The organism is Mesorhizobium sp. GW821-FHT07A06, assembly GCF_059419085.1.
Window position 1 is genome coordinate 224,952 of the sequence record NZ_JBWKRC010000002.1, and the last position, 112,535, is coordinate 337,486.

The following is a 112,535-nucleotide window of genomic DNA, read 5'->3' on the forward strand; positions in this document are numbered from 1 at the left end:
GCGTGCAAGTCAACTTCACGCCGCTTGGCGCGCGGCGTTTCTTCGGCCTGCCGATGAGCGAACTGACCGACAGCATGGTGGTCCTCGACGACGTGCTGGGCGCCGAGGGCCGGGCGCTGCGCGAACGGCTCGGCAACGCGCCGGACTGGGTGTCGCGTTTCGACCTCGCCGAAGCTTTCGTCACCGCCCGTCTTGCCGGCGCCGCCGAAACGCCGCTCGAAATCGCCTGGGCCTACGAGCACATCATCGCATCGGGCGGTCGGGCCCGCATTTCCTCCATTGCCGAAAAACTGGGCTGGAGCCGAAAGCATCTCGCCGGCGGCTTTTCCAATGCGATCGGCATCGGCCCAAAGACATTGTCGCGTATCGTCCGTTTCAACCGGGCGCTCGGCCTGTCGCGGCGGCAGGCCGCCGATTGGGCCGACATCGCCGCCGATTGCGGCTATGCCGACCAGGCGCATCTGGTGCGCGAATTCCGCGACCTTGCCGGCGACACGCCGACGGCACTTCCGGTCAGGTAACATTTCTTCAAGACGCGGGGACGGCCTTCACCCAGATTGATGCATGTAGCCCAAAAGTGCGCAGTTTTGGGACGACGACATGCACGAACAGGATTCATCGACCAACCCCATTGAAGGAGATCGACATGGCCACCAGCAACGAAGCCCCGCGTCTGTACCCTGCCCTGCGCTACAAGAACGCGGCGAAAATGATCGACTGGCTCTGCGAAGCCTTCGGCTTCAGCGTCCGCGCCCGCTATGGCGAGGGCGATGTCGTACACCATGCCGAACTGGTCTTCGGCGCCTCGATGATCATGCTGGGCAGCGCGCGCGACGACGACTACGGCAAGATGGTCGGCGAACCCGGCACCGGCGGCGGCAAATCGATCTATATCGCCGTCGACGATGCCGACGCCGCGTATGCCAGGGCGAAGAAGGCCGGCGCAACGATCATCCAGGAGTTGACGGACCGCGACTATGGCAGCCGCGAATTCATCTGCCGCGATCCGGAAGGCAGCGTCTGGTCATTCGGCACCTACTGGCCGAAGGCGGGGGATAAGGGCTGAGCCGATCGCGCTGCGAGTTCGAGATTGGCCGGGAGCGCCCCCACCTTCGTCATCCTCGGGTCTGCACTGCGTCGCTACGCTCCTCGCTCCGCCCGAGGATGACGACGCGGGGGCGTTTATCGCTAATTGGCAAGGTGGTTCGCCAACAGGCCCCTACCGAGCCAGCCCGAAAATCGCGTCACAGTCGAGATGGGTTTCCAATTCGGCAGCGACCTCGTCCAGCGCCCGCTCGACTTCGGCTCGGTAGTCGATGCCACCGCCCCTGATGCCGAGGCTTTCCAGGAATTTCCCGCGAAAGGCATCGGCGCCGAACAGGCCATGCATATAGGTGCCGATCACCTTGCCATCGGCCGAGATCGCGCCATCCTCGACGCCATTGATGACCGCCGACGGCCGCAGCGTATCCGGGCCGGTGGTACGGCCGAGATGGATTTCGTAGCCTTCGAGTGGCAGGTCGAACTGGACCGAGCGCGCACTGACATTGCGCACGGTTTTCTCCGGCTCCATCACCGTTTCGATATCGAGCAGGCCAAGCGCCTCGGCCTCGGTGACGCTGCCTTCGATCCCGTCGGGATCGCGCACCACACGCCCAAGCATCTGGAAGCCGCCGCAGATGCCGACAATATGGCCGCCACGCTTGCGGTGCGCGGCAAGGTCTCTGTCCCAACCGTTCTCGCGGAATTTCAGGAGATCGCCGATCGTCGACTTGGAGCCGGGAATGACCACCAGTCCGGCGTCCCCCGGCAACGGCTTGCCCGGGGGTACGAACACCACTTCGACCTGCGGTTCGGCTTTGAGCGGATCGAGATCGTCGAAATTGGCGATGCGGCCAAGCATCGGCACAGCCACTTTCAACGCACGCGTCTCGCCGGATGCCAGCCGCTCCAGCACCACCGAATCCTCTGAAGGCAGCCGCGCCGCCGCCTTCAGCCACGGCACGACGCCAAAGCAGCGCCACCCCGTAAAACTGTCGATTGCGTTGATGCCGTCATCGAACAGCGAGACATCGCCACGGAACTTGTTGATGAGGTAACCGACGATCATGCGCCGGTCCGCTTCCGGCAGGATCAGATGCGTGCCGGCTACCGAGGCGATGACGCCGCCGCGATCGATGTCGCCGACCAGCACCACCGGCACATCGGCACGCGTGGCAAAACCCATATTGGCGATGTCGCGGCTTCTTAGATTGATTTCCGCCGGCGAGCCGGCGCCCTCGACGATGACGAGATCAGCGCCCTCGCCGACCTTGGCCCAGGAGTCCAGCACCGCATCCATCAGCCGGCCCTTCAGCGCCTGGTAGTCGCGGGCCCGCGCCTCGCCGAACACTTTTCCCTGCACGATGACTTGCGCGCCGATATCGGTCTGCGGCTTGAGCAGCACCGGGTTCATGTGGACCGACGGCGCGACGCCGCAAGCGATTGCCTGCAGCCATTGCGCGCGGCCGATCTCGCCGCCGCTTTTGCTGTTGTCGCCGGGAATGTCGGCGACGGCGGCGTTGTTCGACATGTTCTGCGGCTTGAACGGCCGCACCTTCAGCCCGCGCTTTTTCGCGGCGCGGCACAGGCCGGCGACCAGCACCGTCTTGCCGACATCCGAACCCGTCCCTTGCAGCATGATCGCCTTGGCCATCAGTTCCGACCCTGCGCCGCGGTTCCGGTGATCGTGGATTTCTGCGCCAGCGGTCCACCGCGCCAGATATAGAGCGCCAGAAGCGGCTCGCTGCCGGTTCGCATGGCGTGGTTGACATTCGAGGCGTGGTGGACGACCTCGCCCGCCTCGCGCTTGCGAAAACCGCCCTCGCCCATGCGCCATGCCGTGCCGCCGGTCAGCGGGATATAGATCTCCTCGGCGACGTGGTGGTGGTCTGGGTAGACGATTTCGGGTCCAAGGATCAGCAGGCCGGCCGCCACCTCATCATTGGCGAAATGGCCGCGCGTGCCGAACAATTCCAGCCAGCCGTAATTGTCGATGAAGGTCTTGCCGAAATCGGCCTCGGTATAGGTCTGCCCCCAATGCGATTCGTAGCGCCGCTGCGCCAGCCATTGGATCAGCGGTTGCGCAGCCATCGGCGCCAGGTCAGCCGCTCGATCGAGATGGCGCAGGCAACCGAGCGCATGCGGCGCCAGCGCGCGCGCCGGCATATCCCAGCCAATGCGCGCGACGGCGCCGCGCACCAGCGCGTCATCCACTGAGGCGAGATAGGCGTGGAACCGTCCCAGCAGCTCATCGAATTTTGTCGTCACATCTTGCTCCGGACATGCATTGGTGCACAGCCGCTCCGCAGCGGGTCGGGTTGCGCGGCGGCATCATTGGTCTAGATTAGTGCGCGCGCAAAGCCAAAAACGACAGGCCAGCAAGCCGAAACCATCAGGGAGCACGCCATGGACGCCGCGGTCGATGCGAGCACCAGCCAGTTCGAACTCAACGAGGAACAGCGTGCCATCCAGGAGATGGCGCAGGCCTTCGCCGCCGACCGCGTCGCGCCGAATGCGCTCGACTGGGACCGCAGGAAATACTTCCCCGCCGACGTGATCCGCGAGACCGGGCCGCTCGGCCTCGGTGGCATCTATGTCAGGGACGATGTCGGCGGTTCGGCTCTCGGCCGCCTCGACGCCGTGCTGATCTTCGAGGCTCTGTCGCACGCCGACCCAGGCTTTTCGTCCTTCATCTCGATCCACAACATGGTGGCCTCGATGATCGACAGGTTCGGTAATGACGAGCAGCGCCAGCGCTTCCTGCCGAAGCTGACCTCGATGGAATGGCTGGCAAGCTACTGCCTGACCGAGCCAGGCTCCGGCTCGGATGCAGCGGCGTTGAAGACGCGCGCGGTCAAGAGCGGCGGCGACTATATCCTCAACGGCGCCAAGCAGTTCATCTCCGGTGCGGGCGACAGCGATGTCTATGCAGTCATGGTGCGCACCGGCGCCGATGGGCCGAAAGGCATTTCCACGATCATCGTGCCGAAAGATGCGCCCGGGCTCTCCTTCGGCGCGAATGAGCACAAGATGGGCTGGCACATGCAGTCGACCCGCCAGGTCATCTTCGAGGACTGCAAGGTGCCGGCGGAAAACCTCTTGTCGGGTGAAGGCGCCGGCTTCGGCATCGCCATGGCCGGCCTCGATGGCGGCCGGCTGAACATCGCCGCCTGTTCGCTGGGCGGCGCCCAGTCGGCGCTCGACAAGGCGCTGTCCTACACCGCCGAGCGCAAGGCCTTCGGCTCGAAGATCAATCAGTTCCAGGCGCTGCAGTTCAGGCTGGCCGACATGGAGACCGAGTTGCAGGCGTCGCGCATCTTCCTCTATGCCGCCGCCTCCAAGCTCGACCGCAAGGCGCCCGATGCCGGCAAATGGTCCGCCATGGCCAAGCGCTTCGTCACCGACACCGGCTTCAATGTCGCCAACAATGCGCTGCAGCTGCTCGGCGGCTACGGCTATCTGCACGACTACGGCATCGAGAAACTGGTGCGCGACCTGCGCGTTCACCAGATCCTCGAGGGCACCAACGAGATCATGCGCGTCATCATCGCGCGGGCGCTGATCGGCCGCTGAAGCCAGCAAACTCCGGGAGTGAGACAATGACGACGATCGCCTTCATCGGCCTCGGTAACATGGGCAATCCAATGGCCGCGAATCTGGTCAAGGCGGGGCATCAAGTGCACGGCTTCGACCTCGTGCCCGAGAATCTGACGATCGCGCGCGAGCATGGCATCGTCGTCATGGCCAACGCGCCGGCGGCGGTGAAAGACGCCGATGTGGTGATCACCATGCTCCCGGCCGGCAAGCATGTGCTCTCGGTCTATGAGGACATCGCGCCCAAGGCGAAGAAGGGCGCACTGTTCATCGATTCCTCGACCATTGATGTCGAATCGGCGCGCAAGGCGCATGCGCTCGCTGCGAAACACGGCCTGCCCTCGATCGATGCGCCCGTCTCGGGCGGCACCGGAGGTGCCACGGCCGGCACGCTGACATTCATGGCGGGCGGCTCCAACGATGCCTTCGCCGCTGCCGAGCCGATCCTGAAGCCGATGGCCGGCCGCATTGTCCATTGCGGCGGCGACGGTGCCGGCCAGGCGGCGAAGATCTGCAACAACATGATCCTCGGCATTTCGATGATCGGCGTCGCCGAAGCCTTCGTGCTGGCGGAAAAACTTGGCCTGTCGCATCAGGCGCTGTTCGACGTCGCCTCGACATCCTCAGGCCAATGCTGGTCGCTGACCACCTATTGTCCGGTTCCCGGCCCTGTGCCGACCTCACCCGCCAACAGGGATTACAAACCGGGCTTTGCCGCGGCGCTTATGCTGAAAGACCTGAAATTGTCCCAGGAGGCCGCACTCGGCGCTGGGGCGGTGACCCCGCTTGGCGCCGAGGCGGCGCAACTCTACGCCCTGTTCAGCGCCCAGGGCCATGGCGGCGCCGATTTCTCCGGCATAATTAATTTTCTCAGGGGTAACCTAGCGTAACCAACGGATTGACAGACTTTTCCGGACTCCTCCGGCAGAAAAACCGCAAATTTAGATTTGCTTAAGCTCTCGATAACTCCGCGGTAACGATGTCGGTATAAAACTGATCGTGAGGCGGACATATCGCATCCGCCCGGCGCTCCGGATCAGGTCTCGCGTACCGGAGCCCGTAAGTTTCGCCAAGTGTTCGAGTAGCGAAGCGCCATGCGTATCTGGCAAAGCCGCGTTCCCGATGGAGCGCGGTTTTTGCATTTGTGCACCGCTCAATCCAGGCCGACATCTATATTCCGATGGCCGCGTTCGGGATTGGCACGTGGTCTTCGTTGATCAGCACGATCGGCGCATCCACTCCATCAACCCTGACCACGAGCAGGCGCATGCTCCAAGTGCCGGCATTGCGAACCAGATGAGAAAACACGGTGCCTTTGCCTTTGGCGCCGTGGACGGGAATACTGAACTGCGCGTCGCCCGTCCCATTCGCGTTGACGTTGAGATGGCCGCCGACCCAGAAATTGTCGATCACGTCGTCGCCAATGGCAGCCTTCACACGGGTGTCGGCGCGAATGGCATCCATGGTCATGTGGTAGGCGTCATTGCCCTTGAGCATGAAGGGGATGCTGCCGACCATGGTCGCACAGCCCCCGATACTGACCACCCAGACGGCAAGGCCGGCGATCGCCCAGTTGCGCTGCGTCTTGCGGAACTGTTCCGCGTCGCGCCAGGCCCGGTTCTGCCACGCCCAGCGGCTGCCTCGCGCGCCGAGCACGATGATCACGATGAGGTTGACGACCGGGATCAGCGCCAGCAGCGCGATGAAAGTGCTGTTGCCTATACCCCAGATCCAGTTGAGGAAGAAGGCGCCCCAATTCCAGCGATCGAGTTCGGGCGGAATTTCAGCGGGCTGGTTGAGCGGTTGTCCGGCCATGAAATCCCCCATCGGTGCGTATACCGATCGGTTCTAGCGCATGATCCCGACAATGCGCAAAATCAAAGTTCCGCAGGGCCTATTTCAAGCCTTTGACGAAAGCCGGCGAAAATTCGCCTTCACCGCACGGCTGGCCGGCTTCAGCCCGGCATTGATCGACCGTTCCGTCGCGACGCCGTTGAACAGCGACGGCGTGCGACCGGAAAGGAGTTCCGGCCAGAACCGCGATGCGGACTGCAGGACAGACATTTGCGCCGCGAACACGCCCTCGGCGATTGCGGCGGTCTTCTCGTTCACCGCTCGTGCGGTTTCGGTGCCCCAAGGCTGGCTGCTGCCCGCGTCCATCGCCATCAACGGCATGCGCATCATCGCCACCAGCGGCGCCAGCATCAGGTCGGCGCCGATGTTGGCTGCTTCTTGCGCGCGTCGACTCTTGCCGGTTTTTCTCATGGAAATAACCCCCTTGTCGCAGCCAGGCTGGCCGCTGCCTCACACACTACGCGCGGGGGATGAAGTTTGTTCCCCATCGCGGCAGTTTCTCGAGGCCGGGCGTTCCCTCCAGGAAACGCCCGGGTCAAGGTTCGCTCTTATCGCTTGCGCAGATCGGCCTGTGCCAGATCCAGCGCCTTGCCGATGCGCTCGCAGGCCATGTCGATCGTGTCGCGGGTCCAGATCAGCGGCGGCGACAGGATCATCGTGTCACCGGTGGCGCGCAGCATCATGCCGTTGGCGATCGCGTGGTCGCGCACCGTCACCGCGGCACTTCCCGACGGCAGGAACCGTTCCCTGGTCGCCTTGTCCTTGACGATCTCGATCGCGCCCATCAGGCCGATCGAACGCACCTCGCCGACGAGATCATGTCCGGCAATGCGCTCCTGCAGGGCCTTGGCGAAATAAGGCCCGGTGTCGTTCCTGACGCGGTCGACGAGGCCTTCCTGCTCGATGATTTCCAGGTTCTTCAGCGCCACGGCGCAAGCCACCGGATGGCCGGAATAGGTGTAGCCGTGATTGAACTCGCCACCCTTCTCGACCAGCGTCGATGCAATGCGGTCGCCGACCAGCAAGGCCGACAATGGCTGGTAGCCTGACGTCAGCGCCTTGGCCGTGGTGATGGTGTCCGGTTCGATGCCAAGCGTCTGCGCGGCGAACCATTCACCAGTGCGGCCATAGCCCGTGATAACCTCGTCCAGCATCAGCAGAACATCATATTTGCGGCAGATGCGCTGCACTTCCGGCCAGTAGCTCGCAGGCGGAATCTTGACACCGCCCGCCCCCATCACCGGCTCGCCGATAAAGGCCGCGACCTTGTCGGCGCCGGCCTCGAGGATGGCGTCCTCGACCGACTTTGCCGCGCGCAGGCCGAAATCATGGTCGCTCTCGCCGGGCAGTGCCAGTTCATAGGCATAGGGCATCATCACATGGACGATGTTGGGCACGGCGCCGCCGAGCTGCTTGTGCATGGCATCCATGCCGCCGAGCGAGGTGCCGGCGATGGTCGAGCCATGATAGGCCATCTTGCGCGAGATGATGCGGTTCTTTTCCGGCTTGCCTTCCAGCACCCAGTAGTGGCGCACGAGGCGCAGCGCCGTGTCGTTGGCCTCCGAACCGGAGGAACCATAAAACACCTGGTTGACGTGTTTCGGCGCGATCTCGGCCAGCTTCTTGGACAACAGCACCGGCGTCGGCGTCGAGCATTTGAAGAAGGAATTGTAGTAAGGCAGTTCCTTCATCTGCGCGTAAGCGGCCTCGGCCAGTTCGTCACGGCCATAGCCGATGTTGACGCACCACAGCCCGGCCATGCCGTCGAGGATTTCGGCCCCTTCGGAATCGTAGATGAACGGGCCGTTGGCGTGAGTGATGATGCGCGAGCCGGCTTCGCGCAGTTCCTTGTGGTCGGTGAAGGGATGAAGATGATGCGCGGCGTCGATCTGCTGAAGCTGCTTCAGCGAATAATTCTGATAGGTCATGTCTGGATCTTTCCTCTGGATTCTGTCCGGCTGGCGCCGGGGCGAATGCATCAGAGGGCTGCGGGCGGTGAATAACCGATGCGGGCGCACAGCCGCAAAAGCTCGGCGCGCAGCGTGCGCGGTGACGGTGTCACCGCGACCCGCGATGCGCGAGCCTCAAATGCGCCAACCAAGGTCCTGACGAGAGCCATTCCGGCACCTTAGAGCAAAGGCTGGTCGAGGTGAACCACCCTTTGCTTGGCCCATGAACGAATGATTCTAGGCCTTGGCGGTCAGCGCCCGCTGCAGGAAGACATATTTCATCGCCGTCTGGGCCGCCTGCGGCCGGCGGTCGCCACGCCCGCCATGTCCGCCTTCGGTTTCCTCGAAAAACAGCGTCCTGGCGTGGCCGGCCTCCTGCAGGCGAGCCGCCATCTTGCGCGCATGGCCGGGATGAACGCGGTCATCGGCGGTCGAGGTCGTCAACAGCACGGGCGGATAGGCGGGATTGGCCTTGACGTGCTGGTAGGGCGAATAGGCGGACAGCCACTTGACGTCTTCCGGCTTCGACGGATCGCCATATTCGGCCATCCATGAAGCGCCGGGCGGCAGCTCGGTGTAACGCAGCATGTCGAGCAGCGGCACCTCGATGATGGCGGCGCCGAAAAGCTCGGGATGCTGCGTCAGCGAAACACCGGTCAGCAGGCCGCCATTCGAGCCGCCCTGGATGCCGAGCGAGCTTGCTGTCGCGATGCCGCGCTTCACGACGTCCTCGGCGACCGCGGCGAAATCGTCAAAACCGTTCTGGCGATTGCCTTTCAGCGCCGCCTGGTGCCAAGCCGGCCCGAACTCGCCGCCGCCGCGGATGCAGGCCTGCACATAGGCGTTGCCCTTCTCCAGCCACAGCCTGCCGCGCACGCCGGCATAACCGGGCAAGAGCGGCACTTCGAAGCCGCCATAGCCATAGAGCAGCGTTGGCACCGGACCCTTCTGGTCGCGCCGCCTGACGACGAAATACGGGATCATCGTGCCGTCCTTCGAGCGCGCCTCGAACTGCTCCGAGATCAGCGGCGCGGCATCGAACCGCGCCGGCTGCGACTTCACCGTGACGAGCGTCTCGCCATCGTCATCCGACCAGATGATCGAGCTCGGCGTCAGGAAATCCGTGAAGGAGAAGGACACGCTCGACCCGAAATGCTCGGCATGGCTGATGCCGACAGTGCCGTTTTCAGGCAAAGCCACCGGTTTCATGGACCAGGTGCCCTGCTTACGTTCGCAGACGAGGACCTTGCCACGCACATTGTCCATCAGGCTGATGAACAGCCGGTCCTGCGTGCGGGCAATACCGGCGATCGACACGCGATAGGCCGGCGCCAACAGGGTCTCGATGGCCCCCAAACCGCCGGTTTCGATCCAGTGGGCGAAATCGAACGAATAGAGCCCGTCCGGCTGGCACACCGTGCCGTCAGGCGCCGTCCACGGCGTGCGCACGCCGAACACCAGTTGATCCTTGAAAAGCGATGTATCGGTGGCGTCGTCGGGCAGCGGAATGCGCCTGTTTTCACCAGACGGGAGATGCAGGAAGCTGTGCGACGCGAAGAAATTTATCGCCCGCGCCAGAAACACGTGACGCTTGTCGCCGTCGAACTCGACGCCGGCTCCGGCGGCGAGATCGTCTTTCTGCGCCTCGAATATCGGCGTCGCCTCTTCCAGCTTGGTGCCACGCTTCCAGAGCTTGATCACGCGCGGGTAGCCGGACTCGGTCTTGTCAGCGTCTTCGAGGGCCGCCGAGACGATGACCGTGTCCTTGTCCAGCCAGCCGAAACTCGACTTCGAGGCAGGAGCCCGGAACCCACCCTCGATAAACGATTTGGTTTCGATGTCGAATTCGCGCATTTCGCTGGCATCACCGCCATCCGGCGACATCGACAGCAGGCAGCGGCTGAAATCCGGATAGAGCCGGCTGGCGCCGCTGAACACCCATTTTATCCCCTCCTTCGCCGCAAGCTGGTCGAAGTCGATGATTGTTTCCCACACCGGCTTCTCGGTCTTGTAGGAAGCGACCGTCGTGCGGCGCCACAGCCCGAGCGCATTGGCCTTGTCCTGCCAGAAATTATAGACATGGCCGGCGATAGCCGCGCCGACCGCGATGTTGTCCTCGGCCGTCATCAGGTCGAGTGCGGTCTGGAATGACGCCTGGTAGGACGGATCGCCTTGCAATTCGCCAACCGTGATCTCGTTCTGGCGATGCACCCAGTCCAGCGACTGTTTGCTGGTCCTGTCTTCCAGCCAGAGGAATGGATCGGCGGCTTCTGGCTTGGCGATGGGCTTGGTCATGGAATCTCCGATAGGCAATGCTTCGGCATGCAACATCGACATGCCTTGTCCGATATTCAATAGCTGCGGCATCTCAGCAGAGGATTCGGGCCTTACCGCGACCGGCGACACTCGCAACCGCCAGCACCAGGCACATCAGGCCCAGCGTGATCGGCAGGCCACCGGCGCCCAGCAAATCCATCGCGCCTCCCGCCAGCGGCGGCACGGCGATGCCACCGACGCCCCACATCAGCGAGAAGGCGGCGTTGCCGGCGACCAGTGTCGAGCCGGTGAAGCGCTCGCCAAGCTCAATGATCGACATCGTGTAGATGCCATACGAAACCGCGCCCCAGACAAAGATCATCGGCCAGATCAGCGGCGTTTCGATGAGAAGCGGCAGCAGCACGCATCCGAGCACGGTCAAGCAAACGCAGGCAAGCCGCACCAGACGCGCGGAAATCCGCTCCGCCAACAGGCCAAGCGGCACCTGCATGGCGATGTTGCCGGCGATCATCATCGACAGCAGCGCCGACATGCGCACCTCCGCGATGCCGTAATGGGTGCCGTAGACCGGCAGCAGGGCCAGCGCCCCCTGTTCGAAACCCGCGGCGACGATGACCGCGAACAGAAGCAGCCACGCCATCGGTACGAAGCCCAGGACCGAGACCTGATGACCGGCCTCGTCCACCTTGGGCAGGCGCGGCAGCACCGAAGCCAGACAGATGCCGCATAGAACGAAGGCGGAAATACCGACGATGAAGGGTGGCCAGCCTTCGGTGCCGACGGCAAGCAGGCAAAGCGGGCCAGCCGCGAATCCGGCCGAGATGATCGTCGAATAGACGCCCATGATGCGCCCTCGCCGCGCCGGTGGCGCCAGTGCGATCACCCAGATTTCGCTCAGCACATAGAGCGGATTGGTCACCGCGCCGATCAGGAAGCGCAGCGGAAACCACAGATAGACATTCTGCGTCCAGCCAATCAGCGCCAGCACGACGGCCGAAAGCGCCGCACAGGTAAGCGCCGTCCGCCCTGCCCCGAACCGCCGCGCCAGTCCGGGGATGAGCGGCGACGAGACGATGAAGCCGATCGGCGTCATCGCCGCCGACAAGCCGATCATTGCCGGCGAGACGCCCTGTCGCTGCAGGATGAAGCTCAACAGCGGATAGGACAGCCCTTGCGCGATCGCGAACACCGAGACGGTCGCGATCACGCCGGTGATCGCCGCCCATTGCATCCCGGCCTGGCTGTTGTCCGAACCGGCCGCCATCATGCCTGGCCGCTCCGGCGAACCGATGCGCGATAGAGCGCGAAGATCACCAGCAAGGCGTCGAGGCCGATGATCACCACGGGCAGGCCCAGCGGACCGATGCCCTGCATCAGCAGCCCGGCGCCGGGCGGGCCGACGATACCGCCAACGCCCCACAGCAAGGCGAAGGCGGCGTTGCCAGTGACAAGCAGCGTGCCCTTGAACCGGCTGCCGAGCTCGACCAATGCCATCGTATAGACGCCGTAGCCGACCGCGCCCATCACCAGCAGCACGCCCCAGATCAGGGGAGTCAAGATCAGCAGCGGCAGCAGAATCGCGCAGGCGGTCGTAGCCATCGCGCAAGCCAAGATCATCGGGCGGCCGCCGAACCGCTCAGCGAGCAGGCCAAGCGGGATCTGCAGCAGGATGTTGCCCAGGGAAAGCGCCATCACCAGCGCGGCGAGCACGGCTTCCGGCAAGCCATAGCCGGCGCCGAAGACCGGGACCAGCGCATAGGTGCTTTGCTGGACGGCGGCCGAGACCAGCACGGCCAGCAGCAGCGCCGGTGCCAGCCGTGCAAAACCGATAAAGCTGCCGGCGGGCTGGCCGTCATCCTCGAAACCGGTGAGCTTCGAGGAGACAAGGCGCAGGATGATCGCGCAAAGCACGAAACCGCCGACACCGACGCTGAAGGGCCCCCAGCCCGAAGTGCCGACCAGGGTCAAGGTGAACGGGCCGGCCGCATAGCCGGCGCCCATCAGCGTGTTGAATACACCCATTACACGACCGCGCCGTGAGGGCGGAGCCAGCGACAGTGCCCAGACCTCGCCGAGGATATAGAGCGGGTTGATGACGACGCCGATGATGAAGCGGATGACGTACCAGGCCACCCAGTTTTGCAGGTAGCCGATGCCCAGGAAGCACAGCGCTCCAACCAGTGAGCAGCCGACCGCCAGGTTTCGCGCACCGACCAGCCGTACCGCCGCCGGCACGAACGACGCCGACAGGATCAGGCCGAGCGGCATCATAGCCGCCGACAGGCCGATCAGCCCGGGCGACATGCCTTGCTTCTGCATCAGGAGCGTGAACAGGGGCGAGCTCAGCCCTTGCGCGGCGCCGAACATGGCAAGCGCCGCGGTCACGCCGGCGAGCGCCGCCCACTGCGTCCCCGCTTCGCCTTCGCTCGAGCTGGTTGCGACCATTCCGTCATTCCATGTGAGGTGCCGGCAGACCTCCCGGCCGGCAAGCGTCACTAGCTACTGGTTCGATCAGGGGAAAGAAAGTGCCGGCAAGGGAAATCCGCTTGCGCCAACTCGACGGCGATCCGGCGAATCGCGCCGCCGCGCAACTGCCATTCCGGCATGTCGCTTCCCTCGCCCTAGTGGTCGCCGCCTCCGCAATGGCCGGCCGGCCGCCGGTCCATTATGCCGCCCGCCATTCGCATCCTACGAGGACCATCATGACCGCCGCCCTAAACCCTGCAGAACCGGCCTTGGCACCCGACCGTGCCCGCCGTGGCGGCCGCGCCGGAAAGCGCGCCGGAGGCTCGGCCGCGTTCGAGCAGCCGCCGTTTCGGCAGTTGAAGATCCCGCTGCAGCCCACGAAGCTGGTTTCGGATGACGAGCTGGAGTCGATCCACCTCGCCTCCTTGCGTGTGCTCAAGGAAATCGGCGTCGACGTCCTGCACGACGAGGCCCGGCGTATCATGAAGGCGCATGGCGCCGACGTGCGCGAAGGTTCGGAACGCGTCCGCTTCGACAGCGACATGATCCTCGAACTCGTCTCGCATTGTCCGTCCGAATTCACCATCCATGCCCGCAATCCCGCGCACAATGTCCGCTTCGGCGGCGATAATCTGATCATCTCGATGATGGCGTCGGCACCCAATTGTTCCGACATCGACCGTGGCCGCCGGCCGGGCAACCAGGCGGACTATCGCAATTTCCTGCGCCTTGCGCAGATGCACAACATCCTGAACTGCACCGGCGGGTATCCGGTCGAGCCGACCGATATCCATCCGTCCGTCCGCCACCTCGAATGCGTTCGCGACCTCGCAATGCTGACCGACAAGGTGTTCCACATCTATTCGCTCGGCAAAGAACGCAATGTCGACGGCATTGAAATCACCCGCATCGCGCGCGGCATCAGCCACGAGCAGCTGCTCGAGGAGCCGTCCGTCTTCACCATCATCAACACCAATTCGCCGCTCAAGCTCGACGTGCCGATGATGGAAGGCATCATCCAGATGTCGAGCAAGGGCCAGGTCGTCATCGTCACGCCCTTCACCCTGTCGGGTGCGATGGCGCCGGTGACCATCGCCGGTGCGCTGGTGCAGCAGAATGCCGAGGCGCTGTCGGGCATTGCCTTTGCCCAGATGGTGAAGAAGGGTGCGCCTGTCGGCTATGGCGGCTTCACTTCCAATGTCGACATGAAGTCCGGTTCGCCGGCCTTCGGCACGCCCGAATACATGAAGGCGCAGCTTGTCGGCGGCCAGCTTGCCCGCCGCTACAACATTCCCTATCGCACCTCCAACACCTGCGCCGCCAACACGGTCGACGCGCAGGCGGCCTATGAGAGCGTGTTCTCGCTGTGGGGCGCCATCCAGGGCGGCGGCAACCTGATGATGCACGCGGCCGGCTGGCTCGAGGGCGGCCTGCGCTGCTCCTACGAAAAGACCATTCTCGACATCGACCTCTTGCAGATGGTGGCGGAGTTCCTGACCCCGCTCGATCTGTCCGAGGAAGCGCTAGGCTTCGACGCCATCCAGTCGGTTGGGCCGGGCGGCCATTTCTTCGGAACCCAGCACACGCAGGACCGCTACAAGACCGCCTTCTATTCGCCGATCCTTTCCGACTGGCGCAACTTCGAGACCTGGGCGGAAGCTGGCTCGCCGACGGCGCTGGAAAAAGCCAACAAGGTCTGGAAAGAGCGGCTGGCGTCCTATGACGAGCCCTACATGGATCCGGCCATCCGCGAGGAACTCAACGACTTCGTCCAGAAGCGCACGGCCGAAGGCGGCGCGCCGACAGATTTTTGATCATGCTTGGCGTGCGTCGTCACCCCAGCCCAAACCTCTGATTCAATTTACACAAAAACGGACCTATCTTCATGAAATCGTATGTAAAAGCGGTTGTCATCGGCGGCGGCGTCGTCGGCTGCTCGGTGCTGTATCACCTGGCCAAGGCGGGGTGGACCGACATCATGCTGATCGAGCGCTCGGAGCTCACCTCCGGCTCGTCCTGGCACGCCGCCGGCGGCTTCCACACGCTGAACGGCGACCCCAACGTCGCCAAGCTGCAGGCCTACACCGTGCAGCTCTACAAGGAGATCGAGGAAATATCAGGCCAGTCCTGCTCGCTGCACCTGACCGGCGGCGTGATGATGGCCGATACGCCCGAGCGGATGGACTTCTTGCGGCTGGCCCACGCCAAGGGCCGCTATCTCGGCATGGACACCGAGCTGATCACGCCTTCGGAAGCCAAGGCGATGTTCCCGCTGATGGATGAGACGAACTTCGTCGGCGCCATGTGGGATCCGGTTGAAGGCCATCTCGACCCTTCGGGCACGACGATCGCCTACTCCAAGGCGGCCAAGAAGCTCGGCGCCGAGATCGTGCTGCGCAACCGCGTCGTCGACTTGACGCAGCAGCCGGACGGCACTTGGAACGTCGTCACCGAACAGGGCACTGTCCATGCAGAGCACGTCGTCAACTGCGGCGGCCTGTGGGCGCGCGAGATCGGCCGCATGGTCGGCGTCGAGCTGCCGGTTCTTGCGATGGAGCACATGTACCTGCTCACCGAGCCGATGCCGGAGGTCGAGGAATTCAACAAGTCGACCGGCCGCGAGATGATCGGCGTGCTCGATTTCAAGGGCGAGATCTACACCCGCCAGGAGCGCAACGGCATCCTGCTCGGCACCTATGAAAAGGCCTGCAAGCCGTGGTCGCCGGTCAACACGCCCTGGGATTTCGGCCATGAATTGCTGCCGCCGGACCTCGACCGCATTGCGCCGTCGCTGGAGATCGGCTTCAAGCACTTCCCCGGCATCGAGAAAGCCGGCATCAAGCAGATCATCAACGGCCCCTTCACCTTCGCGCTCGACGGCAACCCGCTGGTCGGCCCGGTGCAGGGCCTGACCAATTTCTGGTGTGCCTGCGCCGTCATGGCCGGCTTCAGCCAGGGCGGCGGCGTCGGCCTCGCTCTGTCCAACTGGATGGTGCACGGCGATCCCGGCTTCGACGTCTGGGGCATGGATGTCGCCCGCTTCGGCGAATGGGCCGGCCTGCGCTACACCAACGCCAAGGTGCGCGAAAATTATTCGCGCCGATTCTCGATCCGTTTCCCCAACGAGGAATTGCCGGCAGCGCGTCCTGCGCAGACGACGCCGCTCTACGACATCATGCTCGCCAACAACGCCGTCATGGGCGATAGCTGGGGCCTGGAAACCCCACTGTGGTTCGCGCCGAAGGGCAAGGAGCCGAAGGACATCGTTTCCTTCCATCGCTCCAATGATTTCGGCCCGATCGGCGAGGAAGTGCGCGCCACGCGCGAACGCGTCGGCGTGACCGAGATCGCCAACTTCGCCAAATACGAAGTGTCGGGACCGGGGGCGGAAGAGTTCCTCAACCGGCTGATGACCAACCGCATGCCGAAGACCGGCCGCATCGTGCTCACCCCGATGATCAACGAGTTCGGCAAGCTGATCGGCGACTTCACCATCGCCAAGGCGGGTGAAGACCGCTTCATGATCTGGGGTTCTTCGGCCGCGCAGAAATATCACATGCGCTGGTTCGAGAAGCACCTGCCGAAGGACGGTTCGGTGCGCATCCACCGCTTCGACCAGACGCTGGTCGGCCTGTCGATCGCCGGACCGAGCGCGCGGGATTTGCTGCAAAAGCTCGTGGATACGGACATCTCGACAAAAGCCTTCCGCTTCATGGATTTCCGCGAGATGGCCGTCGGCGGCGCGCCCTGCATGGTCAACCGCATCACCTACACCGGTGACCTCGGCTACGAGATCTGGATGGCGCCGGCCTATCAGCGCCTGGTCTACAAGGCGATCAAGGACGCCGGTGAAGAATTCGGCCTGGTCGATTTCGGCATGCGCGCCTTGCTGTCGATGCGTCTCGAGAAGAACTTCCCGACCTGGTTCCGCGAGCTGCGGCCGATCTACGGCCCGTTCGAAGGCTCGATGGACCGCTTCATCAAGCTCGAGAAGAACGATTTCATCGGCCGTGAGGCTGCTGCCAAGGAACAGGCGGACGGACCAAAACTGCGCCGTGTCTCCTTCATCGTCGATGCCGCCGATGCCGACGTGATGGGCGACGAACCGATCTGGGCCAAGGTCAGCAAGGATTTTGGCACGGTGGAAAAGCCGCATGGCTACGGCGCGCCCCGCTTCGACGACAAGGGCAAGGAAGTGCGTGGCTCCAAGGCCGCCGAGGGCGCTTCTGCCGTGCGCGGCATCGTTGATGGCGACTGGCGCGTCGTCGGCTGGGTGACGTCGGGCGGCTATGCCCATTATGTCCAGAAGTCGATGGCGCAGGGTTACGTTCCGGCGGCGCTGGCCGAGGATGAAAGCGCCGGCCTGTTCGAGATCGAGATCCTCGGACATCGGCGTCCGGCCCGCATCAATGTCGAGGCACCGTTCGATCCGAGCGGCGAGAAGATGCGGACCTGAGGGTCGACGATGGACAGCGCGGCGCCAAAGGGGAGCTTCGGCCGCCACCGCAAGATCATGCCGTTCGAGCCTGGCTCGATCGAGGAATTGCGTGAAGGCTCCCGCCAGAAGGCGGCTTCGCTCAACCAGCATGTGCTGGGCTATGGCGCGCAGGCTGAAGCGGAATGGGCGGCGGCGGGCATTGCCGCCCCCGATCTTCCGGCGATGCGCAAATACCGGCTGGAGCGCATCCGCGCCGAGCTGAAGCGGCGCGGCTATGCCGGTGCCCTGCTCTACGATCCGGTCAATATCCGCTATGCGACCGACAGCACCAACATGCAGCTGTGGGTGGCGCACAACCCGACGCGGCATTGTTTCGTCGCCACCGACGGACCGGTGGTTCTGTTCGACTATTTCTCCTGCGAGCATCTGTCCGATCATTCCGGCGTCGTCGACGAGGTGCGTCCGGCCGTATCGTGGATGTATCTCTATGGCGGCGAACTCACGGAGCAAAAAGTCCGCCGCTGGGCCGCAGGCATAGCCGATCTGGTAACGGAGCATGGCGGCGGCAACAACCGCGTCGCGGTCGACCACCTCAATCCGGAAGGCGTCGAGGAGTTGGCGCGGCTAGGTGTCTCCATCGGCAATGGCGAAGCGGTGATGGAAAACGCCAGGCTGATCAAATCGCCTGATGAAATCCTCGCCATGCGCCGTGCCATCGTCGCCTGCGAGGCGGCAATGGGCGAGATGGAACAGGCACTGAAGCCCGGCATCTCCGAGAACGAATTGTGGGCCGAACTGCATCGCGGCAATATTGCGCGCGGCGGGGAATGGATCGAGACGCGCCTGCTGGCGTCGGGCCCGCGCACCAATCCCTGGTTCCAGGAATGCTCGTCGCGCCTGATCGAAGCGGGCGACCTCGTCGCCTTCGACACCGACCTGATCGGCCCCTATGGCTTCTGCGCCGACCTGTCGCGCACCTGGCTTTGCGGCGATGCAAAACCATCCAACGAACAACGCGGCCTGTTCCGCATGGCCGCCGAGCAGATCGAACACAACACGCAATTGATGCAGCCCGGCATTTCGTTCCGCGACCTTGTCGAACGCTCGGCGGTGCCGCCGGGAGACTGTTTCCCGACCCGCTACGGCGTGCTCTATCACGGCGTCGGCCTGGCCGATGAGTACCCGACACTGCCGCATGCCAGCGACTGGACGCCGGACACGCCGGACGGCGTGCTCGAACCCGGCATGGTGCTGTGCGTGGAAAGCTATATCGGCAGGCTTGGCGCCCGTGAGGGCGTCAAGATCGAGGAGCAGATCCTGATCACCGAGACCGGCAACGAGCAGCTTTCAACCTACCCGTTGGATGCGAGGCTGCTAGGCTAACCCTGCAAGGGCGTCGCGCATTGCCTTGATTGTCTTTTCAGGCGTCGTCCGGGCGGTAATGAACGGCAGGCCCTTGCGCCGTGCCGTCCAGCCGACGATCACGACCTTGCGCGCCGCCGGCTCGAAACGTTGCGCCAGCGCCCAGCTCTCACAATCGATCGCCGCTATATCGGCCCTGCCCTCGGCCACAGTGACGATCGAGCCGCGATGGCCACCGCTTTCGCCACGCGAGGGAAAGATGTCGAGGCTTTCGCCCGCCGCCTGCAGGTCGCGCGTCAGGGCAATGATGCCCGACATGGAATCGAGGCTGTTGAAGGTGAAGCGCTTGCCACGGATGAGATCGAGAGGCAGCAAGGCCTTGCCATCCGCGGGCGATCGAGCCTCCGGCCCCTCGCCCGCCCGCATCACCAGCGCGCTCGAATAGAGTTCGCCCTGCCCGCCTTCATAGGTGTCATAGCTTGGCTGGCCGACCACCTGCACATGGCTCGACAGTCCGAGTTCCATCGGTCCCCAGCAGGTCTGCGCGAACAGCAGTGCCGGATGCAGCCAGAGCTTGTGATAATCGAGTTCATCCGGCGGCAATGTCGCCGGGTCCGGCGCGATCAAGGCTCCCTGGGCATCGCGAATGCCACCCGGCACGGGCGGCAGGTCACCGTTGCGGCGCACGATGGTCTGCGGCGCATCGATGCCCTTCTGCCGGAAGGCGTCCCGCAGCAGCACCCATTGCGCGTCGACCTCGCCGCGCGCCTCGGGCCAGTCATACATTGGCAGGGCCGCAATCGATTCACTCATGCCGATATCAAATCATCATCTCTGGAAAAGGATCGCAAAAACGCGGCGTCCAATCAGAATTGGCCGACACCTATCCCGGGATGCCCGGGCTATTCCTTGGGCGGCTCGGCGGGCACCGGCGCGGTGCCGAGCCCATTGATGTTGCGGGCCCGGATGCGTGGCTTGAACGCCCGGCCGTGCTCAGGCGCACGACGCAGCACCGGGTGCACGATCGGCTCCTTTGCCTTGAAGGCATAGGCTTTGATCAGCGCGAAATAGTTCGGATAGGCATAGCCATTGTTCATCCGCAGCCACTCGTCCCGGCGCTCGCGAAACAGCTTGGGCAGCTTGTACCAGGCCACGGTCGGCGTCTTGTGGTGGACGAAGTGCAGATTGTTGTTCAGGAACAGAAACGACAGCGGCGAGCGCTCGATGATCACCGTGCGGCCTTCCGGATGCTCGGACCACTGATGCTCGGCAAAGGTGCGGATCGCGATCAGCGACTGACCGAGCCACACCGGTGCCAGGATGTAGAGCCACAACGGAATGCCGAAGCCGAACTGCACGATCGGCGCCACAATGGCGAGGCCGATCGCATGCAACAGCCAGGCTTTGCGGATCGCCTTGTCGCCGGCCATGATCTGCTTGGCGTCGTCGATGAAGAAGCCGATGCAGGACAGCCAGGGGCCGAGGAAGAACCGGCCGGCCATGGTGTTGTTGACCTTGAGCAGGAATTTCATCGTCGGCGGCAATTCGTCGTGCTGCCACAGCGCCTGATAGTAGCTTTCCGGGTCGTCCAGCGGATCGGTCAGCCGCTCGTCGGCATGGTGGCGCAAGTGCAGCGTCTTGAAGCGCCGGAACGGCCAGACCAGACCGATCGGCAGGAAGACGAAGGCTTCGTTGATCAACGCATTGCGCGTCGGATGACCATGCAGCACTTCGTGCATGATCGACGACTGCAGTGCCAGGACAAAGCCGAGGAGAAGGAGCGCCATAATGGGATAGGAAGGCCAGAGCAGGAAACCGGTGGCAAGCCACGTTCCGTAACAGAAGAAAGCGAGAACCGCGGTCGGCCACTCGATGGCCGGTGCGTTGCGTCGCTTGATGCTCTTGCCTGTCATGCTATCGACCACTGCCCCTCAGTCGCCGGAACCCCCAATGGTTCCTGACAACATAGTGTCAGGAGAAACGATTCCACTCAACGCGACAAAGTATACAAAATGTTGCGATTGCGCATTTTTGACCGCACATGTTACACATTGTAAACAGCCTTAGGGATTCATTTACGCCTGAGACGCCCCTTGGGTCGCTTCGGCGCAAATTTTTCCTCAAGATTCGGAGGACCGGACGATGGACAAACGCGACCTGTCAGCAATCTTTCGGGAGCGCCTGAGGCTGCTCCTGACACGATCGGATCTCAACCAGTCCGCCTTCGCTTCAGCGGTCGGCATCGACCGGTCGGCACTGTCGCAGCTGATGTCGGGTGCCTCGACGCGCCTGCCGAGGGCCGAAACGCTGCTCAACATCGCCGCGGAATTCAAGATATCGCTCGACTGGCTGCTCGGCCTTAGCCAGGACGAAGGCGTCACCGGGGAAATCCGTGAAAGCCTCGAGATCGAGGAAGCGCCCGATGGTTTCGACCGCACGCTGCTCGCCAAATGGTTCGCCGAGGCCGCAGGCACCAAGATCCGCTACGTGCCGGCCGGCATCCCCGACCTGCTGCGGACCCGCGCCCTGGTCGACTACGAGGCCAACATCACCAACCGGAGCCGCTTGGCGCAGGCCAGCGAGACGCAGTACCGCATCGAATACAACCGGCGCCCGGAAACCGACATGGAAGTCTGCATGCCGCGCCACACGCTGGAGATTTTCGCCCGCGGCCTCGGCGTCTGGGACCGTTTTCCGGAGGCCGATCGCCAGCAGCAGCTCGCCCATATGGCGACGCTGCTTGACGATCTCTACCCGACCTTCCGGCTGTTTCTCTATGACGGCCGCATGCGCTATTCGATCCCGCTCACCATCTTCGGGCCCTATCGCGCCGCCATCTATGTGGGTGACATGTACGTCGTGCTGAACGCCACCCAGCCGGTTCAGGCACTGACCCAGCACTTCGACAACCTGATCCGGGCCGCCGACGTCAACCCGCACGAGGCAGCAAGCTTCGCGCGCAATCTGGCCAGCATGTCGTTCCCGTCAGGCTCTGTCTGATCCGGCGCAATCGTGGTCATTCGAGACTATCCGCATCTCAAAAAGGACAGCCCATGTCAGAGCCGCGCCGCATCGTCGTCCCTCCCCAGTCTGGCCGTTCCATCCGCGTCTGGCGCGGAGACCTCATCCGCATCATCGACCCTAGGGGGCAACAGGTCGCCGATCTCTGGGCGTTCGCCACCGAGCCGGCGCTCGACTGGCTGAGCACGTCGCAGACCCGCGACATCACCGAGCGGCTTTTTCCCCGCATCGGCGACCATTTCTACAGCGCGGCCGCCAGGCCGATGCTGACACTGGTGGAGAACGCATCGCCCGGCCCGCATGACATGCTCTATCCGGCCTGCGACAGCGCGCTCTATGAGCGCGCCGGCTTTCCCAACCACCCGAACTGCCGGGACAATCTGATGCAGGCGCTGGCCGTCGAGGGCATATCGCTGCCCTTCGCACCCGACCCCGTCGACCTCTTCCAGAATTCCCTGCCGCAACCCGATGGCAGGCTGATCGTCGAGGCTTCGATCAATCCACCCGGCGGTAACGTGACGCTGCGCGCTGAACTGGACCTGCTGCTGGTGGTCACCGCCTGCTCGGTCGACTATTACCCGACCAATGGCGGGGTCTGCACCGAGATCGAGGTCGAGATCATAAGCGGATCGTAGACAGTCTTTCAATCTGGCCGGGTCATCGTGGCAAATCATTGACTGGACATAAAGACTTCTTTATATCCTTATTTGACTTCGAAATATGAAAGCCAATCCGATGACGACGACCAATCCGATCGATGCCTTGCTGGCTGAAAAGGGCGTGCTGCTGGCCGATGGCGCCACGGGCACCAATTTGTTCGCCATGGGTCTGGAGGCCGGCGAGGCGCCGGAACTGCTGAACGAGACCGCGCCCGACACCATCACCAGCCTGCACCAGAATTTCGTCGATGCCGGCGCCGACATCATCCTGACCAACTCCTTCGGCGGCACCCGTCATCGGTTGAAGCTCCACCATGCGCAGGACCGTGTCCATGCGCTGAACAAGCGCGCCGCCGAGATTGCGCGGGCGGTTGCCGACAAGGCCGGCCGCAAGGTCATCGTTGCCGGCTCCGTCGGCCCGACCGGTGAGTTGCTGGTGCCGCTCGGCGCCATGACCTATGACGAGGCGGTCGACGCCTTTGCCGAGCAGATCGAGGGTCTCAAGGAAGGCGGCGCCGAAGTGGCCTGGATCGAGACCATGTCGGCGCCCGACGAAATCCGCGCCGCCGCCGAGGCGGCAATTCGCGTCGGCCTGCCCTACACTTATACCGGCTCCTTCGACACGGCCGGCCGCACCATGATGGGCCTGTTGCCGAAAGACATCCACGGCGTCGCCGATGGCCTGTCGCAGGCCCCGCTCGGCGTTGGCGCCAATTGCGGTGTCGGCGCTTCCGATATCCTGGCCTCGCTGCTCGACATGACCGAGGCGAAGCCGCAGGCGACGGTGATCGTCAAGGGCAATTGCGGCATTCCCGAATTCCGCGGCACCGAGATCCATTATTCCGGCACGCCGGAATTGATGGCCGACTATGTGCGTCTCGCTGTCGATGCCGGCGCGAAAATCGTCGGCGGCTGCTGCGGCACCTCGTTCCAGCACCTTGCCGCCATGCGCAAGGCGCTCGACGCCCATACCAAGGCCAGCCGCCCGACGGTCGAGACGATCGTCGAGCGCATCGGTCCGATGCGCAACAAGGTGGCGACGGAAAACACCGCCGAGACAAGCGAAGCCCGCCGCGAACGCCGCCGCAGCCGGGCCTGAGGCAATATCCTTGGGTTAATCGCTATTGTCGGCGTAGCTCGACTGCGCCGACTTGAAATCGACCACATTGTCGCCGCGCATTGTCATCAGGGCACCGGATGAACCCGGGTCGGTGATCTGTTCCAGCATCAGGCGGAAGCGGTCGTTGGTCAGCGCCGACATTGCGGTGTCACGCGCCTGCGCGACATCGTCGCTGATGCGTCTGGTTTCGGCTGACGAGGCTGATGAAACCGGCGAAGCGTCTCGCGCCGGCGGGGGCGCGTTGGCGATAGTCCTGATCTGCAATTCCGGCTCCCTCAAGCCCTGTAAACAAGCCCGGTGTAACGAGAGGACATTGCGATCCGGTACCGGAAATACCGCGCAATTTAACGATCCGGCAGATAGCTACGAACCTGCGATGCCGCCGTCGTTGGGGCGGCTAAATCAACGGCGGAAAAAGCTTGCGCAAGAACCCATTGAACCAGGCGGCTTGCGCCGCATCGTGCAGGACCATGAGGCGATCCTGCTCCTCGCGCGTCTGTGCGCCCGGCTTGTCATAATTCGCTGTCGGGCGGTTCTGCACACGCTGAAATCCTATTGGCGTTACTTCCGCATGGAATTGCAGGCCGTACCTTGTCGCCGATACGGAAAGCCTGATTGGGGAAAAGGTCGCTCGAGGCAAGATGCTGGGCCCCTTCCGGCAGTTCGAAGCCATGCCAGTGTGACTGCGTCACATGGATCGGCGCAGGCAGGAAATCCACAGCTTCGGCCGAGGGATAAAGTGGGTAACACCCAAATTCGTGTACCCCGCTTGCCGGCGGACCGACCTGCGCGCCGTGAAGCCAGGCAATTTGCTGAGCGCCCTGGCAAATACCGAGCAACGGGATGCCGGCATTCATGCAGAAGTCGATAAACCGGTATTCGTCCGGCAAAAACGGATGCAGCGAGGTATCATATACATTGTACATTCCGCCATAAATCACGCCGCCTGCGACAGTATCATCCGCATCGAGCGCCTCTCCGGCAAAGGCGCGGCGCAAGACCGGTTCGTAGCCGTTCTTCTGGAGGTAGGCGAACATGCGGTCGTCTGCGGGCTCGTCGCTGTGCCGCACGAGAATAATACGCTTCTTCATGATCCTGCCTTTCCCCTCGCCAGCATGGGTGGCGCAAGGCAGCCACACAACAAAAAAAGGCCGGCAAGGGAAAAATCCCTCGCCGGCCTGCCTCACCCGCCCGTGGGCCGGTTTCCCGTATCAGAACGATCCCATCTGAAAGAAACCGGCCGTATCACCACTACCGGTTACCGCCCAGCGCCGAGGCAAGGCGCACGAGCGAGAGGAACTCAGACCTGTACCCAAACGGATCGGCTCCTCGGGCGGCAGTGGCAATCTCCATGATCCTGTCGTAACCGAACTTCGCGGTCGCATCCTCGTCGCGCAGCTTCTGGCCAAAGGCCGCGACCGCGACGGAAAAGCGCTGGTCGGTGCTCGCCTGGTCGAAGGACGCCACCTCGTTGGCCGATGTCACCGGCGTGGTGATCAGCTTCGAGACGTCCTCGGTGGGCAGCTTGTAGCGGATCTTGACGAAGGCATATTCATCCGCGTTGGCGACACCGCCATTGTTGACCGTGGCCTGGCCGTAGCGCAGCGGGTCGATCTGCTCGCCGCCGCTGCCCTTCGGTGTGATCTCGTAGATCGCGGTGACCGAATGGCCGGAGCCGATGTCGCCGGCATCGACACGGTCATTGTTGAAATCCTCGCGGTTGAGCGCCCGGGTCTCGTAACCGATCAGCCGGTATTCGGAGACCTTGTTCGGATTGAACTCGACCTGGATCTTCACGTCCTTGGCGATCGGGAACAGCGTCGAGGAGGCATCCTCGACAAGCACCTTTTCGGCTTCGGCCAGCGTGTCGATATAGGCGGCGGTGCCGTTGCCGTTCTGGGCAATGGTCTGCATCATCTGGTCGTTCAGATTGTCATGCCCAAAGCCGAACACCGACAGGAAGACACCCGACTTGCGCTCCTGTTCGATCAGGCGCTTCAGATCATCATCGTCGCTCTGGCCGACATTGAAGTCGCCATCGGTGGCCAGCATCACCCGGTTGACGCCGTTCTTGATGAAGGATTGCTGGGCAAGCTTGTAGGCTTCCTTGATGCCGGCCTCACCGGCCGTCGAACCGCCGGGCGTCAGATTGTCGATGGCATTGAGAATCTTGTCCTTTTCGGCAGCCTTGGTCGGCATCAGCACCGTGCCGGCCTCTCCAGCATAGGTGACGATGGAGATGGTGTCGTCAGCCTTCAACTTGCTGACCAGCAGCCGGAATGCCGATTTGAGCAGCGGCAGCTTGTCCGGCTCGTCCATCGAACCCGAGACATCGATCAGGAACACCAGATTGGCCTTCGGCTGCTCGGTCGGCTTGATGTCGAAGCCCTTGATGGCGACATGCATCAGCTTGGTATGCTCGTTCCACGGCGTCGGCATCACGCTGACGGTCGAGTTGAAAGGCGTCGACGCCGAGTCCGGCCCCTTCCAGTCATAGGGGAAGTAGTTGACCATCTCCTCGACGCGCACTGTATCGGCCTGCGGCACGGACCCTTCCTTCAGCGAACGGCGCACGAAGGAATAGGAGGCGGTATCGACATCGATCGAGAAGGTCGAGACCGGGTCTGCGAGTGCCGCATGCACCGGATTGGTCTTGAAATCCTCGATGCGGTTGCGATTTTCCTCTTGTGGCGCAATCTGGTCCGTCGGTGCGGTGGGCAGCGGCGCCATCAGTTTGGATTCAGCAGCCGGCATGCGGGCGACCCGCGATGTGCTGGGCGCGCTTGCAGTTCCGTCCAGTGCGAATTTACCCGTCGGCGCTGGCGGTGCCGGCTCGGCCACCGCCCCGCGCTCTGCGGCGGTCTGCTGGGCTGAGCCACCGGCCTGGGCGGATTCGGGTTTCGGCGGAGCGGTCGGCGCGACAAGCGCATCGGCGGCGTCGCGGCTCTCCACATCGGCATCGGCCTTCTTGTCCTTCGCCAGTTCGGTCGGAGCTTGCTTCGGCTCTGCCACGACTGGCTTCACGGTCGCCGGCTTGTCGGCCAGCGTCTCGGTGATCTTTTCGTCGCCGCCGAATTTGGGCGGCTGTTCCCTCAGCAGGTGGAAAGTGGCGTATCCGGCGATCGGCAGGGCGACGAGCCCGGCAAGGGCCGGCGTGGCGATGAATTTCTTTTGCATGATCTCGCTCCAGAGCTTTTGTGCTCGCTCTGTGAGACGAAGACCGCCGACCGATCCTTGGGTGACGGCAGAAATATTTTCCTGATCATAGGCGCGCATGGCAGCCTCGAAGGCGCGCGCCTTCGCGCTCTCGCCCGGCACCGGTGCTGCGATATCGCGCAGTCTGTTAAGTTCGTTGTCGTCGACCATGGTCACACTTCCCCGGCCGAGCGCATCAGCGTCTTCAGCCGTTTCTTCGCTTCATGGATGTGCCAGGAAACCGTCGTCTCCGAGATCGCCATCGCCTCGGCGGCGGCCGCGTGGCTCAGGCCCTCGCCATAGACAAGCAGTACGGCATCGCGCTGCTTGTCCGGAAGCTGCCGCACCGCTGCCCACAGCGCCTCGGCCGGATCCTCGCTCTCGGCCAGGACCTCGCCCGAAATCAGCGCATGGACGCCATAGGCCTCGGTCTTGACCGTCTCGCGGGCGGTCTTGCGCATCATGTCGCGCGCCGCGTTCATCGTCATGGTGTAGAGCCATGTCGTGAAGGCGCCGCCACCGCGATAGTCGCGGATCGCCTTGCCAAGCCGGACACAGACTTCCTGGGCGATGTCTTCGGCATCCGCCTTCTTGCCGCACCAGCGATAGGCGGCGCGATAGACGAAGTCGTAGTGACGCTCCAGCAATTTGCCGAAGGCCCCTCTGTCCCCGCCCTTCGCCCGCCCGATCAGTTCGGCGTCGGAGGCTTCGCTCTCATCCAGCATCATCGCCATCATTTGCCTGTTGGACGAAGGCTAATGGCCGATCCTTGGGGTGATGCAAAGATTTTTTTCCGCCCGGCGCTTTGACACTCAAATCGCCTGCCGGGACGGCTTCACATCCGGCGCAAGAACAAGAAAGAGGGGCCCGCTGGCATCAAGCATGATGCTGGCAATTCCGTATCGACTTGGGCCTCTGCGCGCCATCGCATTGGCATCTACAGCCACGCTTCTTCTAACCAAGGTCAATCCCTGCTTTTGATCGGCGCAGGCGTAGCTATCGGACTTCATGCGATCGGCCTAGTTCAGGCGATCCGCTCGACGGCTCAGATCAGTGTTTCGGCAAACAGCGTGATCAGCCTTTGCCAATGCCGCTCGGCGCCAGCTTCGTTGTAGACGCTGTGATCCGGCACGCACCAGCCGTGCGCCATGCCGACATAGTTCTCGATCGTGTGGTCGACCTCCGCGTTCCGCAGTGCCTCCTCCAGCCGCGTCGACTGTTCGGGCGGAAAACTCCTGTCGACGCCGGCCATGCCGACATAGACACGCGCCTTGATGGACGCGGCCTTGCGGTGCGGGCTGTCGGCGGCGTCGCTGGCAAGATTGCCGCCATGGAAACTCGCGGCGGCCTTGATCCTTTCGGGATAGGACGCGGCGGCGTTCAGCGCCCGCGCACCACCCATGCAATAGCCGACTGTGCCGATCGGCCCGGTGACGTCTTCGCCGGCGAGCGCATCGAGAAAGGCCGCGCTGTCGCTGATCGTCATCTCCTGTGTCGTGCCGGTGACCAGCGCCATCAGCGCTGCCTTGGTTTTTTCCTCGACGAAGGCGGTCTTGGCATCGAACGGCCCGTAAGGCGCGTTGCGATGGAAGAGATCGGGCACCAGCACCGCATAGCCCTCGCCCGCCAGTCGCGCGGCCATGCCGTCGAGCGCGGCGCGCGGACCGAACGCATCCTGGTAGACAATGACGCCGGCCTTGGCTGGAGAGCTCTTGGCCGAGCGGAACAGGCCAGCCTTCGCCACACCGTCACGGGTCTTGATCTGAAGGTCCTGCTTCGTCATTGCCTGCTCCGTTGATCAGAGCAGCGATACATATCCGCGCAAACCACCACGGCAAGGCGTTCCCTGATCTCCATGGTCAACATTTCGTGCAGGACCGCGTGACGCGTTGGCGGGTGCCCGAGGCCGCGACATGGAAGGCTTGGATCAGCCTTCCCCATCGATGCGCATGGTCCTGGCGCCGACATGCAGCGCCCGTCCGGCGCCGAACCCCATGATGGCGGCACCCAGCCCAAGCGCGACGAACAGGAAGGCGGATTCCGAGAAACTGCCGGTCCAGCCGCGGATCAGGCCGACCAACAGCGGGCCGGTTGCCGCAAGCACATAGCCGACGCCCTGCGCCATGCCCGAAAGATGCGCGGCGACATGCGAATCCGGCGAACGCAGAACGATCAGGGTCATGGCGGCAGCGATCAGGCCACCTTGCCCGATGCCTTGCAGGATCGCCCAGAAAAGCACGGTCGAAGTCGGCGCGAAGAGAATGCCGAGCAGCGCGACCACCGCCACGCCAACAAGCGCCACGTTGATGCCGCGCTGGTCCCTGAGCCGTACCGCGACGGAGGGCACGGCAAGGCAGGTGATGACCTGCGCCATGACGGACACCGAAGCGATGGCGCCGGCGGTGGCCGCGTCGAAGCCGCGCTCGCGCAGGATCGGCGCCAGCCAGCCGAAGATGCAGTAGGCAAGCGCCGACTGCAGCCCCATGAACAGCGTCACCTGCCAGGCCAGGCGATCGCTCCACAGGCCGACGACGCGAAAGCCGCGATGGCTGACCTGCCGCCGGCTGCCCAGCGCCTGCGGGATCCAGATCAGCAGCACGACCAATGTCGGCGCTGCCCATGCGGCGAGCGCGCCCGACCATGAGCCCGTGACAAAATGCTCGATCGGCAAGGTGAGGCCGGCGGCAGCGGCTGAACCGGCGCACAGGGCCATCGTGTAGAGCCCGGTCATGACGGCGGCGCTGCCGGCAAAATCGCGCTTGACCAGACCCGGCAAAAGCACGTTGCCGATGGCGATGGCGCCGCCGGCAAGGAAGGTGGCGACAAACAGCAGCGGCACCGAACCGAACCAGCGCAGCCCGGTTCCCAGCGCCAGCAGCGCAAGCGCGCCAAGCAAGGTGCGTTCAGCCCCGTAGCGCTGGGCAAGCCGGGGAGCAAAGGGGGCGAAAAGGCCGAGACACAAGACCGGAAGCGTGGTCAGCAGGCTGGCGCCGGTCGTCGAAAGACCGGTCGCCTGCATCACCTCGGGCAGCAGCACCGACAGGCTGGAAAATAGCGGCCGCAGATTGAAGGCGATCAGCACAAGGCTTGCGCCAAGCACGATGCGCGCGGAGCGGCTACGCAGTTCGGGTGGCCGCGGCTTCGGCAAGCTATCGGCTTCGGCATCGATGAGGTCCAGCCCCTCGACGGCGTTGGATTGCGCCGTCGGAACGGGCTGACGAAACGTCTGGTTCATTGGGAAAGCAGTCTTTCAAGTTGGGCCAGAACCGGCGCCATGAAAGCGCGGACGGCGGAAACCGCACGGTCGGGGTCACCCGCGGCTATGGCGTCGACGATCGCCGCATGCGCCTGCTGGTCCGGCTCGGGCAGTTCGCCGTCGATGGTGGCGTGGATGGTTTCGGTGATGGCCGCGGTGAAGAAGTCGTAGAGCTCCATCATCGCCTTGTTGCCGGACGCCGCGACGACCGATTTGTGGAAGGCGAGATCGCGCCGGATGAAGGCGTTGCTCCCGCCATCGGCGACCGAGCCGCGCTCGGAAAGCAGCAGGCGCATCCGGTCGAGATCGGCGGGTGTGCGGCGCAAGGCGGCAAGCCGCGCCGCCTCCAGGTCCAGCGCTGCCCGCGCCTCCCATTGGTCGCGCAATCCGGTTCGCTTGACGCGGTCGAGCGCGGCCGATGAATCGACGGTCGAGCGCACATAGGTGCCCGAACCCTGGCGCGTATCCAGCAATCCTTGCGAGACCAGCACCCTCACCGCCTCACGCACAGTGCCGCGGCTGACCGACAGCAGATCGCTGAGCGCCGCTTCATTGGGAATGCGTTCGCCCACGCCCCAGCGGCCGCCGACGATTTCGGCACGCAGGCTCCCGGCTGCGCTGTCGGCAAGATTCGTTCGGATGGCGGGTTGCATCGGCCTATTCATCAAGTCATCTGATGACTTGATGAATAGACCTGCTTTTGTCCACCGTCAAGACACGCATCGGGAAATCCAAGCGCCACATGATGGCGTTGATCAGCTGGCGGCCCGTGCGAAGCTCGCCATATGGAAGGCCTGAACCTCCGGCGGATAACGATAGGCGGTGCCATAGGGACAGGCATTGCGGTCGAGGCAGCCGCCGCTCCGGCACGGTTCGCCGTTTGCTCCCCGCACATGCGCCAGGCAGGCCTGGTAGGCAAACCCTTCCGGGGAATAGGCGTCTACCGGACAGGATTTCAGGCAAGGTTTCTCGACACAAGCGTCGCAAAGATGGATTGCCTCCCCGTGCTCTGGAAGCGCGATCTCGTCCTCGAACAGCAGCGCACCACGATAGGCATGCCAAAGCCCGTATCGAGGGTGCATGAGGACGCCGAGCGGCGACGGTTTTAATCCCTCCGCACGCATCGCCCATTGCTGGAACGGCAGATAGGGTTTGTCGGATGGTGAAACGGAGCGGGCGTCAAATTTTTCCGCGACCGCGCCGATCACTTCGCGTGACCATGTGTCGAGCGGATTGGCGATTGCCTGGGGTTGTTGCTCTCGCCAGCGCAGGAAATGCCGCCAGGGTGCGGCACCCGCCTGCCCCACCAGCAGGATGGACCTTGCCGGTGCGCCCGATGCGCCATGAGGGGCATCGCTATCAGGAAAAGCAAAGCCGCCGCGCAGCATGAGGCCGTTGGCGTCAAGCGCGGCCGTGATCCCTTCGATCATGCCGCGCATAGAATCATCCCTTCTTGTCCGGATCGGAGAAGGCGCTCCGCCAGACTTCCTTGTGGATGATGTTGGCGACTTTAGCCCCGCCTGACTCGGGCTCCTTTCAGGTGAAGGCGTCGGGCATCGCCCCCTTCTTCCTGGCGATGAAGTCCTTCAGGGCTTCGTCGATGCTGGGATCGAGATGCGGCGCCTCGTAGCTCTCCAGCCAGCGGCGGGCGAGTTCGTTGGCGCGCTGCGGCGCGGTCTTTTCGCCTTCGGCCAGCCACTGCTCATAGGAATTGTTGTCGGCGATGTTGGAGCGGTAGAAGGCGGTCTGGAAATTGGCCTGGGTGTGGTCGCAGCCGAGATAATGGCTTCCCGGCCCGACCTGGCGGATGGCGTCCATCGCCTGGCCGTTCTCCGACAGGTCGACGCCTTCGGCGAATTTCTGCTGCATGCCGAGCTGGTCGACGTCCATCATGAATTTTTCGTAGCATGACGCCAGCCCGCCCTCGAGCCAGCCGGCCGAGTGAAGGACAAAGTTGGTGCCGGCAAGCATGGTCGAGTTCAGCGTGTTGGCGCTTTCATAGGCGGCCTGCGCATCCGGAACCTTGGACGCGCAGAGCGAACCGCCGGTACGGAACGGCAGGCCGAGCCGGCGTGCGAGCTGCGCCGCGCCGTAGGAGACCAGGGACGGTTCGGGCGTGCCGAAGGTCGGCGCACCCGACTGCATCGAGATCGACGAGGCGAAGGTGCCGAACAGCACCGGCGCGCCCGGCCGGATCAGCTGCGTGAACGATGCGCCGGCCAGCACCTCGGCCAGGACCTGCGTCAGCGTGCCGGCGACCGTCACCGGGCTCATCGCGCCGGCAAGGATGAACGGCGTGACGATGCAGGCCTGGTTGTGCCGCGAATAGACCTTCAGTGCGCCGAGCATCGTCTCGTCGAACACCATCGGCGAGTTGGCGTTGATCAGGCTGGTCAGCACCGTGTTGTTCTCGACGAAGTCGTCGCCGAAGACGAGCTTGGCCATCGCCACCGTGTCCTCGGCGCGCTCCGGCGCGGTCACCGACCCCATGAACGGCTTGTCCGAATATTTGATGTGCGCATAGACCATGTCGAGGTGGCGCTTGTTGACCGGCACGTCGACCGGTTCGCACACAGTGCCGCCGGAATGGTGGATAGACGGCGCCATATAGGCGAGTTTCACGAAATTCCGGAAATCCTCGATCGTCGCATAGCGCCTGACGCCATCGAGGTCGCGCACGAAGGGCGGGCCGTAGACCGGTGCGAACACCGTGGCGTTGCCGCCGATCTGCACCGAGCGTTCTGAATTGCGGGCATGCTGTGTATAGACGGAAGGCGCGGTCTTCAGCAGCGAACGGCAAAGCCCCTTGGGGAAATGCACGCGCTCGCCCTTGACGTCGGCGCCGGCCTCTTTCCAGAGCTGCAGCGCTTCGGCGTCGTCGCGGAAGATGATGCCGATTTCCTCGAGCACCGTGTCGGTGTTCTTCTCGATCAGCGCCAGCCCTTCCTCGTCGAGCACCTCATAGACGTTGATCTTGCGCTTGATGTAGGTGAGCTGGGTGCCCGGCCCGCCGCCGGAGCGCGCCGCGCGCCTGGCCGCCGCTCCGCCGCTGGCGCCGCGCCCACGCCGCGCGTTTGACGCTTCCTGGTCGACTGCCGCGTGTTCGCTCATGATCGCTCTTCCCTGAATATGGCCTGGCCTTACTATGGGCCGGTCCGTAACCGTTGCGGCCGCATGGCGCGGCTTTCGCCGGATCGTAGCCATGCACCCTATTCGAAACGGCCCGTCCGCGCCAACGCCTGTCGCAAAATCGACAAGAAAACCAATAGATTTTCCAGTCGCTTTCCTTTTGCGGGAAGTCGCAAATCAGCTATGGATACCCGCCCGTTGCGGGTTAGGTATGAACGCCAATATTTTGTGCCTTGCGACACAGTCGCGATGCCGTGAGGAGCTGGATTAAAATGTCCGACGACGAGATCATCCTTTCTGAACTTTCCGACGACGAGTTGGTGCAGCAGATGCACGACGACCTCTATGACGGGTTGAAGGAAGAGATCGAGGAAGGCACGCGCATTCTGCTGGAGCGCGGCTGGGTGCCTTACAAGGTGCTCACCGAGGCGCTTGTCGAAGGCATGCGCATCGTCGGCGAGGATTTCCGCGACGGCATCCTGTTCGTTCCCGAAGTGCTGCTCTCCGCCAACGCCATGAAGGCCGGCATGTTCATCCTGCGCCCGCTGCTGGCCGCCACCGGCGCGCCCAAGCAGGGCAAGATGGTGATCGGCACCGTCAAGGGCGACATCCACGACATCGGCAAGAACCTGGTCGGCATGATGATGGAGGGCGCCGGCTTCGACGTCATCGACCTAGGCATCAACAATGCGGTCGAGAAATATCTCGATGCGATCGAGCAGCATCAGCCCGACATCATCGGCATGTCGGCGCTTTTGACCACGACCATGCCCTACATGAAGGTCGTCATCGACACGATGAAGGAAAAGGGCATCCGCGACGACTATGTCGTGCTGGTTGGCGGCGCCCCGCTCAACGAGGAATTCGGCAAGGCCGTCGGCGCCGACGCCTATTGCCGCGATGCCGCGGTGGCGGTCGAGACCGCCAAGGACTTCATGAAGCGCAAGCATAACGTGCGCGCTTCCGCCTGATCCAAGGCATCAGGATGGACAGACAGAAAAAGCCGCGCCTTGCAGCGCGGCTTTTTTGTTCCCAGATGATGGACGAGGCCGCCGATCAGTTGGCGACAGTGTCTTTGACAGCCCTAGCCGTCGATTTGACATCCTTGCCGACGCCCCGAATGGTGTTGGCGCAGGCCGTAAGGGCCAGGGCACAGGCAAGAATGGCAATCGGCGCGATACGCAGCAGTTTCATGGACGGTGTCTCCCTCGACAGATAAATTAGCCCCGCAGCGAAAGCCGGCTCGACTTGGTCAAGACGCAAAAAACGAAACCGAATCAGACAGACAGGCTGCTCGTCATCGCCTGCGGAATGATTGCGCGCGAGGTATTGGCCGTCAAGGAACAGCTCGGGCTGGATCACCTTGACCTGACCTGCCTGCCGGCGGAGTTTCACTTCTATCCCGACCGTATCGCGCCCGCCATGGACAAGGCGATCGGGAAGGCCAGGGCGGAGGGTTACGAGCACATCTTCGTCGGCTATGCCGATTGCGGCACCGGTGGCCTGCTCGACCGCGTCATCGAGAAGCATGGCGTCGCGCGCATGGCCGGCCCGCATTGCTTCGCCTTCTATCAAGGCATGGAAGCCTATGCCAAGGTTGCCGACGACGACATGATGTCCTTCTACATGACGGATTTCCTCTGCCGCCAGTTCGATGCCTTCTTCATGAAGCCGCTGGGCCTCGACAAGCACCCTGAGCTGATCAAGGACTATTTCGGCAACTACGAGAAGCTGATCTATCTCGCCCAGACCGATGATCCCGAACTCGACAAGGTCGCGGAAAAGGCCGCCGCCCTGCTTGGCCTCGCCTATGAGCGGCGCGCGACCGGTTATGGCGACCTGACCGCGGGAATGGCGCAGGCGGCGAAGGTCACCTGAGCGCAATCTAACCTGGCCCGTTCTCAGCCCTTAACGCCGCCAGCACATCGGTAAAGCTCGTCCTGCAGACAAAACCCAGCCTGTCCCTCGCCCGCGACGCGTCATAGACCCTGTCGATGGAGGAAAACATCGTCCAGCCCTTGCGCGCGTAGAGCGCCGCGAAGTCCGGGAAATACCGCGCGACCACCGACGGCGCATCCCTGATCAATGCCGCGCAATCATCAGGTTGGAACGGTGTCGGCGCACAGACGATGAAAACATCGAAGCCAAGCTGTGGCGCCTTCTCCAGCGCGGCGACATGGGCCTCGGCTGCATCTTCCACCGTCAACCGCCGGAACAGCAATTCGTTCGCCTTGGTGTTGGCATCCGATTGTTCGATCGCATGCGCCATGTCATCGGCTTCGGGAAAGAAGCGGGCCGTTCGCAGGACGACCACCGGCAGGCCGTGCTCAAGATGATAGAGGCGGCAAAGATGTTCGGCCGAGAGCTTGGTGACGCCATAGATATTGCGCGGCTCCGGCGACATCGCTTCGGTTAGCCACGCCGCCTTGCGCGCGCCACCCTTGAAGCCGTCGCGTATCGCCTGCGAGATCATCAGCGATGTTGTCGAGGTGAACACAAAGCGCTCGACGCCGGTCGCCACCGCCGCGTCGAGCAGGTTGAGCGTGCCCTGCACATTGGTGGCGACGAAATCGCTGTTGGCGCGGCTCTCTATGTTGGGCTTGTGCAGCGCGCCGCTGTGGATGATGGCTTCGATACCATTATCCCTGACCGCCCGCATGACCATGTCACGATCGGCGATCGAGCCGATCATCCGCGTTTCGACCGATGGAACAGGGTCGAGGCCAATCACCTCATGACCAAGCGCGCGCAAGCGCGGCGCCAGGGTGCCGCCCAGCCAACCCGACGATCCCGTGAGCAAGATTCGCATGCGCCCCACCATGATTTTTGACGGTGACGCTGTTAAGCACGGATGACAGGCGCGAGCGACCCGGTAAAGTCAGCCATCAGCCGGCAGAGGCGCCGCTCCGGACATTAACTGCCATTTTCAAACGCCATTTTAGAGACACGGGGAGTTCCAGATGATCCTTCGCCCACTGCTTGCGGCCATCGGCCTGCTCTGCTGCACCTTGCCAACCCTTGCCGACGGCGAGGTGCAGAAGCTGATCACGCCTGCCGACAAGACCCGTCTCGACAAGTATGGCGAGACGCGCAAGGCGGCGCTTGCCGAGGCGAAGGCGGGCAATCCGGCCGAGGTCAAAAAGCTCGATGCCTTGCTGGCGAAGCCGCTGGTCTCGTTCTCCGACAAGGACCTGACCGGCAATTGGAAGTGCCGCACCATCAAGGCAGGCGGGTTGAGCCCGCTCGTCATCTATGGCTGGTTCAAGTGCAAGGTGACCGACGACGGCTCCGGCTGGCGGCTGGAAAAGATCAGCGGGTCCCAGCGAACCCAAGGCCGCTTCTTCGACGACAACGAGAAACGCGCCATCTATCTCGGCTCCGCCTCCGTCAACAACGATCGGGCCAAACCTTACGGCAGCGGCCCGCAGACCGACCAGGTCGGCTATGCCTACCGCACCGGCGCCGGCGAATGGCGCATCGAACTTCCCGCACCCTACTACGAATCGAAGCTCGACATCATCGAGTTCAAGCGCTGAGCGTGGTCATCAAGATTTAACCCCCTTCCGGCACAAAATCCGGCCAGCACGCGGCAGCCGGCCGCATGCAAGGCAGGAAAACGGGCAATGTCTTCATCGGGAGCAACGAGCGCGCCGATCGTCGTCGTGACCGGCGGCGGCCAGCATGTCTGGGCCATGATCAACGCAATCGCCGATCGCGTAGGTCCTGTCAGCGTCATCCTCGAAATCCCTGAATCCAAAAAGCAATTGCTGCGTGGCCGGGCTCGGCGCCAGGGCTGGATCTCGGCCATGGGCCAGCTTGGCACGATGGTGCTGAGCAGGTTGGGCAAGCGGATTCTCGCCAGCCATGGCGCGCGATTGATCGCGGAGGAGAAACTGCAGGTCGAGCCGCGACCGGGCCAGGAGATCATCCACGTGACTTCGGCCAATGGGCCCGAGTGCCTGCAGGCGATCCAGAAGATCCAGCCAGGCGTCGTGCTGCTGAACGGTTGCCGGCTGATTTCGGCCGGGATGCTGAGCAAGATGCCCTGCCCGGTGCTCAACTACCATGCGGGCATCACGCCAAAATATCGCGGCATGAATGGCGGCTATTGGGCTCTGGTATCAGGTGACGCGCAGAATTTCGGCACGACTGTCCATCTCGTCGATGCTGGCGTCGACACTGGCGGCGTGCTGAGGCAGGCGCGCGGCAAACCGAAAAAAGGCGACACCATCTCAACTCACGCACTGCGCCAGGCGGCGTTCTCGCGCGACATCTGCGTCGAGGCCGTGCGCGATGCACTGGCCGCAAAACTCACGACGATCGACCCGGGCCTGCCTTCGAAACAATGGTATCACCCGACGATCTGGTTCTACGTCTGGACCGGCCTCAGAACCGGAATCTGGTAGGGTCTTTTCAGCCCGGCACCGCATAAGGCAGGACGGCTTTTTCGGCATGCCGAACCTGCCGCCGGTGCGCGTCGCAAACGAATAAAGACACCTTTCATTTTACGACATTGAAATGCGTCGCTTTTGAATGCGCGCGCGTCGTCCCATAACAAGCGGGCCCATTGCGCATGCGGCAATGCTCGATAGTTCGAGGAGCGAGAATTCATGGCCGATCTTATCGTCGTCTACTGGCGCGACATCCCTGCCCAGGTCATCGTCAAGAAGGGCCGGCAGAACGCCAAGCGTGAGCTGCCGCTGCGCTTCACCGAGGCCATTGACATGTGCGCCATGCGCACCGGCGCCGGCGGCACCGACGACTATCTGGCCGAATGGCGCAAGGCCGATCCGGTCCCGGTTGGCGACGACCTCGAAGCCGAGGTCGAAAAGGCTTTTCAGGAGCTCGATGCGAAATACGACCGCGAGCGGCTCGTCGCTCTGGTCAAGGCGGGCGGGAAAGAAAATGTCTGAGACGAACCCGGCGGTTACCCAGGCTACCCTGGTCAAGAAGGCAGCGCCGAAATCCGACTACAAGCCGGCCGACGTGTCGCCGCAGCGGCGCGTGCAGCGTTCTTTCGCGGTGAGGCTGTGGTCGATCCGGCATTCGCGCCTGCTCGAATGGTTCTATTCCCGTTTCGCCGACATGTTTCTGCTCCTGCACCCCCTGTGGAAGGGCATAGGCTACGGTCGCGTCGAGGCCCCGATCAAATTCGTCGAGAAGCGCGTCAAAGGCTTTATGTTCGACTGCCGCATGTGCGGCCAGTGCATCCTGTCCTCGACCGGCATGTCATGCCCGATGAACTGCCCCAAGCAACTGCGCAACGGTCCCTGCGGCGGCGTGCGTGCCAACGGCAATTGCGAGGTCGAGCCCGATATGCCCTGCGTCTGGGTCAAGGCCTGGGAAGGTTCGCAGAACATGGTCAACTCGGACAAGATCCTGGCCGTGCAGAAGCCGGTCGACCAGTCGTTGCGCGAAACGTCGGCCTGGCTGCGGGTCACCGCGCAGGCGGCGGCAGCCCGTGAAGCCGCTGCCGCGCCAAAGACCGGAGCCGCCGCATGACCGCTCGCCAGCGCGACGAAAACCCGGCCGGCATTCACTTGCCGCTCGATCCCCTGCCCGGCCACTCGTCCCGCGGCCGGCTGGAGCGCGTGCTGCGGCGCGGTGAATTCGCGGTGACGACCGAGCTCAATCCCCCGGACAGCGCCGATCCCGAGGACGTCTACAACAGGGCGAAGATTTTCGATGGCTGGGTCGACGCCATCAATGCCGTCGATGCCTCGGGCGCCAACTGCCACATGTCCTCGGTCGGCATCTGCGCGCTTCTGACCCGCATGGGCTATGCCCCGATCATGCAGATCGCCTGCCGCGACAAGAACCGCATCGCCATCCAGGGCGACGTGCTGGGCGGCGCCGCCATGGGTGTCGCCAACATGCTGTGCCTGACCGGCGATGGCGTGCAGGCCGGCGACCAGCCCGGCGCCAAGCCGGTGTTCGACCTCGATTCCATGTCGCTGCTCGAAACCGTCCGCATCATGCGCGACAACGGCAAGTTCCTGTCCGGCCGCAAGCTGACGACGCCGCCGCAGGTCTTCCTGGGCGCTGCCGTCAACCCGTTCGCGCCGCCCTTCGATTTCCGCCCGATCCATCTTGGCAAGAAGATCGCCGCCGGGGCGCAGTTCGTGCAAACGCAGTATTGTTTCGACGTGCCGATGTTCAGGACATTCATGCAGAAGGCGCGCGACCTCGGCCATACCGAGAAGGTGTTCGTCCTGTGCGGCGTCGGCCCCCTGGCCTCGGCCAAGACCGCCAAGTGGATCCGCTCCAACGTGCCGGGTATCCATATCCCGGACGCCGTCATCAAGCGGCTGGAGGGTGCCCAGGACCAGAAGAAGGAAGGCAAGCAGCTCTGCATCGACATCATCAACGAGGTGAAGGAAATCCCCGGTATTTCGGGCATCCATGTGATGGCCTACCGCCAGGAGGAATATGTCGCCGAGATCGTCGATGAATCCGGCGTGCTCAAGGGCCGCCAGCCCTGGAAGCGCGAAATCCGTCGCGACGACCAGATGGTTGCCGATCGGCTGGACCACATCCTGCATGACGAGATTACCGAAACCCAGGTGGATATGGTGAAGACCGCGCACTGATCCTGCACGGAGCACGAGCATTCGCTTGATCGAAAAGAGATAACGATATAAAGAAATCTTTATATCACGACGGAGAGATTTCATGACCCGGACCATCGTTGCCTCGGCGACACGAGAAATCATCATCGGCTTCGACCAGCCCTTCTGCGTGATTGGCGAGCGCATCAATCCGACCGGCCGCAAGAAGCTCGCCGCCGAGATGGTGGCCGGCAATTTCGAGACCGTCATCAAGGACGCGCTGGAGCAGGCCGCCTGCGGCGCCACCATGCTCGACGTCAATGCCGGCGTCACCGCGGTCGACCCCAATGCGACCGAGCCGGCGCTGCTGGTGCAGACGCTGGAGATCGTGCAGGGTCTCGTCGACCTCCCGCTGTCGATCGACAGCTCGGTCACTGCCGCGATCGAGGCGGCACTCAAGGTCGCCAAGGGCCGCCCGCTGGTCAATTCCGTCACCGGCGAGGAGGAAAAGCTCGAGGCCATCCTGCCTTTGATCAAGAAATACAACGTCCCGGTCGTCGCCATCTCCAATGACGAGACCGGCATTTCGATGGATCCGGACGTGCGCTTCGCCGTCGCCAAGAAGATCGTGCAGCGCTGCGCCGATTTCGGCATCCCGGCGCACGACGTCGTCGTCGACCCGCTGGTCATGCCGATCGGCGCGCTGGGCGATGCCGGCCGCCAGGTCTTCGCGCTGCTGCGCCGCCTGCGCGAAGAGCTCAAGGTCAACACCACCTGCGGCCTGTCCAACATCTCCTTCGGCCTGCCGCATCGCCATGGCATCAACGCCGCCTTCATCCCGATGGTGATCGGCGCCGGCATGACCTCGGCGATCATGAACCCGGTGCGACCGCAGGAAATGGAAGCCGTGCGCGGCGCCAATGTGTTGAACGGCACCGACGAGAACTGCACCAACTGGATCAGGACCTACAAGGACTACAAGCCCGCCGAAGGCGGCCAGGCGGTTGCGGCGCCGACGCAGGTCAATGCTCCCGGCGAAGGCGGCGGCAATGGCGGACGCCGGCGCGGTGGCCGTGAAGCCCGGATGGCCAGGGGATAAGCGCGCAATCGTGAACCGAACTGCAAACCACGCTGAACCGATCGCATCATTGATGCGGTCGGACGCGTCTGCTTTGCGTTCAGGCGATGCCCGGTATGGCGTCGAACAACGTAATTCCCGTCCACGATCCGAATATACCGGTCACGCCGCCTGTGAATCCGGTGGCCAGGCATTGCGAAATGCGCGGCCATGGGCCCTTGAGCAGCCGCACCATGGTGAAGGCGGTGAATATGCCGGCAAGCAGGAGATCCGACATGATCGGTCTCTGGACCATCAGACATTCCGCCCAATCCTGAGACGATCCGTTAAACGGTATCGACAATTCTTACCGAGACACGTGCAAGCATGAATTCTCCCGCCAACATCACCGATCCGCTCGTGCTGTTCATGCCGTCGGGCAAGCGCGGCCGGTTTCCCGTCGGCACGCCGGTGCTGGATGCCGCGCGCCAGCTCGGCGTCTATGTCGAAAGCGTATGCGGCGGCCGCGCCACGTGCGGGCGCTGCCAGATCGAGGTGCAGGAAGGCAATTTCGCCAAGCACAAGATCGTCTCCTCCAACGATCACATTTCGGCCAAGGGACCCAAGGAAGAGCGCTATGAGCGCGTGCGCGGGCTGCCCGAACGGCGCCGCCTGTCCTGCTCGGCGCAGATCCTCGGCGACCTCGTCATCGACGTACCGCAGGATACCGTCATCAATGCCCAGACCATCCGCAAGGATGCCGATACCAGGGTGATCGCCCGCGATACGGCGATCCGCATGTGCTATGTCGAGATCGAAGAGCCCGACATGCACAAGCCGCTCGGCGACCTCGACCGGCTGAAGATCGCGCTGATGAAGGATTGGGGCTTTAAAAACCTCGAATTCGATTTCTACCTGCTGCCGCAGGTGCAGGGCATATTGCGCAAGGGCAACTGGACCGCCACCGCCGCCATCCACAAGGATGCCGACAGCGACATCGCACGCGTCATCGCGCTGTGGCCGGGCCTCAAGAACGAGGCCTATGGTTTGGCCTGCGACATCGGCTCGACCACCATCGCCATGCATCTGGTGTCGCTGCTGTCGGGCCGTGTCGCCGCTTCGTCCGGCACCTCGAACCCGCAGATCCGCTTCGGCGAGGATCTGATGAGCCGGGTCTCCTATGTGATGATGAACCCGGATGGCCGCGAAGGCATGACGGTGGCCGTGCGCGAGGCGATCTCCAGCCTCGTCGACAAGGTCTGCGCGGAAGGCAATGTCCAGCGCAACGACATCCTGGATTCCGTCTTCGTCGGCAATCCGATCATGCACCATCTGTTCCTCGGCATCGATCCGACCGAACTCGGCGGCGCGCCTTTCGCGCTCGCCGTCTCGGGCGCGGTGCGCATCAAGGCCTCCGATATCGGCCTGAAGCTCAACCAGGGCGCGCGCCTCTATATGCTGCCTTGCATCGCCGGCCATGTCGGCGCTGACGCGGCGGCGGTCACGCTGTCGGAAGGTCCGCATCGCCAGGACGAGATGATGCTGATCGTTGACGTCGGCACCAATGCCGAGATCGTGCTTGGCAATCGCACGCGCGTAGTCGCGGCCTCCTCGCCAACGGGCCCGGCGTTTGAAGGCGCCGAAATCTCCGGCGGGCAGCGTGCCGCGCCCGGCGCCATCGAGCGCGTGCGCATCGACCCCGAAACGCTGGAGCCCAAATACCGCGTCATCGGCTCCGAACTGTGGTCCGACGAGCCAGGCTTCCTCGACAGCGTACAGGCAACGGGCGTTACCGGCATTTGCGGTTCCGGCATCATCGAGATCGTGGCGGAGATGTATCTCGCCGGCATTATTTCCGAGGATGGCGTCGTTGACGGATCGCTCAGCCTGCGCTCGCCCCGGGTCGTCGCCAACGGCCGAACCTTCTCCTACGTGCTGAAGGAAGGCGAACCAAAGATCACCATCACCCAGACCGACGTGCGCGCCATCCAGCTCGCCAAGGCCGCCCTTTACGCCGGCACCAAGCTGCTGATGGAAAAGCAGAACACCGAGCATGTCGACCGCATCCACTTCGCCGGCGCCTTCGGCTCCTTCATCGATCCGAAATACGCCATGGTGCTGGGCCTGATCCCCGATTGCGACCTCGACAAGGTCTCGGCCGTCGGCAACGCCGCCGGCGCCGGTGCGCGCATGGCGCTCTTGAACCGCGGCTATCGCCGCGAGATCGAGGAGACGGTGAGCCAGATCGAGAAGATCGAGACTGCCCTGGAGCCGAAATTCCAGGAGCATTTCGTCTACGCCATGGCGCTGCCCAACAAGGTCGATCCGTTCCCGAAATTGTCGGCGGCGGTGAAACTGCCGCCACGCAAGACGGTCAGCGAGGATGGCGTCGCCGGCGACGCCACCCCGCGGCGGCGCTCGCGCGACGGCCACGCGGCACGACGCGGCCGCGAATAGAAGCGACATTCACAGGTCGTCTCGGAAACTCAAACTCATTTGCATGCAAATGTTTCCGGATCGAGCCGATCCGGAAACCGAAACGCTGTTTTCGTGAAATCCATCCGATACATGGCAGGCGCATTTACTCCGCATCGAACGGCGGCCGAAGACAATCCTCAGCCGTGGCCGTTCTTCAAGGGAGATGAAAATGTCGATGTTCGAAAATCTTGGCCGGTTCGGTGTGACCATCAGGCAGACCCATGCCAGGAACAAGGCGATCCGTGCGCTGAACAGCCTGCCGGCGCATGTCCAGAAGGATATTGGCTGGCCGGCCTCGCCGCCGAGCGATCCGCAGGCCGCGCTCACGTCGCTGCTTCTGGGCACGCAGCGCTGATGACCTTCGCCGACAAATGCAAACTGCTCGGCAGGCGCCGGGGATCTCGCACATCCCCGGCCCCGACCAGCAACCGGCTGCGCGTGGCGCTTTTGCCGCGCCGCTGACAACGGAACTCGCATCACACCGCCGTGTGGACACAGCGTAAATCTTGACATTCTTGGCCAACGCACGATCTTCGCAAGAGAGGGGGAATTCTCTTAGTCGGCTGCAGCCGAAGTTCGTGTATCCGCATGCCAAGTTTGAAAAGCCACGTCGTTTCCTTCGTGCTCAGGCACAGCCGCAAGAAGGCGTTTTCCAGCCCTGAAAACCTGCAGCGCTGGATCGCGGCCGCGCGCAAGACCGAGGATCACCATCCGCCGGCCTCGCTGCACCAGCGTTTCGACATCGAGACACGCACCGTGGACGGCTTCCCGGTCTACGAAATTGCCCCCAGAGCCGGAGAGCATAGGCGGATCCTCTACCTGCATGGCGGTGCCTATGTCTTTGAAATCACACCCTACCACTGGCATCTGATCGCCGAGATGGCCGACCGGCTGGGCTACGGCATCACCGTGCCGATCTATCCCATCGCCCCGGAACACGATTTCCACGCCATGTTCGGCATGGTCGGCGATGTCTATCGTCAGATGCTCGACGAGACGGAACCGGAGGACATCATCTTCATGGGCGATTCCGCCGGCGGCAACATGGCCGTAGTGCTGACCATGATGGCTGCCGAAGAGGCCCTGCCCTTGCCGTCGCGTCATGTCCTGATTTCGCCCGGGCTCGACATGTCGCTTTCCAATCCCGACCTGTTCGAGGCGGAGCGCAACGACCCCTGGCTCGGCATCCCGGGCGGTCTCGAGGCGATCCGGATGTACAGTGCCGGCATGGACCGCAGCGACTGGCATATCAGCCCGGTCTACGGCGATCTCTCGGTGCTGCCGAAAACACTGATGCTGACGGGCTCGCGTGATCTTTTGACCCCAGACAATCTGATCTTCGCCGAAAAGGCGCGGGCAGCCGGCGTCGAGGTCGATGTCGTCCACGAGGAAGGCATGTTCCACGTCTGGCCGCTGATCGACATGCCGGAATCACGACGCGCTCGCCAGCACATCGTTGCGTTCCTCAGCGAGAGCCGCTCACCGGTCAGGCAAGACATGAAAACAGGGTTGGAGGCGCCCTCCGCCGAGGCGGCGGAGTAACGCTTGTCCTTTCGATCCGGCGGCGGATCAGAACTTGCCGGTTTCCCGGAACACTTCGAACGTCGCACGGATGTGGTCGGCGACGGCCTTGACAGGCGCGCTGGCGTCCGGAGCCACCACCATGGCAAGATTGTAGGTGCCGATATCAGGCATGCCGTCCTTCGGGCAGAGTTCGACCATGTCGTTGCCGAGGAATGATCGCGGCAACGGCGCGACCGCGAGGTCGGCCATGATCGCGGCACGCTGGCCAGCCGTGTGCGCGCTCATGTAGGCGACGCGATAATTGCGGCCCTCGCGCCCCAGCGCATCGAGCGCGCCGGCCCGCCAGGCGCAGCCCTCCTCCCACAGCGACACCGGCAACGGTTCGCGCAGATGCGCGCAGCCGCCCTTGGCGCCGGCCCACACGATCGGTTCGGTCAAAAGCACCTCGGCGCCGAGCGCGCTGGTCTTGTAGGAGTTGGTCAGAAGCGTGATGTCGAGCGCGCGGTCGTCCATGCGCCGGCGCAGATTGCTGCTCTGGTCTATGGTGACATCGACGGCGATCGAGGGGTGCGACTGCGCGAAGCGCTTCAGCACATGCGGCAGCACGCGCTCGCCATAATCATCCGGCGAGCCGAGCCGCACCACACCGACAATCTCGGGAATGATGAATTTCGACACCACCTCGCGGTTGATCGACAGCAGCCGGCGGGCATAGCCGAGCAGCATCTCGCCGTCCGTGGTCAGCGATACCGAGCGGGCGTCGCGCGCGAACACCGAGCGGCCAAGAATGTCCTCCAGCTTCTTGATCTGCATCGACACCGCCGAGGGTGTACGAAAGACGGCATTGGCGGCGGTGGTGAAGCTGCCGGTCTCGGCAATGGCCACGAAAGTGCGCAAAACGTCGAGATCGAGCAGTGGCAGCGGATGATTAAGCGGGGCGTTCATGGCGATCAGCCTTCAATTTTTCTGATACAAAGCATCATTCCATTTCGTTTGATTGAACATCAGATCGGGGGCATAGTCAACTGCATCGATTGAGGATGCTGCCACAAGCAGCCATGAAACGACCACGACACAGACCTGCAATCGACACGAAATGAAGCTGAAACAAACCTGACTTAGCAGTCGCCCCTGGCATCCCTGCCAGGCGCGCAAGGAGAAATGAAAATGTCTATCCTGTCGTCCCTCGGCCGCATCGCGACCGAATTCAGCGCGGCCCGCGCCCGCTACCAGACCGAACGCGCCATCCGTTCCCTGCCGATCGAACTGCAGAAGGATATCGGCTGGCCTGAGGCATCCGACACCAAGACCGGTATTCGCAACGGCATCGGATCCTGGGCTGGAGCAAAGTAGATCGTGTGTATCAAGCGCTGAAGGCCTGCCGCGCGGACCCAGCCCGGCAGGCCTTCTCTATCTTATTTGCATTCAAATGAGTTTCGAAGCCATGCGAGCGCTGCATGGCGCATATGAGCAAGCCGCATAGCGGCGCGGACTTCAAACTAACACTCTGTAAATAATCGCAAATTTCAGGCAGCTTGCCCAAATTTGTCGCATTCGGTGTCGCATTTCATATCAAGCGCTTCGCTTTTGCGATTTAGTTTTTGCTCACACAAGCCTATATCAGCGCCAGCAAACGAGCTGCCCCACTCCATCAAGCGAAGGCGACCCGTCTGAGCAACCGATTGGAGATGATCATGAAGCTTTTTTCCCGCCTCTTTGCCCGCCGCGAAATGAACCTGACCACCGCTCTCGAGCGTCAGCGCCTTGCCAACACCATGCCTGGCCAGACTGGCGCGATGGCTGCGGCGCGCCTCGGCTTCGTCGCCTGACATTTTTCCAGGCAGCGCTTCCCTGCCGCTGCTTCAAGACTGTAACGCCGCCTGGCTCCGGCCACGGCGGCGTTTTTGTTCGTCTTTGCGCGTTTTGCCTGTCGTTTGGACAGTTGCTGCCGCGCCCGGGGGCACCGCCGCAAAGGAATTGCCCATTTGCGACCCATGTCGCAAATTTAATCTTGCCTAGGCGGCGTAGCCGATTGACAAGCATGATTTTTCCTGATGTCGCTATGCTATTCGCGACATCCTGTTCGCGTCATGGCCAGATGAGGTTCCCGTGAACGCCGTCAAGCATCCGATCAAGCGATCGTTTGTGTTCTTCCTTATCCCCGATTTCACCATGATCGCTTTTGCGACCGCGCTCGACCCGCTACGCTCCGCCAACCGCATGCTCGGCTACGAAGCCTATCGCTGGCGCCTCGCCAGCATCGATGGCAAGCCGGTGCGTGCCTCGAACGGCGTCGAATGCGCGGTCAACACCTCGCTGGAGGACGAGCGCAAGAAGATGGCCGGCCCCGATCGGCCCAACATGGCCATCGTCTGCAGCGGCATCAATGTCGAGCGTTACCAGAACAAGTCGGCCTTCGCCTGGCTGCGCGAAGAGTACAATCGCGGCGTCGCCGTCGGCGGCCTGTGCACCGGGGCACATATCCTCGCCGCCGCCGGCCTGCTGTCCAACAAGCGCTGCGCCATCCATTGGGAGAACCTGCCGGGCTTCTCCGAGGCGTTTCCGAAGGCCAATGTCTTTGCCGACCTCTTCGAGATCGATCAGAACATCTACACTTGCGCCGGCGGCACAGCCGCGCTCGACATGATGCTGAAGCTGATCGGCGACGACTTCGACGAGAGCCTCGTCAATCGCGTCTGCGAGCAGGTGCTGACCGACCGTGTGCGCAGCCCGACCGACCGCCAGCGCCTGCCGCTGCGGGCTCGCCTTGGCGTGCAGAACTCGAAAGTGCTGACCATCATCGAATTGATGGAGGCGAACCTCTCCGAGCCGTTGTCGCTGATCGAGATCGCCGACCATGTCGATCTGTCGCGCCGCCAGATCGAACGCCTGTTTCGCACCGAGATGGGCCGCTCCCCTGCCCGCTACTACCTGGAAATCCGACTCGACCGCGCCAGGCACCTGTTGATCCAGTCCTCGTTGCCGGTGGTCGAGGTGGCGGTCGCCTGTGGCTTCGTCTCGGCCTCGCACTTCTCTAAATGCTACCGCGAGCTCTACGCCCGCTCGCCGCAGCAGGAGCGCGTCGACCGCAAGCAGCTGCTGGCGGCCTGACCGGGTCAAGCCTTCGCCGGCTGGCCCTGCGCCGTCCGCATCGCCTCGACGCGGATGTCCTCGGTCAGCCGCGCCTTCAGCGCCGAGAACTCCGGACTGGTCTTGAGCGTGTAATGGCGTGGATGCGGCAGGTCGATGGCGACATCCGACTTGATGCGGCCTGGCCGCGCCGTCATCACGATGACGCGCGAGGCCATGAAGATCGCCTCCTCGATGTCATGCGTGACAAACAGCACCGTCTTCTTGCGCCGCTCCCATATGCCGAGCAGGAGCTCCTGCATCAGCCCGCGTGTCTGGTTGTCCAGCGCTCCGAACGGCTCGTCCAGCAGCAGTATCTCCGGATCGTTGGCAAGCGCGCGGGCGATCGCCGTGCGCTGCTGCATGCCGCCGGAGAGCTGCTTCGGCCAATGGTTCTCGAACCCCTTCAGGCCGACGAGATCGACATAGGACGCAACCACTCCGTCCCGCTCCTTTTCAGCCATGCCGCGTTCGCGCAGGCCAAAGGCGATGTTTTCGGCGACCGTCAGCCACGGAAACAATGTGTAGGACTGGAAGACCATGCCGCGATCCGGCCCCGGCCGGGCCACCGCCTTGCCGTGGAGCAGCACGCGGCCCTCGCTAGGCGCCTCGAGGCCGGCGACGATCCTGAGCAGTGTCGATTTTCCGCAGCCGGACGGACCAAGGATGGTGATGAAGTCATTGGCGGCGACCGCCAGGTCGATCGGCATCAGAGCCTTGACCGGCTGTCCGCCGCGCACGCCGGCAAAGGTGCGCGAAACGCCCTCTATGAGAAGCTTGCTCACGCCAGGCTCCATGGAAAGAGCCAGCGGTTGAACGCCTTGAAGGCGAAATCGGACAACAGCCCGATCAGCCCAATGACGATGATGCCGAAAATGATCTGCCCGGTCGCCAGGCGCGACTGGCTGTTGATGATCATGTAGCCGATACCGGAGGACGAGCCGATCAGTTCGGCGACGATGACATAGGTCCACGCCCAGCCGAGCACCAGCCGCAGCGTCTCGGCGATTTCCGGCGCATTGGCCGGCATGATCACCCGTCTGACGATGCTGTTGTTCGTCGAGCCAAGCGTATAGGCGGCCTCGACAAGGTCGCGCCGCGTCGACCCCACCTTGACGGCGATGATCAGGATGATCTGGAACACCGAGCCGACGAAGATGACCAGCAGCTTTTCCAGCTCACCAATGCCGGCCCACAGGATGAGCAGCGGAATGAAGGCCGAGGCCGGCAGATAGCGGGCAAAGGAGACAAACGGCTCCAGGAAGGCTTCCACGGGCTTCCATGCCCCCATGGCGATGCCGAGCGGCACGGCTACGACCGACGCCAGCACAAAACCGCCAAAGACCCGCCAGATGGTGATCAGTATGTCGAGCCAGAAACGGTCCTCGACAAGCAGCCGCCAGCCGTCCCGGAGCATCGACAGCGGATCGGCGAGGAAAATCCGGTTGACGTGACCGCCAAGCGTGATCCAGGCCCAGAACGCGATGAACAGCACGAAGAAGGAAACGCCGAGCACGGTTCGCAGGCCCGGCGAAACTGGATGCAACGGCCGCATCTTCACATCGTCCCCATCTTCAAATTGTCACGTGCCGAGGAGAGAACGGCGGCGCCAGGCGCCGCCGTGATGGGGCAAAGGCCGAAAAGATCAGTTCGCCACCGCGCTGGTATCGGCCAGCGTAGCGACATCAGGGGCCTCCTTGATCAGCCCCATCTGCAGCAGCAGCTCGCCGGCGGTCTTGGAAAAATCCTGGAATTCCTTGGTGAAAAACTGCTTGTTTTCGGCCTTGTCTGCCCATTTCAGGTACTTCGCCGAATCCTCGAATTCCTTGGCGGACTGCTTCACGTCGGCGCCCATGATCTCGTAGGATTTCTGCGGGTCGCTCTTGATCAGGTCGAGCGCGTCGAAATAGCTGTCGGCGAGCGCCTTGGCGGCGTCGGGATTGGCCTTGAGGAATTCGGGCGTGCAGCCGACCGTGTCGAGCACCATCGGGTAGTCGAGCGTGGTCGCCAGTATGTGGCCCTGGTCGGCCTTGTCGCGCACGGCCGAGATGAACGGCTCATAGGTGACCGCCGCATCGTTCTGGCCGGCAAGGAAGGCCTGCGCCGCCGCGTCCGGCTCCAGATTGACGACCGTCACGTCCTTGGTCGACATGCCGTTCTTGTTCAGCACCCAGGCGAGCAGGAAATAGGGCGACGTGCCCGGCGCCGAGGAGGCGACGTTCTTGCCCTTGAGATCGGCGACGGTCTTGATGTCGTTGCGCACGACAATGCCGTCCGCGCCATAGGATTTGTCGAGCTGGAAGATCTGCTTGGTGGTCACCCCGCTGGCGTTCCACACCAGCCAGGTTTCGACCGTGGTGGCGGCGCATTGCAGGTCGCCGCTGGCGATGGCAAGCGGCCGGCTCGCTTGCGGCACCTTCTTCAAGGTCACGTCGAGACCGTGTTTCTCAAAGAGGCCCGCCTGCTTGGCAAGCGTCAGCGGTGCGAAGCCGGTCCAGCCGCTGATGCCGATGGTGACCGATGTAGCGGCCATCACCGGCGCGGAGAGAACGGCGGCAAGCGTCAAAGTGGCGGCAAAAATGGTGATCCTGCTCATATGAGTTCCCCTTTTGTTTCTCTGCGGGGAATTGTTCACTGACGCCAATCGGCTTGTCAATCAACAGGAACGTGTTTGGCGGCCTGCCGGCAGGCACGCCCTGTTTTGCCAACGCTCGACAGGGCTGAAGCCCTGCCGCTCTCAATAGCCGTCGCAATAGCACTCGGCCGACGAGATGCGATCGTTCCAGTCGCCGCCCAACTCGCGGGCCCTGCGCCTGATCTCGATCGATTGACCTCCCATATTCGTATCCTCATAGGCCACAAGTGTGCAGCCCCGGCGAACGAACACCGACGACACGCGGTCGTTCCAGAACTGGCCACGACGAAAATTCACCGAATCGTCGGGGCCCATTTCGATCGACCGCCCGCGAAAATTCACATGCTCGAACATGACGCAGGCGGGCTGGTCATTGTACTGGGCGCTGGCGCCGCCGGCAAAAAGCACGGACGCGACAGCTGTCAGGATGGCTAGACGTTTCATCTGATCTTCCTCGGTTTCGACCGCGGCCCCCACTTGCTGGATAGCGCGGCGCGGCCGTTTTGCCAATGCTTGCCGCGCCGTTGCCCAGGCCTAGCGGCTGTCCAGCATCCAGCTGCGGTTGCGCCACATTTTCTCGCCGATCTGGCAGTCGGCGGCTGGCTTGTCCTGCGCCAGCACCACTGGCGGATGGTCCGCCTCCTCCGCCGCCCATTGCGGTGACGCCGGACCGGCGAGTTCCAGCACCAGCTTGCGACGGATGGCTTCGGGAAATTGCGTCCAGTCGTTGACCGGGATCATGAAGGCACCGGGGCCGCCTATGACGCAGTCGCTGTAGTAACGGTCGAGATCACTGACGTCATAGGCGCCCGAAAATCCGCCTCGGGTCATCAGCGGCAGGCCGTTGATGACGATGCCTTGCCTGACCACACCGTCGCGGGTGAGATTGACCGGTGCACCCTGATTGTTGGGACCGTCGCCCGAAATATCGATGACCCGCTTTGTTCCCTGGTAGCCGCTTTCGGCGAAAAGATCGCTGCCGAACTCCAGCGCGCCGGATATCGAGGTGCGGCGCGCGCTGTTGGGCGGCTGGGCGGACAATTGCGCCACCACTCGCTCGGCATCGGCGCGGTTGGCGATGACAGTCCACGGCACGATGACGCGTTGCCATGTGGTGCCGGCCCATTCCACATAGGTGACGGCGATCTTGCCATAGGCGCCATCGGCGATTGCCTGCAGCACATTGTCATGCGTCAGGGCCGCCGCGTAGCCGTGACGCTGGATCTCGAGCTCATCGGCCGACATGGACAGCGAGACATCCACCGCCAGCACCAGCTCCACATCGACCGGCTCGTCCGCGCGGGATCCCCGGGCCGGCCAGAGCATCAGCGCCAGCGCGGCGCAGCCGGAAATGAGATGTCTTGCGTACGGGAAAGCAGACATGCCGGAAGGGTAAGCCAAAACGGCGCTGTTAAAAAGACAAAAGCCCGGCCAAAGGCCAGGCTTTTGCGATCGGTCTTTCTCTCGATCAGCCGATCAACTGCGCGGCTTGAGGTTCTCCGGATCGTAGAGTGGCTTGTAGCCAACGCCGGCGACTTCGACCGGGTAGGTCTCGCCAAAATATTCCACCTTGAGCTTGCGGCCTTCCTGCGCATACGAATGCGGCAGGTAGGCGAGCGCGATGTTCTTGCCGATGGTCGGGCCATAGGCGACCGATGTGGTGAAGGAGCGGCGGCCGAGTTCGTCGACCAGCGTCTCGCCGGTAGCGGGATCGAGCACCGGCATGATGCCCACGGGATAGCGCGCCACGCCTTTCGAATCGGTGTTTTCGGTCATCACCAACGTGCACAAAGTCGCCGGCTGGTGTTCGCGGGCACGATACTCCAGGTGCTTGGCCTTGCCGCAGAAATCATTCTCCTTGACCTTCGGGCGCGCGAGATCGGCTTCGAGCAGATTGTACTCGGTCAGAAGGTCGGCGTTCTGCAGCCGCAGGCTCTTTTCCATGCGGCGCGTATTGGCATAGGTCTCGACGCCGAACGGCATGACGCCGGTCGTGCGCAGCGCGTCCCAGACGGCCAGCCCGTCCTCATAGCGCATGTGCAGTTCCCAACCCTGCTCGCCGACATAGGAGATGCGGAAAGCGGTGACATCCTTGCCGCCGATCCGGATCGGCTTGATCGCGGCGAAGGGGAAGTTTTCGACGGAGAGCCCGTCCGGAGTCTCGACCACCTTCTGCAGGGTCGCGCGGGCATTCGGCCCCCAGATGCCGATGGTGACGTACTTTTCCGTCACATCGGTGATGGTGACGTCAAAACCCTTGTCCTGCGCGGTCCGCTGCATGTAGCGGAAGTCGCGCGGGCCGGCGTCGGCGCCGTCGATCAAACGGCAGCGATCGGCCATGCGGATGACGGTGAAGTCGGCGCGCACCATGCCTTCCTCGTCGAGGAAGTGGGTATAGATGCCCTTGCCGATGTTGTTGTCGCCGCCGATCTTGGCCGCGCACAGCCATTCCAGCAGCGCGACATGGTCGGGCCCTTCGACGTCATACATGGAGAAATGCGAGAGATTGACGATGCCGCAATCCTCGCTCATCGCCAGATGCTCGGCGTTCGAGACGCGCCAGAAATGGCGGTTGTCCCACTCGTTCTCGCGCACCGGCACCCGGTTGCCGTACTTCTCGAGAAGATGCTCGTTGGCGGCATAGCCATGGGCGCGCTCCCAGCCGCCCAGTTCCATGAAGTAGCCGCCGAGTTCCTTCTCGCGCTCCCAGAACGGCGAACGCCTGATGTTGCGGCCCTTGGAGAACGGTTCGCGCGGATGCACCGCGGGATTGTAGACCTTCATCGCCGTCTCGGTGCAACGGTCCCAGATGAACTGCTCCTTGGTCTGGTGCGGATAGAAGCGCGCATAGTCGATGGCGTGATGATCGACCGCGGTGCGGCCGTCGGTCATCCAGTCGGCTATCAGCTTGCCCATGCCGGGCCCGTCCTTGACCCAGATGGCGACGGCATACCACAGGCCCCTCACCTTCTGGCTCTCGCCCATCGACGGGCCGCCATCGGCCGTCACCTGCAGCAGGCCGTTGAAGGAATGGCTTTCATTGTAGCCGAGTTCGCCCAGGATCGGCGTCAACTCCATGGCGCGCTCAAGCGGCGCCAGGATCTGCTCCATGTCGAGATCGCGCTGCGACGGCGAAAGGCGGGCCTGGTCCTTCTCCAGCAGGTCGCGCGGATGACAAAGGCGCGGGTTGGTCTCTTCGTAGTAGCCCCATTCGATCTGCCCGCCTTCGGCGGTCTTGGGATCGCCGGTGTCACGCATATAGGCCGAGTTGCCCTGGTCGCGCAGCAGCGGCCAGCCGATCTCCTTGCCGGTGCCGGCGAACTCATTGTACGGCCCGAAGAAGGTCAGCGGATGGTCGATCGGCATGACCGGCAGGTCCTCGCCGACCATTTCCGCGATCAGCCTGCCCCAGATGCCGGCACAGACGATGACATAGTCGGCCTCGATGGTGCCGCGGTCTGTCACCACGGCGCTGATGCGGCCGTCCTTGACCACGAGCGACTTGGCCGGCGTGTTGGCGAAGGATTTCAGCTTGCCCGACGCCTCCGCCTGGTCGACCAGCTTGCCGGCAACGGTCTGCGAGCGCGGAATGACGAGGCCGGCGTCCGGATCCCAGAGGCCGCCCTGGACCATCTCCTGTTCGATCAGCGGGAACTTTTCCTTGATCTCGGCCGGTTCGATCAGACGGGCGCGTGTGCCGAACGCTTTCGCCGACGCGATCTTGCGCTTGATCTCGTCCATGCGGCCGTCGTCGCCGACACGGGCCACTTCAAGGCCGCCGATGCGGGCGTAGTGGCCCATCTTCTCGTAGAAATCGATGGAGTAAAGCGTGGTCCAGCAGGACAGGAAATCATGGCTGGTGGTGTAGCAGAAATCGGAAGCGTGCGCGGTCGAACCGATGTCGGTCGGGATGCCCGATTTGTCGATGCCGACAATATCTGTCCAGCCACGCTCGATCAGGTGATGGGCGATCGACGCGCCGACAATACCGCCGAGGCCAATGATGACGACCTTCGCCTTTTTCGGAAACTCTGCCATTGCCCGCGACTCCAGATGCTAATGCGGGCAGCTTCGGCGCCCGTTTGATCGGCGCACAATATGCAGACGACAGGCACGGCGCTACCGCCTGTTTGCGACACGCCGCAGGTGCGGCGCGACCCGATATGGATCAGGAGAAATCGCGACCTGTCAGGCGAAGGCCCAGATGTCTTCGGCCTGGAAGCCGACCTGATAGCCGGCGGTCTTCAGCTTGACCACGACCTGGCCGATTTCGGCCGCCGGCAATGCACCGACCTCCACCTTGATCATGCCCGGGCGATAGCGCTTGAGGTCGAGCTGTTCGAAGACCATCCAGTCGGCGCCCTCGCAATCGACGAGGAAGGCGTCGATATGGCTGATGCCGTTGCGGTCGAGCAGCGTCTGCAAGGTTTCCGACGGCACCTCGATGTCCCTGAGGTGCGGCGCGAATTTGTTGAAGTTGGCGTCCGCCTCGCCCCAGGCATTCTTGCCCGACATCAGATTGGTGTCGGTGACCGACGAGCAGCCGATGAACTCGATCGGCAGCGTGCCGGCCTCGAGGGCGGCCGCGTCGAAAGTGTGGACGGTGATCGTGCCCCTGGTTTTTGTGACGGCCACCGGCTCGATGATGAAGCGGTCCGTGTCGGGATAGTTGGCGCGCAGCCGCTTCTGATTGTACGGGATCGGCTCGACCAGCATGGCGCGGGCACCGGCAATCCTGTGCAACCACGGCGTGACATCGTCGAACAGCGCGCCGTCGCAGGCACCGACATTGACCATCTGGAACGGCCGCCCTGCCCCACCGAAGCGCGCCTTCAGCGCCGCCCTGGCGAGGAATTTCGTGCCGCGCAGCGACGGTCCGCGATCGAGCAGGCCGGAGGGAAGACCGAGCGACAAGGCGATGCGCGCCAGGCTGGATAGCGAACTCATGGCTTGTCTCCGGGAATGACGTGCAAGGCCGCGCGGTGTTGGCCTCGAACCGATGCCGCCCACAGCGCCATGAAGGGCGCCGCCAGCAGCAGGAAGGGCGGGATCAGATGCGGGAAATAGATGCGCGTGTCGTGGATCGGGAAGACCGTGAACTTCGCCAGCGCACCGAGCACCAGCGCCGCGAACACGATGCCGGCACGTCGCTCGAGGCGAAAGCCGGCACGGCCGGCGGCAAACCAGCCGGCCAGCGCCAGTAGGGAGACACCGACCCAGCTGTTCAGGTTGACGGCGCGCAGCAGCGACGTCGCAAATGCCCTGAGATAGGCGGTGACCGAGAACGCCGGCTCGAACCCGTCCATATTGTAGTGCTGTTCGATGCTGGAGAACCACAGATGCGGCCACCAGCCGGGATGATGGGCCCAGTGCGAAATGGCGAAATAGGCAACGAAGGACGCGGCGAACCCGACCAACGCACCCCATGCCCGCTGCCGGAAGGCGACCAGCAGCACCGCGAAAATGGCAAGGAACACAATATTGTCCGGTCGTACCATGAAGGCGAGGAAAAGCATGATCGCAGTCGCCGCCTCGCGGCCCCTGACATAGGCGTAGAGCCCGCCGAGCAGCAGCGCCGACGTGAGCAGGTCCGGCGTCGAGGCACGCGCCGCATCGCCGAAGTCAGCCATGATCAGCACCGCGCCGATCAGCGGTGCCAAGGCCAGGGCCTTTTCCCAGCGCAGCCAGTGCAGCACGATCGCGCCGAACAGCAGCACCGAAAACACCTGCACGAGGTGCATCGCCTCGACCGGCGACATCACCGCGCTCAGCGTCGACAGCATCTCGGCGTAGAGGAACTTGATCCGATACATGCCGAGCAGCGAATGGAAGTCGGCGGCATTCTCCGTCATGTGGCTGCGGAAGCCGCCGCCATCATCGGTGAGCGTTGTGTAATCGGCGGCCGAAACACCCGCTTTGACCGTGCTGTAGGCATAATCATGCAGCGCCTGCGGATCGGGATAGGTTCCTTCCTCGGATATTGCGAGGTAAGGCAGCATGTCCCAATTGGCGTCGGGCATCACCCAGGCCGTGAACGCGGTCAGAACGATATAGAGCGCGAAAGCCGCCGCGCCGATCGGTGCGGCCAGCCGCGCATAGGTCCCCTCGCCCCAGGCCAGACCGGTCTCGGTGAGCCGGTCGAGCGGGGTTTTCGCAGCGGGAGACTTGGTCAGCATCGTTCTGCCCAATGAGCTTTTCTTAGCGAACTTGGCTTTTGACGAAGTCCTTCACGATCGACACGATGCCGCGTGACAGCAGGCTGTCGAAGGCATCGACGAAGCGGTCGACATGTTCGCGCCGGCAGATCAGCGGCGGTTCGAGCCTGATGACGTTGCGGTTGTATTCGGTGAAGGCAACGAGCACGTCGTAGTCGCGCAGCAAAAGCGCGCCGACAAAACCCGACAGTGAACCCTTCAGCTTGTCGTCGAGCACGCTGACGATGGGCCTGAGCACCATCGGCAAGGTCTGCGAGAAGTCGTGGAACTCCAGGCCGACCATAAGGCCCTTGCCGCGCACATCCTTGATGATCTTCGGGTATTTGTCCTTGAGCGCCTGCAGCCGCTGCAGCAGATAATCGCCGGTGACAGCAGCGTTGTCGATCAGCCCCTCGTCATAGAGCACGTTGAGCGCCTCGATCGAGGTGACGCAGGCCTCGCCCATGCCGCCGAAAGTCGCCATGGCATGGATCATCGCGGTCTTCGGCGTGCCATAGGCCTTCATGTAGATTTCGCGCCTGGCGATCATCGCGCCGACCGCCGCCTTGCCGCCACCGAGCGACTTGGCGAGCGCCGTCACATCCGGCACGACGCCGTAATGCTCGAAGGCATAGAAGCGGCCCGAACGGCCATAGCCGCACTGCACTTCGTCGGCCACCCACAGCACGCCATGCTGGTCGCACAGGGCGCGCAGCTTCTGCCAGTATTCCGCCTCGGCCTGGATGATGCCGCCACCGCCCTGGATGGTTTCAAGCACGATGACGCCGACCTCGGGATCGGAGCGGAACAGCCGCTCGACCGCCTCGATGTCGCCGAAGGGGATGCGCACCGTATTGTCCGCCATCCTGAAGTCGGCGCGGTAGAGCTGGCCGTCGGTGATGCCAAGCACGCCCTTGGTCTTGCCGTGGAAGGAATTCTCGGCATAGACGATTTTCGGCCGCTTCGGGCCGGCGGCGCGCTCGGCGAGCTTCACCGCCGCTTCCATCGCTTCCGAGCCGGACGAACCCAGAAACACCATGTCGAGATCGCCGGGCGAACACTTGGCGATGTTGTGCGCCAGCGCCGCCGCATATTGCGACATGAAGGCGATCGCGATCTCCTGGCGCTTTTCCTCCTGGAACTTTTTGCGCGCCTTAAGCAGGCGCGGATGGTTGTGGCCGAAGGCCAGCGAGCCGAAGCCGCCAAAGAAATCGAGGATCTTGCGGCCGTTCTGGTCGATATAGAACATGCCTTCGGCGCGCTCGATCTTGATCTTGTGGAAGCCGAGCAGCTTCATGAAATGCAGCTGGCCGGGATTGAGATGCGCCTTGAACAGGTCGGTCATGCGGGCGACATCCATCGCCTTGGCCTGCTCGACGCTGATCAGATCGGGCTTGGCGATGGTGGCGGGCGACAGCGCCGGCGCATTGACCATGGTACGCGCATTCGTGTGTTCAGGCTTGGCCATGACGGTCATTTCAATCTCCTGTCCGCGCTACGACCAGCGTCGTGCGCCATAAAACTGTTTGGCAAGCCGCCTATTCGGCCGGCACATGTTTGGTGGCGACGGCGTGCCCGGCCTTCTTGGCGCGGTATTCGCTGTAGGCGGCGATCAGCATGTCCTCGTCGCGATATTGCGGCACCCAGCCGAGCTGGCGCTCGGCCTTGGACACGTCGAGCACGCATTCCTCGTCGGCGATCAGATATTGCTCCGGGTCCATGATCGGCATGTTCACGAGGTCGAGCAGATCGAGCGTGCGCTTGACCGCCCAGCCCGGTGTCGGGATCAGGATCGATTTCGAACCGGCATGGCGGATCAGGTCGCCGAGCAGTTTCTTCACCGGTGGCGGATTGAGCGAGCCCAGATTATAGGCCTCGTTGGGCACGCCGGCCTTCCAGGCGGCCCGCGCAGCTTCCGCGCAATCGAACACAGAGATGAACTGATAGGGGTTTTTGCCCGAGCCGATCATCGGCACCGGAAGGCTCCAGTCGATCAGCTTGAACAGTTTCTCCAATATGCCGAGCCGCCCGGGGCCGATGATCAGGCGCGGCCGGAACAACGAGATCGACATGCCGCGCTTGCGCCATTCGGCGGCGAGCTCCTCGGTCTTCTGCTTCGACCAGCCATATTCGCCGAGCGGCGCGACGGGATGCTCCTCGGTCATGGGCTGTGTGACCGTGTGTCCGTAGATCATATCGGTCGTGTAGTGGACGAGTTTTGGCGTACCAGCCCTGTCCATGGCCTGCATGATGTGCTCGGTGCCGTGGAAATTGACCGGGAAGAAGAAGTCGTGCCGCTTGGCCCGCACCTGGATCGGCGACAGCATCTTGGCCGACAGATTGTAGACCATGTCGTCGGCCTTGAGCCCGACAGCGGCGACCGACGCCGGATCGGTGACGTCGCACTTGACAAAGCCGACATTGCGGTAATGCGCCAGATCGCTTTTGACGATGTCGGCGACGACGACCTCTTCGCCGTCGGCAGCAAGCTTCGGGGCAAGGTGACGGCCGACGAAGCCGTCACCGCCGAAAATCACATGTCTCATCGAACGGTCTCGTTTGCAGGGATCTTGTCGGGCGCGATGGAAGCGGTCTGGTCTTCATGTCCTCGCCCGCTTTGCGCGATCAGCACGGTGCCGACGCAGATGAAGGCGATGCCGGCGATGCGCCAGCCATTGAGGTCTTCGCGAAAGACGAAGTAGGCGAAGACGGCGACAGCGACATAGGCGAGGCTGAGGAACGGATAGGCAAAGGAAAGCTCGACCTTGGACAGCACGTAAAGATGCGAAGCCATGGAAATCACAAAGGTGCAAAGGCCCAGGAACACCCAGGGGCTGAAGACGATCTGCAGCAACTTGAGGAGCGGATTGACGCCTTCGAACGAGATCGGCCCAAGCGACATCATGCCTTGCTTCAGCATGAGCTGCGCGGCGGCATTGGTCATGACCGTAAAGAGAATGAAGACGATATATTTCATGCCAGCTCACCCACCCCGTGTCATCGACTAATACAAACCTGAAAAGATATCGTGAACTCACAAGAATGTTTTGAGTAAATTCAGGGATTAATCATTCGATAACCACGATTCATTCCAAATTTATCTATTCAGCGGCCTCGATTCCACGCCGCCGCGGATCGATGCTGCCGGCCGTGCGGGCCCAGAAATCGGACATGAAGGCAGGGTCGCGCAGCGCTTCCAGCCTCGGCCAGTCGGCGAAGGAGGCAGCGAAGGTCGCGGCACTCATGCGCGCATCCTTGTAAGGGTTGACCGCCCCGCCGGCCGCGATGGTGATGCGGTCGAGCTCGCCAAGCAGGGCAAGCGTCGCCGCCCCCCTGTTGGGGAAATCCAGCGTCAGCGTGTAGCCCGGTCGCGGGAACGACAGCAGCGCGGGCGAGCGGACCCCGCCGAAACGCTTCAGCACGGTGAGGAAGGAGCCCTGCCCGGCCCGTCGGGCCGCTGTCAGCAGCTCCGGCACAACGATGCGCGCAGCCTCTTCCGGCACCACGCTCTGATGTTGAAACAGCCCTCTGGGGCCATAAAGCCGGTTCCATTCACGCACACCGTCGAGCGGGAAGAAAAAGCCGTGGTAGCCGGTCTGGCGCGGCACGGTGGCGCGGCCCTTCTTCCATCGGTAGGCGGCGTTGAAAGCGGTCAGGAACGGCCGGCTGAGCACATTGAAGGGCGGCTGGAACGGTATCGCCAGCTTGCCGCCGGCGCGCGAGGCCGCGTGCGAGCCGCGTTCGGCGTGGTTGCCGGTAAACAGCAGGCCACGCCCGCTGTTGCGGCCGCCGGCGAGTTGATCGATCCAGGCGACGGCATATTCATTGGCCTGGTCCGCCGCTTCGGCGAGGTCAAAGAACTCGGCGAGGTCGCGAAACGGTGTCGTCTTTTCGACGATGTCGAGCGAAGGCACCCGCATCAACCGGATCGACGCGGACAGGATGAGGCCGGTCAGCCCCATGCCGCCGATCGTCGCCCGGAACAGGCGCGGATTGTCTGATGTCGAGCAGCGATGGGTCTTTCCATCGGACCGCAGCAGCGTGAGACTTTCGACATGGCAGCCGAACGTGCCGCGCCGGTGATGGTTCTTGCCGTGCACATCATTGGCGATGGCGCCGCCGAGCGTCACGAATTGCGTGCCCGGAACGACAGCCGGGAAGAAGCCGTAGGGTGCTGCGTGCGCGATGATATCCGCCAGCAGCACGCCGGCATCCGCTTCGAGCACACCGGTCTCGGCATTGAAGGCCCGGATGCGGTTCAGCGTCCGCATGTCGACGACCGCACCGGCGTGGTTCTGGCAGGAATCGCCGTAGGAACGCCCATTGCCATAGGCCAGCAGCGATGCTTCCTTCGCCTGGCCGCCCTTCAGCAGCGCGATGGCGTCATCGGCGTGGATGGCATGCGGCGCGGGCGGCGTGGCAAGGCCAAAGCTCCGGAAGCGTTCGACCATGCCTACCAGCCCCCGATGACCAGCAGCATCGCGCCGATCAGCACCACGATCTGGCTACGCCAGTCACGGATGATGAAGACGACCGGGTCGTCATGCATCTCGTCGCGGCGCGCCAAGATCCAGACGCGCATGGTGAGGTAAAGCACGATCGGCGGCAGCGGCCAGATCAGCCATGGATGCGGGTAGAGTTCGCGCACCGCGACACTGTCCATGTAGAGCGCCAGCACCAGCGCCGAGGAAAAGGCCGACGCCATGCCGGCCTGGGCGACGATCTCCTGGTCTTCGGTGCGATAGCCACGGCCGGCGATGCGCTCACCAGGCGGAATGGCGGTGGTGCGCAGTTCGACAAAACGCTTCACCAGCGCCAGCGACAGGAAGAAGAAGATCGAGAAGGCGAGCAGCCAGAACGAGACATCGACGCCGGTCGCGGCGGCACCGGCGAGCACGCGGATGGTGTAGAGGCCGGCAAGTGTCAGCACGTCGACCAGCAGCATGCGCTTGAACGACAGCGAATAGGCCGTGGTGACGACCATGTAGCCGCCGAGGACGGCCAGGAATTCAGGCGCCAGGAACAGCCCGGTGCCGACGCCGATCGCCAGCAGCACCGCGATCGCGCCAAGGCCGAACGGGATCGACAGCGCGCCGCTGGCGAACGGCCTGTTGCGCTTGGTGGCGTGTTTGCGGTCGAGCGCGAGGTCGAAGAAATCGTTCAGGATATAGATAGCCGAGGCCACCGCGCTGAACGAGATGAACGCCAGTACGCACTGCCAGATCATGTTGGTGTTGAAGTATTCGTGCGACAGCACCATCGGCACGGCGATCAGCGAGTTCTTCAGCCACTGGTGCACGCGCAGCATCTTGATGATGGTCCGCGAGGTCGGCTTGGGCGCCGGCATGGTTTCGGCGCCATTCGCCGCCTGCCAGCGTGCGGCGTGACGATCGGGCGCGACGACGATTGCATTGCGCGCGGCGTCGAAGACCTGGAGATCGTGCCGGCTGTTGCCGGCATAGTCGAAGCCGCCATCGCCGTAGGCCGCGACCAGCGAGGCGCGCTTCTTGCCCGAGGTGAGATTGTCGAGACCATCGGTCGCCAGCACACGGTCGAAAATGCCGAGATGGCGGGCAATGGCGTCTGCGAATTTGCGCGGCGTGCCGGTCGCCAGCACGATCTTGCGGCCTTCGCTATGTTCGGTCCGGAGCCGGTCGAGCAGCGGCGCGCGATAGGGCAGCGACGCGGGATCGATGTCGATGCGCTGCGCGATCGCCTGCTTTAGCCGCGCCGGCCCGCCGGCCGCCCAGGAAGGCACCAGGAAAATATAGAGCGGGTTCTTCTTGAGGAGGAGGAACAAGCCTTCCCACAGCAGGTCGGTCGCGATCAGCGTGCCGTCGAGATCGACCGCAAGCGGTATTGCGTTCCTGTCCGACCGCGCATCCATGCCGTCCTGCCCTGCCAGCGTATGATCCGGAAAACCGGAATCCCGTTGCGCGCCGCGTTTCGGCGTCTTGATGCCGGTATAGCGGGGGATGACGTAACGAACGTTAAAACGTCTGGTTGCAGGCGGCTGCCGCGCCGGTATTTCCGGCGTCATTGTTAAACAAAGGCTACTGGAAACGATAAAAGGCCGGGCAAATACCCGGCCTTTCCAATGATACCGCCAGAATTACTTGATGCGGGCGACGCCGCCGGAAATTTCGACGGTCTCCGAACCGGTCAGGGCTTCGAGGTCACCGTTCGGCAAGGTGACGAAGCAGCCGTTCTGGCAGAATTCAACGGTTTCACCGCCGGCCAGGGCAAGGTCGGTCTTGCTGCCGCCCTCCGTCACGACCAGGGTACGGGTCTCGGCGTCCTTGTTGACCGCGCTGGCGGCATGAGCCGAACCGCTCACGGCGAGCAAGGCGACGGCAGCGACGAGAGACTTCCACATGGTGCAATATCGGTGTTCCCACCGCCTCTGTTGCATTTCGCAAGGCATTTTCGCCCTTTGCTTGGGAGCTTATATGAGATGGAAGCTGAACCGCAACTGAATGCCGTATTCATGCCGCAATTGGCTTTGGCACTCTCCAACGCCGGTTGCCGGTTCACGCCTGGCTCCTGTTAGTTTGCCCGACCGGCACAATATGATGCCTAGGCGGCACACGCGAAGAAAAGCGGTTCGCCGTTTCCGGGAAACGGTGAAATGCGCTAGTCGGGATCGGGCTTGCGCGGCTTGCGTCCTGATTTCGCCTGCTTTTTCGCTTCAGCCGCCGCTTCTGCCTTGGCCAGTTCCTGTTCGGCAAAGTCGGCCTCGATCTTGTCGTCGTCGGTAGGCCAGGCCTTCGTATGCTTGGTCTCGACGACAGCGCGGGGCGTCGACGGTATCTCGATATGCTGGTCGTCGAATTTTTCGAGAACGGAGAAGCGGATGTCGTTTTGCACGGCGCTGCCGTTCATAATATCGGCCAGGAACACGCGGATCTCGAATTCCAGCGCGGCGGCGCCGAAATTGGAAAACAGCACGAAGGGCTCGGGGTTCTTGAGCACCAGCGGATGGCTGCGCGCGATTTCCAGCAGGATGGCATGCACCTGCTTGACGTCGCTTCCATAGGCGACGCCGACCTTGATCTCGACACGGCCGAGCTTGTTGCGGTGCGTCCAGTTGCCGACGGCGTTGTTGATCAGGTTCGAATTGGGCAGGATCACCGACTGCCGCTGGAAAGTCTCGATCTCGGTGGCACGTACGCTGATCTTCCTGACCGTGCCGCTGACGTCGCCGGCGACGATCCAGTCGCCGACCTTGAACGGCCGTTCGGCCAGAAGGATCAGGCCGGAGACGAAATTCGACACCACGTTCTGCAAGCCAAAACCGATACCGAGGGAGAGCGCGCCCGCGACCAGTGCCAGGCTGGAGAGATCGATGCCGGCGGCCGAGATGCCAACGAGCGCCGCCAACGCGACACCGGCATAGCCGACCGCCAGCCGGATCGAGTTTCGCACCCCGGTATCGACCTTGCCGCGCGCCATGACGGAACCATCGAGCCAGCCCTGGAACCAGCGCGTCAGGAAATAGCCGATGACGAAGACGACGATGCCCGAAAGGATGCCGGTGACCGAAATCGTCACCGATCCGATATTGATCCCAGTCGCCAGCTTGTAAGCCCAGGCCTGGATGTCGCCGGGCTGGAAGCCCCACATCAGCAGGATCAGCGGCAGGAAAACCAGAATGATCAGCAGATTGATGGCTACACTGACGACAAGGCCGAGTTGGTCGAGTGCCGTATCCTCATAGCTGGAATTGGTCGACAGCCAGCGCCCGACAGTGGTGTTGGCGAACGCCCCCTCCTCGCCGATCGCCTGCGCCGAGAGGAAGCCGATATAGGCGGTGATCAGCGCCGTGCCGGTGACCACGACCTGCAGCGAGACGAACAGCGCAAGGCCGATGAAGCCGAGCAAGGCCGCGGTGATGGTGAACAGGCCAAGCGCCAGTGCCAGGTAGCGCAGCCATGCCGGCCAAGGCCGCCAGCTTCCGTCACGTGCCTTGAACGGCCGCAGCATCGCCATGAGGATCAGGATGATGCCGACGACGATGGTGGCGACGAAACTGCGCGCGATGGTCAGCGACAGCGGCGATCCCATCTTGTCGTTGATGATGGACAGGAATGTGTTGGCGCTGATGACCACGGCCATGGCGGTCGCCAGGCGCACCAGCCAGCGCGCCGGCCCGGTTTCGACCGGGATGAGACGCCAGTTCGGCAGTCGCGGAGACAGTGCCGCATTGGTCAGCCGGTTGACGCAGAACACCACCCCGATGGCGGTCGCCAACGCATTGAGAAACAGGCCAATGTCGCCGCGCAACACATTGTAATAATTGAAAAAGAAGATGGTCGAGCCGAGAAACGCGCCGACCGCCAGCGTCGGCAGCAAGGTAGACCAGAAGGCCACCGACAAGCGGCTGAGATAGGACGGGTCTTCGTTGGAAGGGTCTGCCTCGAACACGCGTCCGAACAGGCGCCTGCCGCCGACCAGCAGCACCAGCGCCAGCCCGAGCGCCACGAAGGTTGCCGCCAAAATGGCCTGGAACTTGAACTTGAAAGCGAAGCTCAGCCATGACGACACCGCCTTGTAGAAATTGGCGTATTCGTCCTGGGCGTCGGAAAACACCTGCGGGCTCAGTGCGTCCGACAGGACGTAGCGCTTGGTCAAAAGGTTGCGGAACAGCTCGCTGCGCATATTGCCGATCTTGTCGATCAGTCCGCTGATACGGATCGACAGGTTCTGCGCGCTGGCGACGACCGCGTTGATCTCGGCCTTTTCCGACGCCAGTGCCTGGCGCTCGCCGGTCACGATGTCGGGCTCCTGCGGCTGGCCCGCGGCCGGCGGCGGGCCTAGCACTTCGATGCGATTGTTGATTTCGGTCAGTCGCGGACGGAACGCCAGCGCACTGGTCAATGCCGCCCGCGACAAATCCTCCAGTTGCAGGCGGATATCCACGAGCGAGGAATCGTCGTCACCGTCCTGCTGTATTTTCTTCTCGAGATCGTCGGTCTTGGCCGTCAGGCCCTGGATGACCTTCTGTTGATCGGTGATCAATCCGGCGGAGCCTTGACCAAGCGCCTGCGCCATCGCCTCGAACGAAGGCGGCGCCGAAATAACCAGCGCGAGGATCAGAACGAGGCGGAGCAATCTCAAAGGCATGACGTATTGGCGACTCACGGGCGGCAAAGGCATTCAAAAAGCCTGTCCTTGATAAAGACGGCCATATCTTGGGGCAAGCCGTCGCATCCGATCGCGCTTGGATCGCGATCCGAGCGTCGGCCAGTCGAAAGGCAATGGCGCAATATTGGCTTTGCGGATACGGCCTGCTCTATAGTCTGCCGCATCGCCCGAACCGGATGACAATGATGGCAGAGTACTCGGCCTTTTCGCTGCTTGCGAACGCGCTCAAGGGAAACAAGGACTGGAAGCCGGCCTGGCGCAAGCCCGACCCGAAGGCTTCCTACGATGTCATCATCATCGGCGGCGGCGGCCATGGGCTCGCCACCGCCTACTATCTGGCCAAGGAACATGGCATCACCAATGTCGCCGTGCTCGAAAAGGGCTGGCTCGGCTCCGGCAATGTCGGCCGCAACACCACGGCCGTGCGCTCGAACTACCTGCTGCCCGCCAACACCCGCTTCTACGAACATTCGATGAAGCTGTGGGAGGGCTTGTCGCACGAGCTCAACTACAATGTCATGTTCTCGCAGCGCGGCTGCCTGAACCTGGCGCACACCCCTGCCCAGTACGACGACTATGCAAGGCGCGGCAACGCCATGCGCCATCTCGGCGTCGACGCCGAACTGATGACGCCCGCCGAAATCAAGCGCCTGATACCGGCGCTCGACATTTCCGGCGATGCACGATTTCCGGTGGTCGGCGGCCTGATGCAGCGGCGTGCCGGCACCGCCCGTCACGACGCGGTGGCCTGGGGCTATGCGCGCGGCGCCGATCGGCGTGGCGTCGACATCATCGAGAATTGCGAGGTTACGGGCTTCCTGCGCGATGGCGACCGCGTCACCGGCGTCACCACGTCACGCGGCGATATCCGCGCCAGGAAAGTGGCGGTCGCGGTGGCCGGCAGCACCGGGCGCGTCATGCAGTTGGCCGGCATCGAGACGATGCCGATCGAAAGCCATGTGCTGCAGGCCTTCGTGACGGAATCGCTGAAACCCTTCATAGACACCGTGGTGACCTTCGGCATGGGCCATTTCTACATGTCACAGTCCGACAAGGGCGGCCTTGTCTATGGCGGTGACATCGACGGCTACAACAGCTATGCCCAGCGCGGCAACCTGCCCATCGTCGATGAGGTGATGAGCGAGATGCTGGCGCTGTTCCCGGGCCTTGCCCGTGTACGCATGCTGCGCTCCTGGGGCGGCGTATGCGACATGTCGATGGACGGCTCGCCGATCATCACCACGGGGCCCCTGCCCGGCATGTACCTCAACTGCGGCTGGTGCTATGGCGGCTTCAAGGCGACGCCGGCTTCCGGCTGGACCTTCGCCTGGACCATCGCCAAGGATGAGCCGCACGATTTCAACGCGCCGTTCACCCTCGACCGCTTCCACCGCGGCCTCGTCATCGACGACAAGGGCCAGGGCGCGAACCCGCGGCTCCATTAGGAAACATCCCGTGCTCATCACTTGCCCCTATTGCGGCCCGCGCGACGTCATCGAGTTCACCTACCAAGGTGACGGCAACCGCGAACGTCCAGACCCCGCCTCGCAGAATTTCGAGGCCTGGAACGCCTATGTCTATGACCGGCTGAACCCGGCAGGCGACCACAATGAGATCTGGCAGCATTCCGGCGGCTGCCGCGCGCATCTCAGGGTCGTGCGCAACACGCTGACGCATGAGATTTCGAGCGTCGCCTTCGTGCGCGGCGATCATGTCTCGACCGCGCGCCGCAAGGCGGAGGACAAGGCATGAGCCCGCGCCGCACCGACACTGGCGGCCGCGTCGACCGGCTGAAGACGATCCGTTTCACGTTCGACGGCGTCGCCTACACCGGCCATGCCGGTGACACGCTGGCGTCCGCGCTGCTGGCCAAGGGCGTCACGCTTTTCGGGCGCTCGTTCAAGTACCATCGCCCGCGCGGCCTGCTGACGGCCGGTGTGGAGGAACCCAACGCGCTGGTGACGGTGCTGAAGGGCGAGGTGCGCGAACCCAATATCCCGGCGACCATGGTCGAGATCCACGATGGGCTTGTGGCGATCAGCCAGAACCGCTTCCCGTCGCTCGCCTGGGACATCAATGCCGTCAACCAGCTCGGCGGCAAGATCCTGTCCGCCGGCTTCTACTACAAGACCTTCATGGGTCCGGTGATCGGTCCGCTCAAGGGCACGCGTTTCTGGATGTTCTGCGAGCACTTCATCCGCCGCGCCGCCGGTCTCGGCAGCGCCGGATCGGTGAAGGATCCGGCCCGCTATGAGCGCATGAACGCCTTTTGCGACGTGCTGGTGGTCGGCTCCGGCCCCGCCGGCCTGATGGCCGCCAAGGCCGCCGCCGATCAGGGAGCGCGCGTCATGCTGGCCGATCTCGAGCCGCGTTTCGGCGGCTCGACCAACTGGTCCGAGGAAACCATCGATGGCGCGCCGGCCGCCGATTGGGCGCGCCGCACCGTCACTCAGCTCGAAGGCCGCGACAATGTCCGGCTTTTGCCGCGCACCACGGTCTGGGGCTACTACGACAACAATACACTTGCCGCGCTCGAGCGGGTCAGCGACCACAAGGAACAGCCCGCCAAGGGCGAGCCGCGCCATCGTTATTGGGCAATCCGTGCCAAATCCGTGGTGCTGGCAACCGGCGCTTTCGAACGGCCGCTGGTCTTCCCGGGCAACGACAGGCCAGGCGTGATGCTGGCCCATGCCGCCGAGCGCTACGCCAACGAGTTCGGCGTGCTGCCGGGTGAACGGATCGCCCTGTTCACCAACAATGACAGCGCCTATCGCGCGGCCGTTGCCCTGAAAAATGCGGGGGCGGCAATCGTCGCCGTCGTCGACGTCCGGTCCGAGCTTTCGGCCGAGATGCGCAAGCTGGCCACCGAGGCCGAAGCCGAGATCCTTGCCGGCCACGCCGTCGTCGCCACCGAGGGCGGCAAGGCGCTTTCCGGCTTCAAGGTCCAGCGTTTCGACATGGTCACCGGAGCCCTCACCGGCGATGAGCGAAGCATCCATGCCGACTGCCTGCTGATGTCGGGCGGCTGGTCGCCGACCATCCATCTGGCCAGCCAGGCCGGTGCCAAAGCGGAATGGAATGCCGCACGGCAAGCCTTCCTGCCGCCAAAACCGACACAGAAATGGATCGGGGCCGGCGCCTTCACCGGCAGTTTTTCGACGGTCGAGGCGATCGCCGAAGGCCGCGCCGCCGGTCTTGCCGCCGCGGGTGGAACAGGCACGCCCGCGGCGTTGCCCACTGTGGAAGCAGTGGCCGGCGACCCCGATCCGGCGCCCGTCTTCGAAATCAGGGCCAAGGGCAAGAGCTTCGTCGACTTCCAGCATGACGTGACGGCCGAGGACGTAAGGCTGGCGCACCGCGAAGGCTTCGTCTCGGTCGAGCACCTGAAGCGCTACACAACGCTTGGCATGGCGACCGACCAGGGCAAGAGCTCCAACATTCCCGGCCTTGCCATCATGGCCGAGGCGCTGGGCAAGCCGATCCCGGAAGTCGGCACGACACGCTTCCGGCCGCCCTTCGCGCCGGTGTCGATCGGCTCGCTTGCGGCCGAGCGCTTCGGCGACCTGAAGCCTGAGCGGCTGACGCCGATGCATGACTGGCACCTCGACAATGGCGCGACCATGTACTCCGCCGGCCTCTGGTACCGGCCGATGATCTACGGGCTTTCAGGCGAAACGGTCGAGCAGGCCTATGTGCGCGAGGCCAGGGCGACGCGTGAAAGCGCCGGCATCGTCGATGTCTCGACGCTGGGCAAGATCGCCGTGCAGGGCCCCGACGCCGCCGCCTTCCTCGACCGCGTCTACACCAACATGTTTTCGACGCTCGCCGTCGGCAAGGCGCGCTACGGGCTGATGCTGCGCGAGGACGGGTTTGCCTTTGACGACGGCACCACCTGGCGGCTCGGCGAACAGGATTTCCTGATGACCACCACGACGGCCAACGCCGGCAAGGTGATGCAGCATCTGGAATATTTCCTCGACGTGATCTGGCCGGAGCTGAAAGTCCATGTCACTTCGGTGACCGACGAATGGGCGGGCGCCGCGATCGGCGGACCGAAGGCCAGGCAGATCCTGGCCTCCTGTGTCACCGGCACCGCCGTCGACAATGCGACCCTGCCCTTCATGGGCATCGTCCGCGGCGAGATAGCAGGCGTTCCGGTGATGATTTGCCGCCTGTCTTTCTCCGGTGAGATGGCCTTCGAGGTCTATTGCGGTGCCGGCCATGGCACCCATGTCTGGGAGGCGCTGATCGACGCCGGCAAGCCGTTCGGGCTGGTCACCTACGGGCTCGAGGCACTGGGCACGATGCGCATCGAGAAAGGCCATGTCACCGGCGCCGAGATCGACGGCCGCACCACGGCGCGCGACCTGCATCTCGACTGGATGCTGTCGAAGAAGAAGCCGTTCATCGGCTCGGCCATGATGGACCGCGAAGGCCTCATCGCGTCCGACCGTCTGGAACTGGTCGGCCTGATCGCGCTGGACAACCGGCCGCTCAATGGCGGCGCGCACATTGTCGAGACGTTGGACGAGGCCAATCCACACGGCTCGATCGGCCACATCACCGCCTGCTGCTATTCACCGGCGCTCGGCAAGCATATCGCGCTGGCGCTGGTCGAGGGCGGCAAGGCGCGGCACGGCACGCGTGCCCATGTCTCCGATCCGTTGCGCAACCGCTTCGGGCCGGTCGAGATCGTCTCCAACCATTTCTACGATCCGGAAGGGACCCGCATGCATGGTTGAGCGCCAATCCCCCCTCGAGCCGGAGTTTCATGTCGGCTCGCACGGTAATTTCGAACATGGCGTCGAGATCCTCCTGACCGAAACGCGGCCGGGTTCGATCGTGCAGCTCGCCGCCTGGCCGGGAGAGGAGAAGAAGTTGATCGCGGCCATCCGCACCGTCACCGGGCTTGCATTGCCCGATGGCGCCGGCGGCGGCCTGAGCGACGGCGTGAAATCGGTGTTCGGCTTCGCACCGGGAAAATTCACCGTGGCCGACGAAGCCGAAGGCTTGGCCGCTTCCTTTGCCAAGGCGGTGACACCGGCCATCGGCACCGTGACGGACCTGTCGCATGGCCGCACCGCCATCCGCATCGCCGGACCGAAAGCGGAGTGGGTGCTGGCGAAATTCTTCGCCATCGACTTCGCGCTGCCGGCCTTCCCCATCGGCGCGGGCCGCTCGACCAGCCATCACGACGTCTTTGCCCAGATCCAGCGCACCAGCGCCGACCAGTTCGACATCTATGTCTTCCGCTCCTTCGCGCGTTCGTTCTGGAAGGCGCTTTGCCATGCCAGCGAGGAAGTCGGCTACGAGGTGCAATAAGTCCACCTCGCCCGGTGTCGACTACGATTGCTGCGCGACGGCGCGCCATTCGGTGTTCTGCAGCACAACCCGGTAGCCGTCGCAATCCTCGAAGGTAACGCCATGCCTGTCCCAATAGGGATTGAAAGACGGAACTGTGGCATAGCCGTGGTCCTTCATGCGCTGGATGGCGGCTTCCCAGGCGTCGCTATCCGGCATGTAGAAGACGACCAGGTTGTCTGCCGTGGGCGCCTTGCCGGCATCGTGGCCATGCGCGTGGGTGAATTCGAAATGATAGGCGTCGCCGGGCTGCCCGAGCATAACGCCATCGAAGCCATCGTGGTCGCTGAAGCGAAACAGCTCCTGGAGACCGATACCATCCCGGTAGAAGCGGGCTACCTCGGCGAGATCGTTCGTTGGCCGCGCCACGCGCAGAACGGGATGAGCTTTCATTTGCTGTCTCCTTTTTGGACCGGATTGAAATCGGACTGGGCCGCCCGTGGCGCAATCGCGCTTGCCCATTGCGTCACGACGAGCCCGCCGATGATCAGTGCAAATCCGGCAAACCGAGCAATGTTTACCGGCCGATGGGCAAAGCTCATCAAGGCGAAATGATCGATGACCAGCGACGCGACCATTTGACCCGCAACGACGGCGACGATGAAGCTCGCGGCACCGAGTTTCGGCGCCAGAAGCAATGCGGCGGTGATGTAGACCACGCCTGCCGCACCGCCGATCCAGATCCACCACGGACCTTTGAGCGCCATCCCGACGGTCGGAACCGGCACCCTGAAAGCGATCATGACCGGAACGATCAGCACAACGCTAACACCCAGCGAGACCAAGGTTGCCCAGAGCGGATGACCGAGCAGGCGGCCAAGCATCGCGTTCGCCCCTGCCTGGAACGGGACGACCGCCCCGGCCAGCAAGGCGGCGATCAGAAAGGAAAAACTGCTGGGCATGATCTTATCTCCATATCGATCATGCCGAATTAGGTCATCAACCTTGCGTATGGAAATTCCATTTTCATACGCATAGTATGCATCAAATGAATGATCTCGCTGGTATCGATCTGAACCTGCTCGTCGTGCTGGAGGCCTTGCTGGCCGAACGCCACGTCTCGCGGGCGGCAATCCGGTTGAACAAAAGCCAGCCCGCCGTCAGCCATGCGCTTGCCAGGCTGCGCCACCTTATCGACGACCCGCTCCTGGTCAGGCGGCAAGGTGGCCTCGAGCCGACGGCACGCGCCATGGAAATCGCGCCGGCTCTCACCGAGGCGCTCGATCGCATGCGGCACCTTCTGGCACCGGCCGGCTTCGACCCGGCAAGGGAGCGCCGGACGTTTCGGCTCGCCATGTCGGACTATGGCGCCGCGGTCATCCTGCCGGCCCTTCTGCCGCTCATGCGGGCGCGGGCACCGAATGTCGACCTCGTGGTCAGCCAGGCGAGCCGCGAAGTGATGGTTTCGCAAATCATCGACGGCGAGATCGATCTTGCCTTTGGTGTTTTTCCGGGCTTGGACCGATCCGTGCGCTCGCATCGGCTGTTCGACGAGCACTTTGCCTGTCTCGCCGATACCGCAAGCCTTGGCGGCAGGCAAACGATGGATCTTGCTACCTATCTGGAGCGGCCGCACGCCCTGGTCGATTTGCGGCCCGAGCGTCAGAGCGAGGTCGACAAGGCCCTGGCCGAATTGGGTCACAAGCGGCGGCTGTGTCTCGTCCTCCCGCATTGGGGCGTGGCGCCACGCCTGATCGCCGGCACCGACCTGGTGCTTACAGTCGCCAGCCGGATACTGCCGGCGCCCGGCGATGGGCTCTGCGTCTTCGCTCCACCTTTCGAAGTTCCGGCCTTTCAATTCACGCAAATCTGGCACAAGCGACGCGATGGCGATCCGGCGCACCAATGGTTGCGGTCGCGGCTTCAGCATCTGCTTGACGGTTGAACGGTAGAGCGGCGTAAGGAGCGCTCTGGCATCAACGCCAAGGCGTTCTGCCGCTAGAGAATCCTGCCGCAGGCGCCCATGATGAACCACGCGGCCGCCCAAACGGTCCAAGGGGTACAAATCCCGTCTTAAGAGTCGGCACAGTCGTTTGGTTCGAACATCCCCATGACCGCAGAAATATCCGCCGGCGCCACGGATCGCGCCGATGTGTCGGCCAGAGCCTTGCTTCTGCTGCCGCTGACGGTCGCTTGCGGCGTGTTCATGACCAGCCTCGACCAGAATGTCGTGGTGACGGCGCTGCCCGGCATCGGCGAAAGCCTCGCTCGCCCGCCCAGCCAGCTTGGCCTCTTGATCACCGTCTATGTCGCCAGCCTGATCATCTCGATGCCGCTCGGCGGCTGGGCGGCCGACCGCTTCGGCCTGCGCAACGTCTACTGCTTTGCCTTGCTGGTGTTCGCCACCTCATCGGCGCTCTGCGGCCTGTCGAACGACATCTGGACGCTGGTCGGCGCCCGCGCGCTGCAGGGATTTGGCGGCGCGCTGATGGGCACGCTCGGCCAGGTCGTCATCCTGTCGAGCTTTCCGCGCAACCGGACGCTGAAGATCAACATGTATATCTCGGTGGCCAGCCAGACCGGACCACTGGTCGGGCCGCTCGTCGGTGGCGCGCTGACCACCTACATTTCCTGGCGCTGGATCTTCTTCATCAATGTGCCGTTCGCGCTGGCGGCGGCGATCCTTGCCGCCTCACTGTTCCCGACAGTGACCAAGCCGGTGCGCACGCGCTTCGACTTTCCAGGCTTCCTGCTCGTCGGCAGCGGCATGGTCCTGCTTGTCTTCGGCATGGACTCGCTTGCCGCCAAGGATGCCGCCGGCGGCATGATCGCCGGCGAACTGGCGCTGGCTGTCGTCATCCTGTCGATTGCCTCGCTCTACTGCCTGCGCGTGGCCAATCCCCTGCTCGACCTCAAGCTGCTGCGAATCCGCACCTTCCGCATCTCGTTTCTCACCGGCGGCGGCCTGGACACGATCGGGCTCAGTTCCGTCGCCTTCCTGCTGCCGCTGATGTTCCAGCTCGGCTTCGGCATGAGCGCGGTGCAGGCGGGATCGCTGACCTTCGTTGCCGCGCTCGGCTCGGTGGTCATGCGTTTCTTCATGCCACGCGTTCTCAACCGGTTCGGGTTTCGCCGCGTATTGGTCTTCAACACGCCTGTTGTGGCGGCGATGGTCGCGGGCTTCGCCTTGATGCAGGCCACGACGCCGGTCTGGATCGTGCTTGGCTACATCTTTGTTTTCGGCGTCTTCCGCTCCATCCAGTGGGCCTCGACCGGAAACCTCGCCTATTCCGACATCGCCCCCGAACAGCTGGCCCGCTTCAGCGCCCTTTATTACATCCTCTGGCAGCTGGCGGTGGCCATCAGCGTCGGCCTTGCGGCGGCCATGCTGTCGTTCCTGGCCGGCGGCGGCCCTGCCGTGACCAATGATTTCCGGATCCTGTTCGCGATCGAAGGCGCCATCACGCTCTGCGCGCTGCTCGCCTACCTCAAGCTGACGCCGCAGGACGGCGCCCATGTCAGCGGGCACGGCATGCAGATGAATACGGAATAGCCGACGGCCAAGTCTTTTCGGCGGCGCTCTATTCGCTGAACGTCACCCACTCTTCGAGCGGCACGCGGTCGGTGCGGAAGGCGTTTTCCGGCTTGGAGGTGTCTTCGTAACCAAGCGCCATGCCGCAGACGACAATCTCCTCGTCGGGAATGTTGAGTACTGGCCGGATCTGCCGGTGATAGGGCGCGAAGGCCGCCTGCGGGCACGTGTGCAGGCCCCGGCCCCGCGCCGCGACCATGATGTTCTGCAGGAACATGCCGTAGTCGATCCACGAGCCCTGGTTGAGCCGGCGATCGATGGTGAAGATCATGCCGACCGGCGCGTCGAAGAAGACGAAGTTACGGTCATGCTGGGCGCGCATCTTGTCCACCTCCCGGCGGCCTATCCCGAGCGCGCCGTAGAGGCCAAAACCGTTCGCACGGCGGCGGGTAAGATACGGCTCGAAGAACTGGGTGGGATAGTAGCGATACTCGTCCCAGTCGGCCTTTTCGGCGCGGATGCCGGAATTCAGGATGGCATCGGAGATCTGCTGCTTGGTCTCGCCCTTGGTGACGTAGACCCGCCACGGCTGCATGTTGGTGCCGGACGGCGCGCGCGCCGCAACCGCCAGAATGTCCCGGATGGTGTCGTCGTCGATCATGTCGGGCAGGAATGCGCGCACGGAACGGCGCGACATGATCGCCTCGTCGACGATCTCGGCATCCCCCGCGATTCGAGCCTTCTTTTCCAGCATGGGCCGTCCCTTAGCCTTTTTGTCGATCGGACGTCCCCACTCGCCGCTCGCGGCGGAGCCTTTGCATGAACCGCCAAAATCCTGCAAGCAAATCTTGAGCATCGGTGAAAATCCACTTGATTTTTTCATGAGCTTGATTTCTCATGAAATTCGGGATGAAATTTTCACAAAGAGAGCGTTTTGCCCTCCACTACCGCACGAACATTGCAGGGACCTGACGAACGCGTTCTGGCCGGCGACATCAGGGCGCTGCGTCGCGCGCGCGGGCTGACGCTGGCTGAGATCGCGCTGAAACTTGGCCGCTCGGTCGGCTGGGTCAGCCAGGTCGAGCGTGGCCTGTCGACGCCATCGCTGAGCGATCTCAGGGCCTTCGCCGAGCTGTTCGGCGTGCCGATCAGCCTGTTCTTCAGCCACGACGTGCCTGTCGAGAGCGAACGCGGCGTGGTCGTGCGCGCCGGCCGGCGCCGCACGCTTGGCACCAGCGAGACCGGCCTGGTGGAAGAACTCCTGTCGCCCGATCTCGGTGGCAGCTTCGAGATGGTGCGCTCGATCTTCGCGGCGGGCGCGGAGATGAAGACCGAGCAACTGCGACCGACCGAGGAAGCAGGCTATATCGCCTCGGGTATTTTCGAAATCGAGATAGCGGGCGTCTGGCACCGGCTCGGCGAAGGCGATTCCTTCCGCTTCGAAGGCAAGCCCTATCGCTGGCGCAATCCGGGCACCGAGCCCGCAGTGATCATCTGGGTGGTTTCACCACCCGTATACTAAGTTCAGTTTGGGAGAAGAACATGGCGGGTTTGCCGAGCACGGCACGCGTGGTGATCATCGGAGGTGGCGTCGTCGGCACCTCCTCGCTCTATCATCTGGCCAAGGCGGGTTGGACCGATTGCGTGCTTCTGGAGAAGAACGAGCTGACCTCCGGCTCGACCTGGCATGCCGCCGGCAATGTACCGACCTTCTCCTCGTCATGGTCGCTGATGAACATGCAGCGCTATTCGACCGAGCTTTACCGGGGCCTGGCCGACGCTGTCGACTATCCCATGAACTATCACGTCACCGGTTCCCTGCGTCTCGCCCACTCGAAGGAGCGCATGCAGGAGTTCCAGCGCGCCAAGGGCATGGGCCGCTACCAGGGCATGGACATCGACGTGGTCGGTGTCGACGAGATCAAGCGCCGCTATCCCTTCATCGAGACGCACGATCTGGAAGGCGCGCTCTACGACCCGAGCGACGGCGACATCGACCCGGCGCAGTTGACCCAGGCGTTGGCCAAGGGCGCGCGCGACATGGGCGCCAAGATCATCCGGTTCTGCCCTGTTACCGGCGTGCGCCGTGAGAAGGACGAATGGGTGGTTGCCACGCCGCAAGGCGAGATCCGCTGCGAAATCGTCGTCAACGCCGCCGGCTACCGCGCCGCCGAAGTGGGCAAAATGTTCGGCCGCGAAGTGCCGATGATGGTAATGAGCCATCAGTATATCCTCTTCGAGGAGATCCCCGAACTCGCCGCGTGGTCGAAGGAACAGGGCAGGAAGCTGCCCCTGCTGCGCGACGTCGATACCTCCTACTATCTGCGCCAGGAGAAGGCCGGCATGAATCTCGGTCCCTATGAGCGCAATTGCCGCGCGCATTGGGCCACCCCCAACGATCCGATGCCGGAGGACTTTTCCTTCCAACTCTTCCCCGACGATCTCGACCGGCTGGAACATTACCTGGCCGATGCCGTCGCCCGCGTGCCGATCCTTGGCACCGCCGGCCTGTCCAAGGTCATCAACGGCCCGATCCCCTATGCGCCGGACGGCAACCCGCTGATCGGCCCGATGCCCGGTGTGCCCAACGCCTTCGAGGCCTGCGTCTTCACCTTCGGCATCGCCCAGGGCGGCGGCGCCGGCAAGGTGCTGGCCGAATGGGTCACGCAAGGCCAGACCGAATGGGACATGTGGTCCTGCGACCCGCGCCGCTTCACATCCTTTGCCTCGGCGCCGGACTATTGCGTCGCCAAGGGCCTGGAAATCTACGGCAATGAATACGCCATCCAGTTCCCGCGCCATGCCTGGCCGGAAGGCCGTGACAGGAAACTGTCGCCGATCCACGACCGCACCAAGGCGCTCGGCGGCCGCTTCGACGCCTACAATGGCTGGGAACGCGCCACATGGTACGCGCAGCCCGGCGACGACATTTCCGAGGAGGCGACGCTGACCTTCCGGCGCGACGGGCCTTGGCAACACCGCGTGCGCGAGGAGTGCCTGGCGGTGCGCGACGCCGCCGGCATACTCGACCTGCCGGGGTTCTCACGCTTCAACCTGGAAGGCCCCGGTGCCGCCGAATGGCTGAGCCTGCAGGTCACCGGACTGGTGCCCAGGCCCGGCCGCATCGGGCTGGTCTATTTCGCCGACGACAAGGGCCGCATCGTCACCGAAATGTCGGTGGTGCGCCATGGCGAGGACCAGATGACGCTGATCACCGCGGCCGTCGCGCAATGGCATGATTTCGAGTGGCTGAAATCGCGCATGCCTGGGGATGCGGCCTTCACGCTGACCGACCGCACCGAGGACTATTCCACCCAGATCCTGGCCGGCCCCAACTCGCGCAAGATTCTCGCCGATGTCTGCGACGCCGACCTCGCCTTGCCGTGGCTGACACACCAGGAAGCAGAAATAGCCGGTCGCTGGGTGAAGCTGGTGCGCGTCTCCTTCGCCGGCGAACTCGGCTGGGAAATCCACACCAAGGTCGGCGACACATCAGCCATCTTCGACGCCATCTGGGCGGCCGGCCAGAAGCATGGTCTGAAGCCGTTCGGCATGTACGCGCTGGATTCGCTCCGGCTCGAGAAGGGCTACCGAACCTGGAAGGGCGATCTGTCGACCGACTATTCGATCCTGCAAGGCGGCCTCGAGCGCTTCGTCAAATGGGAAAAGCCCGACTTCCGTGGCAAGGCCGCCCTGCAGAACGAAAAGCAGCAAGGCGTGAAGAAGCGTTTCGTCACGCTGGTCGTCGAAGATCCCGGCGATTGCGACGCGCCCTACATGTCGACGCTCTGGCACGGCGGCCAGATCGTCGGCGAGACCACGTCGGGCGGCTGGGGCCATCGCATCGACAAGTCCATCGCGCTCGGCATGTTGCGCATGGATTTGACCGAGCCCGGCACATCGGTCGAGGTCGAAATCTTCGGCGACCGTTTCAAGGCGGTCGTGCAGAAGGATGAACCTTTGTGGGATCCGAAGAACGAAAGACTGAGAGCGTGAAGAAAGTCATCCTCACCGACGGTGGTATGGGCCAGGAACTGGTCCGGCGCAGCAAATCGGAGCCGACGCCATTGTGGTCGGCCAGGGTGCTGATCGACGAACCCGATCTGGTGCGCGACCTGCATGCCGAATTCATCCGTGCCGGCGCCCGGGTCATCACCATCAATACCTATTCGGCGACACCCGAACGCCTGGCGCGCGAGGGCGCTGATGACCTGTTCAAGCCCCTGCAGAAACGTGGCATCGAACTGGCCAGGCAGGCTCGCGACGCAGCCGGCGACGCAGCGATCGCCGGCTGCCTGTCGCCGCTTTTCGGCAGCTACGCCCCGGCGCTAACCATCTCTTACCAGGAGACGCTCGAGATCTACCGCCGCATCGTTGCCGAGCAGGCGGACGGCATCGATCTCTTCCTGTGCGAGACCATGGCTTCGGCCGATGAAGCGCGCGCGGCCGTCACCGCGGCTTCGGAGAGTGGCAAGCCCGTCTGGGTGTCGTGGACGCTCGCCGATCACGGCGCGCCACGGCTGCGCAGCGGCGAAACAATAGCCGCCGCGGCCAGCGCGCTCGATGGCCTGCCGATAGCGGCGCGGCTGCTCAACTGCTGCCGCCCGGAAGCGATCGCCGCCGCCTTGCCTGAACTGATCGATCTCGGCGGCCCGGTCGGCGCCTATGCCAACGGCTTCACCTCCACGGAGGCGCTCAAGCACGGCGGCACCGTCGATGTGCTGCACGCCCGCCACGACCTCGGCCCGGACGCCTATGCCGAGCAGGCGATCGGCTGGGTGGAGGCAGGTGCCGAAATCGTCGGCGGCTGCTGTGAAGTCGGGCCACCGCACATTGCCGCGCTGCGCGACCGTCTGCGGCAGGATGGTTACGAAATTTCGGGAGTTTTGCATGCCTAGACCATCGTCGCGCATTTCCGGCATTGTCCCGTCGGGCAAGGATGGCTGGGAAGTCCATTCCGCCGCCTGGGCCCGCAAGGAAGCCGGCGAGGACATCATCATGCTGTCGGTCGGCGACCATGATTTCGACACGCCCTCCCAAACGATCGAGGCTTGCGTCGCCGCGGTCCGCGGCAGCAACCATCACTACACGCCGCTGCCCGGCCTGCCGCGCCTGCGCCAGGCGATGGCGGCAGCCTCCAGCGCCTGCACCGGCGTCGAGACGACACCGGACCAGGTGATCGCGACGCCTGGCGGCCAGGCGGCCCTCTACGCGGCCGTGCAGGCCGTGCTCGACCAGGGCGACCATGCCATCGTCGTTGCTCCCTACTACGCCACCTACCCCAACACGTTCAGTGCCGCGGGTGCCGGTTTCACCGTCGTCGAGACGCCGGCCGAGGATGGTTTCCAGCCGCATGTCGACATGATCCGCGCCGCACTCAAGCCCAACACGCGCGCCATCCTGATCAACACGCCGAACAACCCCACCGGTGCGGTCTATTCGCGAGAGCGGCTCGAACAGCTGGCCGAAATCTGCAGGGAGCACGACCTCTGGCTGCTGTCGGACGAGGTCTACTGGACGCTGGGCGGTGGCGAGCACATCTCGCCGCGCTCATTGCCCGGCATGGCCGAACGCACGCTGGTCATCAACTCCATGTCCAAGAGCCATGGCATGACCGGCTGGCGCATGGGCTGGCTGACCGGTCCTGAAGCGATGATCACGCTGCTCATCAATCTCAATCTGGTGACGACCTATGGCCTCCCGGCCTTCATCTCGGTCGCCTGCGCCGAGGCGCTGGAGAACCACTACGGCGTGAAGGACATCGCCGAGCGCTACGCGGCGCGCCGCACCGTCTTCCTCGACGCCGTGCGTGGCATGAATGACGTCAGCGTGCGCGGCTCCGAAGGCGGCATGTATGTCATGCTCGACATATCCGCGGTCGAACCCGACGACGAGAAATTCGCCTTCGCCTTCCTCGACAAGGAGAAGGTCGGCGTGATGCCGGGCTCCAGCTTCGGCGAAGCCGCTGCTGGCCACATCCGCATCAGCCTCTGCCAGCCGGAGCCCGTGCTGCAAGAAGCGGCAGCCCGGCTGCGCCGTTTTGCTTCCACCTATCGCCGCGAGGCCGCATGACCAAGACCATTCCCACCAAAGCCCGCGCGGTGATCATCGGCGGCGGCGTTTCCGGCTGTTCGGTCGCCTACCATCTGGCCAAGCTCGGCTGGACCGACATCGTGCTTCTGGAGCGCAAGCAGCTGACCTCGGGCACGACATGGCACGCCGCTGGTCTGATCGGCCAGTTGCGCGGCTCGCAGAACATGACGCGGCTGGCGAAATATTCAGCCGACCTCTACGTCAAGCTGGAGGCCGAGACCGAAGTCGGCACCGGCATGCGCCAGGTCGGCTCGATCACCGTGGCGCTGACCGAGGAGCGCAAGCACGAGATCTACCGGCAGGCATCGCTGGCCCGTGCCTTCGATGTCGATGTGCGCGAGATTTCGCCCAAAGAAGTCAAGGAGATGTACCCGCATCTCAACGTGTCCGACGTCGTCGGCGCCGTGCATCTGCCGCTCGACGGCCAGTGCGACCCCGCCAACATCGCCATGGCGCTGGCCAAGGGCGCGCGCCAGCGCGGCGCCACCATCGTCGAGAATGTGAAGGTGACCAAGGTCCACACCAAAGCCGGCCGTGTCACCGGCGTGTCCTGGGCGCAAGGTGAGGACCAGGGCACCATCGAGGCCGACATCGTCGTCAACTGCGCCGGCATGTGGGCCCGGGAACTCGGGCGTCAGAACGGTGTCACCATCCCTCTGCACGCCTGCGAGCATTTCTATCTCGTCACCGAGCCGATCCCCGGCCTCTCCCGCCTGCCGGTGCTGCGCGTTCCCGATGAGTGCGCCTACTACAAGGAAGATGCCGGCAAGATGATGCTCGGCGCTTTCGAGCCGGTGGCCAAGCCATGGGGCATGGACGGCATCCGCGAGGATTTCTGCTTCGACCAGTTGCCCGAGGACATGGACCATTTCGAGCCGATCCTCGAAATGGGCGTCAACCGCATGCCGATGCTGGCGACCGCCGGCATCCACACCTTCTTCAACGGCCCTGAAAGTTTCACGCCGGACGACCGCTATTATCTTGGCGAGGCGCCGGAACTTCGGGGCTACTGGATGGCGACCGGCTACAATTCGATCGGCATCGTCTCTTCGGGCGGCGCCGGCATGGCGCTGGCGCAGTGGATCAACGACGGCGAAGCACCCTTCGACCTCTGGGAAGTCGACATCCGCCGCGCCCAGCCCTTCCAGAAGAACCGCCGCTATCTCAAGGAGCGTGTCTCCGAAACGCTCGGCCTGCTCTATGCCGACCATTTCCCCTACCGGCAGATGGCGACATCGCGCAACGTCAGGCGCTCGCCCCTGCATGAGCATTTGAAAGCGCGCGGCGCGGTTTTCGGCGAGGTCGCCGGCTGGGAGCGCGCCAACTGGTTCGCCCGCGAAGGCCAGGAACGCGAATACCGGTATTCCTGGAAGCGGCAGAACTGGTTCGACAACCAGCGCGACGAGCACCTGGCCGTCCGCAACAAGGTCGGCCTGTTCGACATGACCTCGTTCGGCAAGATCCGTGTCGAGGGCCGCGATGCCTGTGCCTTCCTGCAAAAACTGTGCGCCAACGACATGGGCGTGGCGCCGGGCAAGATCGTCTACACGCAAATGCTCAACCAGCGCGGCGGCATCGAGAGCGATCTCACCGTCTCGCGCCTGTCGGATACGGCCTATTTCCTCGTCGTCCCCGGTGCCACGCTGCAGCGCGATCTGGCCTGGTTGCGCCGGCATGTCGGCGAGGAATTCGTGGTCATCACGGATGTCACCGCGGCCGAAAGCGTGCTCTGCCTGATGGGCCCGGATGCGCGAAAGCTGATCCAGAAAGTCAGCCCCAACGATTTCTCCAACGAGAACAATCCGTTCGGCACGTTCCAGGAGATCGAGATCGGCATGGGCCTCGCCCGCGCCCACCGCGTCACCTATGTCGGCGAACTCGGCTGGGAGCTCTATGTCTCGACCGACCAGGCCGCCCATGTCTTCGAGGCGATCGACGAGGCCGGCGCCGATGCCGGCCTGAAGCTCTGCGGCCTGCACACGCTCGATTCCTGTCGTATCGAGAAAGCCTTCCGGCATTTCGGCCACGACATCACCGATGAGGACAATGTGCTGGAAGCCGGCCTCGGCTTCGCGGTGAAGGCGGCCAAGGGCGAGTTCATCGGCCGCGATGCCGTGCTGAAGAAGAAGGATGCCGGCCTGTCACGCCGGCTGGTCCAGTTTCGCCTGAAGGACCCACAGCCCCTGCTCTTCCACAACGAAGCGATCCTGCGCGACGGCAAGATCGTCGGCCCGATCACGTCAGGCAATTACGGCCACCATCTCGGCGGAGCCATCGGACTGGGTTATGTGCCGTGCCCGGGCGAGAGCGAGGCCGATATGCTGGCTTCATCCTATGAGATAGAAATCGCCGGCGAGCGTTTCGCGGCGGAGGCATCGCTGAAGCCGATGTATGATCCGAAGGCGGAACGGGTGAAGATGTAGCGCCTTCCTTCGCCCCGTTTACGGGGAGAAGGTGCCCGAAGGGCGGATGAGGGGCAGCGCCAGCATTCGAAAGCTCGCACTGCCCCTCGTTTGGCTGCCGCCATCTAATTCCTCAAAACCGCTCCAGCTTTGCCCGCACCTTCGCCAGAAACGCCGCTCTCGTTGCCGGCGTCGAGGCATCCATCAGATAATGCGCCAGGAAAAACGTCTTGCAGCGTGTCGCGCACAGCGCCCGCATGCCGCGCAGCAAGGTCTTGCGTCCGGGCTGCCCGACGACGACGCTCCACCAGGTCGGCGCGCCGCAGGTGGTGATGACGCCGACCTTGGTGACATGCCTCATCAGCGATGTGATCCGCCCCTTGCCCGCCGGCAGCTTGAAGGCGACATCGGTCGCCCACACCCGGTCAAGCCAGCCCTTGAGCATCGCCGGCAGCCCGTACCACCAGGTCGGATAGACGAACAGGATCGCGTCGGCCCAGGCGAGCAGTTCGAAATGCGGCTTCAGCGCGGGATCGCGCGGCGCCTGGTCATTGTAGGTGCGCCGCTCGTCACAACCCATCACCGGATCGAATTTCTCGGCGTAGAGATCGAGCAGCCGCACCTCCCAGCCCCTTGCCTTCAGCACATCAAGAGCGGTGTCGCGGATCGCTGCGCAAAAACTCTCCGGCACAGGATGGCAGTAGACCACGAGGACCCGCATCAGAACGCATCCATGCTCGCCGCAACCTTCGTCATGAAGGATTTCCGTGTTTCGTCGGTCGACAGGTTCATCGCGTAATGCGCGAGATAAGTCACCGGCGCGCCGGGCTTTACCGTCGCGCGCAGCATACGCTTGATCAGCCTGCGCGGCGGATCGCCCATCAGCACCGCGCGGAACCGGGTGCCGCCATAGGTGGTGACGGCGGCGACCTTACGGACGTTGTGCAGCGACGGCTGCACTTTGCCGTCGACCAGCTTGAACGACACTCCAGGCAGGAACACACGATCGAAGAAGCCCTTCAGGATCGCCGGAAATCCGTAGTTCCACACCGGATAGGAAAGCACCAGCGCATCGGCCCGCAGCAGACGTTCGACATAGGGTGCCGCGGGGTCCGCGGAGCCGCGCTGCTCGTGGTAGTCCAGCCTCTCCTGGCGCGTCAGCCTTGGATCGAAATTCTCGGCGTAGAGGTCGCAATCATCGATCGTATGGCCCGCCGCCATCAGCCGCTCGACGACCAACCGGTGCAGGCCGGCATTGAAGCTGGTCTCGACCGGATGGGCATAGAGGACGAGGATGTTCATCAGCCTGCCTTTTGCAGCCCCCTGAACAGGAAGGTTCGCCCCGAACGATAGTCGTAGTCCGGATTTTCCCAAGCGATCATCTTGCCGGGATTGAGCAGGCCTTGCGGGTCGGTCTCGCGCTTGAAGGCGAGCTGCACGGCATCCGTCTGCTTCATGCCGCCCTCCTCCAGCGTATAGCGGTGCGGGTTGAAGATCGGGCAGCCATTCTCCTCATGCAGCCGCACGATCTCGTCGAGCCGCGCCTCCGTGGTGAACTTCACCAATGGCAGGCCGAAACAGGTGATGTTGCCGTCCAGCCGCACGAATTCGAGATGCGAGAACACTTCGCCCGGAAACATCGTATCCATCTTCTCGACCAGCGCCAACTGGTTGGGAAAGGGATAGAGCGATTGCAGATAGGTGATGTCGGGATCGACACGCAGTGCCCTGAGCGTGGTGTGGTTCCAGGCCAGCTCGTAGGCCGGCGGAAGGCCTTTTTTCTCATCCGGCGTCGCTGTGGCCGCGTTGAAGATCACCACACCGCCGACGCGCCGGGTGAAGGCAAGGAAAGCATCCAGTCCATGCTGCGCCACCATGACGACGCAGATGCTTTGCCCTTCCCTGAAAAACTTCTGATGCCGCTTGAAATAGAGCTGCGGCACGGGTGCGGCGATCGGGGTGATCAGCTTGGTCAGGATGCCGTCCTGGCAGGCCAGCGCATTGCCGTAGCGCGCCGCGTCCATGAAGGCATCGAAGCCGACAATGACATCGACCCAGTCATAGGCCGCGGTCAGCGGCATCTCGACCTCCGTGATGATGCCATTGGTGCCGTAGGCGTGGGTCACCTTGTGCAAATCCTCGCCGGTGAGCTCGAGCACTTTCGGTTCGGCCTCCATCGTCACCACGCGCAGGCGCAGCACATTGCCGAAATCGCGCAACCCGCCGAAATTGATCGAGCCAACGCCGCCCGAACCGCCGGCGATGAAGCCGCCGATCGAAGCGGTGTTGTAGGTGGAGGGCGAGAGCCTGAGTTCCTGGCCGGAATGCGCCCGTGTCGCCTTGTCGATGTCGGCCAGCACCGCGCCCGGCCCGGTCACCACGCGCCCCGGCGCGATCGACTTGATCTCGTTCATCTCAGCGAGGTTGAGCACGACACCGCCCGACAGCGGCATTGCCTGCCCATAATTGCCGGTGCCGCTGCCGCGCGGCGTCACCGGCACGCCATGCCGATGACAGGCGGCGAGTACGCGGATCAGTTCGGCCTCATTCTTCGGCGTCACGATCAGGTCGCCTGTGACATGGTCGAGCTGTTGCTTCAGCACCGGGCTGTACCAATAGAAGTCGCGGCTCTTCTGCTGGACGATGGCCGGATTGTCGTCGAGCTTTATCCCGTCAAGATCACGTTTGAGCGCCGAAACGTCCATCATTCCACCATCAGTTCGTCGAGCTCGGCATAGTCGGGCAATTGCCGGTCGATCGCGCGTCCGGCGCGCACGACGATGCGATCCGATTCGGGCCGCGACAGCAATTCCGTCCAGCTACGACCTTTGAACAGAATGAAATCGGCATCGCCGCCGGCGGCAAGCGTGCCTAGACCATCAAGCCGCATCACCTTGGCCGGCGTCGCGGCGACCGCTTTCGGCCAGTCGGCGACCGGATGATCGAAATGCAGGATGCGCGTCGCCATGCGATAGACCTCCAGCATGTCGAGGTCGCCATAGGCATGGAAGGGATCGCGTGTGTTGTCGGAAGCGACCGCTACCGGAATGCCCCTCGCCTTCATCTCATGCAGCAGCGTGACGCCGCGCCAGCGCGGCGTGGTGGCGTCGCCACGCCGGTCCTGCAGATAGAGATTGCACATCGGCAGAGAAACGATCGCCAACCCGGCCTTCGCCACCTTGTCCAGCGTGTCCAGAACCTCGAGATCGGGCTGCCGTGCCAGGGAGCAGCAATGGCCGACGAGGATATTGCCCTCGAAGCCGCTCCAAAGCGCTGCCTCGGCGATCTTCTTCAGCGAGATGGCGGCAATGTCGTCGGTCTCGTCGGCATGGAAATCGAGGTCGAGCCCGTGCTTGATCGCCTGCGCGAAGACATGGTCGAGCAGCTCTTCCAGGTCCGGCACCATATAGGTGACGACGCCGAGCACGCCCTTGGCGGCGGCAACCCGCTTCGCCAGCCTGTCGAACCATTTCTTGTCGCGCACGCCCTCGATGCCGAGCAGGCAGGCGCCCTGCAACTCGATGCGGCCGCGCCATGTTTCGCGCATCGTCTCGAACACAGGCCAGGAGATTTCCTCCTGCGGCGCGACGCTGTCGAGATGGGTGCGCAGCGCCCTGGTGCCATGCGCGTAGGCCGAGCGCAGCGAAAAATCCATGCGCCGCGCCACGTCCTGCGCGCTCCAGCGCGCGACGCGGTCGGCGCCGGTGGCGTTCAACGCTCCCATGAAGGTGCCGTCGGGATTGGGTTTTCGCGGCCAGATATGGCCCTTGTCGATATGCGTATGGCAGTCGACGAAACAGGGCAAGATGATGCGGCCGTGAAGGTCGATCGCATCGGCAGGCGCCTTTGATCGGCCATGCGCGGTGATACCGGAAATCTTGTCGTCAGCGACGGAAATATCGGCGAGCGCAAAGCCGTCGCTGTCGAAGGCAGCGGCAAGTCCGGGCGTCAGTGACGCATGAACGCGAGCGTTGGCGAGATGGTATGAACCTGTGTTCGGAATCAAGGGCCTACCGCTCCTGCTTCAGCGCGCTTTCGTGCCAGCGCCGCAGAATGAGATGTGAGATCAGCGACAGCACGAGGAAGATCAGGATCCCGGTCAGCGAGATCAGGAACAGCGCCGCGAACAGCCTTGGCGCGTTCAGCCGGTAGCCGGCCTCGATGATGCGCGAGGCAAGCCCCGACGACTGGCCGGTGGCGCCGGCGACGAACTCGGCCACCACGGCGCCGATCAGCGACAGGCCGCCGGCGATCTTCAAGCCACCGAGGAAATACGGCATTGCCGCCGGCAGCCTGAGATAGCGCAGCTGTTGCCAGCGCGTCGCGCCGTTGAGCTTGAACAGGTCGCGCAGATTGCGGTCGACGGAATTGAGGCCAAGCGTGGTGTTGGACAGGATCGGGAAGAAGGCGACGATCCAAGCGCAGAGCAGAAGCTTGGTCGTCTGGTTGTTCACATAGATATTGATCAGCGGGAAGATCGCCACGATCGGCGTCACCTGCAGCACGATGGCAAAGGGGAAGAACGACATCTCCACCCATTTCGACTGCGCGAACAGGACCGACAGGCCAACACCGCCGATGACGGCCAGGGCCAGGCTGAGAAAGGTGATACGCAAGGTGACCAGCAGCGAGGAGAACAGCAGGCCGGCATCGCTGTAGAGCGTCTGCAGCACCACGCCGGGGCGCGGCAGGATATATTGCGGGATCTCGTTCCAGACGCAGATGCGGTCCCACAACCAGATCGCCAGGATCATGATCGCCAGCGGCAGTACCCAACGGCCGACCCGCTCTAGCCGCTCCTGGCGCACACGGCGCGCTTCCTCCGGGTCGAGTTTCAACGTGCCGTCAATGGCCGTCATGATGCGCGCCCGCTGTTGAATTGATGGCATTGACCAGCACGTCCGAGGCTTGCCGGCAAAGCGCCGCATAGTCCGGCGAGGTGCGAAACGCCTCGTCGCGCGGATAGGGAGCCTCGATGGCAAGTTCGTCGAACACCCGGCCCGGCCGCGCCGCCATCACGACGACGCGGTTGGAAAGGAACACGCTCTCAAAGACGCTGTGGGTGACGAAGACGACGGTGAAGCGTTCGTCCTGCCAAAGCTCCAGCAGATCGTTGTTGAGCTTGAAGCGGGTGATCTCGTCGAGCGCCGCGAACGGTTCGTCCATCAAAAGCACGCGTGGCTTGGTCACCATGGCCCGCGCGATGGACACACGCATCTTCATGCCACCGGACAGTTCGCGCGGCACGGCGTGCTCGAAGCCGGTCAGGTGAACCCGCGCCAGCATCTCATTTATCGCAGGGGCAGCCTTGGCTCGGGAAATGCCTTTCAGCCTCAGCGGCAGCCAGACATTGTCGAAGACGCTGGCCCAGGGCAGCAATGTCGGCTCCTGGAAGACGAAGCCGATATTGGCGCGGTCGAGCGAACCGCCGCCGCGCCAGTCGAGCACGCCGGAGGTCGGCGTCGACAGGCCGGCGATCAGCCGCAGCGCCGTCGACTTGCCGCAGCCGGACGGCCCGAGCAGGCTGAGGAAATCGCCTTCCCGGATCGTCAGGCCGACATCGCTCAACGCCGTCACGCCATTGGAAAAGACCTTGCCGACGCCGCGCAGCGCCAGCAAGGTCGGAGCGATATCCAAGGCCGGCGCTTGCGCCACCTTTTCCCCTATCATGCCGGGCTGGCCTATTTCTTCAGCTCGAGCCCGACACCCTTGTTGACGAAGGCCAGCGTGTAGGCCTTCGTGATGTCGATGCCGTCAGGCGTGACCTTGGCCTTGACCATCTTGTCGTAGAAGCTCTTGATCCGCGCATCGGTCATGGCGCCGATGCCGAGCTTTTCGGTGTCGCCGGAATCGGCAAGCCCGAACTTCTTCATCTGCTCGATCGAGAAGGCGATCTGCTCATCCGTCATGTCAGGATTGTCTTTCTTGATCATGTCGTTGGCGGCCTTGTTGTCGCCGTAGAGGTACTTGTACCAGCCCTTGGCGGAGCCATCGACGAAACACTGGACCACTTCCGGTTTCTTGTCGATCGTGTCCTGCATCACCTCGATCGTCGTCGAGTAGGTGTCCCAGCCATAGTCGGCGAGCAGAAACTGGTTGGGCACGAAGCCGCCTTCCTTCTTGACCGCGAACGGCTCCGACGTGACGTAGCCCTGCTGGATCGACTTCTTGTTGGCGAGGAAGGGAGCGGTGTTGTAGGTGTAGGGTGCGCGCTTGGCGGCGTCGAAGCCAAGCGCCGTGACCATCCACTGGAAGAAGGTCTGCACGCCTTCGTCGCCCAGAATGTACTGGTCGGCGTTCTTCAGGTCTTCCCATTTGTCCAAGCCCTCGCCGGGATGGGACATGATAACCTGCGGGTCCTTCTGGAAATCGGCGGCCACGACGCGCATCGGAATGCCTTGCTGGACGGCATCGAAGGCCGACAGCAGGTTGCCCCCCATGTAGAAATCGATCTTGCCTGCCAGCAGCATCGGCCGGCCGCTGACCTGCGGGCCGCCCTGCATGATGGTGACGTCGAGGCCGCAAGCGGCATAGGTGCCGTCCGCCACTGCCTGGTAATATCCGCCATGCTCCGGCTCGGCCAGCCAATTGGTGCCGAAGGTCACTTTTTCGTTCGCCGCGGCCCCCAGTGTGCTGGCGGCAAGCAAGGCCACCACCGCCACCGAGGTCTTCTGTTTTGCGTACATCGACAACCATCCTTTGTTTGCTCCGGCGCGCCACGCGCCAGGCTCGACACCAGAGATTCAAGAAGCAAGACACATGCCACCGGCGTCTCGCGCCGGGACCCGCCCGCCTGCACCACAGCCATCTGCGAAAGCCGGAAAGGTCGTGCTGCACCGGAGGCATCGTGCCTATTTTTTGAACGCCTGTCCACAATCGCACCGGCGACATCCCAAGCCATCTTGAAGCTGTAGTGAATACGGCCTTAGGCTGACGGCATCCAGGAGATTGCCATGTTCAGATTCCTCACCCCCAAGTCGATCAAGCCTCCCTTTGCCCGCTACAGCCACGGCGTCGAAGTGCCCGCCGGCAAGCGGCTGGTGCTGTGCTCGGGCCAGGTCGCCATCACGGCGGACGATCAGATTCCCGAGGATGCCAGCGCCCAGGCCGAGCTCTGCTTCCGCAACATCGAGGCGATCCTTGGAGAGGCCGGGCTGGGCCTTGGGGATATCGTGCGCATCAACGCCTACGTCACCGACCGCGCGCATCTGCGGCCCTATATGGATATCCGCGACCGGCTGTTTTCAAGCCCGGCGCCGGCTTCGACCCTGATGATCGTTTCCGGCTTTGCCCGGCCCGAATTCAAGGTCGAGGTCGAAGCCGTCGCCGCCGGGTAAGAAGCGCCAGTGAAACCCTACGAATCGACAGTCCAATAGTCTAAAGTCACGCGAAGTTGGCGCTGCCCCTCATCCGCCTGCCGGCACCTTCTCCCCGTATGGAGACGGGGAGAAGGGAACCGCTCCGACGATCTCCCCCGTTCTTCACGGGGAGAGAGTAAGGATGAGGGGCAGCGCCGGCGCCAGATCAATTCCGTCGAGGCACAAAATGAACGAGACAAAAAGACGTGTGTGGTGGGGTGACTACCGGACGACGGAATACGCCTCGATCGATCCGGAGGCGACGATCGCCGTTCTGCCGGTGGCGGCGATCGAGCAGCACGGCCCGCATCTGCCCGTCTCGACCGATACCTCGATCATGAACGGCATGCTCGACACGGTGATCGCCCGCCTGCCCGGCGATCTGGACATCCGCATCCTGCCGGTTCAGGCGGTCGGCAAGTCGAACGAGCATCTGCACGCGCCGGGCACGCTCACTTTGCCGGCAAGGACGCTGGTCGAGGCCTGGACCGAACTTGGCGTATCGATCGCGCGCGCCGGCGTGCGCAAGCTCATCGTCGTCAATTCGCATGGCGGCAATGAAGAGATCATGGGCATCATCACGCGCGAATTGCGGGTGCGCGAAAGGATGCTGGCGGTGAAGACGAGCTGGCAGCGTTTTGGGCGGCCTGCCGGCATGTATACCGAACTCGAGGATCGTCACGGAATCCATGGCGGCGATGTCGAGACCTCGCTGATGCTGCATTTCCGGCCGGATCTCGTCGACATGGCCAAGGCCGAGAATTTCGTTTCCAACGTCGCCAGGGCCGAGAAGGAATTCTCGCTGCTGCGCCATACGGGCACCCACGCCTTTGCGTGGATCGCCGGCGATCTCAACCCGAACGGCGTGGTCGGCGATGCCAGCATCGCGACATCGGAAAAAGGCCGGCTGACAGCGGAACATCAAGCCGACGGGTTCATCAGCCTGCTCAGGGATGTGCGCAAGGCAAAGCTCGCCGATTGGCTGAAGTAGCCGCCTAGCCACAATTGCGCCTCCGCAAAAACGCTCCCGCATATGAGATTTGCCAAAATAGATCATACTGGACGGGATATGGAGGCCGACATGGCAACAATGAACGTATCATTGCCCGATCCGATGAAGGATTGGGTTGAGGCGCAAACCGAAACGGGTCGCTACGCCAACGCGAGCGACTATGTGCGCGATTTGATCCGTCGGGATCAGGAGCGCAACGACAACATTGCCGCCATGCAGCGCTTTGTCGACGACGGCTTGAAGAGTGGCATTGGCAATCGATCCAGGGACGCGCTTTTTACGGAGGCGGTCAAACGCGCTGGAAAGCCACCCGGCAACGGGTAATGGGATTTCGCCTTTCTTTAGCTGCGGAAGAGGACATCGTCGGTATTGCCGAGCAAGGGGTGCGCCTGTTCGGCGCTGTGCAGGCCAGACAGTATCATGACGAGTTATTCGCGATCTTCGACCTGATCGCTGCCAGTCCCCGAATGGCGCGGGAGCGGCTTGAATTGTCGCCACCAATGCGTATCCATCCCTTCAAGGCCCATCTGTCGTCTACCAGATCGAAGCCGACGGCGACGTGTTCATTGTCCGGGTACGCCACGGGCAAGAAGATTGGGCGAGTGAAGGCACTCGATAATCCTACAGCGGTATATGGACACAGCTAGCTGTCGATCTTCAGCGCGAACGGCGTTCCTTCAAAGGCATCCGCGCCACGCCCGATTGACTGGACCGCCTCGATCATGCGGCCGTTGCGCTCAAGCAGCGCATCGGCCACGGCAATCAAGCGCGGATTGGGTGTCGCCGAGGGCGACAGTGTCCGCAGCGTCCGGGCCAGTTCGACCTCGTCGCGCTTCGGCGCGAGCGCGGCTGCGATGATGTAGGCCGAAGCCGTCGAACGGCTGATGCCGGCATAGCAATGCACGACCATGGGCTTCACACGGTCCCAGCGGCGCGCGAAATCGAGCAGGTTGCGCACATGCTCCTCGCCCGGCATGGTCATGCCGTCCTGAGCCACTTCGATATCGTGCATGACCAGGTGCAGATGATTTTCCCGCGATATTGACGCCGGACGCGTCACATCCGTTCCGACGGAGAGCAGCGACAGCATGCGCTCGGCACCGGTCCTGGCCACCGTTTCCTCGATCTTCGACAGCGAACAAACATGGATCATGGTGTTAAACCCCTTAATCGATCCTCGCGCCGCGCCGCCCAATCGGCAAGGGCCGATTCGAGCCGCTGCCATTCCTCCTGACTCCCCGGCAGGCCGGCGCGCAGGACATGCGGCCGGCCGGAGAAATGCCGAAGCAGGACGCCACGCTCGCCAAGCGCCGAAAACAAGCCGGCGGCATCCGGCAGGCTGAGATAGCGGAACAGCGTGGTGCCGCCCGCGACAGGCACGCCGAAACGGTCGAACAATGAGTCGAGCCGCGCCGCTGCCTCCGCCAGGGAGGCCCGCATCGTTTCCTGCCAGCCGATATCGGCAAGCGCGCGGATGCCGTATTCCAGCGCCGGGCCGGCAACAGCCCATGGCCCGAATTGCGTTTCCAGCGCTTCCACCGTCGCTGCATCCGAAAGCGCGAAGCCAAGCCGCAAGCCGGCCAGGCCGAAGAACTTGCCGAACGAACGCAGCACGACGATGCCGCCTTGATCGACATCACCGGCGAGGCTGTGCTGGCGCGGGCCGACATCCATGAACGCTTCGTCGACGACCAGCAGCCCGCCTTTTGCACGCAGCCCGGCGGCCAGCGCCAGCAGCCGGTCGCGCTCGATGACGCGACCGTCGGGATTGTTGGGATTGACGATGACGGCAAGGTCGGCCTGCGCCAGCGCCGCGAAATCGCTGACTTCGCTCACCTCGTGACCGGCGATCGCCGCGGCACGCGCATGTTCGGCATAGGTCGGCCCCAGCACGAACGCCTTGCCGGGCCTGACCCGCGACGCCACGCGTGGCAACAGGATCTGCGTACCGGGCGCAGCGACGACGTTGGCCGGCGACGGCGCGCCGTAGGTCCTAGCCGCTATCTCTGTCAGCTCACGCGCCCGCCCGGCTTCCGGCAATCGCCACAGCGAGGTGGCGGGCAGGTCGAAAAGCGGGTAGGAGAGCGGATTGATACCGGTAGAGAGGTCGACGAAAGGCAATACGGCGTTGGGGAAAAGCACCCTCGCCCGGCCGAGACTTCCACCATGGTCCACCGCTCCTTCAAGAAGCTTCATGTCAGTCCTGATCGCTTTCCTGTCATTGGCCGTCGAATTCGCCCTCGGTTACCCGGATTGGCTGTTTCGCGCCATCGGCCATCCGGTGACGTGGTTCGGCAGGCTGATATCCTTTCTCGATCGCAGGCTCAACCGCGCCACTGATCCCGACGCATTGCGTCGTCAACGCGGTGTCCAGGCACTTCTCGTCATCGTGCTGGTGCCGGCGGTGATCGGCCTTTGCGTACAGCTTGTCCTGCTCTGGTTCGTTCCCCTGGGACTGGTCGTTGCCGCCCTTCTGGCGACATCGCTTCTGTCGCAGAAGAGCCTTTACGAACATGTCGAATCCGTCGCCGACGCGCTCGATACAGGCGGGCTGGCCATGGGCCGTGTCGCCGTCTCGCGAATCGTTGGCCGCGATCCCGAGGCGCTCGACCGCGCCGCCGTCTGCCGTGCGGCGATCGAAAGCCTGGCGGAGAATTTTTCCGACGGCATCGTCGCTCCCGCCTTCTGGACCGGTGTCGGCGGGCTGGCCGGCGGCGCCGCCTACAAGGCCGCCAACACCGCCGATTCGATGATCGGCCATCGCACCCCGCGCCACGAGGCTTTCGGCTGGGCGGCGGCGCGCTTCGATGACTGGATCAACCTGCCGGCTTCTCGGCTGACGGCGCTGCTGATCGTGCTGGCGGCTTTCCTGGTCGGGGACGCTGATCCCCGCAGCGCCTGGCATGCGGTGTGGCGCGACGCGAAAAAACACCGCTCGCCCAACGCCGGCTGGCCGGAAGCGGCCATGGCCGGCGCGCTCGGTCTGGCATTGGCCGGGCCGCGCAGCTATGGCGGCGTGCTGGTCGACGATGTCTTCATGGGTGAAGGCGGCCGCCGCGACGTCGACAGCGGCGACATCAGGCGGGCGCTGAGACTCTACCGCGTCGCCGACTATCTGCTGATCGCGCTGTTCGGCTTGGTCTCGGTGATCGCGGTTCTGGCGTTCTAGAACTCGATCCCCTGCTGGGCTTTCACGCCTGCCGAAAAGTGGTGCTTGGTCACGCCCATCTCGGTGACCAGGTCGGCCGCTTCGACCAGCGCCGGTTTGGCGTTGCGGCCTGTGACGACGACATGCAGGTCCTCGCGACGAGCCTTCAACGCAGCAACCACCGTGTCGAGATCGAGATAGTCGTAGCGCAGCGCTATGTTGAGCTCGTCGAGCACCACAAGGCTGATGGAGGGATCGGCGATCAGCTCCAGCGCCTTGGCCCAGGCGGCTTCCGCCGCCGCGATATCGCGCTTCAGATCCTGCGTTTCCCAGGTGAAGCCCTCGCCCATCGCGTGCCAGACGACGCGGTCGCCGAAGGCAGCGAAAGCATCCTTCTCGCCCGTGTGCCACTTGCCCTTGATGAACTGGACGACGCCGACCCGCTTGCCATAGCCAAGCATCCGCAGCGCCAAGCCGAAGGCGGCTGTCGTCTTGCCCTTGCCAGGGCCGGTGTTGACGATCAGCAGTCCTTTCTCGACCGTCTTGCTCGCCACCTCGGCGTCCTGCACCGCCTTGCGTTTGGCCATCTTGGCGCGGTGGCGCTCTTCGTCCCGGTCTTCGTTGGTCTTGCCGTCGATATCGGTCATCTCATTTCACCTTGAGCGGCAGCCCCGCCACCATCAGCAGCACCGTATGGGCGATCGCCGCGATCTGCTGGTTGAGCCGGCCGGCCTCATCACGAAAACGGCGCGCCAGTGCGTTGTCCGGCACGATGCCCTGCCCGACTTCGTTGGATACCACGAACCACGGCCCGCGCGGCCGCGACAACACATCCGCCAGCCCCCGGCATTCAAGCCCCAGGTCGTGGTCTGCCAGCATGTGATTGGTCAGCCACAGCGTCAGGCAGTCGATCAGCACCGGGCGGCTATCGGGCAAAGCCTCGAGCGCGCCGGCAAGGTCGAACGGCGCATCGATGGTGGCCCAGCCCGCCCCGCGTCGCGACCGGTGCAGCGCTATGCGCTCGCGCATCTCGTCGTCATAGGCTTGCGCGGTGGCGATATAGGCCCACGGCGAGGGCAACGCCGTCGCCAGGGTTTCGGCGTGCGCGCTCTTTCCCGAGCGCGCACCACCGATGATGAAGGTCAGCTTGCCGCGATCAGGCAAAGCTGTCGCGCAGGCTGTTCGCGGTGCCGGTGAAGCGTCCGCGCACAACGCCGACGACAGCGCCAAGCACCAGCCAGAACACCAGATTGGTCAGCGTCACCGCCACCACGAACTGGTGGTGCAGGCCTTCCGGGATCGGTGTCTCGAAGCTGTCGGGCTGCGGCGCCCCGACGATATGCGGCGCCACGATCAGCAGCACCGCAAGGATGGCAAGCGGCAGCGACTTGCGGAACGCGATCAGGCCAAGCCCGATGGCGGTCGCGATCACCGTCGCCACCCACCAGATCTGGCGCTGCGTGAGGTCGGCCGCCGGCATGGCCGGCAGTTCCGGCGGCAGGCCGAGGCCGGGCGCCAGTGTGAACACGGCAAAGCCGGCCAGGCCCCAGAACACGCCCTGGCGCCAGTTGCCGATGCCGCCGGCGAATTCCGAAACAGCGACCAGGATCAGCGCGAAGCCGATGCCGGTGACGACGTTGGACACCACGTTGAAGGCAAAACGTTCGAAGCCGTCGGCCGGCGCCCAGCCCTCGTCCTCGGCCGGAGCTGCCGCTGCGGCCGGAGCCGGGGCGGCGGCGCTCATGGCATTCGATGCCGCTGGCGCGGCGGAACTCATTGCGTTGCCGCTGGCGGCATCAGCCGAGGCCGCGGGTGCCGCGGCATGGTCATGGCTGTGGCCGCCTTCGGCCTGTTCGTAGACTTCCGCCTTGAGGATCAGCGGCACGGTGGCATAGGCCTGCATGCAGGCGAGAACGACGCCGGCCACGAGCCCCGCGATCGCCGCGATGAACACGACGTTGCGAAACAGATTCATGATGTCAGGTCCTCGTCAGTGGCAGGGAAACGCCATCGAATGCCGGTTGTCATGACCGGCATTGTGGACCGCATCGATATGCGAGAAGCCGACGAAGCCGATGATGAAGGTGCCGAGCAGCGCGGCGAGCGCCAGCTGCATGAAGCGCGACTGCGAGGAGACGGAAGCGCCGAGGGAGACGGAAGCGGTAGTCATGTCTTGTCCTTTCACCCTCCACCCGAGGGCATCGAAGTCAGTTTCCTGTCGCCGGCAGGTCTCCTGGCTCACGGATCAGCGCCCTTCCCCACCTTCCCGAAGACAAATCTTCAGTGGCATATGGAGAGGACTACCGCACACAGTTGCGGGGGCAGCAACGGCATTGGGCAACAAGTCAGCCCGCACCGCATTCCCTCTTGGCTCCAAAATGGAACCGACGACATCAGCGACTATAGGCAGAATCACCGCCTCCGGCAAACCAAATTCCGCCGGTAACCAGCGCGATTACGCCATGCCGGCAACATCAGCGGTCATCGGCGCCACAATTGACAATTATGCTGGCCGGGTGTCGGCTGGCCACTTCACAGGAAGCCAGCCATGCAGCCCATTGCCAGCGAGCGCGATCCCTATAACGGCCTGACCCAGGCCGAACCCACCCTGCCCTCATCGGCCTATTGGGACGCAGCGGCCTATCAACTGGACCTCGATGCCATCTGGTACAAGAACTGGCTGCTGGTCTGCCGCGAGGCCGATCTGGCCCAGCCGCTGGCCTTTCGCCGATTCCGCATCGGCACGCAGGACATCATCGTTCTGCGCGACGACACCGGCGCGTTGCGTGCCTTCCACAACACGTGCCGGCATCGCGGCTCGCAGCTTTGCCAGGAGAGCGAGGGCCGGCTGAAGGCGCGGCTGATCACCTGCCCCTATCATGCCTGGTCCTATTCGCTGCGCGGCGACCTCGTGCGCGTGCCGTCGAAATCATTGCCGGATGGCTTCGACAAGGCCGACCATTCGCTCTATCGCGTCGCACTCTCCGTATGGCGCGGCTTCGTGTTCATCAATTTGCAGGAAGATGCGGACGGCACGGCGCAGGCATCCTTCGACCCAGCCTCCGGCAATCTCGGCAACTGGCCTTTGGAAAAGCTGGTGGCGGGCCATGTGCTGCGCAAGGTGATGCACTGCAACTGGAAGATCTTTTGGGAGAACTTCAACGAGTGCCTGCATTGTCCGGGCGTCCACAAGGACCTGTCGCGGCTGGTGCCGATCTATGGCCGCGGCCTGATGAGCCGGCATGACGACCCCGAATGGACCCGCCACGCCGACAATGACGCGCCGGAGTTTTCCGGTGGCCTGCGGGCGGGCGCCGAAACCTGGTCTAGCGACGGCAAGACCCATGGGCCGGTCTTCTCGGGATTGACGCCAGCCGAACGCGCCGCCGGCCAGACCTACGCCACCAGCCTGCCCTCGATGTTCATCGTCGGCCATGTCGACTATGTCAGGACAGTTCGGCTGGTACCGCTCGGGCCGGAACAGACGGAACTTGTCGCCGAATGGCTGTTCGCGCCCGAGGCGCTGGCCGCGACCGACATCGACAACATCATCGCCTTCGGCACACAGGTGCTGGAGGAGGATGCGGCGATCTGCGAGGTCAATCAGAAAGGCCTGCGTTCGATGCGCCACGCCGCCGGCGTGCTGATGCCCGAGGAATATGAACTGCACCGCTTCCACAACTGGGTGCGCGAGCGCCATGCGGCACTTTCACCGTGATCCTCACAGCGACTTCGGCAGGTAGCGCCAGGTCACGAAGCCGCACGCCGCCGCCAGCAGGCTGAGCGTGACGAATACCGAGCCCAGTCCGAAGAAGGCCAGCACCACCGAATAGACCAGCGGCGGCGTCAGTTCGGAAAAATCGAGATAGGTGCGGTAGACCGCAGCCATCTGCGGCCGTTCATAAGATCGCACAGAACGCATGAAGGCGGTCGAGCCCAGGGCATCGAGCGCGATGGTGAAGAACGCGCCACCAAGCAGGAAAGCGCCGGTCAACAACGGTGCGGTCGCTCCCACCGTGCCCGCGGCCAGCAGCATGGCCGACATGGCGAAATAGGCAAATGTCATGGTGCGCCGGCCGCCAAAGCGTTTTCCGGCCTTGCCCCAGAAGATCGCCATGAACAAAAGCGCATTGCCGGCCGAAACAAGGAGGCCGCCGGCAATATCGCCCTGGCCGGTGATCACCATGAACAGCGGCCCATAGACGAAGAACGTCGTCCAGAAGCAGGAGCGGCCGAAGGCGATCAGCCAGGCGAGCCTCAATCTGGGCTGCGCGACGAAGCGGCCGATATTGGCGAGCGGATTGGCCGGCCGGGTCCTGCCGGGCCGGATCGACTGGTTGTCGCCCAGCCGATAGGTCCAGAACAGCGCCAGCAAGGCCAGCGCGAACACCGCCACCGCTCCATGCGCCGCATAGATGCCGAAGCGTGTATACAGGAAGATGCCGAGCGTCGGCCCGCCGGTCCAGGCCAGCATCGACCACGCCATGCGCAGCGATTCGGCCTGCATGAAGTCGGTCTTGCGTATGTGGTCCATGATGTAGAGATTGAGCGTGATCGACAGCGCGCTGGCGCCCATCACCCGGCACAGCATCCCGGCCAATTGCCCGGCAAGCGTATGGGTGACGAAGAACAGCGAGCCGATGGCGAGCAGGCAGGCGCCCGCCGTATAGACCCAGCGCCGGGCAAAGCGGCGGATCAGCATCGGCATGAACAAGGTCACCGACAGGCCGAGCAGCGCCACGATGGTATAGAGGATCGAAACGATCTGCTCGTTGTGCAGGATCTCGTAGGCCTGGATCGGGATGACGCTCGACACCGTGGCTCGGGCAAAGGACTCCACCGCGTAGAGCGAGGCGAAGGTGCGCGCATCCGCGGCCTTGAGGGCCGGGAGCCAGATCGGATGGCGCACATGGGTGGACATTGCTTCCCCAAAAGCAGAATCACCGGCCAAATCTGCCTTGGCCACTTCCGGGCGATTAAGAGGAAACCGACGCATATCCGGCAAAAAGCGAAGTCGGTCAAAGACTTCCCGGCGCTGGCCTAAAGCGGCGCCTGATGCAAGAGACATCGCCCATGCCGCTGCTCGCGGCCTTCTTCTGTCCCGTCCAACCGTGATAGTCCTCAAGCGGGGCTGAATCAGATCGCGAGACCATGACCATCCATACGCCGACCGTACCCGTTCCGGAGCCATCCCGGCGCATCGTCGCCATCGACATCGTGCGCGGCATCGCGCTGCTGGCCATGGCGAGCTACCATTTCACCTGGGACCTGGAATTCTTCGGCTACACCGACCCGGGCCTCACGGCCTTCGGCTGGTGGAAGATCTATGCGCGCTGCATCGCCTCGACCTTCCTGTTCCTGGTCGGCGTCAGCCTGTACCTTGCCCATGGCCGGCAAATCCGCTGGAACGGCTTCTGGAAGCGGTTCGCCATGGTTGCCGGAGCGGCGATCGCCATTTCGGTCGTCACGCGGATCGCCACGCCTGACGGCTTCATCTTCTTCGGCATCCTCCACCAGATCGCGCTCGCCAGCCTGCTCGGCCTTGCCTTCCTGCGGCTGCCCGCGCTGCTGACGCTTGTCATTGCCGCGCTCGTCATCGCGGCGCCCATCTATCTGCGCTTCGAGGCTCTGGATCATCCCTGGCTGTGGTGGATCGGCCTGTCGGCGATCAATCCGCGATCCAACGACTATGTGCCGCTGTTTCCATGGTTCGGCGCGGTGCTTGTCGGCATCGCAGTGGCGAAACTCGCCTCCGCATCCGGCATGCGAGCCCGCCTTGCGCACCTCAAACCCGGACGCTGGGCCAACCCGCTGGTCTTCATCGGCCGCCACAGCCTCGCCTTCTACCTGATCCACCAGCCGCTGCTGATCGGCTGCGTCTGGCTGTTCTCGCAAGTGATGCCGGCCCAGGTCGAAACCCCGCAGGTCAATTTCCTCAAAACCTGCCAGCGCTCGTGCGAGCAGACGCGCAACGCGACCTTCTGTTCGAGCTATTGCGGCTGCATGCTGACGACGCTCGAGGGCGAAGCATCTCTTGATCGGCTCGAGAACAACGACCAGACTGCGGAGTTCAGGGCGCATCTGGGCGATCTGGCCGGCAGCTGCACGGCCCAGACCGAAGACAAGATGGATGAGGGAGGAACGCAATGACCGAAACCCTGCCGAAGCCCGGGGTGATCCCGTGGCCGCCGGTTATCTACACCGCGGCGATCGCCGTCAGCGTCATCCTCGGCATGCTCTACCCCCTGCCGTGGATCGGCGATCTCCTGGGCGACCTCCTGTTCGCGGCGGGCTGGGTGGCATTGTTCGGCGTCGCCGTACTCTGGTTCACCGCCATCCGCACCATGATGCGGGCCAGGACAACGCTCAATCCCAATGCCGTGCCCGACCATCTCGTCACGACGGGCCCTTTCGGCGTCACCCGCAACCCGATGTATCTGGCCAACACACTGCTGTTGATCGGCGTCGCCTTTGTCACGGGGATAGCCTGGTTCCTGCTCTTTGCCTTCATCGCCGCCTTCCTCACCCAGAAGCTGGCGATCGAGGGCGAGGAAAAGATACTGGCGGCGAAATTCGGCAAGAAATACCGCGACTACGCGAAGCGGGTGCGGCGCTGGATTTGAGCTTCGGAGCCGAAGCTGCCTGTCACGCAAGCAGTTTGGCCAGCACCTCATTGTTCAAGGCGTAGCCGACACCTGGCACCTGCGAGAGCGCGACATTGCCGTCATCGCCGATCGAGAACGTCTCGAGGAAAACCGATCCGTAAGGGGTGTCGAAATCGCCGTCGTAATATTCGGCATAGATGCCGTTCGGGATTGCGCCGATCAGCGGCAGATGGATGTGCTGTGGTCCGTGCGCGGCAATGGCGGCGCCTTGCGCCTGTGCGAGCGCGGAAACCTTCATGAACTCCGTAACCCCGCCCATCCAGCGAGCATCCGGCTGGACAATGCCTACCACGCCGGTTGCCATCAAATCGCGAAAGCCGTGGACACGGTACTCCTGCTCTCCTGCGGCGATGGGGATCGACGTCTGCATACCGACCCTTGAGAACCCGGCATAATCCTCCGGCCCGACCGGCTCCTCGAACCAGGCAATGTCGAAGGCCTCTACCCGTCTGGCAAATTGAATGGCCTCATGGGCGCGATAGGCACAGTTTGCATCGATCATCAGCTTGATGTCAGGCCCGAGCGCCGCGCGAACGGCGCCGACGCGGGCCGCATCCTCGACATGTGAGAGCCGCCCTACCTTCATTTTGACGGCCTTCGCGCCCTTCTCGACATAGCCGGTCATTTCAGCCTGCAGATCCCGCAGCGTCTTGTCGGAACTGTAGTAGCCACCCGCTATGTAGATGGGCACGCGATCGCGATAACCGCCGACCAGCCGGTGCAGCGGCAGACCTGCAAGCTTCGCCTTGATGTCCCACAACGCCATGTCGATCGGGGCAAGGGCCGCGGTCTCGAAGCCGCGCCGTCCATACATCTTGCTGTCTGAAAGCATTGCCCAGATCCGTTCGGTCATCGTTGGATCCACGCCTATGATCCGCCTGCAGAATTCTTCCCTGAACTGCCTTTCTCCCGGTGAGCCGCTGCCGATGCCGACGCCGGTGAAACCATCATCGGTTATGATGGTGACCACGCCCATCTGCATATCGGTCCAGGTATGCTTGCCATTGGAGACCGGCACGGGCCGCGGCCATCGATAGTATTTCGCTTCGGCACTAAGGATTTTCATGAGGTAAAGCCCGTCTCAATGCTCGACATTTGAACCGTCGACATGCTGCCGCATCGCGATATCGATCGTCCCTCTTGGAAAACGGCCGCGCACATTGTCCGACAGGCCGATACCCAGCCCCGGGCCGACCGGAACTGGAACATATCCGCCCTCTTGATGCGGTATCGCGTCAACCAGCGCGCGCCCGACCAACTCGGTTGAGCAGACGCCGTCGAGATAGAGCGACGTCGGATACTCGCAGATCAGAAGATTTGGAATGGCGGCGCAAAGGTGCAGGCTTGCCATGGTCGCAACCGGCGAGAAAGTGTTGTGCGGGACGACGGCGATATCGAATGCCTGGGCAAGGGCCGCCACCCGCATCGCTCCCGTGAAGCCACCGCACAGGCCGATGCACGGCCGCAAATAGGACGCCGCCCCCGACATGCAGAGCTGCCTAAAGTCATCGAGGCTGTAGACGCGCTCGCCGGTGGCCACGGGGACAGGCACATTGGCCTGCACGCGGGCCATGGCATCAATCGAATCCGGACGTATGGGGTCCTCATAGAACAACGGACTGGCGTCGCGGATCGCATGGCCGAACGCTATCGCTTGCGCCGGGTTCAGCCGGCGATGGACATCGATGCACAGGTCAACATCGAGGCCGACCGCCTCGCGGATGGCGAAGACGAGGCTTGTGGCGGCTTCCATCGCGCGGGCAAAGCTGACGGAAAGCGGCGTGCTTGCGTCATCCAGGAACGGATTGACGTGGCCGATCGCGCTATAGCCGGCATCGCGCAACGAGAGGCAGGACTGGATCAACTCGTCGGCGGTGTTGCCACGCGCTTGCCCATAGATGCGTATCCTGTCGCGCAGCGGACCGCCGAGCAGGCTGCAAACAGGTCGGTCGAGACGCTTGCCCTTGATGTCCCACAGCGCGATGTCGATGGCGGAAATCGCGGCCGTGATGATGGCGCCGTCATAGCTGCCGAAACGATGCAGCGTATCCCAGTGATGTGCGATGCAATCGGCATCCTTGCCGATGAGATACCGACCGAACTTCTCGATCGTCGCGGCGGTCGCCTCGATGTGCGCCCAGGCTCCTGCCTCGCCTAGGCCCACCAGCCCGTCATCGGTTTCGATTTCGACAAACAGATATTTGTCGACCGACAACGGCTCGACCCGTCGGATTGAAGAGCTCTGCATGTCCAGCTTTCATGTACAAATGGTTTGGGGGGGCAACATCGAGAGGTAGCCGACAGGTCGCGGGCCGCGTCCTGTCGAAGCGTTATGAGTGGCTGGGATCGATGGCGTGCCAGCACGCCATCGGAAATCCGTCACGCCCGTTTGAAATAGTTAAAATTCCAGTCATTGCCGTTCGGCATGATGGCCGGGACGATGGCCTTGGAGTGGCCGTAGGTGACCACTTCGTTGGTCAGCCAGACGAAGGCGGCCGACTGATCCATGATCTTCTGCATGTCACGGATTTGTGCCATGCGCGCGTCGTGGTCCATGTTGGCCGAGCTCGCCTTGTGCAGCGCGTCGTATTCGGGGCTCGACCAACGCTGCCAGTTCCAGTCACCGATCTGATTCGTCTGGAAGAAGCGGGTGTTGAAATTTGCGTCGACATGGGCGTTGAAGCGCAGGATGAACAGTTCGAGCGCCTTGCCGCTCTCGCCCTTGCCGGACGACCAGTAGGACGCGCCCTCGCGCTGGTCGATCTGCAGGTCGATGCCGATTTCCTGCAGCTGCGCCTGGGCCACCAGGGCCATGTTCTGGAATGCCGGCTCGTTGAGGATGGTGATCTTGAACGACAGGTTGGACTGCCCGGCTTCGGCAAGCAGGTTCTTGGCCCTGTCGACATCGCGTTTGTAAACCGGCGCGTCGGGCCAGTTGCCATCGACACTGTCAGGCAGCATGGCGTTCAGCCGTTTGGCCTGCCCTTCATAGCCTGCGTCGACCATCTGATCGACATCCAGACCGTAGCGCAGGGCCTGGCGGACCCTGATGTCATTGAGTGGCGCATGCTCCACATTCATGCCCAGCCAGACGAACCGTTGTCCCGGCATGGTCAGCACCTTGATGTCGGGCAATTGCGCCAGTGCGGGATCGGCGCCGATCGCCAGTTCCGTGAAGTCGATTTCGCCCGAGCGCAGCGCCAGCTCGGCTGTCTTGGGATTGGCAACCAGCTGCACCGTGCAGGTCGGGAAATCCGGGTGGCGGCGGCTGTACTCCGGGTTCTCGGCCAGGATGACGCGCTGGCCAGGCTCGAAGGATTGAACCTTGTAAGGTCCCGACCCTACCGGATGCTGGCGATGCTTGAGCCCCAGCGCCTCGACCGCCTTGCGCGAGACAATGACGCCGGAGCCGCCGGCCAATGCCACGTTCCAAAGCGCGGGCGATGGTTCGGACAGAATCAGCCGCCCCGAATATTTGTCGTCGACCTTGACCTCTACGAGGCTCGCCCAATCATCCTTGTAAGCGGAGATCTTGCCGTCGGCGTCAGGCTTGGCATAGCGCTCGAAGGTGAACTTGACGTCGTCGGTGGTCATCTCGCCATAGCCGTCGGTGAACATCTGCCCCGGTTTCAGCTTGAAATGGATCTCTGTTGGCGAGACCTGCTCGATGCTTTCGGCAGCGTCGAGCTCCCATTCGTAGATGTTGGGCTTGAAGGCGATCAGTTTCTGGAAAATGCTGCGGATGACGTTGCCGTCGACCTGACCGGTCCGGTAGTGCGGATCGAGCACTTCCGCGCTCTTGGAGACGCGCAGCACAAGGTTCATCTTGCCTTGCGCAAATACCGGCCTTGCGCCAGCAAGCAGCAGCGCGGCGGTAGCCGCCGATGCCGACAACAGCGATCTTCTGGTCATTACAGGGTGGCAGGCCATGGATCTTACCTCCGGATGGTGGATTGCGAAAACAGCTCAGGCGAGAGACAACGAATAGGGGAAATGGCAGCGCACCGACCGGTTCTCGGGCAAGCGCTGCAAGGGTGGCGGATCGGTCTTGCAACGCGTCTTGGCCGCGGGGCAGCGGGTATGAAAGCGGCATCCCCCCGGCGGGTTGATGGCGCTCGGAATTTCGCCTTGCAGGATGATCGGCTGGACGGCCGGGATCGGCCCGTGGGCCGCGCTGGTCGACAGAAGCGCGGCTGAATAGGGATGCGCCGGCTTGCGAAACAGCGCCTCGGTTTCGCCATCCTCGACGATCTGGCCCAGATACATCACCATGACGCGATCGGTGACGCGGCGGATGACGCGCAGATCATGGCTGATCATCAGGTAGGTTAGCGACAGCTCTTTCTGGATTTCGATCAGCATGTTCAGCAGCCCGCCCTGGACGGAGACATCGAGACCGGCTGTCGGCTCGTCGGCGACGACGATGCGCGGCCTCAGCGCCAGCGCGCGCACGATCGCCAGGCGCCGGGCCTGGCCGCCCGACACTTCATGCGGGTAGCGGTCGTAGATCGACTTCGAAAGCCCGAGCCTGGTCGTCAGCGTCTCGATCCGGTTCCATGTTTCCTCGACGGGCAGATCGTGGATGGTGATGACTTCGCGAAGCAGGTTCCTGACCCGCATGCGTGGCGAGAGCGAAGCGACGGCATCCTGCATGATCAGCTGCACGGTGCGCCGGAACAGGCGTGCGTCCTTGGCGAGATAATCCGACACCGGCCGGTCGAAGACCGTCAGTTCTCCGCCACTTGGCGTCCGTAGCCCGACCAGCAGCCGGCACAATGTCGATTTGCCCGATCCGGATTCACCAACCAGGCCAACGCGCCCGCCCGGATCGACACTGAAGGAAATATCGTCCAGGGATTTGACCGTGCCATAGTGAGCGGACACTTCGTCGAGGGAGATGGCCGTCACGCGATCTCTCCCACCCGATGGCAAGCGACCTTGCGCAATGCATCCAGATCGCGAAGCGGCGGCGACGCCCGCAAGCATTCATCCGCCACATAGCCGCAGCGCGAGGCGAAGATGCAGCCTTCGCCAGGCCCCGCCGGGTCCGGCACCTCGCCAGGAATGAACACTAGCGGCGCGTCACTGGTCTGGTTGTCGATCATGCAGGCCATGAGCGCACGCGTGTACGGATGTGCCGGCGCGGCCGCGATCGCCGCGGTGTCGCCGACTTCGACCACCGTTCCGCCATACATCACGCAAATGCGCTCGCACAGCCGCGCCACGAGACCGAGATGGTGCGAGATGAACAGGATCGATCCTGACAGCTTGGTCCTGAGCTCACCAAGCAAGGCAACGATCTGCGCCTCGATTGTTGCATCGAGCGCTGTCGTCGGCTCGTCGGCGATCAGAAGATCGGGTTCGGCCAGCAATGCCATGGCAATCAAGACGCGCTGCCGCATGCCGCCCGACAGGTCGCCTGGATGGCTGGCGAGCCGCAGTGCAGGGTCGGCGATGCCGACTGCCTCCAGCGCACGCAGGGCACGAGCGGCGGCATCGGCGCGGCCGATGGCGGACGAGCGTCGGCGGATGACGTCGATGAGATGCCGTTCCACCGAGAAGAGGGGATTGAGAGCCGTCATCGGATCCTGGAAGACCATGGCGATGCGGGTTCCCCGCAAAGCCCGCATGCCGGCCTCATCCAGCTCCAGCAGGTTCACTCCGTCGAGTACTATCTCGCCGCTCAGCCTGGTCGTATTGGCAGGCAGCAGCCTGATGATAGCGTTGGCAAGACTGGACTTGCCCGATCCCGACTCGCCGACGATGCCCATTATGCAGCCGCGCGGAATGTCGAGATCGATACCCCTGAGGATGCGGGCATCACCGCGGCTGGTGGATGCGGACAGTTCCAGGTTGCGTATTTTGACGAGAGGTTTGTCCAACAGTCCGATCCATGGCGAAGGGCGCGATCCGACTGCCGGCGGCGCCTCGCTGATTGCGAAGCCAGACCACCATCTGCCCTCCCTTCGACATCGGAAAACTTCTGGAGATCGCTTGAAAATGCAAATTCGAAAACACCATGACGGTATGGGGAATCGCCATGGCCGCTTTCGCCGCCCTATTGCTATCCTGCAGCAATCAGAAAATTGCCGACGTCTGCAAGGGTGGAAGGGTAATCATGGATCGGGCCTATATCGTTCGTCGCGTCCTGACGGCGGCGACGTCGATCTTCAGCGCCATGCTGCTGTTGTTTTGTCTGTCGAGCGCCATTCCCGGTGACCCCGCGACCGTGCTGCTCGGCCCGCAAGCGAGCCCGGAATATGCTCGCCAGTTCATCGCCGAGATGGGATTCGATAAACCGATATACGAGCGTCTGTTCCTGTTTTTCATGCATGTCCTCAGCGGGAATCTTGGTACCGATGTCATTACCGGCAGACCTGTCACGGCGATCGTGCTTGGAGTATTGCCGTGCACCATCTATTTGGCGCTGGCATCGATCGTGATCGCGGTAGCGGCAGGCATTCCACTTGGAATTTTTGCCGCCACCCATAGGGGGACGCGGGCCGACACCATCCTCGCCACCGTCTCGATCGTGTTCGTCTCGATGCCGAGCTTCATTCTCGGGATCATCTTTCTTGTCATCTTTTCCGTATGGCTGAACTGGCTGCCGATCCTGGGCGGCGGCGAAGGTTTTCTGGATCAGGTCCAGCGCCTTGTCCTGCCGGGCGTCGTGCTGTCGCTCGGCTATATCGGGATGATCGCCCGGCTTGTCCGCGTCTCGATGCTCGAGGTTCTCGGCGAAAGCTACATCAGGACCTCGCGGGCATTCGGCATTTCACCCGCGCGTATTGTCAGCACCTATGCCTTGCGCAACGCCATGCTGCCGACACTGGCCACGCTTGGCATGATCGTGGGCCGCCTGCTTGGCGGCGCTGTGCTGATCGAGATCCTGTTTGCGCGCCAGGGTCTCGGGACGACGCTCTACGATGCGATCGTCAGCCGCAACTATCCGGTCATGCAGGGCGTGGTTTTCGTGGTCGTGGTGATTTTCGTCGTTGTCCAATTCATCGTCGAACTCGGCTATGCCCTGATCGATCCGCGCATCGGCAAGGCGACGCGCTGATGACCGTCGCACTGAGCGAAGTCACCTCACCCAGCCGATCCGGCATGCGCGCTGCCGCGGCTATCGTGCGGGAGATCATATCGACCCCGGGAGGTGCGATCGGTTTCGCGATCGTCCTTGTAATACTGGCTTGTGCGGCATTCGCGCCCTTGATCGCCACCCACAATCCCGATGCACTCGATATCGCGCATCGTTTCGCGACGCCGTCGTCGACGCATTTCTTCGGCACTGACCAGCTCGGTCGCGATGTCTTCAGCCGGCAAATCTACGGTTCACGCATCGCCATGCTCGTCGCCCTTTCGGCTATTCTGACCGGGCTCATCGCCGGAGTCGTCCTCGGTGTGGCCGCCGCCTACACCACGCCTTTGATCGAGCGTCTGATCATGACGGCCTTCGACGCTGTGTCTTCCTTCCCAAGCATCATCCTGGCGCTGGCACTGGTCGCGGTGATGGGGCCATCGCTGCCCATGGTCGTGCTGATCGTGGCCGTCACGCTGGTCCCGCAATTCGGCCGCGTCGTGCGCGCGCAGGTGCTGTCCGTCATTCATTCGACCTTCATCAAGGCCGAACTCGTGCTCGGCGCGACGAAATCCCGGATCCTGGCCTTCCACGTCATTCCGAATGTACTTGCTCCCGTAGTCGTGCTGGCCGCCATGGAAGTGCCGGTGGTGATTGCGCTCGAGGCCGGACTTTCCTTTCTCGGCCTCGGCATTCGGCCTCCACTCGCCAGCTGGGGCAGCCTGCTGCAGGACGGCTACCAGAACATGTCGAAAGGCTACACGCCGGTGGTCGTGGCCTGTCTGGTGCTGGCGGTCGCCACGCTCGGCTTTACGCTTTGCGGCGAAGCGCTGCGCGACGCCATCGATCCACGTTCGCGTCGGCGCGCCTAAACTCTCGCTTTGGAATTCTTCCTGCAAATCCGGTCCGCCTCTGGATGGCAAGTGCTTGGGCCGCACTTGCCATCCAGAGGTCGCATTGTTTTAAATGACGTCGGATTTTCCGGATGATGACACGGCTGGACGGGCCATGCTGGGAAACCGCGGGTCGGTAGCTGGAGGCCGATCGTGCAGGCGAAGCTCGACAGAGGGCATCAAGGACAGCCTCATGAGACGTTTCAACATTTCGACCACGATGGTTCGCAGCTTTCTGGAAATTGCCAACCAGGGCAACGTGACGCGCGCCGCCAGCCGGCTCAACAGCACCCAGTCGACGCTCAGCCATCAGATCCAGAAGCTGGAAACCGAGCTCGATGCCAGGCTCTTCGATCGCAAGAACAATGCGATGGAGAAGACGCCTGACGGCGACTATTTCCACCTGCAGGCCAACAAGATCGTCCAGATACTCGACGAGATCGATCTTTATTTCCGACCGCGGCGGACGTCCAAATCCATTTCCATCGGCATCGTGAACGACTGCTTCAAGCCCGGCATCATCAGCACGATCAACGCCTTCAACCGCGCCTTTCCGGACGTCACTGTGGAATTCAGGACCGAGTCGTCAGCGAAGCTTGCGAAACGCGTCAGGGATGGCGAGGTCGAGATGGCGATCGTGCGCGATCTTTCGGAGACGCCGGAAGCCGGCGAGATTCTATGGTCCGAACCACTCATCTGGGCCGGCGGCCCTGCCTACAAGCATGGTAGCGATGGTCCATTGCCGCTTGTTTTCTTCCCGGACCCCTGCGTCTACCGGCGATATGCGCTGGACACACTGGAGGCGCATAATGTGCCGTACAAAATCGTGTCCGACAGCGGATCGTGGACGCTCTTCGAAAGGGCATTGCGCTCAGGCGTCGGCATATCGCTGGTCACATCGGACGTCTGCAAGGTTTGCGGGGTGGATATTATCGATCCGAGATTGCCGCCGGCACCTGTCGCCCATGCCTGCCTGATCACTGGCAAATTCAGCAACAAGACGGCAGCGCGTGACCTTGTCGAGCGCCTGAGAGGCATGGCATTTGCCTGATATGCCCATATCGAGCAAACGCCTGCCAACCCATCCCGATTCCCTCGGATGAAACCGGCCACTCAGGTGTTGACGCCAAGCTCCACGAGCCGCTCGACGCAGGATTCCTCGGCCTGGTCGAGTTCGGCCAATGTCTCTTCGAGGTCGCGGCGCTTTTGCCTCAGATCCTCGCGCTTTTCCTCGATGCGCTTGATCATAAGCTTGAGCTGCCCGACCTCGCCCGGCGGCTCCTTGTACATCTGGATGATTTCGCGGATCTCGTTGATCGAGAAGCCAAGCCTTTTGCCGCGCATGATCTGCCGGATGAGATGGCGGTCGGAGGGACGAAACAGCCGCGTGCGGCCACGCCGCACCGGCTGCACCAGGCCTTCGTCCTCATAGAAACGCAGCGTCCGCGTCGACACGTCGAATTCGCGGGTCAGTTCGGTGATCGAATAATATTCCCGCATTGTCACTCCAAGTCGGAATTCCGGGCGACCGCCACGCGGCGCCGCCTTCTGTCCGAACCAAACCCTCGGCCGCCGGAATCGACATGGCCCCCAAGCGAGCCTCGCACGGCATTTACGTAAAAGTCAATTGAGGCGACTACCTCACGCCGAACCACCAACTTGCAAGGCCAAGGAAAGCGAAAAAGCCGACGCAGTCGGTGACGGTGGTGACGAAAACCGCCGACGCCACGGCCGGGTCGATCTTGAACCGGTCGAGCAGCAGCGGGATCAGGATGCCGGCAAGTGCGGCCGCGAACATATTGATGATCATCGCCGCTCCGATGATCCCGCCCAGATTGGGATCGCGAAACCAGACGGCGGCGACGATGCCAATCAGAACGGCAAAGACGATGCCGTTGATGAAGCCCACCCCCATTTCGCGGCGGATGATACGGGCGGCATTGTAGATGTCGAGGTCCTTCGTCGCCAGCGCCCGCACGGTGACGGTCATGGTCTGCGAACCGGCATTGCCCCCCATGCCGGCCACGATCGGCATCAGCACCGCGAGCGCCACGATCCGCTCGATCGTGTGGTCGAACAGGCCGATCACCGACGCCGCCAGAAATGCCGTGACAAGGTTGACCAGCAGCCAGGGAACGCGCGAACGCGAGGTGGCAAACACCGTGTCGGAGAGTTCCTCGTCGCCGACGCCGCCCATGCGCAGCAGATCTTCCTCCGCTTCCTGCTGGATGACGTCGACGACATCGTCGATGGTCAGCACGCCGACCAGCCGCTCATTCTCGTCGACGACCGCGGCTGACAAGAGATCGTACTGCTCGAACTCCCGCGCCGCCTCTTCCTGGTCCATGGTGGCCGGAATGGCGTGGCGCGTCTCGTGCATGACGTCCTCGACCTTGACCGCGCGCTTGGTGCGCAGGATCTGGTCGAGGTCGATGGCCCCCAACAGCTTGAAGGTCGGATCGATGACGAAGATCTGGCTGAAGCGCTCAGGCAGGTTCTTGTCCTCGCGCATGTAGTCGATGGTCTGGCCGATGGTCCAGAACGGCGGCACCGCGACGAACTCGGTCTGCATGCGCCGCCCGGCGGTCTCTTCGGGATAGTCGAGCGAGCGGCGCAGCCTGATCCGCTCGGTAAACGGCAGCTGCGACAGGATCTCGTCCTGGTCTTCCTTTTCGAGATCTTCGAGAATGTAGACCGCGTCGTCGGAATCGAGTTCCTGCACCGCCTGCGCGATCTGTGCATTGGGCAGGTGATCGACGATCTCCATGCGGATCGCCTCGTCGACCTCGGTCAGCGCGGAAAAGTCGAAATCGGCGCCCAGCAACTCGACCAGGGCCTGCCGCTGTTCGGGATGCAACGCCTCGATCAGGTCGCCGAGCTCCGATTGGTGCAGATGGTCGACTTCATGCTTGAGGGTCAGCGTATCGCGATCGGCGATCGCGGCCCCGATCTGGGCAAGGAAGGACGGAAGGACCGCACC

At 63.3% G+C, this 112,535-nt stretch carries 108 protein-coding genes, 1 pseudogene and 1 riboswitch (2 of these 110 cut by a window edge); of the genes and pseudogenes, 46 read left to right on the forward strand and 63 right to left on the reverse strand.

The genetic code is table 11. From position 1 onward, the window contains the following. Positions 1-521 carry the 3' portion of a helix-turn-helix transcriptional regulator gene (locus AC07SZ_RS06550; RefSeq protein ID WP_494913774.1) on the forward strand. 310 nt of this gene lie to the left of the window's left edge, so the window shows 521 of its 831 coding nt (coding positions 311-831); its start codon lies beyond the left edge, outside the window; it ends in the stop codon at positions 519-521. A 125-nt stretch (positions 522-646) separates the two neighbouring features. Beyond that, a complete protein-coding gene (locus AC07SZ_RS06555) occupies positions 647-1,066 on the forward strand; it encodes a VOC family protein (RefSeq protein ID WP_494913775.1) in 420 nt (139 codons plus the stop codon). A gap of 153 nt (positions 1,067-1,219) precedes the next feature. On the opposite strand, the gene AC07SZ_RS06560 is transcribed toward AC07SZ_RS06555, so the two are convergent. Both AC07SZ_RS06560 and AC07SZ_RS06565 read right to left on the reverse strand, forming a co-directional pair. Next, positions 1,220-2,695, reverse strand: coding sequence for a cobyric acid synthase (locus tag AC07SZ_RS06560; protein ID WP_494913776.1), 1,476 nt, complete (start codon positions 2,693-2,695; stop codon positions 1,220-1,222). Beyond that, the gene (locus tag AC07SZ_RS06565; RefSeq protein ID WP_056572528.1) at positions 2,695-3,309 is read right to left on the reverse strand and encodes a dimethylsulfonioproprionate lyase family protein; all 615 of its coding nucleotides are present in this window, start codon (positions 3,307-3,309) and stop codon (positions 2,695-2,697) included. The genes AC07SZ_RS06560 and AC07SZ_RS06565 overlap by 1 nt, the downstream gene beginning before the upstream one ends. Positions 3,310-3,447: 138 nt before the next feature. Here AC07SZ_RS06565 and AC07SZ_RS06570 point away from each other — a divergent pair, with 138 nt between their 5' ends. Continuing rightward, a complete protein-coding gene (locus AC07SZ_RS06570; protein WP_494913777.1) occupies positions 3,448-4,614 on the forward strand; it encodes an isobutyryl-CoA dehydrogenase in 1,167 nt (388 codons plus the stop codon). Positions 4,615-4,640: 26 nt separating this feature from the next. After that, complete coding sequence (gene mmsB, locus AC07SZ_RS06575) at positions 4,641-5,525, forward strand: 3-hydroxyisobutyrate dehydrogenase (RefSeq protein ID WP_056572533.1); 885 nt, start codon at positions 4,641-4,643, stop codon at positions 5,523-5,525. 280 nt (positions 5,526-5,805) lie between these two features. Here mmsB and AC07SZ_RS06580 read toward each other — a convergent pair whose 3' ends face one another. The 6 genes from AC07SZ_RS06580 to AC07SZ_RS06605 form a co-directional block, all read right to left on the reverse strand. After that, positions 5,806-6,450 (reverse strand): cytochrome c oxidase assembly factor Coa1 family protein, encoded by a 645-nt coding sequence (locus tag AC07SZ_RS06580; protein WP_056573443.1) that lies wholly within the window; start codon positions 6,448-6,450, stop codon positions 5,806-5,808. Between the two features lie 84 nt (positions 6,451-6,534). Next, on the reverse strand, positions 6,535-6,900 hold the full coding sequence (locus AC07SZ_RS06585) for a hypothetical protein (RefSeq protein ID WP_056572534.1): 366 nt from the start codon (positions 6,898-6,900) through the stop codon (positions 6,535-6,537). A 137-nt stretch (positions 6,901-7,037) separates the two neighbouring features. Next, positions 7,038-8,417 carry an aspartate aminotransferase family protein gene (locus tag AC07SZ_RS06590; RefSeq protein WP_056572536.1) on the reverse strand — a complete coding sequence of 460 codons (1,380 nt, stop codon included), beginning with the start codon at positions 8,415-8,417 and terminating at the stop codon, positions 7,038-7,040. A 258-nt stretch (positions 8,418-8,675) separates the two neighbouring features. Continuing rightward, positions 8,676-10,733, reverse strand: a complete 2,058-nt coding sequence (locus AC07SZ_RS06595) for a prolyl oligopeptidase family serine peptidase (protein ID WP_494913778.1) — start codon at positions 10,731-10,733, stop codon at positions 8,676-8,678. A 73-nt stretch (positions 10,734-10,806) separates the two neighbouring features. Further along, entirely contained in the window at positions 10,807-11,979 is a 1,173-nt protein-coding gene (locus AC07SZ_RS06600) for an MFS transporter (RefSeq protein ID WP_494914157.1), read from the reverse strand. After that, positions 11,979-13,160, reverse strand: coding sequence for an MFS transporter (locus AC07SZ_RS06605; protein WP_056572539.1), 1,182 nt, complete (start codon positions 13,158-13,160; stop codon positions 11,979-11,981). The genes AC07SZ_RS06600 and AC07SZ_RS06605 overlap by 1 nt, the downstream gene beginning before the upstream one ends. 257 nt (positions 13,161-13,417) lie before the next feature. Here AC07SZ_RS06605 and AC07SZ_RS06610 point away from each other — a divergent pair, with 257 nt between their 5' ends. From AC07SZ_RS06610 to AC07SZ_RS06620, 3 genes are all read left to right on the forward strand, one after another. Next, positions 13,418-14,995, forward strand: coding sequence for a trimethylamine methyltransferase family protein (locus AC07SZ_RS06610; protein ID WP_494914158.1), 1,578 nt, complete (start codon positions 13,418-13,420; stop codon positions 14,993-14,995). A gap of 71 nt (positions 14,996-15,066) precedes the next feature. Further along, positions 15,067-17,637, forward strand: coding sequence for a GcvT family protein (locus tag AC07SZ_RS06615; protein WP_494913779.1), 2,571 nt, complete (start codon positions 15,067-15,069; stop codon positions 17,635-17,637). A gap of 9 nt (positions 17,638-17,646) precedes the next feature. Further along, complete coding sequence (locus AC07SZ_RS06620) at positions 17,647-19,002, forward strand: M24 family metallopeptidase (protein WP_494913780.1); 1,356 nt, start codon at positions 17,647-17,649, stop codon at positions 19,000-19,002. Here AC07SZ_RS06620 and AC07SZ_RS06625 read toward each other — a convergent pair. Further along, positions 18,994-19,794, reverse strand: coding sequence for a phosphate/phosphite/phosphonate ABC transporter substrate-binding protein (locus tag AC07SZ_RS06625; RefSeq protein ID WP_494913781.1), 801 nt, complete (start codon positions 19,792-19,794; stop codon positions 18,994-18,996). The two genes, AC07SZ_RS06620 and AC07SZ_RS06625, sit on opposite strands and share 9 nt — an antisense overlap. Positions 19,795-19,883: 89 nt before the next feature. Beyond that, positions 19,884-20,894, reverse strand: coding sequence for a fatty acid desaturase (locus tag AC07SZ_RS06630; protein WP_494913782.1), 1,011 nt, complete (start codon positions 20,892-20,894; stop codon positions 19,884-19,886). A 229-nt stretch (positions 20,895-21,123) separates the two neighbouring features. Here AC07SZ_RS06630 and AC07SZ_RS06635 point away from each other — a divergent pair, with 229 nt between their 5' ends. From AC07SZ_RS06635 to bmt, 3 genes are all read left to right on the forward strand, one after another. Next, the gene (locus AC07SZ_RS06635) at positions 21,124-21,981 is read left to right on the forward strand and encodes a helix-turn-helix domain-containing protein (protein WP_056572549.1); all 858 of its coding nucleotides are present in this window, start codon (positions 21,124-21,126) and stop codon (positions 21,979-21,981) included. Between the two features lie 53 nt (positions 21,982-22,034). Next, complete coding sequence (locus AC07SZ_RS06640; protein WP_056572551.1) at positions 22,035-22,637, forward strand: DUF1989 domain-containing protein; 603 nt, start codon at positions 22,035-22,037, stop codon at positions 22,635-22,637. A gap of 100 nt (positions 22,638-22,737) precedes the next feature. Further along, complete coding sequence (gene bmt / locus AC07SZ_RS06645) at positions 22,738-23,760, forward strand: betaine--homocysteine S-methyltransferase (protein ID WP_056573454.1); 1,023 nt, start codon at positions 22,738-22,740, stop codon at positions 23,758-23,760. A 15-nt stretch (positions 23,761-23,775) separates the two neighbouring features. Here the strand turns inward: bmt and AC07SZ_RS06650 are convergent, their stop codons facing one another. The 10 genes from AC07SZ_RS06650 to AC07SZ_RS06695 form a co-directional block, all read right to left on the reverse strand. Then, positions 23,776-24,045: a hypothetical protein gene (locus AC07SZ_RS06650; protein WP_056573457.1), complete on the reverse strand. Its 270-nt coding sequence runs from the start codon at positions 24,043-24,045 to the stop codon at positions 23,776-23,778. A 248-nt stretch (positions 24,046-24,293) separates the two neighbouring features. Then, positions 24,294-24,872: a type 1 glutamine amidotransferase gene (locus tag AC07SZ_RS06655; protein ID WP_494913783.1), complete on the reverse strand. Its 579-nt coding sequence runs from the start codon at positions 24,870-24,872 to the stop codon at positions 24,294-24,296. 160 nt (positions 24,873-25,032) lie between these two features. After that, on the reverse strand, positions 25,033-27,147 hold the full coding sequence (locus tag AC07SZ_RS06660; RefSeq protein ID WP_494913784.1) for a vWA domain-containing protein: 2,115 nt from the start codon (positions 27,145-27,147) through the stop codon (positions 25,033-25,035). 2 nt (positions 27,148-27,149) lie between these two features. Beyond that, on the reverse strand, positions 27,150-27,710 hold the full coding sequence (locus AC07SZ_RS06665) for an RNA polymerase sigma factor (protein WP_056573459.1): 561 nt from the start codon (positions 27,708-27,710) through the stop codon (positions 27,150-27,152). A gap of 78 nt (positions 27,711-27,788) precedes the next feature. Beyond that, positions 27,789-27,986, reverse strand: coding sequence for a hypothetical protein (locus AC07SZ_RS06670; protein ID WP_494913785.1), 198 nt, complete (start codon positions 27,984-27,986; stop codon positions 27,789-27,791). A gap of 35 nt (positions 27,987-28,021) precedes the next feature. Further along, positions 28,022-28,759 (reverse strand): dienelactone hydrolase family protein, encoded by a 738-nt coding sequence (locus tag AC07SZ_RS06675; RefSeq protein ID WP_056572560.1) that lies wholly within the window; start codon positions 28,757-28,759, stop codon positions 28,022-28,024. A 144-nt stretch (positions 28,760-28,903) separates the two neighbouring features. Beyond that, the gene (locus AC07SZ_RS06680) at positions 28,904-30,211 is read right to left on the reverse strand and encodes a CynX/NimT family MFS transporter (RefSeq protein WP_494913786.1); all 1,308 of its coding nucleotides are present in this window, start codon (positions 30,209-30,211) and stop codon (positions 28,904-28,906) included. Then, the gene (locus AC07SZ_RS06685; RefSeq protein WP_056572562.1) at positions 30,208-30,885 is read right to left on the reverse strand and encodes a FadR/GntR family transcriptional regulator; all 678 of its coding nucleotides are present in this window, start codon (positions 30,883-30,885) and stop codon (positions 30,208-30,210) included. Before AC07SZ_RS06685 ends, AC07SZ_RS06680 begins: the two co-directional genes overlap by 4 nt. 102 nt (positions 30,886-30,987) lie before the next feature. Then, positions 30,988-31,671, reverse strand: coding sequence for a hypothetical protein (locus AC07SZ_RS06690; protein WP_494913787.1), 684 nt, complete (start codon positions 31,669-31,671; stop codon positions 30,988-30,990). A gap of 97 nt (positions 31,672-31,768) precedes the next feature. Next, positions 31,769-33,343 (reverse strand): trimethylamine methyltransferase family protein, encoded by a 1,575-nt coding sequence (locus AC07SZ_RS06695; RefSeq protein WP_494913788.1) that lies wholly within the window; start codon positions 33,341-33,343, stop codon positions 31,769-31,771. A gap of 290 nt (positions 33,344-33,633) precedes the next feature. Between AC07SZ_RS06695 and AC07SZ_RS06700 the strand changes: the two genes are divergently transcribed. Further along, a complete protein-coding gene (locus tag AC07SZ_RS06700; protein ID WP_027046950.1) occupies positions 33,634-34,332 on the forward strand; it encodes a corrinoid protein in 699 nt (232 codons plus the stop codon). A gap of 85 nt (positions 34,333-34,417) precedes the next feature. Here AC07SZ_RS06700 and AC07SZ_RS06705 read toward each other — a convergent pair whose 3' ends face one another. Beyond that, the gene (locus AC07SZ_RS06705) at positions 34,418-34,555 is read right to left on the reverse strand and encodes an entericidin A/B family lipoprotein (RefSeq protein WP_019858698.1); all 138 of its coding nucleotides are present in this window, start codon (positions 34,553-34,555) and stop codon (positions 34,418-34,420) included. A 54-nt stretch (positions 34,556-34,609) separates the two neighbouring features. Here AC07SZ_RS06705 and AC07SZ_RS06710 point away from each other — a divergent pair, with 54 nt between their 5' ends. Then, entirely contained in the window at positions 34,610-35,239 is a 630-nt protein-coding gene (locus tag AC07SZ_RS06710) for a DUF1638 domain-containing protein (RefSeq protein WP_494913789.1), read from the forward strand. A gap of 7 nt (positions 35,240-35,246) precedes the next feature. Here the strand turns inward: AC07SZ_RS06710 and AC07SZ_RS06715 are convergent, their stop codons facing one another. Continuing rightward, positions 35,247-36,170, reverse strand: a complete 924-nt coding sequence (locus AC07SZ_RS06715; RefSeq protein WP_056572571.1) for an NAD-dependent epimerase/dehydratase family protein — start codon at positions 36,168-36,170, stop codon at positions 35,247-35,249. A gap of 151 nt (positions 36,171-36,321) precedes the next feature. Between AC07SZ_RS06715 and AC07SZ_RS06720 the strand changes: the two genes are divergently transcribed. The 6 genes from AC07SZ_RS06720 to AC07SZ_RS06745 all read left to right on the forward strand — a co-directional run bounded on the left by AC07SZ_RS06720 (position 36,322) and on the right by AC07SZ_RS06745 (position 41,008). Next, positions 36,322-36,897: a DUF4893 domain-containing protein gene (locus tag AC07SZ_RS06720; protein WP_494913790.1), complete on the forward strand. Its 576-nt coding sequence runs from the start codon at positions 36,322-36,324 to the stop codon at positions 36,895-36,897. A gap of 87 nt (positions 36,898-36,984) precedes the next feature. Continuing rightward, positions 36,985-37,767, forward strand: coding sequence for a formyl transferase (locus AC07SZ_RS06725; protein ID WP_494913791.1), 783 nt, complete (start codon positions 36,985-36,987; stop codon positions 37,765-37,767). 204 nt (positions 37,768-37,971) lie between these two features. Continuing rightward, a complete protein-coding gene (locus AC07SZ_RS06730) occupies positions 37,972-38,274 on the forward strand; it encodes a virulence factor (protein WP_056572575.1) in 303 nt (100 codons plus the stop codon). Next, positions 38,267-38,863 (forward strand): methylenetetrahydrofolate reductase C-terminal domain-containing protein, encoded by a 597-nt coding sequence (locus tag AC07SZ_RS06735; protein ID WP_056572577.1) that lies wholly within the window; start codon positions 38,267-38,269, stop codon positions 38,861-38,863. The genes AC07SZ_RS06730 and AC07SZ_RS06735 overlap by 8 nt, the downstream gene beginning before the upstream one ends. Continuing rightward, a complete protein-coding gene (locus AC07SZ_RS06740) occupies positions 38,860-39,951 on the forward strand; it encodes a methylenetetrahydrofolate reductase (RefSeq protein WP_056572579.1) in 1,092 nt (363 codons plus the stop codon). Before AC07SZ_RS06735 ends, AC07SZ_RS06740 begins: the two co-directional genes overlap by 4 nt. A gap of 82 nt (positions 39,952-40,033) precedes the next feature. Next, the gene (locus AC07SZ_RS06745; protein WP_056572581.1) at positions 40,034-41,008 is read left to right on the forward strand and encodes a methyltetrahydrofolate cobalamin methyltransferase; all 975 of its coding nucleotides are present in this window, start codon (positions 40,034-40,036) and stop codon (positions 41,006-41,008) included. Positions 41,009-41,087: 79 nt separating this feature from the next. Here the strand turns inward: AC07SZ_RS06745 and AC07SZ_RS06750 are convergent, their stop codons facing one another. Next, positions 41,088-41,282, reverse strand: a complete 195-nt coding sequence (locus tag AC07SZ_RS06750) for a hypothetical protein (protein WP_494913792.1) — start codon at positions 41,280-41,282, stop codon at positions 41,088-41,090. A gap of 71 nt (positions 41,283-41,353) precedes the next feature. Between AC07SZ_RS06750 and AC07SZ_RS06755 the strand changes: the two genes are divergently transcribed. From AC07SZ_RS06755 to AC07SZ_RS06765, 3 genes are all read left to right on the forward strand, one after another. Next, positions 41,354-43,423: an ASKHA domain-containing protein gene (locus AC07SZ_RS06755; protein ID WP_494913793.1), complete on the forward strand. Its 2,070-nt coding sequence runs from the start codon at positions 41,354-41,356 to the stop codon at positions 43,421-43,423. A gap of 190 nt (positions 43,424-43,613) precedes the next feature. After that, positions 43,614-43,799 carry a hypothetical protein gene (locus AC07SZ_RS06760; protein WP_494913794.1) on the forward strand — a complete coding sequence of 62 codons (186 nt, stop codon included), beginning with the start codon at positions 43,614-43,616 and terminating at the stop codon, positions 43,797-43,799. A gap of 233 nt (positions 43,800-44,032) precedes the next feature. Beyond that, positions 44,033-44,986 (forward strand): alpha/beta hydrolase, encoded by a 954-nt coding sequence (locus tag AC07SZ_RS06765; RefSeq protein ID WP_494913795.1) that lies wholly within the window; start codon positions 44,033-44,035, stop codon positions 44,984-44,986. Between the two features lie 27 nt (positions 44,987-45,013). On the opposite strand, the gene AC07SZ_RS06770 is transcribed toward AC07SZ_RS06765, so the two are convergent. Continuing rightward, a complete protein-coding gene (locus AC07SZ_RS06770; RefSeq protein ID WP_027043894.1) occupies positions 45,014-45,913 on the reverse strand; it encodes a LysR substrate-binding domain-containing protein in 900 nt (299 codons plus the stop codon). Positions 45,914-46,135: 222 nt separating this feature from the next. Here AC07SZ_RS06770 and AC07SZ_RS06775 point away from each other — a divergent pair, with 222 nt between their 5' ends. The 3 genes from AC07SZ_RS06775 (at position 46,136) to AC07SZ_RS06785 (ending at position 48,079) form a co-directional block, all read left to right on the forward strand. Continuing rightward, on the forward strand, positions 46,136-46,321 hold the full coding sequence (locus tag AC07SZ_RS06775) for a hypothetical protein (RefSeq protein WP_027061621.1): 186 nt from the start codon (positions 46,136-46,138) through the stop codon (positions 46,319-46,321). A gap of 341 nt (positions 46,322-46,662) precedes the next feature. Beyond that, positions 46,663-46,797 carry a hypothetical protein gene (locus AC07SZ_RS06780; RefSeq protein WP_081295128.1) on the forward strand — a complete coding sequence of 45 codons (135 nt, stop codon included), beginning with the start codon at positions 46,663-46,665 and terminating at the stop codon, positions 46,795-46,797. A gap of 343 nt (positions 46,798-47,140) precedes the next feature. Continuing rightward, complete coding sequence (locus tag AC07SZ_RS06785) at positions 47,141-48,079, forward strand: GlxA family transcriptional regulator (protein ID WP_413814136.1); 939 nt, start codon at positions 47,141-47,143, stop codon at positions 48,077-48,079. Positions 48,080-48,084: 5 nt separating this feature from the next. Here AC07SZ_RS06785 and AC07SZ_RS06790 read toward each other — a convergent pair whose 3' ends face one another. From AC07SZ_RS06790 to AC07SZ_RS06860, 15 genes are all read right to left on the reverse strand, one after another. After that, positions 48,085-48,882, reverse strand: a complete 798-nt coding sequence (locus tag AC07SZ_RS06790) for an ABC transporter ATP-binding protein (protein WP_494913796.1) — start codon at positions 48,880-48,882, stop codon at positions 48,085-48,087. Beyond that, on the reverse strand, positions 48,879-49,652 hold the full coding sequence (locus AC07SZ_RS06795; protein WP_494913797.1) for an ABC transporter permease: 774 nt from the start codon (positions 49,650-49,652) through the stop codon (positions 48,879-48,881). The genes AC07SZ_RS06790 and AC07SZ_RS06795 overlap by 4 nt, the downstream gene beginning before the upstream one ends. Positions 49,653-49,742: 90 nt before the next feature. Beyond that, complete coding sequence (locus tag AC07SZ_RS06800) at positions 49,743-50,693, reverse strand: ABC transporter substrate-binding protein (protein WP_494913798.1); 951 nt, start codon at positions 50,691-50,693, stop codon at positions 49,743-49,745. Between the two features lie 141 nt (positions 50,694-50,834). Continuing rightward, complete coding sequence (locus tag AC07SZ_RS06805; RefSeq protein ID WP_172373488.1) at positions 50,835-51,176, reverse strand: peptidase inhibitor family I36 protein; 342 nt, start codon at positions 51,174-51,176, stop codon at positions 50,835-50,837. 90 nt (positions 51,177-51,266) lie between these two features. Beyond that, positions 51,267-52,115 (reverse strand): DUF1194 domain-containing protein, encoded by an 849-nt coding sequence (locus AC07SZ_RS06810; RefSeq protein ID WP_056572595.1) that lies wholly within the window; start codon positions 52,113-52,115, stop codon positions 51,267-51,269. A 93-nt stretch (positions 52,116-52,208) separates the two neighbouring features. Beyond that, positions 52,209-54,770, reverse strand: a complete 2,562-nt coding sequence (locus tag AC07SZ_RS06815) for a GcvT family protein (RefSeq protein WP_172373480.1) — start codon at positions 54,768-54,770, stop codon at positions 52,209-52,211. Between the two features lie 150 nt (positions 54,771-54,920). Beyond that, positions 54,921-55,679 carry an FkbM family methyltransferase gene (locus AC07SZ_RS06820; protein WP_494913799.1) on the reverse strand — a complete coding sequence of 253 codons (759 nt, stop codon included), beginning with the start codon at positions 55,677-55,679 and terminating at the stop codon, positions 54,921-54,923. Further along, a complete protein-coding gene (locus tag AC07SZ_RS06825; RefSeq protein ID WP_494913800.1) occupies positions 55,676-56,908 on the reverse strand; it encodes a hypothetical protein in 1,233 nt (410 codons plus the stop codon). Before AC07SZ_RS06825 ends, AC07SZ_RS06820 begins: the two co-directional genes overlap by 4 nt. 22 nt (positions 56,909-56,930) lie before the next feature. Beyond that, positions 56,931-58,361, reverse strand: coding sequence for an aspartate aminotransferase family protein (locus AC07SZ_RS06830; protein ID WP_494914159.1), 1,431 nt, complete (start codon positions 58,359-58,361; stop codon positions 56,931-56,933). Between the two features lie 103 nt (positions 58,362-58,464). Further along, entirely contained in the window at positions 58,465-59,472 is a 1,008-nt protein-coding gene (locus AC07SZ_RS06835) for an NAD-dependent epimerase/dehydratase family protein (protein WP_056572606.1), read from the reverse strand. Continuing rightward, positions 59,469-59,903, reverse strand: coding sequence for an EamA family transporter (locus AC07SZ_RS06840; RefSeq protein WP_172373472.1), 435 nt, complete (start codon positions 59,901-59,903; stop codon positions 59,469-59,471). The genes AC07SZ_RS06835 and AC07SZ_RS06840 overlap by 4 nt, the downstream gene beginning before the upstream one ends. 124 nt (positions 59,904-60,027) lie before the next feature. Next, positions 60,028-61,377 (reverse strand): FAD-binding oxidoreductase, encoded by a 1,350-nt coding sequence (locus tag AC07SZ_RS06845; RefSeq protein ID WP_494913801.1) that lies wholly within the window; start codon positions 61,375-61,377, stop codon positions 60,028-60,030. Positions 61,378-61,379: 2 nt separating this feature from the next. Continuing rightward, a complete protein-coding gene (locus tag AC07SZ_RS06850) occupies positions 61,380-62,813 on the reverse strand; it encodes a UbiA family prenyltransferase (RefSeq protein ID WP_494913802.1) in 1,434 nt (477 codons plus the stop codon). Positions 62,814-63,038: 225 nt separating this feature from the next. Further along, positions 63,039-63,302 carry a hypothetical protein gene (locus AC07SZ_RS06855; protein WP_032930670.1) on the reverse strand — a complete coding sequence of 88 codons (264 nt, stop codon included), beginning with the start codon at positions 63,300-63,302 and terminating at the stop codon, positions 63,039-63,041. 257 nt (positions 63,303-63,559) lie between these two features. After that, the gene (locus AC07SZ_RS06860) at positions 63,560-66,049 is read right to left on the reverse strand and encodes a mechanosensitive ion channel family protein (RefSeq protein WP_056572613.1); all 2,490 of its coding nucleotides are present in this window, start codon (positions 66,047-66,049) and stop codon (positions 63,560-63,562) included. Positions 66,050-66,255: 206 nt separating this feature from the next. Between AC07SZ_RS06860 and AC07SZ_RS06865 the strand changes: the two genes are divergently transcribed. The 4 genes from AC07SZ_RS06865 to AC07SZ_RS06880 are packed head-to-tail and all read left to right on the forward strand — an operon-like array spanning position 66,256 to position 71,392. Next, entirely contained in the window at positions 66,256-67,515 is a 1,260-nt protein-coding gene (locus AC07SZ_RS06865; RefSeq protein WP_494913803.1) for a sarcosine oxidase subunit beta, read from the forward strand. A 10-nt stretch (positions 67,516-67,525) separates the two neighbouring features. After that, positions 67,526-67,822: a sarcosine oxidase subunit delta gene (locus tag AC07SZ_RS06870; protein WP_056572614.1), complete on the forward strand. Its 297-nt coding sequence runs from the start codon at positions 67,526-67,528 to the stop codon at positions 67,820-67,822. After that, positions 67,819-70,812 carry a sarcosine oxidase subunit alpha gene (locus AC07SZ_RS06875; RefSeq protein ID WP_494913804.1) on the forward strand — a complete coding sequence of 998 codons (2,994 nt, stop codon included), beginning with the start codon at positions 67,819-67,821 and terminating at the stop codon, positions 70,810-70,812. The genes AC07SZ_RS06870 and AC07SZ_RS06875 overlap by 4 nt, the downstream gene beginning before the upstream one ends. Continuing rightward, the gene (locus AC07SZ_RS06880) at positions 70,805-71,392 is read left to right on the forward strand and encodes a sarcosine oxidase subunit gamma (RefSeq protein ID WP_172373466.1); all 588 of its coding nucleotides are present in this window, start codon (positions 70,805-70,807) and stop codon (positions 71,390-71,392) included. Before AC07SZ_RS06875 ends, AC07SZ_RS06880 begins: the two co-directional genes overlap by 8 nt. 21 nt (positions 71,393-71,413) lie before the next feature. Here AC07SZ_RS06880 and AC07SZ_RS06885 read toward each other — a convergent pair whose 3' ends face one another. Together AC07SZ_RS06885 and AC07SZ_RS06890 are read right to left on the reverse strand one after the other, a co-directional pair. Next, a complete protein-coding gene (locus AC07SZ_RS06885; RefSeq protein WP_494913805.1) occupies positions 71,414-71,824 on the reverse strand; it encodes a VOC family protein in 411 nt (136 codons plus the stop codon). Next, positions 71,821-72,333: a DMT family transporter gene (locus tag AC07SZ_RS06890; RefSeq protein WP_494913806.1), complete on the reverse strand. Its 513-nt coding sequence runs from the start codon at positions 72,331-72,333 to the stop codon at positions 71,821-71,823. Before AC07SZ_RS06890 ends, AC07SZ_RS06885 begins: the two co-directional genes overlap by 4 nt. Positions 72,334-72,419: 86 nt before the next feature. Here AC07SZ_RS06890 and AC07SZ_RS06895 point away from each other — a divergent pair, with 86 nt between their 5' ends. Together AC07SZ_RS06895 and AC07SZ_RS06900 are read left to right on the forward strand one after the other, a co-directional pair. Further along, positions 72,420-73,316, forward strand: coding sequence for a LysR family transcriptional regulator (locus tag AC07SZ_RS06895; protein ID WP_172373460.1), 897 nt, complete (start codon positions 72,420-72,422; stop codon positions 73,314-73,316). Positions 73,317-73,481: 165 nt separating this feature from the next. Continuing rightward, the gene (locus AC07SZ_RS06900) at positions 73,482-74,924 is read left to right on the forward strand and encodes an MFS transporter (protein WP_056572627.1); all 1,443 of its coding nucleotides are present in this window, start codon (positions 73,482-73,484) and stop codon (positions 74,922-74,924) included. A 28-nt stretch (positions 74,925-74,952) separates the two neighbouring features. Here AC07SZ_RS06900 and AC07SZ_RS06905 read toward each other — a convergent pair whose 3' ends face one another. Continuing rightward, the gene (locus tag AC07SZ_RS06905; RefSeq protein WP_056573483.1) at positions 74,953-75,657 is read right to left on the reverse strand and encodes a nitroreductase; all 705 of its coding nucleotides are present in this window, start codon (positions 75,655-75,657) and stop codon (positions 74,953-74,955) included. Between the two features lie 180 nt (positions 75,658-75,837). On the opposite strand from AC07SZ_RS06905, the gene AC07SZ_RS06910 reads away from it, so the two are divergent. The 5 genes from AC07SZ_RS06910 to AC07SZ_RS06930 are packed head-to-tail and all read left to right on the forward strand — an operon-like array spanning position 75,838 to position 83,419. Further along, positions 75,838-76,425: a helix-turn-helix domain-containing protein gene (locus tag AC07SZ_RS06910; RefSeq protein WP_244494098.1), complete on the forward strand. Its 588-nt coding sequence runs from the start codon at positions 75,838-75,840 to the stop codon at positions 76,423-76,425. Between the two features lie 20 nt (positions 76,426-76,445). After that, complete coding sequence (locus tag AC07SZ_RS06915) at positions 76,446-78,899, forward strand: GcvT family protein (protein ID WP_494913807.1); 2,454 nt, start codon at positions 76,446-76,448, stop codon at positions 78,897-78,899. Beyond that, complete coding sequence (locus AC07SZ_RS06920) at positions 78,896-79,801, forward strand: homocysteine S-methyltransferase family protein (protein WP_494913808.1); 906 nt, start codon at positions 78,896-78,898, stop codon at positions 79,799-79,801. The genes AC07SZ_RS06915 and AC07SZ_RS06920 overlap by 4 nt, the downstream gene beginning before the upstream one ends. Next, the gene (locus AC07SZ_RS06925) at positions 79,794-80,975 is read left to right on the forward strand and encodes a pyridoxal phosphate-dependent aminotransferase (RefSeq protein ID WP_056572634.1); all 1,182 of its coding nucleotides are present in this window, start codon (positions 79,794-79,796) and stop codon (positions 80,973-80,975) included. The genes AC07SZ_RS06920 and AC07SZ_RS06925 overlap by 8 nt, the downstream gene beginning before the upstream one ends. Beyond that, positions 80,972-83,419: a GcvT family protein gene (locus AC07SZ_RS06930; RefSeq protein ID WP_494913809.1), complete on the forward strand. Its 2,448-nt coding sequence runs from the start codon at positions 80,972-80,974 to the stop codon at positions 83,417-83,419. Before AC07SZ_RS06925 ends, AC07SZ_RS06930 begins: the two co-directional genes overlap by 4 nt. 112 nt (positions 83,420-83,531) lie before the next feature. On the opposite strand, the gene AC07SZ_RS06935 is transcribed toward AC07SZ_RS06930, so the two are convergent. The 7 genes from AC07SZ_RS06935 to AC07SZ_RS06965 are packed head-to-tail and all read right to left on the reverse strand — an operon-like array spanning position 83,532 to position 90,084. Continuing rightward, the gene (locus AC07SZ_RS06935; RefSeq protein ID WP_056572638.1) at positions 83,532-84,119 is read right to left on the reverse strand and encodes an NAD(P)H-dependent oxidoreductase; all 588 of its coding nucleotides are present in this window, start codon (positions 84,117-84,119) and stop codon (positions 83,532-83,534) included. Beyond that, positions 84,119-84,700, reverse strand: a complete 582-nt coding sequence (locus AC07SZ_RS06940) for an NAD(P)H-dependent oxidoreductase (protein ID WP_494913810.1) — start codon at positions 84,698-84,700, stop codon at positions 84,119-84,121. Before AC07SZ_RS06940 ends, AC07SZ_RS06935 begins: the two co-directional genes overlap by 1 nt. Next, positions 84,700-86,103, reverse strand: a complete 1,404-nt coding sequence (locus tag AC07SZ_RS06945; RefSeq protein ID WP_494914160.1) for an FAD-binding oxidoreductase — start codon at positions 86,101-86,103, stop codon at positions 84,700-84,702. Before AC07SZ_RS06945 ends, AC07SZ_RS06940 begins: the two co-directional genes overlap by 1 nt. Next, positions 86,103-87,404 carry a cytosine deaminase gene (locus AC07SZ_RS06950; RefSeq protein ID WP_172373456.1) on the reverse strand — a complete coding sequence of 434 codons (1,302 nt, stop codon included), beginning with the start codon at positions 87,402-87,404 and terminating at the stop codon, positions 86,103-86,105. Before AC07SZ_RS06950 ends, AC07SZ_RS06945 begins: the two co-directional genes overlap by 1 nt. 4 nt (positions 87,405-87,408) lie before the next feature. Next, complete coding sequence (locus AC07SZ_RS06955) at positions 87,409-88,257, reverse strand: ABC transporter permease (protein WP_056572647.1); 849 nt, start codon at positions 88,255-88,257, stop codon at positions 87,409-87,411. Continuing rightward, a complete protein-coding gene (locus tag AC07SZ_RS06960; protein WP_494913811.1) occupies positions 88,244-89,068 on the reverse strand; it encodes an ABC transporter ATP-binding protein in 825 nt (274 codons plus the stop codon). The genes AC07SZ_RS06955 and AC07SZ_RS06960 overlap by 14 nt, the downstream gene beginning before the upstream one ends. 11 nt (positions 89,069-89,079) lie before the next feature. After that, positions 89,080-90,084, reverse strand: coding sequence for an ABC transporter substrate-binding protein (locus AC07SZ_RS06965; protein WP_056572651.1), 1,005 nt, complete (start codon positions 90,082-90,084; stop codon positions 89,080-89,082). Between the two features lie 267 nt (positions 90,085-90,351). On the opposite strand from AC07SZ_RS06965, the gene AC07SZ_RS06970 reads away from it, so the two are divergent. From AC07SZ_RS06970 to AC07SZ_RS06985, 4 genes and pseudogenes are all read left to right on the forward strand, one after another. Continuing rightward, positions 90,352-90,735, forward strand: a complete 384-nt coding sequence (locus AC07SZ_RS06970; RefSeq protein WP_494913812.1) for a RidA family protein — start codon at positions 90,352-90,354, stop codon at positions 90,733-90,735. Between the two features lie 208 nt (positions 90,736-90,943). After that, entirely contained in the window at positions 90,944-91,747 is an 804-nt protein-coding gene (locus AC07SZ_RS06975) for a creatininase family protein (protein WP_056572655.1), read from the forward strand. Between the two features lie 90 nt (positions 91,748-91,837). After that, entirely contained in the window at positions 91,838-92,092 is a 255-nt protein-coding gene (locus AC07SZ_RS06980) for a type II toxin-antitoxin system ParD family antitoxin (RefSeq protein WP_056573487.1), read from the forward strand. Then, positions 92,092-92,387 (forward strand): annotated as a pseudogene (locus AC07SZ_RS06985) (type II toxin-antitoxin system RelE/ParE family toxin). Before AC07SZ_RS06980 ends, AC07SZ_RS06985 begins: the two are co-directional and overlap by 1 nt. Before the next feature lie 24 nt (positions 92,388-92,411). On the opposite strand, the gene AC07SZ_RS06990 reads toward AC07SZ_RS06985, so the two are convergent. Together AC07SZ_RS06990 and cobD are read right to left on the reverse strand one after the other, a co-directional pair. Then, the gene (locus AC07SZ_RS06990) at positions 92,412-92,921 is read right to left on the reverse strand and encodes a tyrosine phosphatase family protein (RefSeq protein ID WP_494913813.1); all 510 of its coding nucleotides are present in this window, start codon (positions 92,919-92,921) and stop codon (positions 92,412-92,414) included. Then, on the reverse strand, positions 92,918-93,964 hold the full coding sequence (gene cobD, locus AC07SZ_RS06995; protein WP_494913814.1) for a threonine-phosphate decarboxylase CobD: 1,047 nt from the start codon (positions 93,962-93,964) through the stop codon (positions 92,918-92,920). The genes AC07SZ_RS06990 and cobD overlap by 4 nt, the downstream gene beginning before the upstream one ends. On the opposite strand from cobD, the gene cbiB reads away from it, so the two are divergent. Further along, positions 93,963-94,937: an adenosylcobinamide-phosphate synthase CbiB gene (gene cbiB, locus AC07SZ_RS07000; protein ID WP_494913815.1), complete on the forward strand. Its 975-nt coding sequence runs from the start codon at positions 93,963-93,965 to the stop codon at positions 94,935-94,937. The genes cobD and cbiB overlap by 2 nt on opposite strands. Here the strand turns inward: cbiB and cobO are convergent. From cobO to AC07SZ_RS07020, 4 genes are read right to left on the reverse strand one after another with little or no spacing between them, the layout of a single operon-like run. Continuing rightward, positions 94,934-95,563: a cob(I)yrinic acid a,c-diamide adenosyltransferase gene (cobO, locus tag AC07SZ_RS07005; RefSeq protein WP_056572660.1), complete on the reverse strand. Its 630-nt coding sequence runs from the start codon at positions 95,561-95,563 to the stop codon at positions 94,934-94,936. The genes cbiB and cobO overlap by 4 nt on opposite strands. 1 nt (position 95,564) lies before the next feature. Continuing rightward, entirely contained in the window at positions 95,565-96,080 is a 516-nt protein-coding gene (gene cobU / locus AC07SZ_RS07010) for a bifunctional adenosylcobinamide kinase/adenosylcobinamide-phosphate guanylyltransferase (RefSeq protein WP_056572663.1), read from the reverse strand. Further along, a complete protein-coding gene (locus tag AC07SZ_RS07015; protein ID WP_056572665.1) occupies positions 96,073-96,891 on the reverse strand; it encodes a CbtA family protein in 819 nt (272 codons plus the stop codon). The genes cobU and AC07SZ_RS07015 overlap by 8 nt, the downstream gene beginning before the upstream one ends. Positions 96,892-96,906: 15 nt before the next feature. Next, positions 96,907-97,086, reverse strand: a complete 180-nt coding sequence (locus AC07SZ_RS07020) for a CbtB domain-containing protein (RefSeq protein WP_027029535.1) — start codon at positions 97,084-97,086, stop codon at positions 96,907-96,909. Positions 97,087-97,122: 36 nt separating this feature from the next. Then, a riboswitch (cobalamin riboswitch) is annotated at positions 97,123-97,320 on the reverse strand. A gap of 144 nt (positions 97,321-97,464) precedes the next feature. Between AC07SZ_RS07020 and AC07SZ_RS07025 the strand changes: the two genes are divergently transcribed. After that, the gene (locus AC07SZ_RS07025; RefSeq protein ID WP_494913816.1) at positions 97,465-98,634 is read left to right on the forward strand and encodes an aromatic ring-hydroxylating oxygenase subunit alpha; all 1,170 of its coding nucleotides are present in this window, start codon (positions 97,465-97,467) and stop codon (positions 98,632-98,634) included. 3 nt (positions 98,635-98,637) lie between these two features. Here AC07SZ_RS07025 and AC07SZ_RS07030 read toward each other — a convergent pair whose 3' ends face one another. Beyond that, the gene (locus tag AC07SZ_RS07030) at positions 98,638-99,837 is read right to left on the reverse strand and encodes an MFS transporter (RefSeq protein WP_494913817.1); all 1,200 of its coding nucleotides are present in this window, start codon (positions 99,835-99,837) and stop codon (positions 98,638-98,640) included. A gap of 230 nt (positions 99,838-100,067) precedes the next feature. Here AC07SZ_RS07030 and AC07SZ_RS07035 point away from each other — a divergent pair, with 230 nt between their 5' ends. After that, the gene (locus AC07SZ_RS07035; protein ID WP_494913818.1) at positions 100,068-101,066 is read left to right on the forward strand and encodes a heparan-alpha-glucosaminide N-acetyltransferase; all 999 of its coding nucleotides are present in this window, start codon (positions 100,068-100,070) and stop codon (positions 101,064-101,066) included. Next, on the forward strand, positions 101,063-101,539 hold the full coding sequence (locus tag AC07SZ_RS07040) for a methyltransferase family protein (protein WP_494913819.1): 477 nt from the start codon (positions 101,063-101,065) through the stop codon (positions 101,537-101,539). The genes AC07SZ_RS07035 and AC07SZ_RS07040 overlap by 4 nt, the downstream gene beginning before the upstream one ends. Before the next feature lie 22 nt (positions 101,540-101,561). On the opposite strand, the gene AC07SZ_RS07045 is transcribed toward AC07SZ_RS07040, so the two are convergent. From AC07SZ_RS07045 to AC07SZ_RS07065, 5 genes are all read right to left on the reverse strand, one after another. Further along, positions 101,562-102,647, reverse strand: a complete 1,086-nt coding sequence (locus AC07SZ_RS07045; RefSeq protein ID WP_494913820.1) for a mandelate racemase/muconate lactonizing enzyme family protein — start codon at positions 102,645-102,647, stop codon at positions 101,562-101,564. A 15-nt stretch (positions 102,648-102,662) separates the two neighbouring features. After that, positions 102,663-103,829 carry a mandelate racemase/muconate lactonizing enzyme family protein gene (locus AC07SZ_RS07050; protein WP_494913821.1) on the reverse strand — a complete coding sequence of 389 codons (1,167 nt, stop codon included), beginning with the start codon at positions 103,827-103,829 and terminating at the stop codon, positions 102,663-102,665. A 131-nt stretch (positions 103,830-103,960) separates the two neighbouring features. Beyond that, positions 103,961-105,493: an ABC transporter substrate-binding protein gene (locus AC07SZ_RS07055; RefSeq protein WP_494913822.1), complete on the reverse strand. Its 1,533-nt coding sequence runs from the start codon at positions 105,491-105,493 to the stop codon at positions 103,961-103,963. A 54-nt stretch (positions 105,494-105,547) separates the two neighbouring features. Next, positions 105,548-106,489, reverse strand: coding sequence for an oligopeptide/dipeptide ABC transporter ATP-binding protein (locus AC07SZ_RS07060; RefSeq protein WP_494913823.1), 942 nt, complete (start codon positions 106,487-106,489; stop codon positions 105,548-105,550). Beyond that, positions 106,486-107,463 (reverse strand): ABC transporter ATP-binding protein, encoded by a 978-nt coding sequence (locus AC07SZ_RS07065; RefSeq protein ID WP_494913824.1) that lies wholly within the window; start codon positions 107,461-107,463, stop codon positions 106,486-106,488. Before AC07SZ_RS07065 ends, AC07SZ_RS07060 begins: the two co-directional genes overlap by 4 nt. Before the next feature lie 236 nt (positions 107,464-107,699). On the opposite strand from AC07SZ_RS07065, the gene AC07SZ_RS07070 reads away from it, so the two are divergent. The 3 genes from AC07SZ_RS07070 (at position 107,700) to AC07SZ_RS07080 (ending at position 110,606) form a co-directional block, all read left to right on the forward strand. Further along, a complete protein-coding gene (locus tag AC07SZ_RS07070) occupies positions 107,700-108,644 on the forward strand; it encodes an ABC transporter permease (RefSeq protein WP_494913825.1) in 945 nt (314 codons plus the stop codon). Further along, positions 108,644-109,534 carry an ABC transporter permease gene (locus tag AC07SZ_RS07075; protein WP_494913826.1) on the forward strand — a complete coding sequence of 297 codons (891 nt, stop codon included), beginning with the start codon at positions 108,644-108,646 and terminating at the stop codon, positions 109,532-109,534. Before AC07SZ_RS07070 ends, AC07SZ_RS07075 begins: the two co-directional genes overlap by 1 nt. A 214-nt stretch (positions 109,535-109,748) precedes the next feature. Next, entirely contained in the window at positions 109,749-110,606 is an 858-nt protein-coding gene (locus AC07SZ_RS07080) for a LysR family transcriptional regulator (RefSeq protein WP_494913827.1), read from the forward strand. A gap of 62 nt (positions 110,607-110,668) precedes the next feature. Here the strand turns inward: AC07SZ_RS07080 and AC07SZ_RS07085 are convergent, their stop codons facing one another. Further along, entirely contained in the window at positions 110,669-111,055 is a 387-nt protein-coding gene (locus AC07SZ_RS07085; protein WP_006203215.1) for a MerR family transcriptional regulator, read from the reverse strand. 136 nt (positions 111,056-111,191) lie between these two features. Continuing rightward, a protein-coding gene (gene mgtE / locus AC07SZ_RS07090) for a magnesium transporter (protein WP_483125163.1) crosses the window boundary here: on the reverse strand, positions 111,192-112,535 show its 3' portion. It continues 69 nt past the right edge of the window; only the last 1,344 of its 1,413 coding nucleotides appear in the window; its start codon lies beyond the right edge, outside the window; the stop codon is at positions 111,192-111,194.

Excerpts from the sequence above, each read along its gene's own strand:
- AC07SZ_RS07085 (WP_006203215.1), bottom strand. The coding sequence starts at position 111,055 with ATGCGGGAATATTATTCGATCACCGAACTGACCCGCGAATTCGACGTG.
- bmt (WP_056573454.1), top strand. The coding sequence starts at position 22,738 with ATGACGACGACCAATCCGATCGATGCCTTGCTGGCTGAAAAGGGCGTG.
- AC07SZ_RS06600 (WP_494914157.1), bottom strand. The coding sequence starts at position 11,979 with ATGGCGGCCGGTTCGGACAACAGCCAGGCCGGGATGCAATGGGCGGCG.
- AC07SZ_RS06560 (WP_494913776.1), bottom strand. The coding sequence starts at position 2,695 with ATGGCCAAGGCGATCATGCTGCAAGGGACGGGTTCGGATGTCGGCAAG.
- AC07SZ_RS06750 (WP_494913792.1), bottom strand. The coding sequence starts at position 41,282 with ATGGTCCAGAGACCGATCATGTCGGATCTCCTGCTTGCCGGCATATTC.
- cobD (WP_494913814.1), bottom strand. The coding sequence starts at position 93,964 with ATGAAGCTTCTTGAAGGAGCGGTGGACCATGGTGGAAGTCTCGGCCGG.
- AC07SZ_RS06820 (WP_494913799.1), bottom strand. The coding sequence starts at position 55,679 with ATGAGTTCGCTATCCAGCCTGGCGCGCATCGCCTTGTCGCTCGGTCTT.
- AC07SZ_RS06980 (WP_056573487.1), top strand. The coding sequence starts at position 91,838 with ATGGCAACAATGAACGTATCATTGCCCGATCCGATGAAGGATTGGGTT.
- AC07SZ_RS06955 (WP_056572647.1), bottom strand. The coding sequence starts at position 88,257 with ATGACGGCCATTGACGGCACGTTGAAACTCGACCCGGAGGAAGCGCGC.
- AC07SZ_RS06680 (WP_494913786.1), bottom strand. The coding sequence starts at position 30,211 with ATGAACCAGACGTTTCGTCAGCCCGTTCCGACGGCGCAATCCAACGCC.
- AC07SZ_RS06605 (WP_056572539.1), bottom strand. The coding sequence starts at position 13,160 with ATGGTCGCAACCAGCTCGAGCGAAGGCGAAGCGGGGACGCAGTGGGCG.
- AC07SZ_RS06760 (WP_494913794.1), top strand. The coding sequence starts at position 43,614 with ATGTCGATGTTCGAAAATCTTGGCCGGTTCGGTGTGACCATCAGGCAG.
- AC07SZ_RS06845 (WP_494913801.1), bottom strand. The coding sequence starts at position 61,377 with ATGGTCGAACGCTTCCGGAGCTTTGGCCTTGCCACGCCGCCCGCGCCG.
- AC07SZ_RS06825 (WP_494913800.1), bottom strand. The coding sequence starts at position 56,908 with ATGCTGACCAAGTCTCCCGCTGCGAAAACCCCGCTCGACCGGCTCACC.
- AC07SZ_RS06975 (WP_056572655.1), top strand. The coding sequence starts at position 90,944 with ATGAACGAGACAAAAAGACGTGTGTGGTGGGGTGACTACCGGACGACG.
- AC07SZ_RS06895 (WP_172373460.1), top strand. The coding sequence starts at position 72,420 with ATGAATGATCTCGCTGGTATCGATCTGAACCTGCTCGTCGTGCTGGAG.
- AC07SZ_RS06780 (WP_081295128.1), top strand. The coding sequence starts at position 46,663 with ATGAAGCTTTTTTCCCGCCTCTTTGCCCGCCGCGAAATGAACCTGACC.
- AC07SZ_RS06905 (WP_056573483.1), bottom strand. The coding sequence starts at position 75,657 with ATGCTGGAAAAGAAGGCTCGAATCGCGGGGGATGCCGAGATCGTCGAC.
- AC07SZ_RS06695 (WP_494913788.1), bottom strand. The coding sequence starts at position 33,343 with ATGAGCGAACACGCGGCAGTCGACCAGGAAGCGTCAAACGCGCGGCGT.
- AC07SZ_RS07080 (WP_494913827.1), top strand. The coding sequence starts at position 109,749 with ATGAGACGTTTCAACATTTCGACCACGATGGTTCGCAGCTTTCTGGAA.
- cbiB (WP_494913815.1), top strand. The coding sequence starts at position 93,963 with ATGTCAGTCCTGATCGCTTTCCTGTCATTGGCCGTCGAATTCGCCCTC.
- AC07SZ_RS07035 (WP_494913818.1), top strand. The coding sequence starts at position 100,068 with ATGACCATCCATACGCCGACCGTACCCGTTCCGGAGCCATCCCGGCGC.
- AC07SZ_RS06810 (WP_056572595.1), bottom strand. The coding sequence starts at position 52,115 with ATGTCTGCTTTCCCGTACGCAAGACATCTCATTTCCGGCTGCGCCGCG.
- AC07SZ_RS06800 (WP_494913798.1), bottom strand. The coding sequence starts at position 50,693 with ATGAGCAGGATCACCATTTTTGCCGCCACTTTGACGCTTGCCGCCGTT.
- AC07SZ_RS07040 (WP_494913819.1), top strand. The coding sequence starts at position 101,063 with ATGACCGAAACCCTGCCGAAGCCCGGGGTGATCCCGTGGCCGCCGGTT.
- AC07SZ_RS06795 (WP_494913797.1), bottom strand. The coding sequence starts at position 49,652 with ATGCGGCCGTTGCATCCAGTTTCGCCGGGCCTGCGAACCGTGCTCGGC.
- AC07SZ_RS06960 (WP_494913811.1), bottom strand. The coding sequence starts at position 89,068 with ATGATAGGGGAAAAGGTGGCGCAAGCGCCGGCCTTGGATATCGCTCCG.
- AC07SZ_RS07025 (WP_494913816.1), top strand. The coding sequence starts at position 97,465 with ATGCAGCCCATTGCCAGCGAGCGCGATCCCTATAACGGCCTGACCCAG.
- AC07SZ_RS06690 (WP_494913787.1), bottom strand. The coding sequence starts at position 31,671 with ATGCGCGGCATGATCGAAGGGATCACGGCCGCGCTTGACGCCAACGGC.
- AC07SZ_RS06675 (WP_056572560.1), bottom strand. The coding sequence starts at position 28,759 with ATGACGAAGCAGGACCTTCAGATCAAGACCCGTGACGGTGTGGCGAAG.
- AC07SZ_RS07055 (WP_494913822.1), bottom strand. The coding sequence starts at position 105,493 with ATGACCAGAAGATCGCTGTTGTCGGCATCGGCGGCTACCGCCGCGCTG.
- AC07SZ_RS07070 (WP_494913825.1), top strand. The coding sequence starts at position 107,700 with ATGGATCGGGCCTATATCGTTCGTCGCGTCCTGACGGCGGCGACGTCG.
- AC07SZ_RS06935 (WP_056572638.1), bottom strand. The coding sequence starts at position 84,119 with ATGCGGGTCCTCGTGGTCTACTGCCATCCTGTGCCGGAGAGTTTTTGC.
- AC07SZ_RS06745 (WP_056572581.1), top strand. The coding sequence starts at position 40,034 with ATGACCCGGACCATCGTTGCCTCGGCGACACGAGAAATCATCATCGGC.
- AC07SZ_RS06940 (WP_494913810.1), bottom strand. The coding sequence starts at position 84,700 with ATGAACATCCTCGTCCTCTATGCCCATCCGGTCGAGACCAGCTTCAAT.
- AC07SZ_RS07050 (WP_494913821.1), bottom strand. The coding sequence starts at position 103,829 with ATGCAGAGCTCTTCAATCCGACGGGTCGAGCCGTTGTCGGTCGACAAA.
- AC07SZ_RS06965 (WP_056572651.1), bottom strand. The coding sequence starts at position 90,084 with ATGTACGCAAAACAGAAGACCTCGGTGGCGGTGGTGGCCTTGCTTGCC.
- AC07SZ_RS06970 (WP_494913812.1), top strand. The coding sequence starts at position 90,352 with ATGTTCAGATTCCTCACCCCCAAGTCGATCAAGCCTCCCTTTGCCCGC.
- AC07SZ_RS06835 (WP_056572606.1), bottom strand. The coding sequence starts at position 59,472 with ATGAGACATGTGATTTTCGGCGGTGACGGCTTCGTCGGCCGTCACCTT.
- AC07SZ_RS06585 (WP_056572534.1), bottom strand. The coding sequence starts at position 6,900 with ATGAGAAAAACCGGCAAGAGTCGACGCGCGCAAGAAGCAGCCAACATC.
- AC07SZ_RS06685 (WP_056572562.1), bottom strand. The coding sequence starts at position 30,885 with ATGCAACCCGCCATCCGAACGAATCTTGCCGACAGCGCAGCCGGGAGC.
- AC07SZ_RS06860 (WP_056572613.1), bottom strand. The coding sequence starts at position 66,049 with ATGCCTTTGAGATTGCTCCGCCTCGTTCTGATCCTCGCGCTGGTTATT.
- AC07SZ_RS06855 (WP_032930670.1), bottom strand. The coding sequence starts at position 63,302 with ATGTGGAAGTCTCTCGTCGCTGCCGTCGCCTTGCTCGCCGTGAGCGGT.
- AC07SZ_RS06670 (WP_494913785.1), bottom strand. The coding sequence starts at position 27,986 with ATGAAGTCCGATAGCTACGCCTGCGCCGATCAAAAGCAGGGATTGACC.
- AC07SZ_RS06755 (WP_494913793.1), top strand. The coding sequence starts at position 41,354 with ATGAATTCTCCCGCCAACATCACCGATCCGCTCGTGCTGTTCATGCCG.
- AC07SZ_RS06735 (WP_056572577.1), top strand. The coding sequence starts at position 38,267 with ATGTCTGAGACGAACCCGGCGGTTACCCAGGCTACCCTGGTCAAGAAG.
- AC07SZ_RS06915 (WP_494913807.1), top strand. The coding sequence starts at position 76,446 with ATGGCGGGTTTGCCGAGCACGGCACGCGTGGTGATCATCGGAGGTGGC.
- AC07SZ_RS06700 (WP_027046950.1), top strand. The coding sequence starts at position 33,634 with ATGTCCGACGACGAGATCATCCTTTCTGAACTTTCCGACGACGAGTTG.
- AC07SZ_RS06725 (WP_494913791.1), top strand. The coding sequence starts at position 36,985 with ATGTCTTCATCGGGAGCAACGAGCGCGCCGATCGTCGTCGTGACCGGC.
- AC07SZ_RS07015 (WP_056572665.1), bottom strand. The coding sequence starts at position 96,891 with ATGAATCTGTTTCGCAACGTCGTGTTCATCGCGGCGATCGCGGGGCTC.
- AC07SZ_RS06655 (WP_494913783.1), bottom strand. The coding sequence starts at position 24,872 with ATGAAGAAGCGTATTATTCTCGTGCGGCACAGCGACGAGCCCGCAGAC.
- AC07SZ_RS06720 (WP_494913790.1), top strand. The coding sequence starts at position 36,322 with ATGATCCTTCGCCCACTGCTTGCGGCCATCGGCCTGCTCTGCTGCACC.
- AC07SZ_RS06635 (WP_056572549.1), top strand. The coding sequence starts at position 21,124 with ATGGACAAACGCGACCTGTCAGCAATCTTTCGGGAGCGCCTGAGGCTG.
- AC07SZ_RS06775 (WP_027061621.1), top strand. The coding sequence starts at position 46,136 with ATGTCTATCCTGTCGTCCCTCGGCCGCATCGCGACCGAATTCAGCGCG.
- AC07SZ_RS06580 (WP_056573443.1), bottom strand. The coding sequence starts at position 6,450 with ATGGCCGGACAACCGCTCAACCAGCCCGCTGAAATTCCGCCCGAACTC.
- AC07SZ_RS06815 (WP_172373480.1), bottom strand. The coding sequence starts at position 54,770 with ATGGCAGAGTTTCCGAAAAAGGCGAAGGTCGTCATCATTGGCCTCGGC.
- AC07SZ_RS06990 (WP_494913813.1), bottom strand. The coding sequence starts at position 92,921 with ATGATCCATGTTTGTTCGCTGTCGAAGATCGAGGAAACGGTGGCCAGG.
- AC07SZ_RS06630 (WP_494913782.1), bottom strand. The coding sequence starts at position 20,894 with ATGACAGGCAAGAGCATCAAGCGACGCAACGCACCGGCCATCGAGTGG.
- AC07SZ_RS06555 (WP_494913775.1), top strand. The coding sequence starts at position 647 with ATGGCCACCAGCAACGAAGCCCCGCGTCTGTACCCTGCCCTGCGCTAC.
- AC07SZ_RS06715 (WP_056572571.1), bottom strand. The coding sequence starts at position 36,170 with ATGCGAATCTTGCTCACGGGATCGTCGGGTTGGCTGGGCGGCACCCTG.
- mmsB (WP_056572533.1), top strand. The coding sequence starts at position 4,641 with ATGACGACGATCGCCTTCATCGGCCTCGGTAACATGGGCAATCCAATG.
- AC07SZ_RS06625 (WP_494913781.1), bottom strand. The coding sequence starts at position 19,794 with ATGAGTGAATCGATTGCGGCCCTGCCAATGTATGACTGGCCCGAGGCG.
- AC07SZ_RS06945 (WP_494914160.1), bottom strand. The coding sequence starts at position 86,103 with ATGGACGTTTCGGCGCTCAAACGTGATCTTGACGGGATAAAGCTCGAC.
- AC07SZ_RS06805 (WP_172373488.1), bottom strand. The coding sequence starts at position 51,176 with ATGAAACGTCTAGCCATCCTGACAGCTGTCGCGTCCGTGCTTTTTGCC.
- AC07SZ_RS07030 (WP_494913817.1), bottom strand. The coding sequence starts at position 99,837 with ATGTCCACCCATGTGCGCCATCCGATCTGGCTCCCGGCCCTCAAGGCC.
- AC07SZ_RS06850 (WP_494913802.1), bottom strand. The coding sequence starts at position 62,813 with ATGGATGCGCGGTCGGACAGGAACGCAATACCGCTTGCGGTCGATCTC.
- AC07SZ_RS06765 (WP_494913795.1), top strand. The coding sequence starts at position 44,033 with ATGCCAAGTTTGAAAAGCCACGTCGTTTCCTTCGTGCTCAGGCACAGC.
- AC07SZ_RS06660 (WP_494913784.1), bottom strand. The coding sequence starts at position 27,147 with ATGGTCGACGACAACGAACTTAACAGACTGCGCGATATCGCAGCACCG.
- AC07SZ_RS06610 (WP_494914158.1), top strand. The coding sequence starts at position 13,418 with ATGACCGCCGCCCTAAACCCTGCAGAACCGGCCTTGGCACCCGACCGT.
- AC07SZ_RS06665 (WP_056573459.1), bottom strand. The coding sequence starts at position 27,710 with ATGGCGATGATGCTGGATGAGAGCGAAGCCTCCGACGCCGAACTGATC.
- AC07SZ_RS06865 (WP_494913803.1), top strand. The coding sequence starts at position 66,256 with ATGGCAGAGTACTCGGCCTTTTCGCTGCTTGCGAACGCGCTCAAGGGA.
- AC07SZ_RS06730 (WP_056572575.1), top strand. The coding sequence starts at position 37,972 with ATGGCCGATCTTATCGTCGTCTACTGGCGCGACATCCCTGCCCAGGTC.
- AC07SZ_RS07075 (WP_494913826.1), top strand. The coding sequence starts at position 108,644 with ATGACCGTCGCACTGAGCGAAGTCACCTCACCCAGCCGATCCGGCATG.
- AC07SZ_RS07045 (WP_494913820.1), bottom strand. The coding sequence starts at position 102,647 with ATGAAAATCCTTAGTGCCGAAGCGAAATACTATCGATGGCCGCGGCCC.
- AC07SZ_RS06880 (WP_172373466.1), top strand. The coding sequence starts at position 70,805 with ATGGTTGAGCGCCAATCCCCCCTCGAGCCGGAGTTTCATGTCGGCTCG.
- AC07SZ_RS07020 (WP_027029535.1), bottom strand. The coding sequence starts at position 97,086 with ATGACTACCGCTTCCGTCTCCCTCGGCGCTTCCGTCTCCTCGCAGTCG.
- AC07SZ_RS06570 (WP_494913777.1), top strand. The coding sequence starts at position 3,448 with ATGGACGCCGCGGTCGATGCGAGCACCAGCCAGTTCGAACTCAACGAG.
- AC07SZ_RS06900 (WP_056572627.1), top strand. The coding sequence starts at position 73,482 with ATGACCGCAGAAATATCCGCCGGCGCCACGGATCGCGCCGATGTGTCG.
- AC07SZ_RS06830 (WP_494914159.1), bottom strand. The coding sequence starts at position 58,361 with ATGGTCAATGCGCCGGCGCTGTCGCCCGCCACCATCGCCAAGCCCGAT.
- AC07SZ_RS06620 (WP_494913780.1), top strand. The coding sequence starts at position 17,647 with ATGGACAGCGCGGCGCCAAAGGGGAGCTTCGGCCGCCACCGCAAGATC.
- AC07SZ_RS06590 (WP_056572536.1), bottom strand. The coding sequence starts at position 8,417 with ATGACCTATCAGAATTATTCGCTGAAGCAGCTTCAGCAGATCGACGCC.
- AC07SZ_RS06890 (WP_494913806.1), bottom strand. The coding sequence starts at position 72,333 with ATGCCCAGCAGTTTTTCCTTTCTGATCGCCGCCTTGCTGGCCGGGGCG.
- AC07SZ_RS06785 (WP_413814136.1), top strand. The coding sequence starts at position 47,141 with ATGATCGCTTTTGCGACCGCGCTCGACCCGCTACGCTCCGCCAACCGC.
- AC07SZ_RS06740 (WP_056572579.1), top strand. The coding sequence starts at position 38,860 with ATGACCGCTCGCCAGCGCGACGAAAACCCGGCCGGCATTCACTTGCCG.
- AC07SZ_RS06595 (WP_494913778.1), bottom strand. The coding sequence starts at position 10,733 with ATGACCAAGCCCATCGCCAAGCCAGAAGCCGCCGATCCATTCCTCTGG.
- AC07SZ_RS06615 (WP_494913779.1), top strand. The coding sequence starts at position 15,067 with ATGAAATCGTATGTAAAAGCGGTTGTCATCGGCGGCGGCGTCGTCGGC.
- AC07SZ_RS06925 (WP_056572634.1), top strand. The coding sequence starts at position 79,794 with ATGCCTAGACCATCGTCGCGCATTTCCGGCATTGTCCCGTCGGGCAAG.
- cobO (WP_056572660.1), bottom strand. The coding sequence starts at position 95,563 with ATGACCGATATCGACGGCAAGACCAACGAAGACCGGGACGAAGAGCGC.
- AC07SZ_RS06840 (WP_172373472.1), bottom strand. The coding sequence starts at position 59,903 with ATGAAATATATCGTCTTCATTCTCTTTACGGTCATGACCAATGCCGCC.
- AC07SZ_RS06875 (WP_494913804.1), top strand. The coding sequence starts at position 67,819 with ATGAGCCCGCGCCGCACCGACACTGGCGGCCGCGTCGACCGGCTGAAG.
- AC07SZ_RS06640 (WP_056572551.1), top strand. The coding sequence starts at position 22,035 with ATGTCAGAGCCGCGCCGCATCGTCGTCCCTCCCCAGTCTGGCCGTTCC.
- AC07SZ_RS06930 (WP_494913809.1), top strand. The coding sequence starts at position 80,972 with ATGACCAAGACCATTCCCACCAAAGCCCGCGCGGTGATCATCGGCGGC.
- AC07SZ_RS06705 (WP_019858698.1), bottom strand. The coding sequence starts at position 34,555 with ATGAAACTGCTGCGTATCGCGCCGATTGCCATTCTTGCCTGTGCCCTG.
- AC07SZ_RS06885 (WP_494913805.1), bottom strand. The coding sequence starts at position 71,824 with ATGAAAGCTCATCCCGTTCTGCGCGTGGCGCGGCCAACGAACGATCTC.
- AC07SZ_RS06770 (WP_027043894.1), bottom strand. The coding sequence starts at position 45,913 with ATGAACGCCCCGCTTAATCATCCGCTGCCACTGCTCGATCTCGACGTT.